This is a genomic window from Variovorax rhizosphaerae, assembly GCF_037889975.1.
GTDB classification, from domain to species: domain Bacteria; phylum Pseudomonadota; class Gammaproteobacteria; order Burkholderiales; family Burkholderiaceae_C; genus Variovorax; species Variovorax rhizosphaerae.
In genome coordinates this window covers 740,725-849,741 of record NZ_JBBKZT010000001.1, presented here as the reverse complement: position 1 = coordinate 849,741, position 109,017 = coordinate 740,725, and the positions used below count along the sequence as shown (strand labels likewise).

At 65.3% G+C, this 109,017-nt stretch carries 111 protein-coding genes and 1 pseudogene; 34 read left to right on the top strand and 78 right to left on the bottom strand.

What is annotated here, in order from left to right; translation table 11 throughout:
- Window positions 1-104 precede the first annotated feature (104 nt).
- From WKW82_RS03865 to WKW82_RS03815, 11 genes are all read right to left on the bottom strand, one after another.
- Entirely contained in the window at window positions 105-329 is a 225-nt protein-coding gene (locus WKW82_RS03865; RefSeq protein WP_340340905.1) for a hypothetical protein, read from the bottom strand.
- A gap of 51 nt (window positions 330-380) precedes the next feature.
- Entirely contained in the window at window positions 381-1,748 is a 1,368-nt protein-coding gene (locus WKW82_RS03860) for a DUF58 domain-containing protein (RefSeq protein WP_340340904.1), read from the bottom strand.
- 20 nt (window positions 1,749-1,768) lie between these two features.
- Window positions 1,769-2,764 carry an AAA family ATPase gene (locus WKW82_RS03855; protein WP_340340903.1) on the bottom strand — a complete coding sequence of 332 codons (996 nt, stop codon included), beginning with the start codon at window positions 2,762-2,764 and terminating at the stop codon, window positions 1,769-1,771.
- Window positions 2,765-2,783: 19 nt separating this feature from the next.
- Entirely contained in the window at window positions 2,784-3,992 is a 1,209-nt protein-coding gene (locus WKW82_RS03850) for a DUF4350 domain-containing protein (protein ID WP_340340902.1), read from the bottom strand.
- Window positions 3,989-4,768, bottom strand: a complete 780-nt coding sequence (locus tag WKW82_RS03845; RefSeq protein ID WP_340340901.1) for a DUF4129 domain-containing protein — start codon at window positions 4,766-4,768, stop codon at window positions 3,989-3,991. The genes WKW82_RS03850 and WKW82_RS03845 overlap by 4 nt, the downstream gene beginning before the upstream one ends.
- Window positions 4,752-5,483 (bottom strand): hypothetical protein, encoded by a 732-nt coding sequence (locus WKW82_RS03840; RefSeq protein WP_340340900.1) that lies wholly within the window; start codon window positions 5,481-5,483, stop codon window positions 4,752-4,754. The genes WKW82_RS03845 and WKW82_RS03840 overlap by 17 nt, the downstream gene beginning before the upstream one ends.
- A complete protein-coding gene (locus tag WKW82_RS03835; protein ID WP_340340899.1) occupies window positions 5,473-6,471 on the bottom strand; it encodes a stage II sporulation protein M in 999 nt (332 codons plus the stop codon). The genes WKW82_RS03840 and WKW82_RS03835 overlap by 11 nt, the downstream gene beginning before the upstream one ends.
- Window positions 6,468-7,190, bottom strand: a complete 723-nt coding sequence (locus WKW82_RS03830; RefSeq protein ID WP_340340898.1) for an RDD family protein — start codon at window positions 7,188-7,190, stop codon at window positions 6,468-6,470. The genes WKW82_RS03835 and WKW82_RS03830 overlap by 4 nt, the downstream gene beginning before the upstream one ends.
- Window positions 7,191-7,216: 26 nt before the next feature.
- Entirely contained in the window at window positions 7,217-7,729 is a 513-nt protein-coding gene (locus WKW82_RS03825) for an RDD family protein (RefSeq protein ID WP_340340897.1), read from the bottom strand.
- A gap of 119 nt (window positions 7,730-7,848) precedes the next feature.
- On the bottom strand, window positions 7,849-8,994 hold the full coding sequence (locus WKW82_RS03820; protein WP_340340896.1) for a DUF2242 domain-containing protein: 1,146 nt from the start codon (window positions 8,992-8,994) through the stop codon (window positions 7,849-7,851).
- A gap of 264 nt (window positions 8,995-9,258) precedes the next feature.
- Window positions 9,259-10,533 (bottom strand): Glu/Leu/Phe/Val family dehydrogenase, encoded by a 1,275-nt coding sequence (locus WKW82_RS03815; protein ID WP_340340895.1) that lies wholly within the window; start codon window positions 10,531-10,533, stop codon window positions 9,259-9,261.
- A 191-nt stretch (window positions 10,534-10,724) separates the two neighbouring features.
- Between WKW82_RS03815 and WKW82_RS03810 the strand changes: the two genes are divergently transcribed.
- The gene (locus tag WKW82_RS03810; RefSeq protein ID WP_340340894.1) at window positions 10,725-10,883 is read left to right on the top strand and encodes a hypothetical protein; all 159 of its coding nucleotides are present in this window, start codon (window positions 10,725-10,727) and stop codon (window positions 10,881-10,883) included.
- Between the two features lie 73 nt (window positions 10,884-10,956).
- Entirely contained in the window at window positions 10,957-11,148 is a 192-nt protein-coding gene (locus WKW82_RS03805; protein ID WP_340340893.1) for a helix-turn-helix transcriptional regulator, read from the top strand.
- Window positions 11,149-11,371: 223 nt separating this feature from the next.
- Here the strand turns inward: WKW82_RS03805 and WKW82_RS03800 are convergent, their stop codons facing one another.
- A complete protein-coding gene (locus tag WKW82_RS03800; RefSeq protein ID WP_340340892.1) occupies window positions 11,372-11,530 on the bottom strand; it encodes an aldehyde dehydrogenase family protein in 159 nt (52 codons plus the stop codon).
- Between the two features lie 74 nt (window positions 11,531-11,604).
- Between WKW82_RS03800 and WKW82_RS03795 the strand changes: the two genes are divergently transcribed.
- The gene (locus tag WKW82_RS03795; RefSeq protein ID WP_340340891.1) at window positions 11,605-12,372 is read left to right on the top strand and encodes a hypothetical protein; all 768 of its coding nucleotides are present in this window, start codon (window positions 11,605-11,607) and stop codon (window positions 12,370-12,372) included.
- Between the two features lie 134 nt (window positions 12,373-12,506).
- On the opposite strand, the gene WKW82_RS03790 is transcribed toward WKW82_RS03795, so the two are convergent.
- The 4 genes from WKW82_RS03790 to WKW82_RS03775 all read right to left on the bottom strand — a co-directional run bounded on the left by WKW82_RS03790 (window position 12,507) and on the right by WKW82_RS03775 (window position 16,746).
- A complete protein-coding gene (locus WKW82_RS03790) occupies window positions 12,507-13,577 on the bottom strand; it encodes a sialidase family protein (RefSeq protein ID WP_340340890.1) in 1,071 nt (356 codons plus the stop codon).
- Window positions 13,578-14,341: 764 nt separating this feature from the next.
- Window positions 14,342-14,740 (bottom strand): hypothetical protein, encoded by a 399-nt coding sequence (locus WKW82_RS03785; RefSeq protein WP_340340889.1) that lies wholly within the window; start codon window positions 14,738-14,740, stop codon window positions 14,342-14,344.
- Window positions 14,734-15,657, bottom strand: coding sequence for a hypothetical protein (locus WKW82_RS03780; RefSeq protein WP_340340888.1), 924 nt, complete (start codon window positions 15,655-15,657; stop codon window positions 14,734-14,736). Before WKW82_RS03780 ends, WKW82_RS03785 begins: the two co-directional genes overlap by 7 nt.
- Window positions 15,658-16,056: 399 nt before the next feature.
- A complete protein-coding gene (locus WKW82_RS03775) occupies window positions 16,057-16,746 on the bottom strand; it encodes a YggS family pyridoxal phosphate-dependent enzyme (protein ID WP_340340887.1) in 690 nt (229 codons plus the stop codon).
- 72 nt (window positions 16,747-16,818) lie between these two features.
- Here WKW82_RS03775 and WKW82_RS03770 point away from each other — a divergent pair, with 72 nt between their 5' ends.
- From WKW82_RS03770 to WKW82_RS03760, 3 genes are all read left to right on the top strand, one after another.
- Window positions 16,819-17,862, top strand: a complete 1,044-nt coding sequence (locus WKW82_RS03770; RefSeq protein ID WP_340340886.1) for a type IV pilus twitching motility protein PilT — start codon at window positions 16,819-16,821, stop codon at window positions 17,860-17,862.
- A gap of 405 nt (window positions 17,863-18,267) precedes the next feature.
- A complete protein-coding gene (locus tag WKW82_RS03765) occupies window positions 18,268-19,404 on the top strand; it encodes a PilT/PilU family type 4a pilus ATPase (RefSeq protein WP_340340885.1) in 1,137 nt (378 codons plus the stop codon).
- A 352-nt stretch (window positions 19,405-19,756) separates the two neighbouring features.
- Complete coding sequence (locus WKW82_RS03760) at window positions 19,757-20,686, top strand: NAD(P)-dependent oxidoreductase (RefSeq protein WP_340340884.1); 930 nt, start codon at window positions 19,757-19,759, stop codon at window positions 20,684-20,686.
- Between the two features lie 233 nt (window positions 20,687-20,919).
- Here WKW82_RS03760 and WKW82_RS03755 read toward each other — a convergent pair whose 3' ends face one another.
- Window positions 20,920-23,280 carry a cytochrome P450/oxidoreductase gene (locus tag WKW82_RS03755; protein ID WP_340340883.1) on the bottom strand — a complete coding sequence of 787 codons (2,361 nt, stop codon included), beginning with the start codon at window positions 23,278-23,280 and terminating at the stop codon, window positions 20,920-20,922.
- Between the two features lie 133 nt (window positions 23,281-23,413).
- Window positions 23,414-24,382 (bottom strand): Bug family tripartite tricarboxylate transporter substrate binding protein, encoded by a 969-nt coding sequence (locus WKW82_RS03750; protein WP_340340882.1) that lies wholly within the window; start codon window positions 24,380-24,382, stop codon window positions 23,414-23,416.
- Between the two features lie 118 nt (window positions 24,383-24,500).
- Between WKW82_RS03750 and WKW82_RS03745 the strand changes: the two genes are divergently transcribed.
- Window positions 24,501-25,316 carry an IclR family transcriptional regulator gene (locus WKW82_RS03745; protein WP_340340881.1) on the top strand — a complete coding sequence of 272 codons (816 nt, stop codon included), beginning with the start codon at window positions 24,501-24,503 and terminating at the stop codon, window positions 25,314-25,316.
- On the opposite strand, the gene WKW82_RS03740 is transcribed toward WKW82_RS03745, so the two are convergent.
- The 3 genes from WKW82_RS03740 to WKW82_RS03730 form a co-directional block, all read right to left on the bottom strand.
- The gene (locus WKW82_RS03740; RefSeq protein WP_340340880.1) at window positions 25,303-27,147 is read right to left on the bottom strand and encodes a nitric oxide reductase activation protein NorD; all 1,845 of its coding nucleotides are present in this window, start codon (window positions 27,145-27,147) and stop codon (window positions 25,303-25,305) included. The two genes, WKW82_RS03745 and WKW82_RS03740, sit on opposite strands and share 14 nt — an antisense overlap.
- On the bottom strand, window positions 27,144-27,935 hold the full coding sequence (locus WKW82_RS03735) for a CbbQ/NirQ/NorQ/GpvN family protein (RefSeq protein WP_340340879.1): 792 nt from the start codon (window positions 27,933-27,935) through the stop codon (window positions 27,144-27,146). Before WKW82_RS03735 ends, WKW82_RS03740 begins: the two co-directional genes overlap by 4 nt.
- A 138-nt stretch (window positions 27,936-28,073) precedes the next feature.
- Window positions 28,074-29,120: an NADP-dependent oxidoreductase gene (locus tag WKW82_RS03730; protein WP_340340878.1), complete on the bottom strand. Its 1,047-nt coding sequence runs from the start codon at window positions 29,118-29,120 to the stop codon at window positions 28,074-28,076.
- Between the two features lie 100 nt (window positions 29,121-29,220).
- Here WKW82_RS03730 and trhA point away from each other — a divergent pair, with 100 nt between their 5' ends.
- Window positions 29,221-29,868 (top strand): PAQR family membrane homeostasis protein TrhA, encoded by a 648-nt coding sequence (gene trhA / locus WKW82_RS03725; protein ID WP_340340877.1) that lies wholly within the window; start codon window positions 29,221-29,223, stop codon window positions 29,866-29,868.
- A gap of 94 nt (window positions 29,869-29,962) precedes the next feature.
- On the opposite strand, the gene WKW82_RS03720 is transcribed toward trhA, so the two are convergent.
- The 8 genes from WKW82_RS03720 to WKW82_RS03685 form a co-directional block, all read right to left on the bottom strand.
- The gene (locus tag WKW82_RS03720) at window positions 29,963-31,189 is read right to left on the bottom strand and encodes a HAMP domain-containing sensor histidine kinase (protein WP_422823404.1); all 1,227 of its coding nucleotides are present in this window, start codon (window positions 31,187-31,189) and stop codon (window positions 29,963-29,965) included.
- Between the two features lie 59 nt (window positions 31,190-31,248).
- On the bottom strand, window positions 31,249-31,947 hold the full coding sequence (locus WKW82_RS03715; RefSeq protein WP_340340875.1) for a response regulator transcription factor: 699 nt from the start codon (window positions 31,945-31,947) through the stop codon (window positions 31,249-31,251).
- A gap of 46 nt (window positions 31,948-31,993) precedes the next feature.
- Window positions 31,994-32,464 carry a DUF4260 domain-containing protein gene (locus WKW82_RS03710; RefSeq protein WP_340340874.1) on the bottom strand — a complete coding sequence of 157 codons (471 nt, stop codon included), beginning with the start codon at window positions 32,462-32,464 and terminating at the stop codon, window positions 31,994-31,996.
- A complete protein-coding gene (locus WKW82_RS03705; RefSeq protein ID WP_340340873.1) occupies window positions 32,457-32,912 on the bottom strand; it encodes a Spy/CpxP family protein refolding chaperone in 456 nt (151 codons plus the stop codon). Before WKW82_RS03705 ends, WKW82_RS03710 begins: the two co-directional genes overlap by 8 nt.
- Window positions 32,913-33,045: 133 nt before the next feature.
- On the bottom strand, window positions 33,046-34,845 hold the full coding sequence (gene ptsP, locus WKW82_RS03700; protein ID WP_340340872.1) for a phosphoenolpyruvate--protein phosphotransferase: 1,800 nt from the start codon (window positions 34,843-34,845) through the stop codon (window positions 33,046-33,048).
- An 82-nt stretch (window positions 34,846-34,927) separates the two neighbouring features.
- Complete coding sequence (locus WKW82_RS03695; protein WP_340339070.1) at window positions 34,928-35,197, bottom strand: HPr family phosphocarrier protein; 270 nt, start codon at window positions 35,195-35,197, stop codon at window positions 34,928-34,930.
- Window positions 35,166-35,621, bottom strand: a complete 456-nt coding sequence (locus tag WKW82_RS03690) for a PTS sugar transporter subunit IIA (RefSeq protein WP_340340871.1) — start codon at window positions 35,619-35,621, stop codon at window positions 35,166-35,168. The genes WKW82_RS03695 and WKW82_RS03690 overlap by 32 nt, the downstream gene beginning before the upstream one ends.
- A gap of 138 nt (window positions 35,622-35,759) precedes the next feature.
- On the bottom strand, window positions 35,760-36,266 hold the full coding sequence (locus WKW82_RS03685; RefSeq protein ID WP_340340870.1) for a hypothetical protein: 507 nt from the start codon (window positions 36,264-36,266) through the stop codon (window positions 35,760-35,762).
- A gap of 68 nt (window positions 36,267-36,334) precedes the next feature.
- Here WKW82_RS03685 and WKW82_RS03680 point away from each other — a divergent pair, with 68 nt between their 5' ends.
- Window positions 36,335-36,832 carry a TlpA disulfide reductase family protein gene (locus WKW82_RS03680; protein WP_340340869.1) on the top strand — a complete coding sequence of 166 codons (498 nt, stop codon included), beginning with the start codon at window positions 36,335-36,337 and terminating at the stop codon, window positions 36,830-36,832.
- A 186-nt stretch (window positions 36,833-37,018) separates the two neighbouring features.
- On the opposite strand, the gene WKW82_RS03675 is transcribed toward WKW82_RS03680, so the two are convergent.
- Window positions 37,019-37,468: a c-type cytochrome gene (locus WKW82_RS03675; protein WP_340340868.1), complete on the bottom strand. Its 450-nt coding sequence runs from the start codon at window positions 37,466-37,468 to the stop codon at window positions 37,019-37,021.
- Between the two features lie 146 nt (window positions 37,469-37,614).
- On the opposite strand from WKW82_RS03675, the gene WKW82_RS03670 reads away from it, so the two are divergent.
- Both WKW82_RS03670 and WKW82_RS03665 read left to right on the top strand, forming a co-directional pair.
- Window positions 37,615-38,328, top strand: coding sequence for a cytochrome b/b6 domain-containing protein (locus tag WKW82_RS03670; protein ID WP_340340867.1), 714 nt, complete (start codon window positions 37,615-37,617; stop codon window positions 38,326-38,328).
- Complete coding sequence (locus tag WKW82_RS03665) at window positions 38,325-38,906, top strand: GNAT family N-acetyltransferase (RefSeq protein WP_340340866.1); 582 nt, start codon at window positions 38,325-38,327, stop codon at window positions 38,904-38,906. Before WKW82_RS03670 ends, WKW82_RS03665 begins: the two co-directional genes overlap by 4 nt.
- Before the next feature lie 10 nt (window positions 38,907-38,916).
- Here WKW82_RS03665 and WKW82_RS03660 read toward each other — a convergent pair whose 3' ends face one another.
- From WKW82_RS03660 to WKW82_RS03550, 23 genes are all read right to left on the bottom strand, one after another.
- Complete coding sequence (locus WKW82_RS03660) at window positions 38,917-39,423, bottom strand: peroxiredoxin (RefSeq protein ID WP_340340865.1); 507 nt, start codon at window positions 39,421-39,423, stop codon at window positions 38,917-38,919.
- Between the two features lie 76 nt (window positions 39,424-39,499).
- A complete protein-coding gene (rpsQ, locus tag WKW82_RS03655) occupies window positions 39,500-39,769 on the bottom strand; it encodes a 30S ribosomal protein S17 (RefSeq protein WP_213958430.1) in 270 nt (89 codons plus the stop codon).
- 9 nt (window positions 39,770-39,778) lie between these two features.
- Window positions 39,779-40,027, bottom strand: a complete 249-nt coding sequence (gene rpmC / locus WKW82_RS03650; protein WP_340340864.1) for a 50S ribosomal protein L29 — start codon at window positions 40,025-40,027, stop codon at window positions 39,779-39,781.
- A gap of 16 nt (window positions 40,028-40,043) precedes the next feature.
- A complete protein-coding gene (gene rplP / locus WKW82_RS03645) occupies window positions 40,044-40,460 on the bottom strand; it encodes a 50S ribosomal protein L16 (protein WP_213958428.1) in 417 nt (138 codons plus the stop codon).
- A gap of 55 nt (window positions 40,461-40,515) precedes the next feature.
- Entirely contained in the window at window positions 40,516-41,418 is a 903-nt protein-coding gene (gene rpsC, locus WKW82_RS03640) for a 30S ribosomal protein S3 (protein WP_340340863.1), read from the bottom strand.
- Window positions 41,419-41,432: 14 nt separating this feature from the next.
- The gene (gene rplV / locus WKW82_RS03635; protein ID WP_340339081.1) at window positions 41,433-41,765 is read right to left on the bottom strand and encodes a 50S ribosomal protein L22; all 333 of its coding nucleotides are present in this window, start codon (window positions 41,763-41,765) and stop codon (window positions 41,433-41,435) included.
- 9 nt (window positions 41,766-41,774) lie between these two features.
- The gene (gene rpsS / locus WKW82_RS03630; protein ID WP_007838132.1) at window positions 41,775-42,053 is read right to left on the bottom strand and encodes a 30S ribosomal protein S19; all 279 of its coding nucleotides are present in this window, start codon (window positions 42,051-42,053) and stop codon (window positions 41,775-41,777) included.
- An 11-nt stretch (window positions 42,054-42,064) separates the two neighbouring features.
- A complete protein-coding gene (gene rplB / locus WKW82_RS03625) occupies window positions 42,065-42,889 on the bottom strand; it encodes a 50S ribosomal protein L2 (RefSeq protein WP_213958425.1) in 825 nt (274 codons plus the stop codon).
- A 2-nt stretch (window positions 42,890-42,891) separates the two neighbouring features.
- The gene (gene rplW, locus WKW82_RS03620) at window positions 42,892-43,218 is read right to left on the bottom strand and encodes a 50S ribosomal protein L23 (RefSeq protein ID WP_340339089.1); all 327 of its coding nucleotides are present in this window, start codon (window positions 43,216-43,218) and stop codon (window positions 42,892-42,894) included.
- A gap of 5 nt (window positions 43,219-43,223) precedes the next feature.
- Window positions 43,224-43,844 (bottom strand): 50S ribosomal protein L4, encoded by a 621-nt coding sequence (gene rplD / locus WKW82_RS03615; RefSeq protein WP_213958424.1) that lies wholly within the window; start codon window positions 43,842-43,844, stop codon window positions 43,224-43,226.
- Window positions 43,844-44,521: a 50S ribosomal protein L3 gene (gene rplC / locus WKW82_RS03610; protein WP_340340937.1), complete on the bottom strand. Its 678-nt coding sequence runs from the start codon at window positions 44,519-44,521 to the stop codon at window positions 43,844-43,846. The genes rplD and rplC overlap by 1 nt, the downstream gene beginning before the upstream one ends.
- A gap of 225 nt (window positions 44,522-44,746) precedes the next feature.
- Window positions 44,747-45,313, bottom strand: a complete 567-nt coding sequence (locus WKW82_RS03605) for a hypothetical protein (RefSeq protein WP_340340862.1) — start codon at window positions 45,311-45,313, stop codon at window positions 44,747-44,749.
- Entirely contained in the window at window positions 45,289-46,794 is a 1,506-nt protein-coding gene (locus WKW82_RS03600; RefSeq protein WP_340340861.1) for a hypothetical protein, read from the bottom strand. Before WKW82_RS03600 ends, WKW82_RS03605 begins: the two co-directional genes overlap by 25 nt.
- A 231-nt stretch (window positions 46,795-47,025) precedes the next feature.
- Window positions 47,026-47,340, bottom strand: coding sequence for a 30S ribosomal protein S10 (gene rpsJ / locus WKW82_RS03595; RefSeq protein ID WP_007838118.1), 315 nt, complete (start codon window positions 47,338-47,340; stop codon window positions 47,026-47,028).
- 25 nt (window positions 47,341-47,365) lie between these two features.
- Complete coding sequence (gene tuf / locus WKW82_RS03590) at window positions 47,366-48,559, bottom strand: elongation factor Tu (RefSeq protein ID WP_340340188.1); 1,194 nt, start codon at window positions 48,557-48,559, stop codon at window positions 47,366-47,368.
- A gap of 139 nt (window positions 48,560-48,698) precedes the next feature.
- On the bottom strand, window positions 48,699-50,798 hold the full coding sequence (gene fusA / locus WKW82_RS03585) for an elongation factor G (RefSeq protein WP_340340860.1): 2,100 nt from the start codon (window positions 50,796-50,798) through the stop codon (window positions 48,699-48,701).
- 84 nt (window positions 50,799-50,882) lie between these two features.
- Entirely contained in the window at window positions 50,883-51,356 is a 474-nt protein-coding gene (gene rpsG / locus WKW82_RS03580; protein ID WP_114968651.1) for a 30S ribosomal protein S7, read from the bottom strand.
- A 177-nt stretch (window positions 51,357-51,533) separates the two neighbouring features.
- Window positions 51,534-51,911 (bottom strand): 30S ribosomal protein S12, encoded by a 378-nt coding sequence (gene rpsL / locus WKW82_RS03575; protein WP_174328402.1) that lies wholly within the window; start codon window positions 51,909-51,911, stop codon window positions 51,534-51,536.
- A gap of 120 nt (window positions 51,912-52,031) precedes the next feature.
- A complete protein-coding gene (locus WKW82_RS03570) occupies window positions 52,032-53,201 on the bottom strand; it encodes a D-alanyl-D-alanine carboxypeptidase family protein (RefSeq protein WP_340340859.1) in 1,170 nt (389 codons plus the stop codon).
- 25 nt (window positions 53,202-53,226) lie between these two features.
- On the bottom strand, window positions 53,227-53,859 hold the full coding sequence (locus WKW82_RS03565; RefSeq protein WP_340340858.1) for an alpha/beta hydrolase: 633 nt from the start codon (window positions 53,857-53,859) through the stop codon (window positions 53,227-53,229).
- A 2-nt stretch (window positions 53,860-53,861) separates the two neighbouring features.
- Window positions 53,862-54,215 (bottom strand): (2Fe-2S) ferredoxin domain-containing protein, encoded by a 354-nt coding sequence (locus WKW82_RS03560; protein WP_340340857.1) that lies wholly within the window; start codon window positions 54,213-54,215, stop codon window positions 53,862-53,864.
- A gap of 9 nt (window positions 54,216-54,224) precedes the next feature.
- A complete protein-coding gene (locus WKW82_RS03555) occupies window positions 54,225-55,334 on the bottom strand; it encodes a VanZ family protein (RefSeq protein WP_340340856.1) in 1,110 nt (369 codons plus the stop codon).
- 4 nt (window positions 55,335-55,338) lie between these two features.
- Window positions 55,339-55,776 carry a CopD family protein gene (locus WKW82_RS03550; RefSeq protein ID WP_340340855.1) on the bottom strand — a complete coding sequence of 146 codons (438 nt, stop codon included), beginning with the start codon at window positions 55,774-55,776 and terminating at the stop codon, window positions 55,339-55,341.
- 315 nt (window positions 55,777-56,091) lie between these two features.
- On the opposite strand from WKW82_RS03550, the gene hemB reads away from it, so the two are divergent.
- Both hemB and WKW82_RS03540 read left to right on the top strand, forming a co-directional pair.
- Entirely contained in the window at window positions 56,092-57,096 is a 1,005-nt protein-coding gene (gene hemB / locus WKW82_RS03545; protein WP_340340854.1) for a porphobilinogen synthase, read from the top strand.
- A 60-nt stretch (window positions 57,097-57,156) separates the two neighbouring features.
- Window positions 57,157-58,308, top strand: coding sequence for a magnesium transporter CorA family protein (locus tag WKW82_RS03540; protein ID WP_340340853.1), 1,152 nt, complete (start codon window positions 57,157-57,159; stop codon window positions 58,306-58,308).
- A gap of 71 nt (window positions 58,309-58,379) precedes the next feature.
- Here WKW82_RS03540 and WKW82_RS03535 read toward each other — a convergent pair whose 3' ends face one another.
- From WKW82_RS03535 to WKW82_RS03525, 3 genes are read right to left on the bottom strand one after another with little or no spacing between them, the layout of a single operon-like run.
- Window positions 58,380-58,754 carry a DUF4148 domain-containing protein gene (locus tag WKW82_RS03535; RefSeq protein ID WP_340340852.1) on the bottom strand — a complete coding sequence of 125 codons (375 nt, stop codon included), beginning with the start codon at window positions 58,752-58,754 and terminating at the stop codon, window positions 58,380-58,382.
- Between the two features lie 13 nt (window positions 58,755-58,767).
- Window positions 58,768-59,148 carry an alpha/beta hydrolase gene (locus WKW82_RS03530; RefSeq protein ID WP_340340851.1) on the bottom strand — a complete coding sequence of 127 codons (381 nt, stop codon included), beginning with the start codon at window positions 59,146-59,148 and terminating at the stop codon, window positions 58,768-58,770.
- 28 nt (window positions 59,149-59,176) lie between these two features.
- Window positions 59,177-59,329 (bottom strand): hypothetical protein, encoded by a 153-nt coding sequence (locus tag WKW82_RS03525; protein ID WP_340340850.1) that lies wholly within the window; start codon window positions 59,327-59,329, stop codon window positions 59,177-59,179.
- Window positions 59,330-59,433: 104 nt separating this feature from the next.
- Here WKW82_RS03525 and WKW82_RS03520 point away from each other — a divergent pair, with 104 nt between their 5' ends.
- Complete coding sequence (locus tag WKW82_RS03520) at window positions 59,434-60,348, top strand: LysR family transcriptional regulator (protein WP_340340849.1); 915 nt, start codon at window positions 59,434-59,436, stop codon at window positions 60,346-60,348.
- Between the two features lie 4 nt (window positions 60,349-60,352).
- Here the strand turns inward: WKW82_RS03520 and WKW82_RS03515 are convergent, their stop codons facing one another.
- From WKW82_RS03515 to WKW82_RS03505, 3 genes are read right to left on the bottom strand one after another with little or no spacing between them, the layout of a single operon-like run.
- Window positions 60,353-61,225, bottom strand: a complete 873-nt coding sequence (locus WKW82_RS03515) for an amidohydrolase (protein ID WP_340340848.1) — start codon at window positions 61,223-61,225, stop codon at window positions 60,353-60,355.
- Between the two features lie 4 nt (window positions 61,226-61,229).
- Window positions 61,230-61,913 carry a dienelactone hydrolase family protein gene (locus WKW82_RS03510; RefSeq protein WP_340340847.1) on the bottom strand — a complete coding sequence of 228 codons (684 nt, stop codon included), beginning with the start codon at window positions 61,911-61,913 and terminating at the stop codon, window positions 61,230-61,232.
- 27 nt (window positions 61,914-61,940) lie between these two features.
- Entirely contained in the window at window positions 61,941-62,537 is a 597-nt protein-coding gene (locus tag WKW82_RS03505) for a 2-hydroxychromene-2-carboxylate isomerase (protein ID WP_340340846.1), read from the bottom strand.
- A 75-nt stretch (window positions 62,538-62,612) separates the two neighbouring features.
- Here WKW82_RS03505 and WKW82_RS03500 point away from each other — a divergent pair, with 75 nt between their 5' ends.
- Window positions 62,613-63,359 carry an SDR family oxidoreductase gene (locus WKW82_RS03500; RefSeq protein WP_340340845.1) on the top strand — a complete coding sequence of 249 codons (747 nt, stop codon included), beginning with the start codon at window positions 62,613-62,615 and terminating at the stop codon, window positions 63,357-63,359.
- Window positions 63,360-63,535: 176 nt separating this feature from the next.
- Complete coding sequence (locus WKW82_RS03495; protein WP_340340936.1) at window positions 63,536-64,171, top strand: MarC family protein; 636 nt, start codon at window positions 63,536-63,538, stop codon at window positions 64,169-64,171.
- A 108-nt stretch (window positions 64,172-64,279) separates the two neighbouring features.
- Here WKW82_RS03495 and WKW82_RS03490 read toward each other — a convergent pair whose 3' ends face one another.
- The 7 genes from WKW82_RS03490 to WKW82_RS03460 form a co-directional block, all read right to left on the bottom strand.
- Window positions 64,280-64,885: an HAD family hydrolase gene (locus WKW82_RS03490; protein WP_340340844.1), complete on the bottom strand. Its 606-nt coding sequence runs from the start codon at window positions 64,883-64,885 to the stop codon at window positions 64,280-64,282.
- Window positions 64,872-65,360: a metallophosphoesterase family protein gene (locus WKW82_RS03485; RefSeq protein WP_340340843.1), complete on the bottom strand. Its 489-nt coding sequence runs from the start codon at window positions 65,358-65,360 to the stop codon at window positions 64,872-64,874. Before WKW82_RS03485 ends, WKW82_RS03490 begins: the two co-directional genes overlap by 14 nt.
- Window positions 65,361-65,367: 7 nt before the next feature.
- A complete protein-coding gene (locus WKW82_RS03480) occupies window positions 65,368-66,027 on the bottom strand; it encodes an ABC-type transport auxiliary lipoprotein family protein (protein ID WP_340340842.1) in 660 nt (219 codons plus the stop codon).
- Window positions 66,028-66,038: 11 nt separating this feature from the next.
- Window positions 66,039-67,001 (bottom strand): MlaD family protein, encoded by a 963-nt coding sequence (locus WKW82_RS03475; RefSeq protein WP_340340841.1) that lies wholly within the window; start codon window positions 66,999-67,001, stop codon window positions 66,039-66,041.
- Window positions 67,002-67,240: 239 nt separating this feature from the next.
- Window positions 67,241-68,035: an ABC transporter ATP-binding protein gene (locus tag WKW82_RS03470; RefSeq protein WP_340340840.1), complete on the bottom strand. Its 795-nt coding sequence runs from the start codon at window positions 68,033-68,035 to the stop codon at window positions 67,241-67,243.
- Window positions 68,032-69,165: an MlaE family ABC transporter permease gene (locus WKW82_RS03465; protein ID WP_340340839.1), complete on the bottom strand. Its 1,134-nt coding sequence runs from the start codon at window positions 69,163-69,165 to the stop codon at window positions 68,032-68,034. The genes WKW82_RS03470 and WKW82_RS03465 overlap by 4 nt, the downstream gene beginning before the upstream one ends.
- Window positions 69,166-69,219: 54 nt before the next feature.
- Window positions 69,220-70,221, bottom strand: a complete 1,002-nt coding sequence (locus tag WKW82_RS03460) for a LysR family transcriptional regulator (RefSeq protein ID WP_340340935.1) — start codon at window positions 70,219-70,221, stop codon at window positions 69,220-69,222.
- Between the two features lie 112 nt (window positions 70,222-70,333).
- On the opposite strand from WKW82_RS03460, the gene WKW82_RS03455 reads away from it, so the two are divergent.
- The 3 genes from WKW82_RS03455 (at window position 70,334) to WKW82_RS03445 (ending at window position 74,757) form a co-directional block, all read left to right on the top strand.
- Entirely contained in the window at window positions 70,334-71,851 is a 1,518-nt protein-coding gene (locus tag WKW82_RS03455; RefSeq protein ID WP_340340838.1) for a CoA-acylating methylmalonate-semialdehyde dehydrogenase, read from the top strand.
- Window positions 71,852-71,917: 66 nt separating this feature from the next.
- Window positions 71,918-73,558, top strand: coding sequence for a GMC family oxidoreductase (locus WKW82_RS03450; protein ID WP_340340837.1), 1,641 nt, complete (start codon window positions 71,918-71,920; stop codon window positions 73,556-73,558).
- Window positions 73,559-73,998: 440 nt separating this feature from the next.
- A complete protein-coding gene (locus WKW82_RS03445; RefSeq protein WP_340340934.1) occupies window positions 73,999-74,757 on the top strand; it encodes a sulfite exporter TauE/SafE family protein in 759 nt (252 codons plus the stop codon).
- A 770-nt stretch (window positions 74,758-75,527) separates the two neighbouring features.
- On the opposite strand, the gene mrdA is transcribed toward WKW82_RS03445, so the two are convergent.
- The 4 genes from mrdA to WKW82_RS03425 form a co-directional block, all read right to left on the bottom strand.
- Window positions 75,528-77,519 carry a penicillin-binding protein 2 gene (gene mrdA / locus WKW82_RS03440; RefSeq protein ID WP_340340836.1) on the bottom strand — a complete coding sequence of 664 codons (1,992 nt, stop codon included), beginning with the start codon at window positions 77,517-77,519 and terminating at the stop codon, window positions 75,528-75,530.
- A 344-nt stretch (window positions 77,520-77,863) separates the two neighbouring features.
- Window positions 77,864-78,385, bottom strand: coding sequence for a rod shape-determining protein MreD (gene mreD / locus WKW82_RS03435; protein ID WP_340340835.1), 522 nt, complete (start codon window positions 78,383-78,385; stop codon window positions 77,864-77,866).
- Window positions 78,382-79,482, bottom strand: a complete 1,101-nt coding sequence (mreC, locus tag WKW82_RS03430; protein WP_340340834.1) for a rod shape-determining protein MreC — start codon at window positions 79,480-79,482, stop codon at window positions 78,382-78,384. Before mreC ends, mreD begins: the two co-directional genes overlap by 4 nt.
- 139 nt (window positions 79,483-79,621) lie before the next feature.
- Window positions 79,622-80,668, bottom strand: coding sequence for a rod shape-determining protein (locus WKW82_RS03425; protein ID WP_340340833.1), 1,047 nt, complete (start codon window positions 80,666-80,668; stop codon window positions 79,622-79,624).
- Between the two features lie 222 nt (window positions 80,669-80,890).
- Between WKW82_RS03425 and gatC the strand changes: the two genes are divergently transcribed.
- The 3 genes from gatC to gatB all read left to right on the top strand — a co-directional run bounded on the left by gatC (window position 80,891) and on the right by gatB (window position 84,331).
- A complete protein-coding gene (gene gatC, locus WKW82_RS03420; RefSeq protein ID WP_340340832.1) occupies window positions 80,891-81,190 on the top strand; it encodes an Asp-tRNA(Asn)/Glu-tRNA(Gln) amidotransferase subunit GatC in 300 nt (99 codons plus the stop codon).
- Window positions 81,187-82,704, top strand: a complete 1,518-nt coding sequence (gene gatA, locus WKW82_RS03415; RefSeq protein WP_340340831.1) for an Asp-tRNA(Asn)/Glu-tRNA(Gln) amidotransferase subunit GatA — start codon at window positions 81,187-81,189, stop codon at window positions 82,702-82,704. Before gatC ends, gatA begins: the two co-directional genes overlap by 4 nt.
- A gap of 130 nt (window positions 82,705-82,834) precedes the next feature.
- Window positions 82,835-84,331, top strand: a complete 1,497-nt coding sequence (gatB, locus tag WKW82_RS03410) for an Asp-tRNA(Asn)/Glu-tRNA(Gln) amidotransferase subunit GatB (RefSeq protein ID WP_340340830.1) — start codon at window positions 82,835-82,837, stop codon at window positions 84,329-84,331.
- A 207-nt stretch (window positions 84,332-84,538) separates the two neighbouring features.
- Here the strand turns inward: gatB and WKW82_RS03405 are convergent, their stop codons facing one another.
- Both WKW82_RS03405 and pyrE read right to left on the bottom strand, forming a co-directional pair.
- Complete coding sequence (locus WKW82_RS03405) at window positions 84,539-85,198, bottom strand: DUF4124 domain-containing protein (RefSeq protein ID WP_340340829.1); 660 nt, start codon at window positions 85,196-85,198, stop codon at window positions 84,539-84,541.
- A gap of 26 nt (window positions 85,199-85,224) precedes the next feature.
- A complete protein-coding gene (gene pyrE / locus WKW82_RS03400) occupies window positions 85,225-85,902 on the bottom strand; it encodes an orotate phosphoribosyltransferase (RefSeq protein WP_340340933.1) in 678 nt (225 codons plus the stop codon).
- 16 nt (window positions 85,903-85,918) lie between these two features.
- On the opposite strand from pyrE, the gene WKW82_RS03395 reads away from it, so the two are divergent.
- Both WKW82_RS03395 and WKW82_RS03390 read left to right on the top strand, forming a co-directional pair.
- Entirely contained in the window at window positions 85,919-86,722 is an 804-nt protein-coding gene (locus WKW82_RS03395) for an exodeoxyribonuclease III (protein ID WP_340340828.1), read from the top strand.
- A 12-nt stretch (window positions 86,723-86,734) separates the two neighbouring features.
- Window positions 86,735-87,427 carry an alpha/beta fold hydrolase gene (locus tag WKW82_RS03390; RefSeq protein ID WP_340340827.1) on the top strand — a complete coding sequence of 231 codons (693 nt, stop codon included), beginning with the start codon at window positions 86,735-86,737 and terminating at the stop codon, window positions 87,425-87,427.
- A gap of 71 nt (window positions 87,428-87,498) precedes the next feature.
- Here the strand turns inward: WKW82_RS03390 and WKW82_RS03385 are convergent, their stop codons facing one another.
- Together WKW82_RS03385 and WKW82_RS03380 are read right to left on the bottom strand one after the other, a co-directional pair.
- Window positions 87,499-89,007 (bottom strand): amidohydrolase family protein, encoded by a 1,509-nt coding sequence (locus WKW82_RS03385; RefSeq protein WP_340340826.1) that lies wholly within the window; start codon window positions 89,005-89,007, stop codon window positions 87,499-87,501.
- 4 nt (window positions 89,008-89,011) lie between these two features.
- Window positions 89,012-89,149: a hypothetical protein gene (locus WKW82_RS03380; RefSeq protein ID WP_340340825.1), complete on the bottom strand. Its 138-nt coding sequence runs from the start codon at window positions 89,147-89,149 to the stop codon at window positions 89,012-89,014.
- Window positions 89,150-90,035: 886 nt separating this feature from the next.
- On the opposite strand from WKW82_RS03380, the gene WKW82_RS03375 reads away from it, so the two are divergent.
- The 7 genes from WKW82_RS03375 (at window position 90,036) to WKW82_RS03345 (ending at window position 97,038) form a co-directional block, all read left to right on the top strand.
- Window positions 90,036-91,157: a ParB/Srx family N-terminal domain-containing protein gene (locus tag WKW82_RS03375; RefSeq protein WP_340340824.1), complete on the top strand. Its 1,122-nt coding sequence runs from the start codon at window positions 90,036-90,038 to the stop codon at window positions 91,155-91,157.
- 1 nt (window position 91,158) lies between these two features.
- On the top strand, window positions 91,159-92,202 hold the full coding sequence (locus tag WKW82_RS03370; protein WP_340340823.1) for a hypothetical protein: 1,044 nt from the start codon (window positions 91,159-91,161) through the stop codon (window positions 92,200-92,202).
- On the top strand, window positions 92,199-93,101 hold the full coding sequence (locus WKW82_RS03365) for a DNA adenine methylase (RefSeq protein ID WP_340340822.1): 903 nt from the start codon (window positions 92,199-92,201) through the stop codon (window positions 93,099-93,101). The genes WKW82_RS03370 and WKW82_RS03365 overlap by 4 nt, the downstream gene beginning before the upstream one ends.
- Window positions 93,102-93,424: 323 nt before the next feature.
- Window positions 93,425-93,601, top strand: coding sequence for a hypothetical protein (locus WKW82_RS03360; RefSeq protein ID WP_340340821.1), 177 nt, complete (start codon window positions 93,425-93,427; stop codon window positions 93,599-93,601).
- Window positions 93,602-93,828: 227 nt separating this feature from the next.
- Entirely contained in the window at window positions 93,829-95,541 is a 1,713-nt protein-coding gene (locus WKW82_RS03355) for a uracil-xanthine permease family protein (protein WP_340340820.1), read from the top strand.
- Window positions 95,542-95,849: 308 nt separating this feature from the next.
- Window positions 95,850-96,101 (top strand): DUF2917 domain-containing protein, encoded by a 252-nt coding sequence (locus tag WKW82_RS03350; protein WP_340340819.1) that lies wholly within the window; start codon window positions 95,850-95,852, stop codon window positions 96,099-96,101.
- A 25-nt stretch (window positions 96,102-96,126) separates the two neighbouring features.
- Window positions 96,127-97,038 (top strand): LysR substrate-binding domain-containing protein, encoded by a 912-nt coding sequence (locus WKW82_RS03345; protein WP_340340818.1) that lies wholly within the window; start codon window positions 96,127-96,129, stop codon window positions 97,036-97,038.
- 19 nt (window positions 97,039-97,057) lie between these two features.
- On the opposite strand, the pseudogene WKW82_RS03340 reads toward WKW82_RS03345, so the two are convergent.
- Together WKW82_RS03340 and WKW82_RS03335 are read right to left on the bottom strand one after the other, a co-directional pair.
- Window positions 97,058-97,965, bottom strand: a pseudogene (locus tag WKW82_RS03340) (nucleotidyl transferase AbiEii/AbiGii toxin family protein).
- Window positions 97,962-98,561: a type IV toxin-antitoxin system AbiEi family antitoxin domain-containing protein gene (locus WKW82_RS03335; RefSeq protein WP_340340816.1), complete on the bottom strand. Its 600-nt coding sequence runs from the start codon at window positions 98,559-98,561 to the stop codon at window positions 97,962-97,964. The pseudogene WKW82_RS03340 and the gene WKW82_RS03335 overlap by 4 nt, the downstream one beginning before the upstream one ends.
- A 308-nt stretch (window positions 98,562-98,869) precedes the next feature.
- Between WKW82_RS03335 and WKW82_RS03330 the strand changes: the two genes are divergently transcribed.
- Window positions 98,870-102,571: a Dyp-type peroxidase gene (locus WKW82_RS03330; RefSeq protein ID WP_340340815.1), complete on the top strand. Its 3,702-nt coding sequence runs from the start codon at window positions 98,870-98,872 to the stop codon at window positions 102,569-102,571.
- Between the two features lie 91 nt (window positions 102,572-102,662).
- Here WKW82_RS03330 and WKW82_RS03325 read toward each other — a convergent pair whose 3' ends face one another.
- Window positions 102,663-105,638: an ATP-binding protein gene (locus WKW82_RS03325; protein ID WP_340340814.1), complete on the bottom strand. Its 2,976-nt coding sequence runs from the start codon at window positions 105,636-105,638 to the stop codon at window positions 102,663-102,665.
- Between the two features lie 380 nt (window positions 105,639-106,018).
- Here WKW82_RS03325 and WKW82_RS03320 point away from each other — a divergent pair, with 380 nt between their 5' ends.
- Together WKW82_RS03320 and WKW82_RS03315 are read left to right on the top strand one after the other, a co-directional pair.
- Window positions 106,019-107,557: a wax ester/triacylglycerol synthase family O-acyltransferase gene (locus tag WKW82_RS03320; RefSeq protein WP_340340813.1), complete on the top strand. Its 1,539-nt coding sequence runs from the start codon at window positions 106,019-106,021 to the stop codon at window positions 107,555-107,557.
- A 108-nt stretch (window positions 107,558-107,665) separates the two neighbouring features.
- The gene (locus WKW82_RS03315) at window positions 107,666-107,974 is read left to right on the top strand and encodes a cell envelope biogenesis protein TolA (protein ID WP_340340812.1); all 309 of its coding nucleotides are present in this window, start codon (window positions 107,666-107,668) and stop codon (window positions 107,972-107,974) included.
- Between the two features lie 223 nt (window positions 107,975-108,197).
- On the opposite strand, the gene WKW82_RS03310 is transcribed toward WKW82_RS03315, so the two are convergent.
- Window positions 108,198-108,914 carry a GntR family transcriptional regulator gene (locus WKW82_RS03310; RefSeq protein ID WP_340340811.1) on the bottom strand — a complete coding sequence of 239 codons (717 nt, stop codon included), beginning with the start codon at window positions 108,912-108,914 and terminating at the stop codon, window positions 108,198-108,200.
- Window positions 108,915-109,017: the final 103 nt, after the last annotated feature.

Sequence of the window (109,017 nt, the reverse complement as noted above, 5' to 3'; positions counted from 1 at the left end):
ACCCATGGGCGGCGATGCTGCGCTACATCAGCCACCGCATCGCACCCACCATCGGCCCCTTCAGGCCTCCGAATAGGCTCCCGGGGACTGGGTAACCGCCGGATTTAGGATGACATGGGGTTGGCGCTGGCGCCACCCATTGCGAAGACCAGCCCGCTGAGCGCGGCATTGAAGATCAGGCCCCCCGCCGTGGTGTACGCGAGATACCGCAGCCGTCCGATCCTTCCCTTGGCCGACCACAGCTTGATCGGCTGGACTTCGTTGCCGTTGCCTCCCACATCGGCCACGGCCGCGTTGGGTGCTGCGTATGGATTGATTGCTCCTGACATTTTTCTACTCCCTTTGGTTGATGAAAACTCTCTTGTCGTTACCGGTGGCTGCTACAGCAGCCCCGCCCGCTTGACCGCGTGATACCGATTGACCAAGGCCACCGCGAGCTGCGCCGGCTCGACATCGATGGACAAGGGATCATTCCCCACCACCCGCGCAAACGCATCGCGCCGCGACTGGTCGAACAGATGCGCGGCGGCGACGTCGACCGCGTCGCGTGCACGCACGATCGGCTGCCCGGCGATGCGGCCGAGCACGCGCTCGCACAGGCTGGCCACCAGCACCAGATGGTTGCGCCGCAGCAGCTTGATCGCAGGTCGCAGTTCCGCCGCATCCTCGTCGCGGAAGTTGGTCAGCACGATCACCAAGGCGCGGCGGCGCTGCACGCGCAGCAGTTCCTGCGCGGCCAGTTGATAGTCGGAATGCGTGGCGCCGGGCTGGATGTCGTGCAGCCGGTTCATCAGCGCGTTGAGCGTGGCGCCACCCTTGCGCGGCGCGAAGTCGCGGCGCTGCTCCGGCGGCCCGCCGAAGGTCATCGCGCCGACTTCATCGCCCTCTTTCAGCGCCACGTAGCTCAGCAGCATCAAGGCATTGAGCGCCTCGTCGAAGTGGCTGCCCCCGCGTGGTTGCTGCGCCCGCATGCCTTCGTCGGCCCGCATGCGGCGGCCGCAGTCGAGCAGGAAGTACACGCACTGGTCGCGGTCGTCCTGGAACTCGCGCACGATCGGGCGCTGGTGCCGCAGCGTGGCCTTCCAGTCGATGTGGCGCAGCGAGTCGCCGGTGCGGTAGTCGGCGAGCTGGCGGAAGTCGGTGCCCTGCCCGCGCTGCTGAAAGGTCTTGATGCCGATCTGCGCGAGGCGCCGGTCGCCCGACAGCCAGGCATAGCGCGCCAGCGCGGCGAAGTTGGGATACACGCGGATGCGCTGCGGCTGGCCCAATGGCTGGCGCACCTCGAAGCAACCGGCGCGCGTGCGCCAGCGCAGTTGCGTGACGCCGAACTGCGCAACGCCGCGCGTCAGTGCGGTGGCCGTGTAGCGCAGCTCCACCCTGGCGCTGGCCGGCACCACCACGTCTTGCGGCAGGACTTCGAAGCTGAAGTGCGGATCGACCTCGTCGAACACCGCGACCTGCCAATCGACGGTGCCTTCGTTCACCAACGTCAGCGACAGCACCGTCGGCACGCCGAGCGAGAACGCACCGGGCAACTGCCGCTCGACACGCAAGGGCGCCGCGCGCCATTGGCGCCAGCTCCGCCACAGGTCGACGCCTGCATAGCCGATGCCCGCGGCCAGCAGCACACCACTCGCCAGCCCCACCCACTCCGACGGCACGCCGGCCATCGACGCCACCGCGGCGAGCACGGCCAGGCCGGCCAGTGCCTGCACGGTGGCGCGGGTGGGGATCAGCAAACGGCGCATCGCGTGACTTGCCTGCGAACTCAGAGCCTGGGCGCCTCGACGCTGTCGAGCGCGCCGCGCAGCAGGTCGTCCACGCCGCGGCCTTCCAGTTGCGCATCGGGCGAGATCATCACGCGGTGGCGCAAGGCCGGCAGTGCCTGCCTGGCCACGTCATCGGGCGTGATGAAGTCGCGGCCACACATCAGCGACGTCGCGCGTGCGGCGCGGATCAGGGCCATGGTGCCGCGCGGACCGGCGCCGGAGGACAGCCCCGGCCAGTCGCGCGTGGCGCGTGCGATGCGCACCGCGTAGTCGACCACACGCGCGTCGGCATGCACGAGGCAAGCGAGTCGCTGCAGTTCGATCACATGCGCCTCGGCCAGGCAAGGCGTGACGGCGTCCAGCGGAAACTGGTTGCCGGCGCGGTGCTGCGTGGTGAGTTGCACGATCGCGTTCTCTTCCTCGTGGCTCGGGAAGCCGATGTCGATCTTCAGCAGGAAGCGGTCGAGTTGCGCCTCGGGCAGCGGATAGGTGCCTTCGGTGTCGATCGGGTTCTGCGTGGCCATGACCATGAAGGGCTTTGGCAAGGGCAGCGCCTTGCCTTCCAGCGTGACCTGGTACTCCTGCATGACTTCGCGCAGCGCGCTCTGCGTCTTGGCCGGTGCGCGGTTGATTTCGTCGGCCAGCAGGAGATTGGTGAACACGGGGCCCTGGTGCACGCGCAAGGTGCCGATACCGCTCTCACCCCGACCAGACGGGTCGAGCACCGAATGGCCGGTGATGTCGGAAGGCATCAGGTCGGGCGTGAACTGCACGCGTGCATAGCGCAGCGACATGGCCTGCGCGAGCGCGCGTGCGAGCAGCGTCTTGCCGAGCCCGGGCACGCCTTCGATGAGCACATGGCCGGAGGCGACCAGCGCGACCAGCACCTGGTCGATCGCCTCGGCCTGGCCGACCACGGCCTTGCCGACCTGGGCACGCAATGCGTCGAGCCAGCCGGAAGCGCGGGTCAATTCGTCGGGGGTGATTTCTGACATGGGGAGTCTTTCGAATAGATCAGTGAGATGTGGATGCGTGCGGGATCGCATTCGCATCGAGGCGGCGCAGTGCCGTCTCCAGAAGCTCGAGGTCGGCCGCCAGTGCGCCGGGGCCGCGCTTGCGCAAGGCCATCGCCTCCGACAGCGCGCGTGCATCGAGGCCGGTGGCTTGCGCAATGGCGGCGGTGAGTCGTTCCGCATCACCTATGGCATGGCGGTGCAGATGCCGCTGCGCCGATTCGTCGAGGGCGCGAACCTGGGCCGCATGCAAGGCATCGCCGCCGTGGATGTGCAGGAACTCGGCGGTGCCGCGCACCTGCTCGGCCATCGAGCGACGCTGCGTGCCGGCCGATGCGATCAAGGGCCCGAAGCGCACGCCCGCGCGCCACAGCGCGAAGGCCAGCGCCAGCAGGCCGAGCAGGATCGCGGCCTGGCCGTTGTGCCAGAGCCAACGCAGGAAGGGCTCGCGCGCCTCCTCGACGACGAACCAGAACTCGGCGCCGCTGCGGGCCTGCAGGGCGGTGGCCACGAGCAAGGGGTTGTCGGCGCGCAGCAGGTTGAAGTTGTTGAGCGCACCCACATAGTTGATGACAGTGACAGTCCCTCTGCCCACAGGCACGCGCAACATCTCGATGCCGGCCGGACTTTGCACGGACCAGAGCGCCTGGGTCTTGCCGATCGGCGTGAACTGGCGCCTGCCCGGTTCGAAGCAAACGCGAAAACTGCGCACGCCGTCGTAGCTCGCGGGCAGCGACTCAGGCTCGGTGAGGCTGCGGCAGTTTTCGTCCTTCAGCAATGCGGCGCGGGACCCGGGCGCCTGCGCCGGCTTCGGACCCGGCTTGGGGATGGCGTAGTAGTTGGCCTTGATCGGCAGCCAATCCTTCAGCGACTTGTGCTCGTCAAAGATGTAGTCCGGGATGACCAGGTGTCCACCCTGCTCGACCCACTCGCGCAGCCGTCCGGCTCGGTCCGGAAACAAGTCCCATCGCTGCGACAAGAGCACCAGTCGCGCCTCTTTCGGTGGCAAATGGTCGAGCGCCTGTCGCTTGACCACCTTGGCGCCCAGTTCGCGCAACAGCTTCTGCGCCAGATAGAACTGGTTGGTCGCTGCCTCGCCGCGCGCGGGGGTGGGGTTCGCGGTGTCGGCCCATTCGGTGGCGCTGACCAGCCATGCCCCCGCCGCCAGCAGCAGCAACGCGATCAGGATGCGAACCAGGTTGTCCTTCATCGCACCACTCCCGTCGGTGCTGCAGCGGGCAAGTGCTGGTCGAACTCACCGCACAGCGCCAGCACGCCGGCCGTTGCAGGCAGGCGGTCGCCGTACGCGGCCAGTTGCCACGCGTCGACCAGCCGTGCAAAGAAGGCTTGCGACGCGGGCGCCAGCGTGCGCGAGGCCAGCGCGACGCATTCGCCCTCGGTACTGGCCGCGCGCACCGGCACGGCCTGCACATGCACCAGCCGCGACAAGGCGCCGCGATAGAGCAGCGACAGGGCGGCGCGTTGCTGGCCGCGCTGCCAGAGCCCTGCCGCGGCATCGCCGATGTCGGCGGGCAGGGTCTCTGGTCGGATGTCCAGCGCGCCGACATGACTGGGCAAAGGATCCATCGCGTGGCGAGTCCCGTCGGCGCGCACCTTGACCCAGCGACGGAGGCTGACCGCCACCCAGGCAAGCAACAACGCGCCCAGCACCCACACCAAGACGCGCGCGCCTTCGCTCACCGCGCGGAAGAAGTCGGACAGCCAGCCGGCGCCGGAATCGTCTTTCTTCTTCGCCTCGGGCTTGTCGGCCTTGTCCTTCTCGCCCCGGTCCTTGAAGCGCAGTTCCTTGGTGGTCTTGGTGCCGGGCAGGTTCGGATCGGCGCGAACCACGTCCGCTGCAGCTTGTACCTGCTCGCGCGTCGGCGCATCCGCGGAGGGCGCGGCCTGCGCCACACCGCACGCAAAGGCGCAGGCCAGGACGAAAGCCATGCATCGGTCGCGCACCCGGTCACTCCGCGAAGTCACGCCGGAACTCCTGCTCGATGTCCCAGGCCTCGAGTTCCACGCGCCGGTTCAGGTACATCGCGAATCCCGCCCCGACATAGAACGGCTCCAGCAGCCCGACCACGGTGGCATAGGCGCTCGCAACCAAGACGCTGGACAGCACCGAGTCATCGACGATCCAGCCAAACACGCTCCGCAGGCTGCCTTCCGGCGCAAACCACAGCGCGATCGACAACACGGCCATGTACAGGGCCATCTCCGCGTTGGCAAACGCGAACTGCAGGCCGGTGGCGGCACCGCGCCGGCCGCGCAGCATCTGGTCGCGACGCTTGCGTCGCGCGCCACCACGCTGGCCTTCCAGTTGCTCGATCGCCTGCGTATAGGAGCGCCACGGCGACAGCCGGCGCCAGAACAGGCTGCGCAACAGTTGTCCGCCCCAGACGGTGCGGCGCTGATCCCACAGGTCGGCCCATCGCGTGGCTTGGCCGAACACGGCGCGCGACAGGATGAACAGCAGGCTGCGATCCAGCCAGGGCTTCAACATGAAGATCAACGTGGCCGGCAGCCAAGTCGCGAACTCGGCCGTGCACAGCGCCAGCAGCACAACCACCGCGTAGAGCGGCAGGAAGCTGCGCCACACCGACGACGCATGCTGCCGCACCAGGGCCGCGCCCAGGTCGGCGGCCTCGGCCATCGTGCGCGGGCGCAGTGCGATGGCCAATCCATCAACGCGCATGGCCCACTCCCGTGTCCTTCGCCTGCGCGGCACGACGTGGCCGGCCCTGCCAGCTCAGGTAGGCCAGCACCAGCACCCAGCAAGCTGCACCCACGCCGTACTTCACCCCCGGCGTCACCCATCGCGCCGAAGACCAGAAGGCCTCGATCGCCGCAGCCACCAGCAGCATCCCGACCACGCCATAGATCACCACCACGGCATGGTGCGCGGCCAGCCGCAAGGACTCCAGTCGCGTATGCCGCCCCGGCGCGATCCAGGCATAGCCGAGCCGCAGCCCCGCCGCCCCCGACAGCACGATGGCCGTGAGTTCGAACGCGCCGTGCGTGACGACGAAGGACAGGAAGTTCTGCGCATGCCCGGCCTGGATCAGGTAGCCGCCCACAGCCCCCGCCTGCACGCCGTTGTAGAGCAGGAAGAACGCACTGCCCACGCCCGCGAAGATGCCCGACGCGAAGCAGCGGAAGCCCACGCCGATGTTGTTCATGACGTAGTAGCCGAACATCGTCCAGTCGTCGTCGGCATCGCGCTTGCGGCCGAAGGCGTCGGCATCGTCGCCGTACATGTGCTCGAAGTTCTGCACCTGGTCGGCGTCGAGCAGATGCAGGATGAAGCCCGGGTCGCGCCATGCCGCGAAGCCGGCCAGCAACAGCGGCAAGGTGAACAGCAAGGTCGCTGCCAGCAGGAAGCCGCGATGCGCGCGCACCGCCTGCGGAAAGTCGACCAGCACCAGCCGGCCCAGCCGCGCCATGCCGTAGTCGTGGCGGCGATAGATCAGCCGGTGCGCGCTCTGCGTCAAAGTCTCCAGGCGCTGCGTCATGTGCACCGGATAGGCGCGCGCCTGTGCCAGCGCCAGGTGCTCGCAGACGCGCCGGTACAGCGTGGCAAGCCGTGCGCCATCGAACTTCCGTTTGCGCTCGGCGATGCCGACCTCGGCCTCCAACTCGGCCCACAGGGGCGCGTGCATCTCTTCGAATTGCAGCGGCGTCATGGACGCGCTCCCTTGTCATTGCCGCTGACGTTGCGCCGCCCCAGCACCCATTGCGCGACGCCGAGCAATCGCGGCGAGGCCTTGGCACCCGGCGCGCCCGCCGGAAGCACCGACTGCGCAATCAGCGCCAGTTCTTCCAGCCGCTCAGGCGTCAGGCGACGCGTGCGGCCGGCCCACGACACGATGGCCGCCTGCTCACGCATGTTCAGCGGGCGCAGCGGCGCGAGCGGCTCGGCCCCCGGCACCTCGCCATGCAGGCTCACGCTGTCGGTGAACACCACCAGCGTGCCGGCCGCCAGGTCGCCGAGACGCTTGCTGTCGCGGCGCAGCAGCATGCTGGTCAGGCCGGCGCCATACAGCGCGGGCAGGAAGTCGGCGGTGCGCAACAGGTTGCGGATCAGCGCAGCGGCCGGCGTCACCGGCAGGCCGGAATCCATCACCACCCGCAAACCCAGCGCACGCTTGCCGGGCGTCGCGCCGCGGCGCGAGAGTTCGAACACCACCGGGTACAGCCACTCCAGCGCGAAGTAGCTGACCAGCATCAGCGCCGTGCCCACGCCGCCCATGCCCCCGGTGACGATGGCGAGCACGATGAAAGCCACGAGCCGGATTGCCAGGTCGATCAGGTACGCCAGGCTGCGCGCCATCAGGCCGGCCGGACGCAGCGACAGGGCGATGCCTTCGGGCGTTTCCGCGGTATGGAGCGTGTCGAGGCGCACGGGAGGGATTGTCGGCTCAGGCCTGTTCAGGCGCGTACGACGATCGTGTCCGCGATGATGTCGTGCAGGCAGCGACGCGATTTGCGGAAGATGAACAGCGCGTCGATGAACACGTAGAGCAGCAGCGTGCCGGTGGTCACGCCGGTCACGGCGTCAAGGCAACAGCGCAGGCCGATGACGCGGGCCGTCGACACCCGCGCGCCGTCGGGCCGGGCGATGCGGATCCTGAAGAGTGCCTTGCCGATGGTCTGCCCGCGCATGACCAGCAGGTAGCCGTTCAGCAGCAGGAAGAGCACGAGTTCCATTCCGAATTCCTCGACACGCAGCGTCCAGAGACCTCCCGTGTCGGCGGCCGGATCGACCAGCGGCGAGAAATCGCCGAGCAGGTGGGTCGCGAAGCTCAGGATGACGCCGTCGACGATGTAGGCGAACAGACGCGTCCAGCGCCCCGCCAGCTCTCCCCGGCGATGTTCTGACTGCACGTCCTCGACGTGCGATTGCGGCGGCGCGTAGCGCTCGTCCTGCGATGTCGGCTCCATGAACCCTGCTCCCCTCCCGCTGTGCGGGCCCTTGAATGGTGAGCGCGGATTCTATGTAGCCGTTTCAAACGGTCAGAACGGAATTTTCACGTTCTGGCAACCTTTGATGCCCGAAGCGCTCAGCCTCGGTTTGCCGAGGCGGCAATCGGTAAATTTGTCGCGGGTGCGGGGGATGCTGCACCCGGCGCGCTGGTGGGCGATACCGTCGCGGCGGGGGTGGGCGCCGGTGCGGATGTTGCTGTCGGTGTTGTTGGCGTCGCTGTCGCTGCGGGTGTCGCTGCGGGCGTCGCTGCGGGCGTCGCTGTAGGCGTCGCTGTGGCTGTAGGCGTCGCTGTGGCTGTAGGTGTCGTTGTCGCTGTAGGCGTCGTTGTCGCTGTAGGCGTCGTTGTCGCTGTAGGCGTCGTTGTCGCTGTAGGCGTCGTTGTCACCGGTGTCGCATTGGAGGCCGACGTCGAGGTCGACGCCGTAGCTGGCGGCGACGAGGACGCCGTTGCAGTCGCACTCGCCGACGCCGCCGACGCGCCTGCGGGCGTCGTCGCGGAGGCGGGTGCCGGCGCAGTCGTCGCTGCAGGCGCCGAGCTTGGCGACGCAACCAGCGCAGCGGCAGAAGCAGCCGCCGCTGCCGCCGTAGGCACCACCAAGGTCGGCGCAGGTGCGGCCACCGGCGCCGGCCCGTCTGCCTCCGCCTCGGTGTCCGCCACCAGGTACTGGTCCAGCAGCACGAAGAAGCGGTCATAGAAACGCGCGTCCGAAACCGTCTCGCTGGCCACCTTGACCATCGCATCGTCGCTGGCGGAAATCGGCAGCGACAGGGATCCCAGCACGCCCACGCCCACACTCGCGGAGTTGTTGGTCTTCTTCAGGCTGTACCGGTCCTGCAAGGCGCTGACGAAGGCCAGCGTGCTCTCGCGCTTCGCCTTGCCCTGCGCCTCCTTGGCGCAGACCACCCGGACCTCGACCTCCAGGTGCACCTCATTGGCCGGCTGGAAGTGCTTGCGCCCTGTCACCAGGTCGGCGTTGGCCGCCGTGATCAGGTAGCCCTGGCTCAGCAACGCACGCCGCGCCGCCTCGCAGGTCTGCGCCGTGGTGGTGGGAAAGGTCCGCGTGTGGGTGGTGGTGGAGTCGAACTCCTCGGTGTCCCAGGAGGTGCGCTTCGCCGAGAACATGGTGCACCCCGCCAAGGCCACTGCCGACAGCAGGGCAAGCCACGCCCCCCAACGCGGGCGCGAAACGGAATCGGGGAGGCGGAAACGCTTGGACTTCATGGGACTGGAATGCTACCCGGCGGATCACCGGCACAGCTTCGAGCATGCGCGCTCGCCAAGCGTTCCCTGTCCACCCTCGAGCATCGCAAAGTACCGCTCCATTCCAGAAACGCCGCGGAACCGGCGCTCCGAGAAACCCTTTGAGGCTGATCGGTTCAGCCCAAGTACTGGACAACAACCATACAACCTTCGCCGGGCCGCTGGTGTTGCCCCCGGCAGGGGTGAGCGCCGCAAAGCGGCGACCTGGGGTCGAGCCAAGTGATTTCAGGGATAGAGGCCGCGCTCCTGACGCGCCATCAGGATCCGCTCGCAGGCCACCGCGTAAGTCGCGGTGCGCAGCGTGATCTTGTGTTTGTCGGCCGTGTCCCAGATGTGGTTCAACGCATTCATCATGATGCGGTCCAGCCGCACGTTGATCTCGTCCTCGTCCCAGAAGAAGGACGAGAAGTCCTGCACCCATTCGAAGTACGACACCGTCACGCCGCCGGCGTTGCAGATCACGTCCGGCACGACCAGCACGCCGCGCTCGGCCAGGATGTCGTCGGCCTCGGGCACCGTCGGGCCGTTGGCGCCTTCGAGCACCAGCTTGGCGGTGGTCTTCTTGGCGCGCTCGGCGGTGATCTGGCCTTCCAGTGCCGCAGGGATCAGGATGTCGCAGGCAACGTCCCAGAACTTGTCGTTGGGCACCACGTCGCCGCCCTTGAAGCTCACCGCGCCGGCCACCGTGCGGGCGATCGGGATCAGCTTCGAAAGGTCGAGCCCGTTCTCGTTGACGATGGTGCCGGTGTGGTCCTGCACCGCGACGATCTTCGCGCCCGCCTCGGCGAACAGTTCTGCCGCGACCGAGCCCACGTTGCCGAAGCCCTGCACCGCGATGCGCGCGCCGCGCAGGTCGAGGCCGAGGCGGCGTGCCGCTTCACGGCCGGTGACGAACACGCCGCGGCCGGTCGCCTTCACGCGGCCGAGCGAACCACCCAGGTGCAGCGGCTTGCCCGTGACCACGCCGGTGGCCGTGCCGCCGACGTTCATCGAGTAGGTGTCCATCATCCAGGCCATGATCTGGCCGTTGGTGTTGACGTCTGGCGCGGGGATGTCGGTGTGCGGGCCGATGATGATGCCGATCTCGCTGGTGTAGCGGCGCGTGACCTTCTCCAGTTCCTTCAGCGACAGCGTCTTCGGGTCGACGCGGATGCCGCCCTTGGCGCCGCCGTAGGGCAGGTTCACCGCGGCGGTCTTGACCGTCATCCAGGCCGACAGGGCCATCACTTCTTCCAGCGTCACGTCCGGGTGGAAGCGCACGCCGCCCTTGCCCGGCCCGCGCGACATGTTGTGCTGCACGCGATAGCCCTCGAAGTGCGCGACGGTGCCATCGTCCATCTCGATCGGCACGTCGACGATCAGCGCGCGCTTGGGGCGCTTCAACGTTTCAGACCATCGCGCCAAGTCGCCGAGATAGGGGATCACGCGGTCGACTTGCTGGAGATAGGTGCCCCACGGACTGTTGGGCGTGGGATTGACGAAGGAAAGTTTTTCGCTCATGACGAAGCCTTTGTTGCCTTGGGTGAATGGATGGGCGCAACGATAGACCGATGCTCCCCGCCGCGCCATGCTTATGCGTGGATGCGATGGCTGTTATGCGAAAGAGGTAAGGGGAATCCCGGTGGAAAGCTTGCTTTACATGCGATGGGTGCGTGTGCAGAATGGAAAGCACGCTTTACAGGGAAGACTTCATGAAATGGTGCCGTTACTACACCGAGCTCCTGGGTGCGATGGGGTTGTACGCCGTCGTCCTGACGACATCCCTGCTCGCATTGAAGCGTGTGCCGGTCGAGGACACCGGCGTGCGCATCGCGTTGAGCCTGTCGCCGACGTCGGCTTTCCGCGCGTGACGATGTTCTGGGTTTGGCCTGCGATGGCGGTCCTGTGGATCGTGGGCTTGCAATTGGCCTCGCGGCGCTACCGTTGAAGAATCGGATCAAGACCCTGCGTGCCGAACACGGCTGGTCGCAAGGCGACCTGGCCGAGTTGCTCGGCGTCTCGCGCCAGACCGTCAACGCGATCGAGAACGAACGCTACGACCCGAGCCTGCCACTGGCCTTCGTCATCGCGCGCGTCTTCGAATGCCCCATCGAGTCGATCTTCGAAGCAGAGTGACGCCACGAGGTATCTGCGTTCTCGCGCTTGAGGCTGTCGATCGAAGTCACCTCGCAGGCCGAAGGCGCGACGTAGTTGGGCGCGGCCTAAGCCGGTGCCTCTGGCGCCAGCAGCACTTCGTGTTCCGCGTCCGGCTTTCGCGTGGCACGGGCGATGTTGTCGAAGGCTTCAGCCTCAATGACGGGGCCGACATCGGTCGCCAGCAACGACGGATCGCCGCCGCTCAGTTCGGCTTGCGGATCATCTCGATCACCTGGTCCGCAATGCCTTCGTGCACACACAGCAGGCGCGACGCGGAGCAGCGCTGGCCGGCGGAGCGCAAGGCGTTTTGCACCACGGCATCGACCACCTGTCCAGGCAGCGCGCTGGAACCGAGCGCCATCACGCCCTTTCGGCAAAGGAATCGGAAGTCGTGATTTCCTCCGCTGGGCAGCAGCCCCCTCATTTGAGAGACTGTTGTTCACATATAAATCCAGGGAGGAAACACTGATTCGAAACGCTTTTCTTGCCGCGGGCATCGCGGCACTGGCTCTTCTGACCGGCTGCGTCGGCCCCGTTCCAAGAATCGAGGCCGCGCCAGCGAAGTTGACGGAAATCAAGACCATCGCCGTCGTGCGCACCCCCGAGCCGAAGACGTACACGGTGATGAACATTGGCCACCCAGGCACCGCCTTCGGATTGGTTGGCGGGCTGATCGCCGCGGCCGACCAGATCAGCAAGACGAACACGCTGTCCAAGGCCTACCAGGACCAGGGCACCAGCACCTCCGCGGCCTTGACGACCGAAGTCGTGGGCCAATTGAAGGCACAGGGCTACACGGTCAACGAGCAGGACGCGCCCTGGAACGAGAAGGACGGCCGGTTCAGCCTGCAGTTCGACCAGATCCAGTCGGACGCGGATGCGGTATTGGTGATTGCGCCCACCCTGGTGGGTTTCGTGTCACCGCAAAACAGCACGGAGTACTTGCCCACGGTCACCGCTGTGGCCACCTTGCTGGGCAAGGACAGGGCAAACCCGCTCTACCGCGGCTTCCACTCGGTGGGTTGGCGCCCGACGGCGGAGGGCTGGCGCAACAGGCTGCCGAAGACGACGTATCCGAACTTCAGCGCGTTGATGACCGATACCAGGGCCAGCGCAGATGCCTTGAATGGCGCGGCTGCGGACGTTGCTTCTTCTGTCGCCGTGGACCTGAAGCGCAGTTCCCGCATGGTCGCCGCGAACTGATCGGGTAGCGAGGCCGGCGTTCCGACGCGGGCCATCGAAGCGACCGAACAACGCCTCCGCAGTCTCTTTCAGAGTTTCGTTTTCCAGCGTCTTCTTGCCAAGGACGCGTGACGCGTGCCGAAATTGCCAAACTTCTACTTGCAGCCAAAGGGTTTGCGGCTGGAGGGGATGCACGGTGGCTTGCCTGGTGGCGGAATCTTGTCTGAGTGCAAGATCGCGCCGCCCTGGCCGACAGCCACAAGCATGTTCAATCCGTACTCCACGTCCCGGAGTTCGGTGAAGGTGGGTGCGGGTTTGAGTGTCCATGGCCCGCCGTTGATGGAGGCGAGGATTGCGCTCGGAGGGTGGGCAACAGTACCGGTTGTGAGTCCGACGGCGACGAAGGTCTTGGGCGGGAGGTCTGTGTATCCGATCCCGGAGAGCTTCATTCCGGTGACCGGGATGGGGGCGGACCAGGTGGTTCCGTCGGCGGATTCAAACAAGGCTCCGGCATCCACGACCACGAACTTGTTGTTGCCGTAGGCCACGCCTGCGAACGTTCCGTTGACTGTGCCGATCCCTCTTTGGGTCCAGGTGAATCCGCCGTTGTCAGAAGTGATGATCGTGCTGTTGTCGCCAACTGCAACAAAGCGTCCCTTGCCGTACGCGACGGCTTGCAGGTACGGCTGGGGATTGGGAACGATTGCGCCTGGGTTTCGCTTCGTCCAGGCGATACCGTTCGACGAAGTGAGTATTTGACCTGTGTCTCCGACAGCAATGAAGAGTGATCGGCCCTTGTGCTCGCCGAAGGCGATGGCTCTGAGCCAGATGGTGGAGCCGGAGTAGATCTGAGGTCGAATGTTCGTCCAGCCAGATCCCGTGGTGCTTGTTCGCGTGTCCGCGCCCACTGCGACAAATCGGCCGTTGCCGAACGCGACCCCGTGGTGGCAGGTGTTGGTGAACTCCGTCGTCCAGTGGATGCCGTCCGTGGATGAATGTGTTTCCCCTTCGCCAAAGATCACGAACTGGCCATTCCCGAAGGCAATGCCTTTGTTGTTGGACGTCGATGCGGGCTGGGTGGAATGTGGCGGAGGCGGCGCGGGCGTTACCGTCCAATGGTCCAGCGGGCCCCCGCGGGCAGACGGGAACATGACTGCGGCTGCAAGCATGGCCAAGAGCGAGCGCAGCAGGAAGGCGCGGTACCGCGAAACGATGGCGTACGACATGGCGATCCTTCGCGTTGGATGTTCGAGGGCCGGCGGCCCCTTGTGGATGGGACGCTGAAGCTCGACGTATGCGTCGTCATCCCCGAACGGGTGGAGAGTGCCGTGGCACCTCCCGAGTTCGACACCAACCGCTGTCAGTCCTTGATCTGTATAGGGCGCCCTCACGGATTGCCACTACGCCGGTTCATTTGGGCGTAGTGGATGGGCTTCTTGATGTTCAGTGCGGCCAGCACTTCGCTCTGGCGTAGCACGACAGCACACCGTGAAGGTTCGCCGCATATCGATCCGTCAGTGCCATGGTCGCTCACCTCGCGATCGGTTCGCCGGTGACCGTATTACTTGTTTGGTTCCGGCCCTTCCGGCTTAGGCAACGCTACCAGGCACCTCCGGAAGGAGAACTCCAGCACCCGCAGAATTCGACTGGCCATGGTCTACATCATCTTCCTGGTTTTGATTTTTCTTTTTGGGATGGCTCACAGTCGGGATGATCGGATGGGCCAACAAAATCGCAATCACGAATCAGCCGAGATTTGAGATATTCCTGGGCACGATCAAGTCACCGACTGTCGGGTCTTCTTGAGCGAAGCGGGGGCTCCGCCGCCGCGCAATCATCATTTATTGATTCCTGGCCCACGCTAGCAAGATCAGCTGCCTTCAGTGCGGTTTCTGTTGCCTCGCGGCAACCATGACGCCAACTCCATCACATCGGGAATTGCTCTCTGTCCGATTTCTGGCAGCATCATTTGTTGATCTAGCCAGCGGATTCAGGTGACTTCTACACTAGATCCTCTAGAGCATTTCCACACTCCGTAACACGCGCCGACGACGGTGCCCCCTCCGCCACAGCAATACTCCACATTGCCCAGACACTTGCTACCGCCAGTGCAAACATGATTAGCGCGCAAGGATTGAATGGGTCGCTTGTCGTAATTTGAGCCGATGGTCTCAATATCAACCACACGCGCGCCTTTCCTCACGAATATGACTGTTACATCATTTGGATTTTCAACTATGTGGACATCTTGCAAGCAATGGATGATTTTTATTAACTCATCCTCATCCGGCGAAAGAGTCAATTCGCGAGCCGCTCTAAACTTGACCGCACCAAAAAATCTTACCCATTCTTCATCTCTCATCCCCGTTGGCATGGTGACGTTTACCATAGTTTGTCCTCCAGTCTATTAAAATACACCAACAAGACGCGAACAACAATTGGAAATAAAACAAAAGCGCCAGCCACCAGAAATGACAGAAACAGCACCCATCTTTTCATTGGGAAGAGTGGATCAAAAAAGAGGCGAGTTAGTCGCGCCTGTACTTCCAGAGGCAGGAGACGAATCACTGCCATGACTCCAAACTCGAAATCGTCCTTATTGAAGTCATCCACAATTTCCTTTACCCTTTCTTGCGCCAAGTCCCGATCTTGGGGGTTCCATTTCGAGCTATTGGACTCTTCCCTCACAACGAAGTCCAGCGTATTGACTATGTGTGCTCGCGGAATTCCATGAGGCCATTCCGCCAAAGTCTCCGCCAATTCCTTCCTAGGTGGATCAAACAGAACTGGCGGAAGCCAAAATCCGTAAATCCATCCCGCAAACATGCCCAGAATTAACCCTGCCAACTCGATCATCAAGATCTTAATGGCGTCGAAATGAGATCCGAGGAACCAGAAGCTCATTACGTGATTATCGAAGTAACAAATTGCCGCCCAATACCAGACGGTGCTTTCGGCGCATTTTCCAATCCCAATTTGAAGCAAATGAATAAGAAACGCAAATCCCGAAACGGCCACCAAACCCCAGGTCGCCATCTTCTGCGCTCTTGACAACGAGCCCAACGCCACCCAGCCAATTGAATTTACGGCTCGGATATAAGTCTCAGGAGACCATCGAGCCCATGCCATCAAGCCAAGGATTGTAGAAATTGAAAGGCCGTATTCGAAAAAAATCGGAGTCCAACGAATACTCGGGCTCCTATAGTTTCCCAAGAGATACAGAGCCCAAATGCCTTCCAGAATCAGCGGAGCAATCGCAGCAGCAATGACTGCAATCAAAATAGTTTTGCTGGGACCGTAGCGCATGGCCGCCTCCAACAGTCTTATTGTTTCGACGTGATGACTTGGGACGCGTCGTGAGGATACTTGTCTCCAATCGAACGTTGTACTAGCCACTTGGCTGCTGATTATTTGCACATGTAGAAGGCCACCCACATACATGGGCGACCCTCAAATCCAAAGTGCAGCACCCCTTGACGTAAGGTGTTCACATGCAAGACCGAATCAGCCCCGCCAACTCCAGCCCGAGGACCGCGTGACCATAGCGAGCACGCTTCTGCGCAATTGCAGAGTGCGGGCCATGGCACGCACGCAGCAACGCGCCACTTCGATCATCACTCGAGAGCTCGTGCGCAACACGCCCGCTGGCATGACCTACTGCTCAAATGGACGCCCCTGCCTGCCGCGCGGCAACCTGCCGTCCCCTCAGCCGCGCCCTCCGAATATCGCCGTGCCAATCCGCACCATCGTGCTCCCGGCCGCGATCGCCGCCTCAAGGTCGGCCGACATGCCCATCGACAGCACATCGAGCGCAATACCGTCCGCCCGGATCTGCGCGAACACGGCGGCGGCCCGCAGGAACAATTCGCGCTGCGCCTGGAAACCCTCCGCCGGCTCCGGGATCGCCATCAGCCCCCGCAGCTTGAGCCGCGGCAGCTTCGCCACGGCCTGCGCCAAGTCCAGCGCCTCCTCCGCCGCCACGCCCGACTTGTTCGCCCCCCTGTCCACATTCACCTGCAGGCACACCTGCAACGGCGCCAACCCGGCCGGCCGCTGCTCGCTCAGCCGCTCGGCAATCTTCAGCCTGTCGATGCTGTGCACCCAGTCGAATCGTTCGGCCACGGGCCGGGTCTTGTTGCTCTGCAACGGGCCGATACAGTGCCATTCGATTTCGTCGCGCAGATCGGTGAGCATGTCAATCTTGGCCAGGCCCTCCTGCACGTAGTTCTCGCCGAACGCCCTTTGTCCGGCCTCGTGGGCCTCCCGCAACGCCTCGGCGGGAAAGGTCTTGGATACTGCAAGCAGGCGCACGCTTGCAGGATCGCGCCCAGCCGCCGTGCAGGCCGTCACAATCCGCGCCTGAACTTGCTGGAGCTTGTTCGCAATCATCGTCATAATCGTCAGAATCGTATCAAAACGTCACCGGGCGAATTTTGCCCAGCGCGTCACTGCTGATTGAGGAGCCTCGTGGACATTACCCAATTGCTGGCGTTCAGCGTCAAGAACAAGGCATCGGACCTGCACCTTTCCTCGGGGCTGCCCCCGATGATCCGGGTCCACGGCGATGTGCGGCGCATCAATGTCGACCCGCTGGACCACAAGCAGGTGCATGCCATGGTGTACGACATCATGAGCGACATCCACCGCAAGCACTACGAGGAGTTCCTGGAAGTCGACTTCTCGTTCGAGATCGAAGGCCTGGCGCGCTTCCGGGTGAATGCCTTCAACCAGTCGCGCGGCGCGGCGGCCGTGTTCCGGACCATTCCGTCGAAGATCCTCTCGCTGGAGCAACTCAACGCGCCCAAGATCTTTTCCGACCTGGCCCTGCGCCCCCGCGGCCTGGTGCTGGTGACCGGCCCGACCGGCTCGGGCAAGTCGACCACGCTGGCCGCGATGGTCAACTACCTCAACGAAACCGAATACGGCCACATCCTGACGGTGGAAGACCCGATCGAATTCGTCCACGAATCGAAGAAGTGCCTGATCAACCAGCGCGAAGTCGGGCCGATGACGCTCAGCTTTGCCGCCGCCCTGCGCTCCGCGCTGCGTGAAGACCCCGACGCGATCCTGGTCGGCGAAATGCGTGACCTGGAAACCATCCGCCTGGCCATGACGGCGGCGGAAACCGGCCATCTGGTGTTCGGCACGCTGCACACCTCGTCGGCCGCCAAGACCATCGACCGGATCATCGACGTGTTCCCGGGCGAAGAGAAGGACATGATCCGCGCAATGCTGTCGGAGTCCCTCCAGGCCGTGATCTCGCAGACGCTGTGCAAGACCAAGGACGGCCAGGGCCGTGTCGCGGCGCACGAGATCATGCTGGGCACACCGGCCATCCGCAACCTGATCCGCGAAGGCAAGGTGGCGCAGATGTATTCGTCGATCCAGACCGGCCAAGGCCAAGGCATGCAGACGCTGGACCAGAACCTGACAGACCTCGTCCGCCGTGGCGTCATCAGCGCGGCAGAGGCGCGCGGCAAAGCCAAGATTCCCGAGAATTTCCCAGGCTGAACATGGCGCTCACCCGAGAACGCGGCGCTGCGTGCCGCTCCTCCAAGCCCCTCTCGCCGGTGGCGACACCCGCGGCCCGGCAAAGCCGGTCCCTGGAAAGGGGTTACGGTTGTTCCGGGGTATCGACATCATTCATATGAGCTTTCCACCACGCTATCGCGTGACCCGCGACGCATGAAACCCGAGCGAGCAATGCCTGTTAGTGGGCACCCGCGGATCCGGCTTTGCCGGGCCGCTGGGTGCGCCCCCCTTGAGGGGCTGGGGGCCGCGGCTCCAAGCCAGCCTGCGCAGGCTTGGACGGGGCCCGCAAGAGCAGCCGCCTCTGGCGGCCGCGCGGGCGCCGCAGGCGCTGCGGGGGTGGGTTTCATTTCAGCGTGACCCAGTAGGCACAAACAGGAGTTCGTCATGGAACGCGATCAAGCCAGCCAGTTCATCAACGACCTGCTCAAGCTCATGGTGAGCCGCAACGGCAGCGACTTGTTCATCACGGCGGACTTTCCGCCGGCGATCAAGGTCGACGGCAAGGTGGTCAAGGTCTCCGGCCAGGCGCTCGGTGCGCAGCACACGCTGGCCCTGGTGCGCTCGGTCATGAACGACCGGCAGACGGCCGAGTTCGAGCGCACCAAGGAGTGCAACTTCGCGATCTCGCCGACCTCGATCGGCCGCTTTCGCGTGAACGCCTTCGTGCAGCAGGGCAAGGTCGGCATGGTGATGCGGACCATCCCGCAGAAGCTGCCGACCATCGACGGCCTGGGCATGCCGCAGGTGTTGAAGGACGTGGCCATGACCAAGCGCGGCCTGGCCATCCTGGTCGGCTCGACGGGCTCTGGCAAGTCGACCACGCTGGCCGCCATGGTCGACTGGCGCAACGAGAACTCGCAGGGCCACATCGTGACGGTGGAAGACCCGATCGAGTTCGTGCATCCGCACAAGAACTGCGTCGTGACGCAGCGCGAAGTCGGCATCGACACCGACAGCTGGGAAGCCGCGCTGAAGAACACGTTGCGCCAGGCGCCGGACGTGATCCTGATGGGCGAAATCCGCGACCGCGAAACGATGGACCATGCCATTTCCTTCGCCGAGACCGGCCACCTGTGCCTGGCCACGCTGCATGCCAACAGCGCCAACCAGGCGCTGGACCGCATCATCAACTTCTTCCCCGAAGAGCGCCGCACGCAGCTGCTGATGGACCTGTCGCTGAACCTCAAGTCGCTGGTGTCGCAACGCCTGATCCCGACCGAGGACGGCCGCGGACGCGTGGCGGCGGTGGAGATCCTGCTGAACACGCCGTTGATCTCCGACATGATCCACAAGGGCGAGGTCGGCGAGATCAAGGAGATCATGAAGAGGAGTCGCAACCTCGGCATGCAGACCTTCGACCAGGCGCTCTACGACCTGTTCGAATACAACGCGATCTCGCTGGAAGACGCTCTGCGCAACGCCGACTCGCAGAATGACCTGCGGTTGCAGATCAAGCTCAACAGCCAGCGCGCGCGCGCCTCGGATTTGTCTGCCGGGACGGAGCACTTCGCGATCGTTTGAGGTCTGCGCTCGTTTGAGGTCTGCGCTCGTTTGAGGTCTGCGCTCGTTTGATGGCTCCGCTCGTTGAGGCCTGCGCTCGTTTGATGGCAGTCGAATGCGGACTGCCGGACGCAGAGGACGCGAAAGTTCCGCGAAGGACGCGAAAGAAGACCGAAAAGAAGTTCGGATACTCCCCGTTCGGATCGAGTTCTTGCGCCCACTCTTTTCGTGCTCCTTGCTCCTTGCTTTTTGCTTTTTCGGGTCCTTCGCCTCCTTCGCGTGAGCTTTGAGTCCCGCGTCCGGCCAAGTCCGATCCCGCTTTCGTGTTGCCCGTGCTGCGCGACGCCAAGGCGAGCATTGATAAGCTTCCCGGATGACCTCTCTCATCTCCCCCAAGACCTACGACGCCATTCCGCCACGCAAGCTCGCCTTCCTCGGCCTCGGCGTGATGGGCTATCCGATGGCAGGGCACCTTGCCCTCGCGGGTCACGACGTCACCGTCTACAACCGCACCGGCGCCAAGGCCGCCGCGTGGGTTGCCCAACTCACCGAAGCCAAGGCGCCCGGCACGCTGGGCCATGCGAGCACCCCGCGCGAAGCCGTCGCGGATGCCGACATCGTGTTCAGCTGTGTCGGCAATGACGACGACTTGCGTTCCGTCGTGCTCGGCGAGACCGGCGCATTGGCCGGCATGCGCAAAGGCGCAGTCTTCGTCGACCACACGACCGCGTCGGCCGACGTGGCGCGCGAACTATCCAAGGCGGCGCTGGCCGCGGGGCTGCAGTTCATCGACGCGCCGGTTTCCGGCGGACAGGCCGGCGCCCAGAACGGCGCGCTCACGGTGATGTGCGGCGGCGACGCGGCGGCCTTCGAGCAGGTCAAGCCCGTGGTCGAGCACATGGCGCGCGCCGTCACCTTGCTGGGCACCAGCGGCGCGGGCCAGCTCGCCAAGATGGTCAACCAGATCTGCATCGCCGGGCTGGTCCAGGGCCTGAGCGAGGGCATCGCCTTCGGACAACGCGCGGGCCTGGACATGGAAACCGTGCTCGCCGTCATCGGCAAGGGCGCCGCGCAGAGCTGGCAGATGGACAACCGCGGCAAGACCATGATCGACGGCAAGTTCGACTACGGCTTCGCGGTGGACTGGATGCGCAAGGACCTGGGCCTGGTGCTGGACGAGGCGCGGCGCAATGGCGCGACGCTGCCGGTGACGGCGCTGGTCGACCAGTTCTACGGCGACGTGCAGCGGGCCGGCGGCCGGCGCTGGGACACGTCGAGCCTCATCACTCGACTGGGAAGGTGAGGAATCTTTCTACTGCGGCCGCCGATCTCGGGCCTGCGGTGCTCGCCGTACGGGAGTACGGCTGCGCTGCGCGAAACGACCTCCCGGCTGGTCAGGTCGCCCGAAGGACGGCTTCGAAGGAAGTGACTCGCGCGACCGGCGTCTCCTCCATCGGACGGTGGCCGGCGTTGCCGCGCATCGATACGCTTGCAGGCGTCTGATACTTGCCCGGAAAGCGCCAGCCCAGGATCACTTCAGAGCTCCAGCACCAGCCGCCCGTCGCAGGCGCGTGAGCAGCAGGCCATCATCTTCGTGCCAGCCTCGCGCTCGGCGCGGGTGAGCACGACGTCGCGGTGGTCGATCTTGCCGGCCAGCACGCGCACCTCGCAGGAGCCGCACAGGCCCTCCTCGCAATCGCTCTGCACATCGATGTTGGCGGCGCGCAGCGCTGTCAGGATGGTCTGGTCGGCGGGCACCTGGACGGTCATGCCGGAGTCTTTCAGTTCAACCTCGAAGGCGTGCTCTTGCGAGGGGTCGAGCGTGCCCAGGGTGGACTCGAAGTGCTCGACGTGCAACGCATCCTCGGGCCAGTGGGCGCAATGCGCTTCCAGCGCCTGGAGCATGCGCACCGGGCCGCAGGCGTAGACCTGAGTGTCCGCATCCGGCTTGGCGAGCAGCGCGGCCAGGTCATTGCGCCGGCCTTCGCTGCCGGCATGGACGTGCAGTCGCTCGCCATGCAGTGCGGCCAGTTCCTCGACGAAGGCCATCGTGTCGCGCGAACGGCCGCTGTAGTGCAACTGGTAGTCGATGCCCAGTTCCTTCGCGCGCCGCGCCATCGCGCTGATCGGCGTGATGCCGATGCCGCCGGCGATGAAGATCGCCTTGCGCGTCGATTCGTCGAGGTGGAAGTGGTTTCGCGGGCCGCGGATCTTGAGCTTGTCGCCGGCCTTCACGTGGGCATGCACCCATTCCGAGCCGCCGCGTCCCGAAGGCTCGCGCAACACGGCGATCTCCAGCGCATGGGCATCGGCCGGGTCGCCGCAGAGCGAGTACTGGCGCGACAGGTCCGGATGCCCGCATTCGATGTCGATGTGGGAGCCCGGCGCCCAGCGAGGCATGGCTCGGCCGTCGGGTGCAACGAGGCGCAGCTTGACGATGCCGTCGGCCACGGGCGTCGCGCTCTCCACGACCACTGGCCGGGTGATCGCGCCCTTCGACGGCTCGCCGATGCGCACCGGCACCGGCTCGTCGAGACGGCGCAGCGCGGGCTGCGTGCGCTCCGGGTTGTGCTTCGGATCCCATTCGACCCACAGGTGCTCCGGGCCGCGGAACGAGGTGTTGGGCACGTAGCTGAACTGCTGCGGCGCCAGGCGCATGTGCGGCAGGCGGCGCGCGAACTCCTCGAGGAAGATCTGCATCTCCATGCGCGCCAGGTTCTTGCCCATGCATTGGTGCGAGCCGTAGCCGAAGGTCAGGTGGTCGCTGGCGTTGTCGCGGCGGATGTCGAACAGGTCGGCATCGGCGAAATGGCCTTCGTCATGGTTGGCCGACGAGGTGACGATCAGCAACTTCGAGCCGGCCGGCAGGTCCACGCCGCCGACCTGTGCATCGGCCGTGACGATGCGTCGCCAGGCCGCCACCGAGCCGTTGTGGCGCAGGCATTCCTCCACCGCGTTCGGGATCAGGCTGGGGTCTTCGCAGACCTCGCGCCACACGTCCGGGTGCTGCAGCAGCAGCTTCATCGCGTTGGCCGTCGCGTTGGCCGTGGTCTCGTGCGCGGCGACGATGCCGGCCATCATCATCGAGTGCAGGTAGGAGTCGGTGACGACCTCGGGCAGTTCGCGCTGCCGACGCAGGCCGTATTGCATCCAGCCACCGCCCTCGGGGTTCTCGCGCATCTTGTCGAGCACCTTGCCGGCGTACTGCCAGAAGTTGCCGACCGCATGCGCCACCGCCACCTGCTCCTCCGGCTTGGGGCGGCCCCAGGTGTTGACGGTGTGCGCGATCGAGTACTTGCGCAGCGTGTCCATGTCTTCCTCGGGCACGCCGAGGAAATGCAGCGCCACGGTCAGCGGGATCTCCCACAGCATCTGGTCGACCAGGTCGGCGCGGCCGTCGTCGATGAAGCGGTCGACGTACTCGCGCGCCAGCTCGCGCACCATCGGCTCGTGGTGCTTGAGTTCCTCAGGGATGAAGGAATGCATCAGCGCGCGGCGGCGCGGCATGTGGGCGGGCTCGTCCTCGTTGACCAGCGTGCGGTTCAGCGCGAAGCCGTAGGAGGCCAGCACGGCATTGGCTTCGTCGCCGGTGGGCGTGATCTTCTCCAGCGCGATGGCCGGGCTGAAGGTGATGTTGTCGCGGAAGATGGCCTTGATGTCGTCGTAGCGCGTGACGACCCAGTAGTTGAGCTTGGGGCTCCAGAAGATCGGCTCCTGTTCGCGCGCCCAGCGCACATATTCGGGCGGGTCTTGCTGGTAGCCGTTCTCGAAGGGGTCGAAGTCGGCGGCGCGCTGGCTGACCGGGCAGCCGGTGGGCGTGCGCTCGGCGGACAGCGGGCCGTGGGCCACGGGGCAGCCGCTGGTGCGGCGCGCGGTGTCGACTTCGACCGGATTCATAGTTGCGGCCTCCAAAGGTGTGAAGATTTCGTAGCGAAGGCGCCTGCCGGGAGGCCTGTTCGCTGAGCGGAACCGTACTCCCGTACGGTACGCACCGCAGGCCAGTGATCGGTGGCCGCAGTAGTCATCCCTCTCAGTCGAGCGAGATGTTGAGGTCGCGAATCAGCTTCTGCCACTTGGCCTGTTCCGTCTTCAGCAGCGCCGCGAACTGTTGTGGTGTGTCGCCCACCGGCTCGACGCCGAAGTCGATCAGGCGCTTGCTCACGGCCGGATCCTTGATGGCCGCGACCACCTGCTTGTTGAGCGCAGCGATGGTGTCGGCCGGCGTGGCGGCGGGCACCACCATGCCGACGATCGCGGCCGCCTCGACGTTCTTGACGCCCAGTTCAGCAAAGGTCGGCACGTCGGGCAGTTGCGGCAGGCGCGTGGCATTGGCCACGGCCAGCGCCTTGATCTTGCCGCCCTTGATGAAGCCTGCGCCGGAAGCCATGTCGATCATCATCGCGGGCACCTGACCACCGGCGAGGTCGGCCAGCGCGGGCGCGGCGCCCTTGTACGGCACGTGGGTCATGCTCAGCCCGGTTTCCGACTTGAGCAATTCCATCGCCAGGTGGTGCGGGCTGCCCGCGCCAGCCGAGGCGTAGTTGATGCCGCCGGCCTTGGCCTTGGCCTCCGCGATGAAGTCCTTCGCAGTGGTCGCCTGCGTGCCGGGGCCGACGACCAGGATCATCGGGAAGCGGCCCATCAGGGACACGGGTGCGAGGTCCTTGGTCGGGTTGTAGCTGAGTGACTTGTAGAGCACGGGATTGAACACCAGCGTGCCGTTGTCGGCGGACAGCACCGTGTAGCCGTCCGCCGGCGAGCGCGCCACGTCCGACGCGGCGATGGCCGTGTTGCCGCCCGGCTTGTTGTCGACCAGCACCGGTTGCTTGATCTGAACGGACAGTGCCTGGCCGATGGTGCGGGCCAGGAAGTCCGAGCCGCCGCCCGCCGGGTAGGGCACCACCCAGCGGATCTGCTTGGAGGGATAGGTTTGTGCCATCGCGTTCGAGGTGGCGAGCAGGGGAAGGGCCAGCAGGCAGGCGGTCAACAGCTTCTTCATCGAGGGGTCTCCTGAGTTTTTGGGCCTCAGGACACATCGACCTGAGCGGGGTATGTACGAATAGCGTAAGTTTGATACGCAATGCGTAATTGCGTTTTGGTGTTTACCCTTCCATCCCATGTCCGACCTCTCCGCCATTCCCAACCGCCGCCAACGCGTGCAATCCGCCGAAACCGGCATGGCCGTGCTGAAGGGACTGGCGCGGCTGGGCGGGCGCGCCAGCCTGACGGCGCTGGCCGTGCACGTCGACGAGAGCCCGGCCAAGGTGCACCGCTACCTGGCCAGCCTGATGGAAGAAGGCCTGGTGGCGCAGGACGCCGGCTCGCAGCACTACCACCTGGGCGCGGAGGCGATCCAGATCGGGCTCGCCGCGATGCGCCAGGCCGACCCGATCCGCGTGGCCGAACCTTCGTTGATCCGCCTGCGCGAAAGCCTGGAGGTGACCTGCTTCGTCGCGGTGATGGGCAACAAGGGGCCAACCATCGTGCGCTTCGAGGAGCCGGGGCTGCCGGTGACGGTGAACGTGCGCGTCGGATCCGTGATGTCGATGCTGTGGTCTGCCACCGGGCGCGTGTTCCTGGGCTTGCTGGATGGGTCGCGCGTGCGGGCGCTGGCGCAGGAGGAATGGGCGACGGCTTCGGCTGACATGCGCGCGATGCTCGACGCCACGGACCCGATCGGGCAGGTGTGCGAGGAGTTGCGGCAGCACCAGTGCGCCACGGTGCGTGACACCTACCAGCGCGGCATCAGTGCGGTGGCCGCGCCGGTTTACGACCATGCCGGGCATGTGTGCGCGGTGCTCACCGCCCTGGGCGCGACCGGGGGCTTTGACCCGTCGGTGGATGGCGTGATCGCGACGGCGGTGCGGCGCGAGGCGGCCGCGGCCAGCGCGCTGCTGGGCGGCGAGCGCTTCGTCGTCGTCAGCGCACCGTGAGGGCGCGGTAGACCTTGCCGAGTTGCGCCGGCAAGGCCGTGACGTCATCGATGACGAGGTAGCGGTCGGGCGCGCACATGGTGCGCAGGTAGTCATGCCCGGCCGGGTCGATGGCGATGCAGAAGGTGTCGATGCCTGCCTGCCCGGCCTCGCGCAATGCGCGGGCGGTGTCGTGGATGCCGTAGCTCGCATCGCCGTGCACGGGGCCGTAGTCGCTGTCCTGCGGATAGCCGTCGGACACGACGATGAGCACGCGCGTGGCGGCCGGCTCGTGCGCCAGCCGCATCGTGGCATGGCGGATGGCTGCGCCGGTGCGCGTGGCACCCATCGGTTGCATCGCGGCGAGCGCGGCGGCCGTGCGGGCGGACCACGGGTCGTCGAAGGCCTTGGCGACGTGGAAGGCGACGTTGTGCCGACCTTCTCCGGAAAAGCAGTAGACGGCATGACGGTCGCCGAGTTCGTGCAGCGCATCGCACATCAGGCCGAGCGCATCGGCGGCGATGTCGATCACGCGCCGGCGCACGGGGCGCTGCGCGGCGGGCGCGGCGACGCGGCCCTGGTAGAGGTAGTCATCGTCGTCATCGTCTTCGCTCGCGGCCTGCGCCGCGGGATCGGGCACAAGAAAGCCGGTCGAGCCGCTCATGTCGACCAAAAAGGCGGCGCACACGTCGCGGCGAGGCTGCTGCGCGGCGATGAACACGCGGCCCTCGGCGAGGCGGCCGGCGCGGCGTTCGACGGTCTCCGCGATGGCTGCGTCGATGTCGACCTCATCGCCGTCGAGCCGGCGGTGCAGGCGCTGGCGGAAGGCCGGACGGATCGCCGCGAACTGGCGGCGAACTTCGTTGCGCAACGCGGCATGTCGCTCGCGCAGGTCATGCAAGAAGCGGAGGTCATCGCCGCGCAGGCGCTGCTCGCGGACCTGGCACCAGTCGGGGAGATAGCGGCGGCCGATGCTGTCCCATTCGTCGTGGAAGTAGCTGTGCGATGCGGCTGCGGTGGGCGATGGCGGGGTGCGCTTCGCTTGCAGCTGCGGCGTGGTGTCGGCAGCGTCGATGCTGAAGGCCAGCGCCGCGCTCCATCCGCCATCGGCGGCATCGCCATGGCTGCTTTCGCCAGCGGGCGCATCGGCATCGGTGGGGCCGGCGGGGAGTCCTTCGAACGGCCCCGGGCCATCTACCGGGACAAAGCGCGCCGCTCGCCTCTGTCGCCCGGCTGCGTCGAGCACGGCGCAGATGGCCGCCGTTGCGCACAGGCTGGCGCGCGCATCCGCGGTGTCAGCTTGCACTGTCGCCGCGAGGTCCAGGATGCGATCGAGCATGGAGTCGCCGCACAGGCTCGCGGAATCAGCAAGACCGGAGAGATCGGCACGATCGCCACCCAGCGTGAACCGCGCAAGCCCACCAACCAGCGCATGCATCGGCCGCGACGCGTCGATGACGCGCGAGTGCCGCGCCAAGGCATGCGCCTGGACACGCCGCAAATCGCCAACAGCGCCGGGATAGCGCTGCACGATCATGCTGTCGATGCGCAGGCTTTCGAGCCAGCGGTACACGCGCCGCGCCAGCGTCGGGCGCGGCCATCGGTCGAAGTCCGGCGCTGTGGCGGCCTCATCCAGTTGGCGCAGCACGGCAATGCGGCAGGCGCCATGGTTCTCGCGCCGCGAACCAAAGCCATCCGTTACCTCGGGCAGCCGGATCGCCCGGGCATCCGCAGCGCCCTCGCCTTGCAGTTGCACGGCCCTGGCCTGCCCGGCCAGCCCTTGCGCAAAAAGCGCCATCGCGCGGTGCACCTGTTCGAAGCGAACCGCGTGCGCCGCGCCGATGTCGTTCATGGCAGCAGCACGTCGACGATGTCCGCCACCGCCTGCTGCACGTCCGCCTCATCGCTGATCGCATGCGTGATCGCGATGTCGCAGGCGCGCCGCGCCGCGATGCCGCCGGCGATCAGTTGCCCGGTGTAGACCAGCAAACGCGTGCTCACGCCGTCCGCCAGACCGTGTTCGCGCAGCGCGCGCACCTTGTCGCCGATGGTCGCGAGCCGATGCGCCGTCGCGGCATCGACGCCGCTTTCGTGCGCGACGATGGTCGCCTCGACCTCGACCGCCGGGTAGTGGAACTCCAGGCTCACGAAGCGCTGGCGCGTCGAGGGCTTCAAGTCCTTCAGGCTGCTCTGGTAGCCGGGGTTGTACGAGATCACGAGCAGGAAGTCGGGATGCGCATCCAGCAGTTCGCCGGTCTTCTCGATCGGCAGCACGCGGCGGTGGTCGGTCAGCGGATGGATGACGACGGTCGTGTCCTTGCGCGCCTCCACCACTTCGTCCAGATAGCAGATCGCGCCGGTGCGCACGGCCCGGGTCAGCGGGCCATCCGTCCAGACGGTGCTGTCGGCAGAGAGCAGGTAGCGCCCGACCAGGTCGTTGGCCGTGAGGTCTTCATGGCAAGCCACGGTGACCAGCGGCTGGCGCGACAGCCGCCAGGCCATGTGCTCGATGAAGCGCGTCTTGCCGCAGCCGGTCGGCCCCTTCAGCAGCACCGGCAGCCGCGCACGCCAGGCCGCCTCGAACACCTGCACCTCGTCGTCGACGGGCAGGTACCAAGGCTGATCGCCGGCTCGGCTCATGTCATCAGTGGCGCAAGAAGGCGTGAAGAAACCGTAGCGAGCGGCCCGAGGTCGCGTCGAGGACCGGAACCGTACTCCAGTACGGTGAGGACCGCAGGCGTGACATCGGGTCGCGCAGTAGATTTATTCATGCCTTCTTCAGTCGGCCGCGACTTCCAGCATCAGCTTGCCGAAGTTCTCGCCCGCGAACAGCTTGTTCAGCGCCTCGGGGAAGGTCTCGATGCCCTTCACCGTGTCTTCCTTGCTCTTCATGCGGCCGTCCTTCAGGTAGCCGGCCATCTCGGCGATGGCGATGTGATACCGATCGGCATAGTCGAATACGACGATGCCTTCCATGCGCGCGCGGTTCACCAGCAGGCTCAGGTAATTGCGCGGGCCGGCGGCCGGCATGCTGTTGGCGTTGTTGTACTGGCTGATGGCGCCGCAGATGATGATGCGGGCCTTGCGCGCCAGCTTGGCCAGCACCTGGTCGAGGATCTCGCCGCCGACGTTGTCGAAGTAGATGTCCACGCCCTTGGGGCAGTGCTCCTTCAGGCCCGCGCGCACCGCGCCTTCGCCGGCCTTGTAGTCGATGCAGGCGTCGAAGCCCAGTTCCTTCACCACCCAGTCGCACTTGGCCGCACCGCCCGCGATGCCGACCACGCGGCAGCCCTTGATCTTTGCCAGTTGCCCCACCGTCTGGCCGACCGCACCGGCCGCGCCGGAGATGACGACCGTCTCGCCCGGCTTCGGCTGGCCCACGTCCATGAGCCCGAAGTAACCGGTCATGCCCGGCATGCCGAGCACGTTGAGCCACTGGCCGATGGTGCCGGCGCGCAGGTCGATCTTGACCAGGCCGTTCCGCTTGATCTGGTCCTGCTCGATGAGCATGTATTCCTGGACGCCGAGCGTGCCGTAGACCGTGTCGCCGACCGCGAAGGCCGGGTTCTTCGACGCAACCACGCGGCCCACGCCGCCGGCGCGCATCACCTCGCCGATCGCAACCGGCGGGATGTAGCTCTTGGCATCGTTGAGCCAGCCGCGCATGGCCGGGTCCAGCGAAAGGGTCAGCGTCTTGACCAGCACGCCCCCCTCGGCGGGCTCGCCCACCGGCTCGGAGGTGAAGTTCCAGTGCTCGCGCGTGGCGGTGGTTTCGGGGCGCTTGGCGAGGCGGACCTGGCGGTTGGTGAGTTGGTTGGCGGTCATGGTGATTTTCCTGGGGATTGCGTGAAGGAGTCGGATGCTAGCCGCGGTATGCGACGTCCGGCGTATCGCGCGCGACAACCGGCATGCGCACAATGGCCGCATGAACCTCCAGGCGCCCCGGATCCAGACTCTCGGCGAGGAAATCGCCAATGCGGTGAGCCACGGCCTCGGCCTGCTGCTGGCAGTGGCTTCGCTGCCGATCCTGGTCCACCACGCGGCAATGAATGGACAGGCCGCCAATGTCGTCGGCGCCGCGCTGTTCGCCGGCACCGCCATCGTGCTGTACCTGATCTCGACGCTGTACCACGCGCTGCCGGCCGGTCGCGCCAAGGCGCTGCTGAACCGGCTGGACCATGCGGCCATCTACCTCTTCATCGCGGGCAGCTACATGCCTTTCCTGCTGGGCGTGCTGCGCGGGCCGGTCGGCTGGTCGCTGTTCGCCGCCGTCACCGCTGCTGCAGTGCTCGGGGTGGGCGCGAAGCTGTTCGACCGGCTGAAGCATCCGCTGTGGTCGACCGGGCTGTATGTGGCGATGGGATGGATGGCGTTGGTTGCCGCCGCGCCGTTGTACGAGCGCATGGCACCGGCCGGGCTGGGCTGGCTCGTTGCCGGCGGGCTGGCGTACACCGCGGGCGCCGTCGTTTTCCTGCTGGACAACAAGCTGCGCTATGCGCACTTCGTGTGGCACCTGTTCGTGTTGGCGGGCACCGCCTGCCACTTTTTTGCTGCGCTCTGGCACGCGTATTGACGCGCCCCTGGCGCGCTGCGCACTTCGTGTCGCTCCCCCAGCGGTCCGGCGACGGCGGTTCCGCGGTGTTCCACGAAGATCACGCTCCAAGTCTCTAGGCAAGCCGAACGGTGATCGCCAGCCCCGGATGCGCGTTGCGCACCTCCAGCGTGCCGCCATGCGCTTCGGCCACCAGCCGGCACAGATACATCCCCAAGCCGACACCGCCGGTGGCACGTTGCCGCGCGCTGTCGGTGCGGTAGAACGGCTCGGTCAGGCGCTCGAGTTGCGCATCATCGACGCCGGGACCAAAGTCGCGCACCTCAAGCCGCATGCCCTGCCCCTCCGCGCTCAATGAAACTTGCGGCGGCCGCGGCGCACCCGCGCTATAGCGCAAGGCGTTGTCGAGCAGGTTGCGCACGAGCAAGCGCACGCGCGTGCGATCGAGCGCACGCGGCGACAAGTCGGCGGCCAGATCGATCGCGATCGAGTCACCATTCGGCAGTTCAGCCGCGACTTCACGAACCAGCGCGGCCAGGTCGATCGGCTCGCGCTGCAGGGCGGCATGCGGGCTCGCCAGGCGTTCGCTTTCCAGAAGGTCGCTGATCAGGTCGCGCATCTCATTCAGGTCACGCAGCAGCGCATCGCGTTCGGCGGCGCCCTCGGGCGTCTCGGGCAGCAGTTCGGCATTGAGCCGTGCGCGCGTGAGCGGCGAACGCAACTCGTGGCTCAGCGCCAGCAACAGTGCACGCTTGGCGTCGAGCATGCCCTGGATGTCATGCGCCATCGTGTTGATGCGCTGCGCGAGTTCGCCCAGGTCGTCGCGGCGGCGGACGGGAATCGGCTGCGCGAACTCGCCGCGCCCGAAGCGCTCCGCCCCTTCGCGGATGTCGATGAGCGGTCGCAGCAATCGGCTCACCGCCGCATACACCAGCAGCACCAGCAGCAGCAGGGCAGCCAGCGTGATCCAGCCCATGAAATGCGGCGCACCCTCCCAGATGCGCGGCGCCCAGCCGAACACGATGCGATGGCCGTCGGCGGTAGGGCGCACGAACCAGCGGTCTTGCGAGAGTTCGCGTTCGCGCCGCCACGGACCGGTCTTCTGGTCGGGGTGCGAATCCCAGTTCACCGTCGGCCCCGTGATGCGGATGCTGATCGGCAACCGCTCCGTCAGCCCCTTGGCCCGCGCCGCGTCCGGCGGCGTGCCGATCTCGGCGGCGAGCCGGTCGACATAGTCGGTAAGCATCGGCCGCGCGGCCTCGGCCCAACCGCCGGAGAAGGACTTCTGCATGCCCCCAATGAACACCCCCGCCATGAGCAACGCCAGCACGAGGAACCACATCACCAGCCGCACGCGCAAGGAGCGCCGCCAGCGCCGCCGGACGCCGTGCACCCGGCCTCTCACGCGCCCTCGCCCCGCGCGACAGCCAGTGTGTAGCCCGCGTTGCGCAGCGTCTTGATGCAGTCCAGCGGCTCCAGCTTCTTGCGCAGCCGGCTCACGACGATGTCGACCGCACGGGTGTACAGGTCGGCCTCATGGCCGCGCAGGCGGTTGAGGATGTCATCACGGCTGAAGACCTTGCCGGGCTCAGCGGCCAGCAGCGCGAGCAATTCGAATTCGGTGCCGGTGAGCTCGATGCGCTCGCCCTGGCGCAGGACTTCGCGCCGGTCCAGGTCGATGAGGAGGCCATCGAAGACATGGCGCTGCGGCGATGCGACTTGTGGCTCGGCCGGACGCGTGCGCTGCCGCCGCAGGATGGTCTGCACGCGCGCCACCAACTCGCGCGGCTCGAAGGGCTTAGGCAGGTAATCGTCGGCACCCAGTTCGAGGCCCACAACGCGATCCATCACCTCGCCTCGCGCAGTCAGCATCACGATCGGGATGTCGCTCTCCGTGCGGATCTGGCGGCACAGCGCGAAGCCATCCATCTCGGGCAGCATCACGTCGAGGATGGCCGCGTCGTAGTGGCTGGCACGCAGCTTGGCCAGGCCTTCGCTCGGCCGCGTGGCGCTGTCCAGCGCGCAGTCGAAACGCGCGAAGTAGGTGGCCAGCGGCGCGGCCAGGTGCTCGTCGTCGTCGATCAGGAGGATGCGCGGCATGGCCGGATTGTGACGGCCCGCCGGCACCGGCACACTGCGCCGCGCATCACCAGGCATCACGCGCACCGACCTGCCCGAGGTGCGTCGCGCCGAAGCCGCTCCCGTACTTGAGGCCATAGCCGAGCAGGCGGTCGAAGCCGATGTGCGCGAGCCAGATCAGTCCGCCAGCCAGCGCCACCGGCTGCGCCCCGAGGACGCCCAGCGCCACCAGCGCGGCCGGCCCGAGCGTCGAATGCGCGGCGTTGTAGATCGCCGCGCCGCTGCGGGCGCCGGCCAGATAACCGAGCAGCGAAAGGTCCGGCACGAGGAAGAGCAACGCAAACGCACTCCAGCCCGCGCCAAGCTGGTCGTAGGCGATGAGCGCGCCGACCAGCAGCACCGCGCCTTCGAGCCGCAGCAGCGCACGCACGCCGCCACGCGTGGCGCCCGGCAGGATCGGCGCCACCGTGGTCCCGCGATCCCGCTGCCCGGCGCGACGCCAGAGGCGCGCCGCCCCGAAGCCCGCAGCCTCAGCCACGATGACCCCAGCGACGCCCGCGGTCCATGAACTCGCGCACCTTCTGCTGCTGCGTCGGATTCAGGTTGTCGAAGAAATCGGCCGCGGCGGCGATGACCTCCGGGCTGCCGGTGCGCACCGCCGCAGTCTTCTCGTCGACCAGCTTGCCGGCACCCGCCTGATCGAGCTTGTCAGCCGCGAACAGCGCCTTGAACTGCGCCCGCGGATCGCCGTTGCCGCGCATCGCCATGCGCTGCGCTTGCAGCTTCTCGGCCAGCACGTCGAGCTTCTGTTTCTGCGTGCTGTCGAGTTCGAGCTTGCTGCTCACGCGCTCGACCACCTTCGCGCGGAACTCGGCCGAATCGCCCTTGCCCCAGCCATGGCAATGCGCCGCGTAACCCGCAATGCTGCCCACCACCAGTGCGCCGCCGAAGAGGCCGAAAAGAGAACGCTTGATCCATTGCTTCATGAGACTTCCGTGTGTGTGAATGAGGAAGCCCAATGGTGCGATCGACGCGCCGCGCAGTCCTTTCGCGGCGGTATCGCAGTGTTTCGTTTTATTGCGACGCGGGATTCGCAACGCGCGGCCCGCTTGCGGGCCTTCAGCGCGCGAGCATCGCCGCCGGGCTGTCCGCTTCCAGCACCTCTTGCGCCCAGGGCACCAGCTTGGTGGTATCGGCGCGCAGCACCTCCTGCTTCACGGTCAGGATCTGCGACGGATGCATCGAGAAGCTGCGCAGCCCCAGGCCGAGCAGCAGCCGCGTGAACTGCGGATCGCCGGCCATCTCGCCGCACACGCTCACGCCCTTGCCCTGGCGCCGACACTCCGCAATCGTGTCGGCCACCAGCTTCAGCACCGCCGGATGCGCCGGGTCGTAGAGGTGCGCCACAGCCTCGTCGGTGCGGTCGATGGCCAGCGTGTACTGGATCAGGTCGTTGGTGCCGATCGACAGGAAGTCGAAGTACTTCAGGAAGGTTTTCAGCGTGAGCGCGGCCGCCGGAATCTCGATCATCGCGCCGAGCTTCACGTTGCCGTGCACCGCACCACGGTTGTCGAGTTCCGCGCGTGCAAAGTCGAGCAGCGACAGCGTCTGCCGGATCTCGCTCGCATGCGCCAGCATCGGAATGAGCAGATGGATCTCCCCGTGCGCGGCCGCACGCAGGATGGCGCGCAACTGCGTCAGGAACATGGCCGGATCGGCCAGGCTCCAGCGTATCGCGCGCAGGCCCAGCGCCGGGTTCAGGTGTTCCTGCTTGCTGGCCGACTTGCCATCGAGCGGCTTGTCCGCCCCCACGTCGATGGTGCGGATCGTGACCGGCATGCCCTGCATGCCCTCGACCGCGCGCTTGTAGGCCTGGTACTGCTCTTCCTCGTCGGGCAGCCGGGTCTGGCGCGGCGTCTCGCGCCCCATGAACAGGAACTCGCTGCGGAACAGCCCCACGCCCACGGCACCGGCCTTGACCGCGCCGATGGTGTCCTCGGGCATCTCGATGTTGGCCAGCAGGTCGACCCGCTCGCCGTCCAGCGTGACCGCCGGCTTGTGGCGCAGCCGCGAGAGCCGCCCGCGCTCCAGGTCGCCCTGGCGCTGCTTGAAGCCGTACTCGGCCAGAATGATCGGCGACGGATCGACGATCACCACGCCGGCATCGCCGTCGATGATGACCCAGTCGTCCTGCCGCACCAGCTGGCTCGCGGTGCGCGCGCCGACCACCGCCGGGATGTCCATGCTGCGCGCCACGATCGCAGTGTGCGAAGTGCGCCCGCCCACGTCGGTCACGAAGCCGGCGAACACGCTCTTCTTGAACTGCAGCATGTCGGCCGGCGACAGGTCGTGCGCGATCAACACCAGCGGCACGTCGATGCCATCGCCGGCGGTCGGGTCGTCTTCGCCGTCCTCGTTGCCGGTCGAGCGCTTGCGCCGCGGCGGCGTCGGTGCGAGCACGGCGGCCGTGCCCTTCATGCGATGCAGCAGGCGCTCCACCACCTGCTCGAGGTCGGCCTTGCGCTCGCGCAGGTACTCGTCCTCCATCTCGTCGAACTGCCGCGCGATGATTTCGAGCTGCGTGGTCAGCGCCCATTCGGCGTTGTAGAGCCGATCGGTGATCCAGTGCTTGACGCCATCGGTGAGCGCTTCGTCCTGCAGCAGCATCTGGTGCACTTCGAGCAAGGCCGACAGCTCGTGCGGCGCTTCCTTCGGCCCCATCTGCGCGATGTTGGCCTGCAGCTTGACCAGTTCCTCGGCCACGGCCTTGCGCGCGGTGCGCAGGCGGCCGATCTCTGTCTCGACTTCCTCAGGCTTGATGAAGTAGTGGGCAACGTCAATCCGGCTCGACACCACCAGCACGGCCCGTCCGATCGCGATGCCGCGAGCGACCGGGAGACCGTGGACCGCGAAGGTCATAGTCCGGCGCCGGGCCGCTCCAGGCCGGCCGCGCCCGGTGAGGGAGCAGCAATGCCGCGAGGTGCAATGCGCGCTGGCAAGATTATTCGCCTTCTCCGAACTTGTCGTCCATCAATGCGACGAGGGCGTTCATCGCCTCTTCCTCGCGCTCCCCGTTGGTTTCGATTTCCACCGTGATGCCCATTCCGGCCGCCAGCATCATGACACCCATGATGCTCTTGGCATTGACCCTGCGGTCGCCTCGCGCCATGAAGACTTCGCACGGGAAACTGCCGGCCAGTTTGGTGAATTTGGCCGAAGCGCGGGCGTGCAGCCCGAGCTTATTGCTGATGGTCACGGATTTCTTGATCACTGTGTTTTCTTCTCGCCTGATTCTGGGGTGCCGCCACCGCCACCTGCATGACACCGGCATTGCCGCCGGCGATGGCGCGTTGCACCAGCGCATCGAGCGGTTCGTGCCGGTAGGTGACCGCGCGCAGCAGCATGGGCAGGTTGACGCCTGCCACCAGTCGCGAGCGTGTGCCATCGATGAGCTTCTGCGCGACGTTGCAGGGCGTCGCGCCGAACACGTCGGTCAGCACCAGCACCTGCGAACGCGGCGCGTGGTACTGCTGCTCGAGCATGATCCGTGCCGCCGCCAGCGATTCGTCGGGCGAAACGTTGGGCAGCACGTCGAGCGCCACGATGACTTGCTCGCAATCCGGGAAGACATGCAACGCGCACTGCCTCAAGGCCTGGGCCAGCGGTGAATGCGCGATGATGAAAATGCTGTTCATGCAGGGACGGTGGGTGGTCAACAATTATGCGGGGCCGCCCTGAAACTTTCGCGGTAAGACAGCACGGCCCGTGAGCAAAACGCACCGATCGTGCATTTGCGAGGGCCAGGTGTGTCGATTCCGGCACGGTGCCCCCACTCAGCGCAGGCGTAATCCGTCAAAGAATGTGCCCGCTGCATCGGCCGCCGAAGGCTTGCCCAGCACGGTGGCCTGGAAGATCGCCACGCTCCCGTCGCGCTGGAGCTGGGCGAACCAGCGCACGCGGGCCTCGTTCGGTTTGCCGGACGCGTCGGCGCCATGGGCTTCGATCTGCCACGGTGCGGGCTTGGGCGCCGCACGCACCACGCTCACCGGCGACTCGCTGACCTGGCCTCCAGTGGCTGCCTGCCACTGCGCACGCGTGCTGGCGCGCCACGCATCGAGCCAGGCCTCGGCCTCGACAGCGTTGCCTGCCCGCGCCGTCGCGATCGCAAACGTGGCGTCGCCCGCCTCGCAGCCGGCCATCTGGACGCTGACCGTGGTCGCGCCCAACGGGATCGAGCGCTCCGCACGGTCCGGCTTGCAGGGCAGCAATGCCGTGAGTTCGCCGTCCGCCATCGGCACGTCGCGCCAGTTGAAGGTCGGGCTGCATGCGGCCAGCAGCACAACGGCAGCGGCCGGCAGGGATACCCCAGCGGAACTAAAATCGCGTCGCCTCATCTGCCTTGGTACCCATGAAAAAAGCCCTCTATGTTGCCGCAACCGCGATCGCCCTGGCAGCCGGCGTTGGCGTGTACCTGCAATCGGGCGCCACGGCCGCCCCGGCATCGAAGTTCGTGCTGCTCGACGGCAGCCAGAAGACCACGGCGGACATGAAGGGCAAGGTCACGTTGGTCAACTTCTGGGCCACCAGTTGCGTCACCTGCGTCGGCGAAATGCCCAAGGTGATCGCCACCTACGACAAGTACAAGGACAAGGGCTACGACACGCTGGCCGTCGCGATGAGCTACGACCCCCCGAGCTACGTGGTGAACTTCGCTGAAACGCGCAAGCTGCCCTTCAAGGTGGCGATCGACAACACCGGCGCGGTGGCCAAGGCCTGGGGCGACGTGCAACTCACGCCGACGACCTATCTCGTCAACAAGCGCGGCGAAATCGTCAAGCAATACGTCGGCGAACCCGACTTCGCCGAGTTGCACCGACTCATCGAGAAGCTGCTGGCCGAAGCCTGAGGGAGTTCAGTGCGTCTGGAAGACGTGAAGATATGAGGTCGGCGGAATCGGGCCGGGGAGCGGAGCCGCACCACAGTACGGTGACAACGACGTTGCAGCAGAGGCAGACAACTGCCAGAAAGCACTCGCGATGCCGGCGCCAAAACCGCGGCCTGCGCTCGAAGGCCGCAGCAGAAACGTTCCGGGTTACTTCGACCGGAAGGCGTCGTGGCAGGACTTGCAAGTCTCGCCCGTGGACGAGACCGCCGCCTTGAGCGCATCGAGGTCACCGGTCTTCGCGACGGTCAGCAGCTTGGCGGTTTCCGCCACCAGCTTGTCGCTGGTTTCCTTGAACTTGGCGGTGTCCTTCCAGATCTCCGGCTTCGCCTTGCCGCCTTCCGTTCCGGGCGCATAGGCACCGCTCCACGGCAACTGCGAGATCGTCGCCACCAGTTCGGCATTGGCAATGACGGCGGCCTTGTCGTAGGGCGCGCGGCCGTTGGCCATCGCCGCGATGCGACCGAAGTGCGCGCCCTGGAGGGCCATGGCGCTCTGCCGGTACTTGATCGCATCCTCCGGCTTGGCGAACTGCGCGGCAGCCGGGACCGACAGCGCGGCGCAGGCCACCGCAACCGCAAACGTGGCAAGTCTCTTCATCGTGGAATCCTTCCTGTTGTGGGGCGCTATGGGCCGCCCCGGCTGCCAGTGTAGGACCGCGCTCCAAACCGCGCATAGCGACAACCCGCAGACGGCGAGCCCTGACTTTTGCTAATCTGCGCGTTCCGCAATCCCTCTGCTGCCTGATGAGCGTTTCGTTCGAGCCGTCCACCCGCCGCGCCGCGTTGGGAGACGAGCTTGCGCGCCCGACCCGGATCTGGGACCTGCCGACTCGCCTGTTCCACTGGGCGCTGGCCGCCGCAGTGGTCGGCCTGCTCGCGACCGGGATGAGCGGCATCATGGAATGGCATTTCCGGCTCGGCTATACCGTGCTCGCGTTGCTGCTTTTCCGCTTGCTTTGGGGCTTCGTCGGCGGGCGCTGGTCGCGCTTCGCGTCCTTCATCTATTCACCGCGCTGGGTGCTCGCCTACCTGCGTGGCCGCTCTCATCCGGACCACCTGGTCGGCCACAGCCCGCTCGGTGCGCTCTCTGTTTTCGCAGTACTCGGGATGCTGGTCCTGCAGGTGTGCACAGGACTGTTCTCGGACGACGAGATCTCCGCGTCCGGGCCGCTTACCCGATTTGTGTCCAACGCCTTCGTGAGCCTGGCCTCCCAATGGCACGCGGTGTTCGGCAAGTGGGGCGTGATCGCGCTGGTCAGCCTGCACGTGCTGGCCGTGCTGTACTACGTGCTGGTGAAGCGCCAGCGCCTGGTCGGCCCGATGATTTCCGGCGACAAGTTGCTCACCGGCCTGCGCGTGGCGGAAAGCCGCGACACCACTTCCACCCGGTTCACCGCGCTCGTCCTGTTCGTGCTGTGCGCGGTGTTCGCGGCCTGGATCGCTTCCTTGCGCGCATGAGCCACTCCGTCTCCCGCCCGCTCCCGCTGGCCGATACCCCCGAGATCATCCTGCTCATGCCCGATGAGCCGCATGAGATGGAAGCCGCGCGCGCCATCTTTCGCGAGTACGCAGCCTCGCTCAGCTTCGACTTGTGCTTCCAGAATTTCGAGGAGGAATTGTCCGGGCTTCCAGGCGAATACGCCGAGCCGCGCGGCGCGTTGCTGATCGCGCTGGTCGATGCGGCGGATGTGGTGCCGGACATCGGTGCGCCGCTGCTGACGCGCAGCGACGGCAAACCCGCCTACGTTGCCGGCTGCTGCGCGCTGCGGCCGCTGGACACCGTCGACGAGCCGAATGCCGCCGAAATGAAGCGGCTCTACGTACGGCCCGCCTTCCGCGGTTGCGGGCTGGGCCGGCAACTCGCAGAAGCCGCGCTGGACGCCGCCCGCAGCGCCGGCTATGCCTGCGTGCTGCTCGACACCCTGGACGAGATGGAACTCGCCCGCGCGATGTACGAGGACCTCGGCTTCGAGGAAGTGCCGCCCTACTATCACAACCCGATTCCGGGCGCGCACTACCTCAAGGTGGAGCTTTAGCGCCTGATCTTCAGCCCTTGGCTTGCGCCAGGATCGTCTCCGCGTTGCTGACCTCGAACTTGCCCGGCGCCTCGACATTCAGCGAAGCCACCTTTCCGTCCTTCACCAGCATCGAATAGCGATTGCTGCGCAGGCCCATGCCGCGGCCGGTGAGGTCGAGCGTGAGGCCGGTGGCCTTGGCGAAGTCGGCGCTGCCGTCCGCCAACATGCGCACCTTGCCGCCGGCCTTCTGGTCTCGCGCCCAGGCGCCCATCACGAACGCATCATTCACGCTCACGCACCAGATCTCGTCAACGCCAGCGGCCTTCAACTCATCGAAGTGCTTCACATAGCTCGGCACATGTTGCGCCGAACAGGTTGGCGTGAACGCACCCGGCAGCGCGAACAGCGCGATCGTCTTGCCGGCCGAAGCCTTGGCCACGTCCACCGCGTTCGGCCCGATGCTGCAGCCTTCGCCCTCGACTTCCGAATACTCCATCAGCGTGGTCGCGGGAAGGGTGTCGCCAACTTTGATCATGAAAAATGCTCCTGTGCAAAAAGAAAAACGGCCCACATTGTGGGCCGTTTTTTTGGGGTCCGTGAAGACCGGGGGATCAGACTGCAGCAGCCTTCTCAACCAAGCGGGTCACAACCCAGTTCTTGGTCTTCGAGATCGGCTTGCTTTCCGTGATCTCGATGGTGTCGCCCAGCTTGTACTCGCCCTTTTCGTCGTGCGCGTGGTACTTGCTCGTCTTGGCAACGATCTTGCCGTAGAGCTCGTGCTTCACGCGACGCTCGACCAGAACGGTCACGGTCTTCTCGCGCTTGTCGCTGACCACCTTGCCGATCAAGGTGCGCTTGAGGGATCTTTTAGCTTCCGTCATGTTCACTCCTTACTTGGCGGCTTGGGCTTCTTGCTTCTGGGCAAGAATGGTCTTCGCGCGAGCGATGTCGCGACGCGTGACGCGCAGCGTCGAGGTGTTCGACAGCTGTTGCGTGGCTTTCTGCATGCGCAGGCCGAAATGGGCCTTTTGCAATTCCTTGATTTCGGTCTGCAGGCCGGCGACATCCTTGTCGCGCAGCGTTGCGGCCTTCGATACCTTGGCCGGCTTGGCGGCTTCGGCTTTCTTACGTGTTGCCATGTGATGTTCTCCTCGTTCAGGCGCCGAGTTGGCGCGATACGAACGTGGTGCGCAGCGGCAGCTTGGCGGCAGCCAGGCGGAACGCTTCGCGGGCGAGTTCTTCGGGCACGCCGACGATCTCGAACACGATCTTGCCTGGCTGAATTTCAGCGACGTAATACTCGGGGTTGCCCTTGCCGTTACCCATCCGCACTTCTGCGGGCTTGTGGGAGATCGGCTTGTCGGGGAACACACGAATCCAGATACGACCACCGCGCTTCACGTGGCGCGAAATCGCACGACGTGCGGCTTCGAGCTGGCGTGCCGTCAGACGGCCGCGGTCGGTGCATTTCAGGCCAAAGTCACCGAAGGCAACCGAGTTGCCCCGGGTTGCGATGCCGGTGTTGCGGCCCTTTTGTTCCTTGCGGAACTTTCTGCGTGCAGGTTGCAGCATGTTTATTTACTCCGTGAGGACTGCTCCAGCCGCTTGCGCGGCCGGGAAAGACCGATTACTCGGTCTTGGCACCGTCAGCTGCTGCAGCTGGCGCGGCTTTGCGGACGCGCTTAACGGCGGGTTTCGAGTCTGCACCACCGGCTTCGGCGGGCTTGTCACTGCCATCGGCCGGTGCGGTGTTGCCACCGATCGGGCCACGGGCACCGGCACGCGCCGGACCACGACGGTCCGAACCCGGACGGTCGCCACCCGGGCGGCCATCACGGCGCGGACCACGCGGACGACGTTCGTCGTCCGGACGCGGCGTTTCGACGGCCGGCAGGTCGTTACGACCCAGCGTGTCGCCCTTGTAGACCCAGACCTTGACGCCGATGACGCCGTAGGTGGTCTTGGCTTCCGAGGTGCCGTAGTCGATGTCGGCGCGCAGCGTGTGGAGGGGCACGCGACCTTCGCGGTACCACTCGCAACGAGCGATTTCGATGCCGTTCAGGCGGCCCGACGACATGATCTTGATGCCTTGGGCGCCCAGGCGCATCGCGTTCTGCATCGCACGCTTCATGGCGCGGCGGAACATGATGCGCTTTTCGAGCTGCTGCGTGATCGAGTCGGCGATCAGTTGCGCATCGATTTCAGGCTTGCGCACTTCTTCGATGTTCACTGCGACCGGCACGCCGAGCTGCTTGCCCAGTTCGCGCTTGAGGTTCTCGATGTCCTCGCCCTTCTTGCCGATCACCACGCCCGGACGTGCCGAGTAGATCGTGATGCGGGCGTTCTTGGCGGGGCGCTCGATCATCACGCGGGAGACCGATGCGTTCTTGAGCTTCTTCTTCAGGTACTCGCGCACCTTGATGTCTTCGGCCAGCATGCCCGCGAAGTCGCGGTTGTTGGCGTACCAGCGGCTGGACCAGTTGCGGGTGACCGCAAGGCGGAAGCCGGTCGGGTGGATTTTTTGTCCCATAGTCTTCCAGCTCTTTAGTTGCCGACCGTCACGTACACATGGCACGTGGGCTTGCTGATGGAATTGCCGCGACCCTTGGCCCGAGCGGTGAAACGCTTGAGCGTTGCGCCTTGTTCGACGTAGATGGTCTTGACCTTCAGCTCGTCGATGTCGGCACCGTCGTTGTGCTCGGCGTTGGCAATCGCCGACTCGAGCACCTTCTTGATGATCACAGCCGCTTTTTTCTGCGTGAATTGCAGAACGTTCAGCGCGTGATCGACCTTCTTGCCGCGGATCAGGTCAGCAACCAGACGGCCCTTGTCGACCGAGAGGCGAACGCCGCGGAGGACTGCACGTGTTTCAGACATGGTCGTTCCTTACTTCTTCTGGACTTTCTTGTCCGCGGGGTGCCCCTTGAACGTGCGGGTGAGCGCAAATTCGCCGAGCTTGTGGCCGACCATTTGATCGGTGATGTAGACAGGCACGTGCTGCTTGCCGTTGTGCACGGCAATGGTCAGGCCGATGAACTCGGGCAGGACCATCGAGCGACGCGACCAGGTCTTGATTGGCTTCTTGTCCTTGGTCGTCACAGCCTTGTCGGCCTTGGCCACCAAGTGGTGGTCGACGAATGGACCCTTTTTGAGAGAGCGAGTCATGAGGCTGTCCCTTACTTCTTGCGACGCGACACGATGAAGACCTGCGTGCGCTTGTTGTTACGGGTACGGTAGCCCTTCGTGAGGTTGCCCCACGGGTCGACCGGATGACGGCCTTCACCCGTCTTGCCTTCACCACCACCATGCGGGTGATCCACCGGGTTCATCACCACACCGCGAACGGTCGGGCGGATACCCATGTGACGCTTCACACCGGCCTTGCCGAGGCGGCGCAGGCTGTGCTCTTCGTTGGCGACTTCACCGATCGTTGCGCGGCATTCGACGTGCACGCGACGGACTTCGCCCGAGCGCATGCGCACCTGGGCGTAGACGCCTTCGCGCGCCAGCAGCGTGGCCGAGGTGCCAGCCGAGCGTGCGATCTGCGCGCCCTTGCCGGGTTGCAGTTCGATGCAATGGATGGTCGAACCCACCGGGATGTTGCGGATCGGCAGCGTGTTGCCGGCGCGGATCGGGGCTTCCGAACCGCTCAGCAGCGTTGCACCGGCTTCCAGACCGCGCGGGGCGATGATGTAGCGGCGCTCGCCGTCGGCGTAGCAGACCAGCGCGATGTGGGCGGTACGGTTCGGGTCGTATTCGATGCGTTCGACCTTGGCCGGGATGCCGTCCTTGTTGCGCACGAAGTCGACCACACGGTAGTGGTGCTTGTGACCACCACCCTTGTGGCGCGTCGTGATGTGACCGTTGTTGTTACGGCCAGCCTTCTGGAATTGCGGTTCCAGCAGGGCTGCGTGCGGAGCACCCTTGAACAGGTGGTCACGCGAGATCTTCACCGCGCCGCGTTGGCCCGGCGAAGTGGGTTTCATCTTGATGACGGCCATGATTAAGCGCCTTCCCCGACGAGGTTGAGCTCTTGACCGGCCTTCAGCGTCACGTAGGCCTTGCGAACGTTGTCGCGGCGACCGATGGACTTGCCGAAGCGCTTGGTCTTGCCCTTGATGTTGAGCACCGACACGCCCTGGACTTCGACCTTGAACATCAGTTCAACAGCGGCCTTGATCTCGGGCTTGGTGGCGTCCTGCAGCACCTTGAAGGTCACTGCGTTCGACTTCTCGCCGACCATCGTGGCCTTTTCGGACACGATCGGTGCGACCAGCACCGACATCAGTCGGCCTTCGTCGAACTGGCGTTCTGCGGGCGTAGGATTCATGCGGCTCATGCGAACATCTCCTTGAGCTTGTCGATGGCGGCCTTGGTGACCAGCACCTTCTTGTAGTGCACCAGCGAAACCGGATCGGCGTAACGCGGCTCGACGACGAGCACGTTCACCAGGTTGCGCGAGGCGAGGTACAGGTTCTCGTCGACTTCGTCGGCGATCACGAGCACCGATTCAAGGTTCATGGCCTTGAACTTGGCGGCCAACGGCTTGGTCTTGGGCGAGTCGACCTTGATCGAATCGACCACGGCCAGACGGCCTTCGCGAGCGAGCTGCGAGAAGATCGACGCCATGCCGGCGCGGTACATCTTCTTGTTGATCTTCTGCGAGAAGTTTTCGTCAGGCATGTTCGGGAAAATCCGGCCACCCCCGCGCCACAGCGGCGAGGACGTCATACCGGCACGGGCGCGGCCCGTTCCCTTTTGCTTGAAAGGCTTCTTGGTCGAGTGCTTGACCTGTTCGCGGTCCTTCTGGGCGCGCGTACCTTGGCGGGCGTTGGCCTGGAATGCAACGACGATCTGGTGGACCAGGTCTTCGTTGTAGGCACGGCCGAACACGGTCTCGGGGGCGTCGTACTTGGACGCGGCCTGGCCTTGTTCGTTCAGGAGTTCGAGTTCCATTACTTCGCTCCTTCTGCAGCGGGCTTGGCCTTGACAGCCGGGCGCACGGTGACGAAGCCACCCTTCGAACCCGGGATCGCGCCCTTGATCAACAGCAGCTGACGTGCTTCGTCGATACGGATGACATCGAGGTTCTGGGTCGTCACGGTGACGTCGCCGAGGTGGCCCGTCATGCGCTTGCCCGGGAACACGCGACCTGGATCCTGCGCCATGCCGATGGAGCCGGGAACGTTGTGCGAACGGCTGTTACCGTGCGACGCGCGTTGCGAGCTCATGTTGTGACGCTTGATCGTGCCAGCGTAGCCCTTGCCGATGGAAGTGCCTTGCACGTCCACCTTCTGGCCCACCGCGAACACGCTGCCTGCGGCAATGACGCCACCAGCCTTGTGCTGACCAGCCGTGTCGGCGGTCACGCGGAATTCCTGGATGATTTCACCGGCTTCCACACCTGCCTTGGCAAGGTGGCCGGCTTGCGGCTTGGTCACGCGCGATGCTTTGCGCGAACCGAACGTCACCTGCAGGGCAACGTAGCCGTCATTCTCTTCAGACTTGATCTGGGTGACACGGTTGTTGGACACATCCACCACCGTGACAGGAACTGCGTCCCCATCATCGGTGAAGAGACGCATCATCCCCACCTTGCGACCCAGCAACCCGAGGGAGTTGCTCAGACTCATATGTTTTCTCCAAAAATGGAAGTCTTCTTCCGCCACTGCCACTTCAATTGGCGACAGCGTTTTGCCGAATTCCTCAAGCAAAAGCCCGGGAGCCCGGTAACGGGAGAAGGTTGATAGGACCCGGCCAGTCAGACGCCCAAGTTGGACGCACGAAAGGCAGAGCCAGCGATTATAGCCCGCGCTCGGGTTTCTACGCAAGCCGCAGTTTCGCCGGGGGCGTCGCGGTCAGCGTGCCGGCATGGAGATGACAGCCTCTCCGGTCGGCTGCTTCTGCAATTCGCCAGCGGAGCGCAGCTTCGGAGCAGAAGCTCCGACCTGCACAGGAATGGAGATCGCGCTGGACAAGCCGTTTTGCGTCGTGAAGACATTGACGTAGGCGATCCCTTCGCTGCCGGGCGTCGCACGCAGGGTCACCGTTGTCGTCTGGCCCGGAGGAAGTTGAAGGTCGCCCGCACCCGCGAGCGTCAACCCGGCATCCGCGCTGAAGCGAGCGGATCCGCCGGCGGGGTCCGTGATGCCGTCGAACTGGATCTCCACCGTAGCCGCCTGCCCGACGCCGACGGAGCCATCGACGGAATATTGGACGTCCACGCCCGACCCGTTCTTCTTCTTGACAGCGCGAGTCATCTTGCGCTTCACCCCGGTGTCGGCCTCGACCTTTGCATTGGACCTGGTTGGAACATCGGCGAACGTGATGCCCGGTGCCAACAACGCCAGAACGAGAACGGTTGTGGCACGCCAGTTACAAGATTTCATCGCCGCGTTCCTCAATTGATCGAGACGGTAAAGCATGTCACCTGTGCTCTTGGTTGCAGGTAGTCGTTGAAATCATTGATCACGATGATGTTGTCTCCCGCGCGCATGCCCACGGTGGCCGTCTCGGTCGGCGCAACCACATCGCTGACGGCCAGCAATCCTGCGCTGTCCACCTCGAAGTCCGGGTCGGCGTTGGGGTTGGTTGGCGCCGTCACCGTGATCACGTGGTTGCCTGCCGCAAGGAGGCGCACGCGCAAGTAGACGTAGCTGCCCAGCTTGTTGACGTACCCGGCCACGTTGTTGACGCAGGCCTGAGTCGTGCCGCCGACGTTGGCGTTGGCGTAGAGGGGCAGCACATTCGGGACGGCAGGCACGCCACCCGCATTGGTCTCCGCGCTGCCAAAAGGATCGTTGGCGGCGGCGCTGATGTTCTGTGCGCTCAGCAATGCATTCAACGTGGACAAGTTGCCCGGCGAGGCCGCGCCGAAGGCTGCCGAGAACGAGTGAATCGATGTCATGGCGACGTTGGTCTTCATGCCGCCGATCATGGTGGCGTGAATAGGCTGGAATCCGATCTTTTGATTGAGGTTCCACAGGATCGTCTGGATTGAAGTCTCGCTGTACCAGCCTGGATTGGTGGCGGGGCCCACGGTGAGATCGATCGATGTCGAACCGGCTTGCCCGGGGCCGCTGGAGTCGGTGTAGTTGCTGCGGCCCAAGGCAATGCCCGACCAGGCGTCGCCCCAGCCTTCCGAGAAGGCAACCCGCCGGTCCAGGCGGTCCCCGCCGGAATGGCTGCCTCCGGGGGAGTCGTCGCGGCTGAAGACCGCCTGATAGTAATGCCCCCACTCGTGCGCAATGACGGAGGCGTCGTACTCGTCAGTGTCCGCGCCGTCCTTGCCCACCACGGAGATGGATCGCGGGTTGGTTGCATCGGAAAACGCTGTCGTGCCAATCTGTCCGATGGCCGGATTGCCGGACGTGGACACGTTGAGGGGACTCCAGAAAACCTGCAGGGTCGGAAATGCCGAAGCGGGTGCAACGGACAGAACCTTCTGCATCGATGTGTTGATGGTGTCGAGCAACGCGAACGGTGCCGCTGCGCGAGTCGATGTATACGACGCGCCGCCCCATCCGGAGGCGGCATGAAGGTTCTGCGTCATGGCAGCCGCGCCCGAGGAGAATTCGGCCGAGTCCATCACGTAGAGTGCGTTGTCCCGCGTGTTGTCCCGCACGCTCACGTCCCACGTTGCGCTACTGCCGGTCTGCAACATCTGCGCCTTGACGCGGACAAAAACGGAGGTGTTGGTTGGCACCGACACTGAGTACCCACCCTTGGCGTCCGTGGTCGTGGTGGCCAGCACAGCCTTTGACGAATTCAATACCTCGACGACCGCCCCGCGGATGGGCTTGGACGTGGTGGATGCGTAGTCGAGCGCGCCCGTGTTGTTGGGCACGTAGTCGTAGGTGGCGGTGCCATTGACCGGAACGGTTGCCGCGGTCACGGGAAGAGGCACGAAACCTCCTCCGCCACCGCCTCCTCCGCCACCGCAAGCGGTCAATACGAGGGCGGCGACGATAGCCACGCACCGCAACACGAGAAATTTACTCAAGCAGAGCCTCCATGATCACCAGGTAACTTCGGGGCATCGCCCAAGCCGGCAGAGGATGCCACATGCAGGCCCCAAAACAAAAACCCGCGGGCATTTCTGCGCGCGGGTTTGTAAATCAAAGTGACGACAAGCGACTTATTGCAGCTTGATCTCGACGTCGACACCGGCCGGCAGGTCGAGCTTCATCAGCGCGTCCACGGTCTTGTCGGTCGGGTCCACGATGTCCATCAGACGCTGGTGCGTGCGGATTTCCAACTGGTCGCGGCTGGTCTTGTTGACGTGCGGCGAGCGCAGGATGTCGAAACGCTTCATGCGGGTCGGCAGCGGCACAGGGCCCTTGACGATCGCGCCGGTGCGCTTGGCGGTGTCAACGATTTCGGCTGCGGATTGGTCGATCAGCTTGTAGTCGAACGCCTTCAGGCGGATGCGGATTTTTTGCTTGGTGGCCATGATGTATTCCTCTTCGTCAGTCTGATCAGACGTCCAGGATCTTGGCAACGACGCCCGAACCCACGGTACGGCCGCCTTCACGGATGGCGAAGCGCAGGCCTTCTTCCATCGCAATCGGGTTGATCAGCTTCACGGTGATGCTGACGTTGTCGCCAGGCATGACCATTTCCTTGTCCTTGGGCAGCTCGATCGCGCCGGTCACGTCCGTCGTGCGGAAGTAGAACTGTGGACGGTAGTTGTTGAAGAACGGCGTGTGACGGCCGCCTTCGTCCTTCGACAGGACGTACACCTCGGCGGTGAAGTGCGTGTGCGGCTTGATCGAGCCCGGCTTGCACAGGACTTGGCCACGTTCGACTTCTTCGCGCTTGGTGCCGCGCAGCAGCACGCCGACGTTGTCGCCCGCTTGACCTTGGTCGAGCAGCTTGCGGAACATTTCCACGCCGGTGCAGGTGGTCTTGACCGTCGGGCGGATGCCCACGATTTCGATTTCTTCACCAACCTTGATCACGCCACGCTCGACGGCGCCGGTCACGACCGTGCCGCGACCCGAGATCGAGAACACGTCTTCGACGGGCATCAGGAAGGTGCCGTCGACAGCGCGTTCGGGCGTCGGGATATAGGTGTCGAGCGCTTCAGCCAGCTTCATGATGGCTTCTTCGCCCAGCTTGCCCTTGTCGCCTTCCAGGGCGAGCTTGGCCGAGCCGTGGATGATGGGGGTGTCGTCGCCCGGGAATTCGTACTTGTCCAGCAGTTCGCGGACTTCCATTTCGACGAGTTCGAGCAGCTCGGCGTCGTCGACCATGTCGCACTTGTTCAGGAACACGATGATGTAGCCCACACCCACCTGGCGAGCCAGCAGGATGTGTTCACGGGTCTGGGGCATCGGGCCGTCAGCGGCCGAGCACACCAGGATCGCGCCGTCCATCTGGGCAGCGCCGGTGATCATGTTCTTGACGTAGTCGGCGTGGCCGGGGCAGTCGACGTGGGCGTAGTGGCGGTTGGCCGTTTCGTATTCGACGTGGGCGGTGTTGATCGTGATGCCGCGAGCCTTTTCTTCGGGCGCCGCGTCGATCTGGTCATACGCCTTCGCTTCGCCGCCGAACTTGGCCGACAGCACCGTTGCGATCGCAGCGGTCAGCGTGGTCTTGCCGTGGTCGACGTGACCGATCGTGCCGACGTTGACGTGCGGCTTGGTGCGGGTGAACTTGCCTTTTGCCATTTTTCAATCCTTGAAAGAGCATTCCCGTGGTTGGGTTTTATGTCTGCATCCGATTGCTGGTTCGCCCCGCACGGGAACAGGGCGGCACCGGATCGCAGACAAGTCGGGCAGCGCCTGGCGCCGCCCCACATTCTTGGAATTACTTCGCGCGAGCAGCCACGATGGCTTCGGCGACGTTGCGCGGAGCTTCAGCGTAGTGCTTGAACTCCATCGTGTACGTGGCGCGGCCTTGCGACATCGAACGCAGGGTGGTCGAGTAGCCGAACATTTCCGACAGCGGCACTTCGGCCTTGATGGCCTTGCCGCCACCGATCATGTCGTCCATGCCTTGCACCATCCCGCGACGGCTGGACAGGTCGCCCATCACGTTGCCGGCGTAGTCTTCAGGCGTTTCCACTTCCACGGCCATCATCGGCTCGAGGATGACCGGGCTGGCCTTGCGGCAGCCTTCCTTGAAACCGAAGATCGCGGCCATCTTGAAGGCCATTTCGTTCGAGTCCACGTCGTGGTACGAACCGAAGTGCAGCGTGACCTTGACGTCCACCACCGGGTAGCCGGCGAGCACGCCCTGGCCCAGCGCTTCGATGACGCCCTTTTCGACCGCGGGGATGTATTCGCGAGGAACCACACCGCCCTTGATGGCGTCGACGAACTCGAAGCCCTTGCCGGCTTCCTGCGGTTCGATCTTGAGCACGACGTGACCGTACTGGCCCTTGCCGCCCGACTGGCGCACGAACTTGCCTTCGGCTTCGTCGACCGACTTGCGGATCGTTTCGCGGTAAGCCACTTGCGGCTTGCCGACGTTGGCTTCCACGCTGAATTCGCGCTTCATGCGGTCCACGATGATTTCGAGGTGGAGCTCGCCCATGCCCGAAATGATGGTCTGGCCCGATTCTTCGTCGGTCTTGACGCGGAACGAAGGATCTTCCTGCGCGAGGCGCTGCAGGGCGATGCCCATCTTTTCCTGGTCGGCCTTGGTCTTCGGCTCGACGGCTTGGGAGATCACCGATTCCGGGAACACCATGCGTTCGAGCGTGACGATGGCATCCGGATCGCACAGGGTTTCGCCCGTGGTCACTTCCTTCAGGCCAACGCAGGCAGCGATGTCGCCGGCGCGGATTTCGCTGACTTCTTCGCGGTTGTTCGCGTGCATCTGCACGATACGGCCGATGCGTTCCTTCTTGCCGCGCACCGGGTTGTAGACGCTGTCGCCCTTCTTCAGCACGCCGGAGTAGACGCGCACGAAGGTCAGCTGGCCCACGAACGGGTCGGTCATCAGCTTGAATGCGAGGGCCGAGAACTTCTCGCCGTCGTCAGCCTGGCGCACCACCGGGTGCTCGTCGTCGTCCGTGCCCGAGACCGGCGGAATGTCGGTCGGTGCGGGCATGTATTCGACAACGGCGTCGAGCATGGCTTGCACGCCCTTGTTCTTGAACGCCGAGCCGCAGAGCATCGGCTGGATTTCGCCAGCGATCGTGCGGGTGCGGATGGCGAGCTTGATTTCTTCCTCGGTCAGCTTCTCGCCTTCGAGGTACTTGTTCATCAGCTCTTCGCTGGATTCAGCGGCGGCTTCCACGAGCTTCTCGTGGTATTCGTTGCAGACGTCAACCAGGTCGGCCGGGATCTCACCGTAGGTGAAGGTCACGCCCTTGTCTTCGTCCCAGATGATGGCCTTCATCTTCACGAGGTCGACGATGCCCTGGAACTTGTCTTCGGCGCCGATCGGGATCTGGATCACGACGGGGTTGGCCTTCAGGCGGTCGATCATCATTTGACGAACGCGCAGGAAGTTCGCGCCGGTGCGGTCCATCTTGTTGACGAACGCGAGGCGGGGCACCTTGTACTTGTTGGCCTGGCGCCAGACGGTTTCCGACTGGGGCTGCACGCCGCCGACGGCGTCGTACACCATCACGGCGCCGTCGAGTACGCGCATCGAGCGCTCGACTTCAATCGTGAAGTCCACGTGACCCGGGGTGTCGATGATGTTGATGCGATGTTCCTGGAAGTTCTGGCCCATGCCCTTCCAGAAACAGGTGGTCGCAGCCGAGGTGATCGTGATGCCACGCTCCTGCTCTTGCTCCATCCAGTCCATCGTTGCGGCGCCGTCATGCACTTCACCGATCTTGTGGTTCACACCGGTGTAGAACAGGATGCGCTCGGTCGTCGTGGTCTTGCCAGCGTCGATGTGCGCCGAGATACCGATATTGCGGTAGCGCTCGATGGGGGTATTGCGTGCCATGAGAATTACTCCGTTAACGGCGGAAAGCCCGCCCACCACATGGCAGGTCGGGCTTCAAGCCTGGTCTGATTGAAAGGACGGTGCTTAGAAGCGGAAGTGGCTGAAAGCCTTGTTGGCTTCTGCCATGCGGTGCACTTCGTCACGCTTCTTCATCGCGCCGCCACGGCCTTCGGTGGCTTCCATCAGTTCGTTGGCCAAACGCAGGGCCATCGACTTTTCACCGCGCTTGCGTGCGGCTTCCTTGATCCAGCGCATCGACAGGGCGAGGCGACGGACCGGGCGCACTTCGACGGGCACCTGGTAGTTCGCGCCACCGACGCGGCGCGACTTCACTTCGACCATGGGCTTCACATTGTTGATGGCCATGGTGAAAGCTTCGACCGGGTCCTTGCCCGGGTTCTTCTTTTCGATCTGTTCCAGCGCGCCGTAAATGATGCGCTCGGCAACAGCCTTCTTGCCGCCTTCCATGATCACGTTCATGAATTTGGACAGCTCGACATTGCCGAACTTCGGGTCCGGCAGGATTTCACGTTTGGGGACTTCGCGACGACGTGGCATTTTTCTAACCTCTTTGCTTCAGTTGGCACCGTTTCCGGCACCGCGAGAGCTAACAAAAACTCTCACTTACTCGACCCGAACCTGGGTCACTTCGTTCGATGCACCCGCCAAGGTACGCCGAACACCGCTGAATGAGAACGACAGAAGGACGAATCCTTCGGGAAAACAGAAGACCTATCAGGCCTTCTTCGGACGCTTCGCGCCGTACTTGGAACGCGACTGCTTGCGGTCTTTCACGCCTTGCAAGTCGAGCGAACCGCGCACGATGTGGTAGCGAACACCGGGCAAGTCCTTGACACGACCGCCGCGAACCAGCACGACGCTGTGTTCCTGCAGGTTGTGGCCTTCGCCGCCGATATAGGAGATGACTTCGAAGCCGTTGGTCAGACGGACCTTGGCAACCTTGCGGAGTGCCGAGTTGGGCTTCTTGGGCGTCGTGGTGTAGACGCGGGTGCAGACACCGCGACGTTGCGGCGAGTTCTGCATGGCAGGGCTCTTGGAGTTGATCTTTTCAACTTCGCGGCCCTGACGCACCAATTGATTGATGGTTGGCATGAATGAATAGTCCAAAAATTCTGCAGCGTGGACTCCTGTCGTGACACAGGAACTACAGATGACGAAAACGTGAAACCCTTCGGAATTTTCCGAAAAGCCCACGATTATAGCAGGCGCGCGCTACTTGATCCAGAGGCGCATGGCATCCCAGGCGCGGCCCATGATGCCGGCCTGCTCGACGGCCTCGAGCGCCACGAGCGGAACTTCCGTCACCGGCTGGTCGCCCAGCGCGACCTTCAGCGAGCCGATGGGCTGGTTCCTGGTGAACGGCGCCACCAGCGGGTCAGGGCGTGCGATCTGTGTCTTGATCTTGCTGGCCGAGCCCGAGGGCACGGCAACGACAATCGGTTCGACGCGTCCGATCTTCATCGTGCTCTGCTTGCCCTTCCACACCGCCGGCGTGGCAACGGGCTGGCCGCCATCGAACAGGCGGACGGCGTCATAGGCCGTGTAGCCCCAGTTCAGCAACTTCTGCGATTCGTTGGCACGTGCATTCTCGCTGGAAGCGCCCAGCACGATGCTCACCAGTCGGCGACCACCGGCGAGGTTCGGGAAGTCGCGCTTGGCGGTGACGATCATGCAGTAGCCTGCCGCCTCGGTATAGCCGGTCTTGAGGCCGTCGACGGTCGGGTCACGAAACAACAGCAGGTTGCGATTGGTGTCGTTGGTCGACGGGGTGCCGGGATAGCGGTACTTCTTGATCGCGTAGTACTTCACATCATCCGGATAGTCGCGCAGCAGGCGCGTCGCGAGGATGCTCAGGTCGCGCGCGGTGGTCGTGTGACCGGGGGCGGTGAGACCTTCCGGGTTCTTGTAGGCAGTGTTCTTCATGCCAAGCGCCTTGGCCTGCTCGTTCATGAGTTCGACGAAATGCTCGACGGTGCCGCCCACGCCCTCGGCCAGCGCCACGGTGGCGTCATTGCCCGATTGCACGATCAGGCCTTTGATCAGGTCTTCCACCGGCACCTGCATCTTCGGGTCGATGAACATGCGCGAGCCAGGCATCTTCCAGGCGCGCTGGCTGACCGGCAGGGTCTGCGCCAAGGTGATCTTCTTGGCACGCAACGCGTCGAAGACGACATAGGCTGTCATCAGCTTGGTGAGCGACGCAGGTTCGACCGGGGCGTCGATATCCTTCTGCGCGAGGATCTGGTTGGCTGTGACATCCAGCAGGATGAAGCTCCGGGCCGCGACCTCCGGCGGTGCTGGCACCTGGGCGAATGCCGTCACGGAGAACGGCAGAACGGCAACAAGCAGAAGCGCACGCAGCGCTTTCGTAAAACGAGTCATGGAAGGGCGGGGAACGAGGGGAAAACTAGCCCGCGCGCAGGTGGCGGGCGACGAGATTCTTGAGCAGCGGCAATTGTCCGTGAAAGAAATGACCGCCTCCGGGAACGACTGTGACAGGAAGTGCCTGCGGGCGTGACCAATCCATCACGGCGGCGAGGGAAACCGTATCGTCCTGCTCGCCGTGAACCACCAGCACGCGGTCATGCGAGGCGGCCGGCAAGGGTGGCGGTGGGACGCGCTCGACGCTCGGGCCGACCAGTGCGATGCGCTGGACATCGCGGGCGTCCCAAAGCGATTGCAGCGCGTTGATGGCGACGAACGCGCCAAACGAGAATCCGGCGATGGCCAACGGTCCGTCAGGTGCGACTTGCTGCACGACGGCCAGCATGTCCTCGGCCTCGCCGCGCCCCTCGTCGTGCACGCCTTCGGTGACGCCGACGCCGCGAAAGTTGAAGCGCACCGCCGTCCATCCAGCACCGATGAACGCCCGGGCCAAGGTCTGCACCACCTTGTTGTCCATGGTGCCGCCGAACAGCGGATGGGGATGCGCGATGACGACCACGCCTTGCGGAATGGTGCCGGCAGTCGGCGCATCGCGCAGGGCCTCGATGACGCCCGCGGCGCCGCGCAACTGGATCTTCTCGGTGCGGGGATTCATCTTCAGCGCCCCACGTCGGGCGGCAGCAACAGGCGCTCGACGACCTGGCCGTTCTTCAGGTGAGAGTCGATGATCTCGTCGATGTCTTCCATGTCGACGAAGCTGTACCAGACCGCCTCGGGATAGACCACGACCACGGGACCGCCCGCGCAACGATCGAGGCAGCCTGCTTTGTTGACACGAACCTTGCCCTGGCCAGACAAATCCTCCTGCTTGACGCGCATCTTGCAGTGGTCAAAGCCGGCCTGGGCGTTGTGCTGGGAGCAGGAGTCCTCGCCGTTCTTGCGTTCGTTCAGGCAGAAGAAGATGTGGCGGGCGTAGTAGCCGCTCGGGGCGGGAGGCAAAGACGTGGGCATCGGGCGATTCTAGGTTTGCCTGCCGCGGCGCGTGAGGGCCAGCACGACGTAGCCCAACGTGGCGAAGGGCCAGACCCAGCCCAGCCACTGCACCAGGCCATTGAACCGGATGAAGCGGCCCTGCTCCCAAGTCGCCAGCGTCTGGGCGAAATAGGCACTCTCGGGTGCCTGGTTGAGCAAGCCCAGGTGCACCACCAACGCCAGGATCAACAACCCGCCACACATCCGCCGCGGCAACCAGAGTAACGGCACTCCTGCCAGCACGGCGGCGACCATGCCTCCCTGCACGGGCAAGCTGAGCCAGGACCAGGCGTGCGGCGGCCCGTAGCTCAAGGCCGCCGACAGTGCGCTGGCCGCTATGCCGGCCAGCAAGGTCAGCGGCAGCAACAGCGCGCGCTGTGCCACGCCGCGCACGATGTAAAAGCCCAGCAGGCATGGCACCAGCGCGCCCAGCATCACGCAGAGCAACTCGACGCCCGGCACCAGCGGTTCCAATTCGAACTGGCGCACCGGCATCCAGTCGATGAAGGGCGTGTCCATCAGGAGCTCGGAGGTGGCGGTTTCGAGCCGCTCGAAAACCTGACCCAGCCCGAAGGTCACCGCCGCCGGAAACAGCAGCGCGATCGGCCACAGCGCGATCAGCACCAACGCCCCGCGCGGCTCCTCGACGAACCATTTCGAGCGCGCGGCGTGCCAATGCGCGATCACGCCAAGTCGCTCCAGCCCGGCCGCCAGCACCGCGCCGGTCAAGGCACCGGCCGAGTTGAGACTGAGGTCCACGTTGGAGGGAACCCGGTCGGGCAGGTAACTTTGCAAGGTTTCCATGGCGAACGAGATGGCCATGCCGGCGAGGGTGGCGCGCAGCACGGCACCGGGCGCGGCCAATCCCGCGTTCGTACGTAACACAGTCACGCCAGCGAGGAATCCGAAAGGGATGTAACCAGCGACGTTGACCGCCAGGTCGAACCCGGTCCAGTACTTCGGCCACGGCGATGCCAGGTAGGCCCAGGGCGCAATGCCCTGGTCGCGCCAGTCCGCAAACGGATAAAGGCTGGCGTAGACGATCAGCGCCGCATAGGCCAGCGCAAGCGGGAGTGCGGTTGTCTTGTGCGCGGCCACCGGGTCAGAACGGGCGCACGACCACGAGCAGGACGATCGCCAGCAGCAGCAGCACCGGGGCCTCGTTGAACCAGCGGTACCAGCCATGGCTGCGCCGGTTCTCGCCCGCCTCGAAGCGCCGGAGCAGAACGCCGCATCGATGGTGGTAGCCGATGACCACCAGCACCAGCGCGAGTTTGGCGTGCAGCCAGCCATTGCCAGGCCCGCGCCCGACGCCGAAGCCGAGCCAGAGCCACAGGCCGAGGACCAGGGCGGGAACCGCGAGCACGGTGGTGAAACGCAGCAACTTGCGCCCCATCAGCAGCAGCCGAGCCCGTTCGGCGACCGACTCCGGCGGCACCATGGCCAGGTTCACGAAGATGCGTGGAAGATAAAAGAGACCGGCAAACCAGCTTGCGACGAAGACGATGTGCAGTGACTTGACGACGTTGAACCAGAGCATCCGCAGAAGTTTAGTGGCGGCTGCGTCAGCGCCAAGCGGGCAAAAAAAAGCCCGGCGTCAAAACGCCGGGCCAGGAAGCCCTTTTGCTGTCACACATCAAGGCACCCGCTCAGGGAGGAAAAGCGGGGGACGACAAGTCGCCCAAGACAGAATTTAACAAAGCCGCCTGATCCTTTCAACCCATTGGTAACTATTTTTTGACGTTTGTGGCGCAGGAGATACAACAAAACGTTTCAAAGGAACAAAAATTTCGGACGAACGGTCGTGCGGAAACAACGCGCCGACCACGGCTCGGCTTCAGGCACAATTTTCTGCATGACCTCCCCCGCCTCCTTCCCCGCCGCCCGGCCGCGCAGGCTTCGCCGGGACGCCTTTTCGCGCAACCTGATGCGCGAACATGCCGTCACCGCCCATGACCTGATCTATCCCGTGTTCGTACAGGAGGGCCATAAACAGCGCCACGCCGTCGCTTCGATGCCGGGCGTCGACCGGTTGAGCCTCGACCTGCTGCTGCCGGTGGCCGAGGAATGCGTCGCGCTCGGCATTCCGGTGATGGCCTTGTTCCCGGTGATCGACAGCAGCCTGAAAACGCCGTCGGGCGACGAGGCCTTCAATCCGGACGGCTTGATTCCCCGGGTGGTCGCAGCGCTGAAATCGCGCTTTCCGGAGCTGGGCGTGATGACCGACGTGGCGCTGGACCCCTACACCAGCCACGGCCAGGACGGCCTGTTGGACGACACGGGCTACATCCTCAACGATGAAACCGTTGAAGTCCTGACGAAGCAGGCACTCACTCAAGCCGAAGCCGGCGTGGACATCGTGGCGCCCAGCGACATGATGGACGGCCGCATCGGCGCGATCCGCGACGTGCTCGAAGCCGACGGGATGATCCACACCCGGATCATGGCCTACAGCGCCAAGTACGCCAGCGCCTTCTACGGCCCGTTCCGCGACGCGGTCGGGTCCGCCGCCAACCTTGGCAAAAGCAACAAGAAGGTCTACCAGATGGACCCCGGCAACAGCGACGAGGCGCTGCGCGAAGTCGCCATGGACATTGCCGAGGGCGCCGACATGGTGATGGTCAAGCCCGGCATGCCGTACCTGGACATCGTGCGTCGCGTGAAGGACGAGTTCCGCGTGCCGACTTTCGCCTACCAGGTGAGCGGCGAATACGCGATGCTGAAGGCCGCCGCCCAGAACGGTTGGCTCGACCATGACGCGGTGATGCTGGAAAGCCTGCTCGCCTTCAAGCGCGCGGGCGCCGACGGCGTACTCACCTACTTTGCGCTTGACGCCGCCCGCTTGCTACAAAAACAATAGCATTCTTCGCCCGATCCATGGGCTTAAACCCGGCTTCGACCGGCGAACCACCTTCGACCGATGCGCAGCTTCGAGATCAACGGCCCCCACGTGCGCGAGCATGATGCGTTGGCGCCGCTGGCCTTGCCGGGCGCCTGTAGCGGCGGCAGCTACCTCTGGATCTCGCTGACGCGGGAGGAATTCCGGGCCCAGCTCGACACGGTGCAGGACATCCTGCAGAGCCTCTGCGGGACGCAACTGGTCGACCTGCACGTGCTGGACCTGCTCAACGACCAGTTGCCGTCGCACTACGACTACACCTCGATCTACGACGTGCTGGTGATGCGCCGGCTGGCGACCCACCCAGGGAGCATGGGCGCGTTGCCGCAAGCGCCGGCGCAGGGTGACACGGGCGGCGCGCCCGAGGGGCCGTCGCTGCTCAAGCGCATCGACACCCGGCCCGTCGGGTTTGCCGTATTCGACCGGGTGCTGCTGTCCGTGCACCCGGAAGACGGCGCGGTGCGCGACGCCTACGCGTCCAAGCTGCTGGCAGCCGGCACGCCGGGCATGGCGGTGGCGCCAGCGCCCGATGGCCGGCCGGCGAGCAAGCGCCTGCCGACCGGCCCGGCCGACCTGATGCTGCGACTGGTCAACCAGATCGTCGACGGGTACCTGGAGCTGCGGCGCGAGATGACCCGCCAGATCGACCACTGGCAGGCCGAACTGATCGACGTCAGGAGCCGCTTCTCGAACTGGGGGGCGCTGATGCAGGCGCGCCAGTCCCTGCACAAGCTCGACGAGATCTGCGAGGACCAGCGCGGCGCCATACAGGACTGGATCGACGCGCTCGAGACGCTACCCACGCCCGACGATCCGGCCGAGCGGCGCGAACGCGAACTGGTGATGATCCGCAGCCGCGACGTCTACGAACACATCGAACGGGTGCTGCACCACGTGCGTCGCCTGGAGCAGAACGCGGAAACCGCGGTGCAGATGCACTTCAGCGTGCAGAGCCACCGCACCAACGACATCATGCGGGTGCTGACAGCGCTCACGGCGGTGTTCCTGCCGCTGAACCTGATTGCCGGCATCTTCGGGATGAACTTCGAGTTCATTCCGCTGGTGCACAAGGCGGATGGATTCTGGATCGCGATGGGGGCGATGGGCGTGACCGCGGTGGTGCTGGTGGTCGTCTTCTGGCGAAAGCGCTACCTCGCCCGGACCGCCCGCTAGCAGAAATTGAACGAAAAAAGGCCGGGCGGCGCTTGCGCACCTGCCCGGCCTCTTGCGTCGACCCTGCGGATTTACATCCGGGTCGAGTTCCGCGTGGCGATCTCGGCGCGGACGTCGATGGGGTTGCGCATCGTCGACACCAGCTTGCTGTTGACGCGCGAACTGGCGTTCACGTTCTGGTCGGGCGCCGACGCGGCGCGAACCGCTTCGGCCTTCACGGCGATGCGATCACCCGAGACCTGGACCGTCTCCGCACCGCGCGAACCGCGCGTCACGTTCTGGTCTGGTGCGCGGGCGGTGCGCATCGCTTCGCCTTGCACGTCGGCACGGTTCAGGCCGGACACCGGCGCTTGCACGCCTTCGTAGGTCTCCGCCTGGACGCCCGCCGCGGCGATGAGTCCGACCACTGCCAATGCGGCAGCCGCGAGGAGGTTCGAGATCTTCACGGGGTGCCCTGGATCAGTTGGCAGCGACGGCGCCGGATTGCAGCGCGGCCTGGCGCTGTTCGGCCGGGCGACGAACCTTGTTGTACTGCGCCGGCACGGTGTCGCGGTAGAACGCGCGACGGTCCAGGCTGGCGAACGGGTCGTGTGCCTTGGCAACGGCCTCGGCGCGGACGACGCCGCGGTCGACGGTGCCATTGGTGGCAGCCACGACGCTGTCATTGGCGCCATCGGCGTACGGGTTGGCCGAGTGGGCGGCGACGGTCGCTTCAGCGGCGACTTCGGCACGCGAGCGCTGGTTCGTCAGCGGGTGCACGCCTTCGTAGGTTTCAGCGTGGGCGCCGGCAGCGGCGAAAAGGGCGATGGCGGCGGCGGCGATGATGTTCGAGGTCTTCATGATGATCTTTCCTTGGTTGAGACTGGAGTTACAGATGGGACGTCAACGATGCCGTGCGCGAGGCAACGGGCATCATGTGCAGCGCGCGCGCTGCGGCAAACGTTTCTGCTTGCGCGCGGGTGACAGTCAGCAGGGCCCTGAAAACGTCGATGAGCTTGGCGGTCATTTCTTCTTCCTTCATTTCGTCGGATTTGCGGTAGTGCGCCTCCGTGCATCGAATTTTGGACGCGTTACCTAGGTAAAAACCCTCGAAAATCGAATCACCGCGTTCACGAACTGGAAACAATGGACAGTCTCGACCTCATCAAGACCTTCAGGGAAGTGGCGGCCTGCGGCAGCTTTTCCAAAGCCGCCATCCGGCTCGACATGTCAAAGGCAACGGTCAGCAAGTACGTCGCCGAACTGGAGACGCGCTTCGGCGTGCGCCTGCTGAACCGGTCCACCCGCTCGGTCAGCCTCACCGATGCCGGCGCCCTGCTGCTGGAGCGCAGCAAGCCCGTGCTGGAGATGGTCGAGTCGACCCAGGCCGAGATGCAGGGCCTGGCGGAACAGCCACGCGGGCGGCTGCGCATCTCCGCCACGCACGGCATGGGCCAGGGCAACCTGCCGGGGATGCTGGCGCAGTTCATGGGCCACTACCCGGACGTGCATATCAGCCTGCAATTGACGAACCGCACCGTCGATATGGCCGAGGAAGGCATCGACCTGGCGCTGCGCTTCGGGCCGATCACCGACGACAACCTCATCGTGCGGCGGCTGCTGCTGGTGGACCTGGTGGTCTGCGCCTCGCCGCGTTACTGGAAGAAGCACGGCAAGCCGGTGCATCCGTCGGACCTCGCGAACCACGATGCGCTGACCAACTTCAACCAGGGCCAGCATCCGCAGTGGGTCTTCGTGGTGGATGGCAAGCCGGTCCGCGTGAACGTGAAGAGCCGCATGGACGCCACCGAGGGCGCGCCGCTGATCGAGGTCGCGTTGCATGGCTATGGCGTGCTGTACCTGCCGGCGTTGCTGGTGCAATCGCACATCGACCGAGGCGAGTTGGAGCCGGTGCTGCAGCCTTACGTGCGCAGCGACATGTGGTTGTCGGCGGCCTACTTGCAACGCCGCCACAACAGCGCCGCGCTGCGGGCGCTGCTGGACTTCCTGGAGACGCGGATCAAGGGGCCGGCCAAGATCGTGCGGCCGAAGAAGGCCTGACCCGTTACTGCAGCCCGAAGAGGCCGGCCGCGTTGCCCCAGGCGATGCGCTGCGCCACGGTCGGTGGCAGGTCGCCGAGCCAGCCGCGATAACCCTGCATGAGTTCGTCGTAGGCGCTCCAGCGCTGGTTGACCCAAGTGTCGGAGCCGACCATGAAACGGCCGGGGTGCTGCAGGATGAGCTCGCGCCATTCGGCGCACAGCTTGCCGTCGGCGCAGGTCAGGCCGGGGCGGTAGGACAGCTCGCCCATCAGCAGCGGATAGCGTTCGAGCAGCGCCCGCACGCGCGCCACCGGCGGGCCGCCAATACCGGTATGGGCCCAGATGAGGCGCAACTGCTGGCCGCCAGAAGGGGCGTTGGCCATCAGCAGGTCGATCGCCGTGTCGTCGACGTGGGCCAGCACGGCCAGGCGCTTCTGCTCGGCCAGCACCATGAGCTTCTTCGCGACGGGTCCGTTGGCGTTGGCGCTTTCGTACAGATGGAATTCGCCGATGCCGCGGTACGGGCCGCTGGCCGTGCCGCGTGCCAGTTCGGACTGCACCATCTCGTAGATCGACTTGTCGAGGAACCAGCTGTTGTAGTCGTCCCGGTTGCGATAGAGCCGCACGAAGGGCACGACGGTGACGCCGGCCTCGCGCGTCTCGCGCGCCGCGGCAAGCGTCTGCGTGCCGGCGTTGGGGCGTGAGTTGGCGATGATGGCTTTCACGCCATTGCGCTGCATGCGCGCCAGCGCCTCGGTCGGCGGGTAGGGTCCGGTGTTGCCGTCCCACGCCTCCTGGTTGTAGTGCAGGTGCGTATCGAACAAGGGCCCGGCGTAGTCGGCGGCCTGCGCGGCCAGCGCAACCGCTGCAAGCAGTGCAATGGCCAGTGCGCGCACGCTGTCAGCCGACGTGCTTGGCGAAGAAGGCCAGCGTGCGCTCGCGCGCGAGCTTGGCCGCCTCGGCGTTGTACGAGCCGCGCTGGTCGCAGTTGAAGCCGTGGCCGCATTCGTACACGTGCACCTCGACTTCAGGATGTGCCGCGCGGAACGCATCGACGGTGGGCATGGGAATCCAGTGGTCGTTGTTGCCGAAGTGGACCAGCACCGGCACCTTGGGTTGCAGCGCGCTTTCCTCCGGCGTGGTCATGCCGCCGCCGTAGTACGGCGCGGCGGCGGAGAGGCCCGACACCACGGCCGCCGAGCGCCAGGTCAACAGGCCACCCCAGCAGTAGCCCACGATGCCGACCTTGCCGGCCTTGCCCGCGTAGTCGACCGCGGCCTGGATGTCCTGCAGCACGCCCGGCGGCGGCAGGGCCTCGACGGCCATCTTGAGCGCGAAGCCGGCCTTCATATCGTCTTCCGAGTAGCCCAGTTCGACGCCCTGCTTCACGCGGTGGAAGGTAGCGGGCGCCACGGCGAGATAGCCCGACGCCGCATAACCATCGGCCACGGCCCGGATGTGCGAGTTGACGCCGAAGATCTCCTGCACCACGACGACGGCGCCCTTCGGCTGGCCCGCGGGCTCGGCCACATAGGCCGGGAAAGTGAAGCCGTCCTTGGCAGTGAGATCGATGAATTGGCCCATGGTCATTTGCTCCGTTGGTGGTGATGGTTACTTCAGCGCGCTGGCGAGGAACTCGAGCCGGTCCTGGCCCCAGAAGATCTCGCCGTCGAGCACATAGCTGGGCGCGCCGAACACGCCGGCGTCGATCGCCTCCTGCGTGTACTGCTCGTACGCTTCCTGCGCGGCCTGGCTTTGCGATTGGTCGATGAGGCGCGCGGGCAGGCCGCCCTTGACCACCAGGCCCTCGAGGTGCTTCGGGTCGGCGATGTTGAGTTCGTCCACCCATACCGCCGCAAAGATCGCGCTGCACAACTTCATCGCGGCATCGGTGCCTTCGTTGAGGTCGGCCGCGATGATGAGCTTGGACGCATCGTCCGTCGCCACCGGGAAGAACTTGGGCTTGGGCGTCAAGGGCATGCCGAGGTGGCGCGAGAAGCGCGCCAGCTCCACCAGCCGATAGGCCTGCCGCTGCGGCGCACGCTTGCCGAGCGGCAACCCGCCCGAGACCGGGAACACCGCGCCCAGGTCCACCGGCCGCACGCGCACGGTCGCGCCGGCGGCCTGCGCGATGGCGGCGAAGCGTGTGTGGCCGAGATAGGTCCAGGGACTCTGCGGGGTGAAGTAGTAGTCGATGGTTCGGCGCATGCCGTCTCCTCGATGATGTAATCGGGCGGTCGAGGGGTTTTAACTGAGGCACGGATTCTGTGCAGGAGATGGGCTTTGAACAAGGTTCTGTTGGTCACAGGCGGCAGTCGCGGCATCGGCGCGGCGACGGCCCTTCTTGCTGCGCAGCGCGGCTGGGCGGTGGCGGTCAATTACGCGAGCCAGGCAGCGGCGGCGGATGAGGTGGTGAACGCGATCCGCGCGGGCGGCGGCACCGCGATGTCCGTGCAAGGCGACGTCGGCGACGAAGCGCAGGTGCTGGCAGTGTTCGCGCGCGTGGATTCCGAACTCGGCCCGCTCAACGGGCTGGTCAACAACGCGGGCGTTGTCGACATGCAGGCGCGCGTCGACGAGATGAGCGTGGCGCGACTCGAACGCATGATGCGCATCAACGTGATCGGCAGCATCGTCTGCGCGCGCGAGGCCGTGAAGCGCATGAGCACGCGGCATGGTGGCCAGGGCGGCGTCATCGTCAACCTATCGAGCGCGGCGGCGCGGCTCGGTTCGCCGGGGCAGTACGTCGACTATGCGGCGAGCAAGGGTGCGATCGACAGCTTCACCGTCGGCCTGGCCAAGGAAGTGGCTGATGAAGGCATCCGCGTGAACGCGGTGTGCCCCGGCCTGATCGAGACCGAGATCCACGCCTCCGGCGGCCTGCCCGATCGTGCGAAGCAACTCGCACCGACCGTACCGATGAAGCGCACCGGCAGCGCCGAAGAAGTGGCGCACGGCATCGTGTGGTTGCTGTCGGACGAGTCCAGCTACACCACGGGGACGATCCTCGACGTGACCGGAGGGCGATGAAGTGATACCCACCCCCGAATGCGCCTGCGGCGCTCCCCCTCAAGGGGGCGCACCCAGCGGCCCGGCAAAGCCGGTTCCGCGGGTGCCCACGAACAGGCATTGTTCGCCGACCCTTCATGCGTCACTGCAGACGCGCAGCGTCGGGGATCACTGACATGGCCACTGCCGCCCAAACGATGGACCTGATCAAGCCGCTGATCTCGCTGCTGGCCATCGTGAATCCGTTGGCGATCGTGCCGTTCTTCATCCACTACACGCAGGGCTTCACCGACGGGCAGCGCCGACGGACCATCCTGGTGTCCTCGTTCAGCGCGTTCATCGTGATCGGGACCTGCGCGTTGCTGGGCTTGCAGTTGCTGGCCTTCTTCGGCATCTCGATCGCGAGCTTCCAGGTGGGCGGCGGCTTGCTGCTGCTGCTGAGTTCGCTGTCGATGCTGAATGCGCAGCCGGCCGAGATGAAGACCACCAGCGAGGAAGTCCGCGCGACCGAGGTCAAGGCCTCGCTGGGCGCCTCGATCGCGGTGGTGCCGCTGACCATTCCCTTGCTTACCGGGCCGGCCACGATGTCGACGGTGGTGATCTATGCCGAGAAAACGCGGCACTTCTGGGAACTGCTGTTGCTGGTGACCTATGGCGCGGTGATCGCCATCGCCACGGCGGCCGCGTTTTCGCTGGCCCAGCCGATTGCGCGCGCGCTGGGCAAGACCGGCATCAACGTGATGACGCGGCTGATGGGGCTGATCTTGGCGGCGCTGGCGATCGAGGTGATGGCGGACGGGTTGGGCAAGCTGTTCCCGATCCTGATGCGTTAGCGACTTGGCAATCGAACGCATCACTGCGTTGGATCGCCTTGCCGTGCTAAAGCACTGTCTGCGGCGCTCCGCCTTGTTCTGCGCTCGATTGCCAAGTCGCAAGATGCGTTAGTTCAGCCGCGCGAGCGCCTCACGCACGTCGGCCGGCGAGCGCACCTGAACCGCCTGCAAACCGGCGGCCACCGCGCCGACGACGTTCTCGACCAGGTCGTCGAAGAACAGGATGTTCGAAGGCGCCACGCCGATGGCGTCGGCGATGTGCAGGAAGGCCGCGGCTTCCGGCTTGCGCATGCCGATGTCCGAGGACAGGAACACCCGGTCGAAGCTGGCCGCGATGCGCGGATAGGCGGCGTTCCAGGTGCGCTGGTGTTCCGCATTGGTGTTGCTGAAGGCGTAGCAGGGAACGTGCTTGCGCGCCCGCTCGATGGCATCGAGGGTTTCGGTGATCTCGGCGCCGAAGATGCCGTTCCAGCCCTCGGCGATCTGCGCGTCGATGGCGCTGAGCTTGAGGTTGCGGCGCAGGCCGTCGTAGTAGTCGGCGGGCGTGATCTCGCCGCGCTCGAACTGGCGGTAGGGCTCGTCATTGCCGAAGCGCTCGCGCAATTCGCGCAGCGGCAATGTGGAAAACGGTGCCCAGTGCCGGATGGCCAGTTCGAAGTCGAATTCGATCACCACGTTGCCCAGGTCGAAGAGCAATGCATCAACGCGCGACACGGGCATCCCTCGAAGTCTCCAGGTCGACGATGCGCGGCTGGATGGCGCCGGCCTTGTCGACGACCAGTTCGCCGATCGAGATCGGCAGGCTGAAGCGTCGCGGCCCGGCACTGCCCGGGTTGATGTAGAGCACACCTTGGCGCGACTCGATCTTCGGGCGATGCGAATGGCCAGTGACCACCACCTGCACGCCGGCCGCGGCAGGATCGATGTCGAGGTCCTCCAGGATGTGCAGCGCGTAGATGAAGATGCCGCCGACCTGCACCATGTCGGTGTCGGGCACGGCATCGGCCCAGGGCTGGCGGTCGTTGTTGCCGCGCACGGCCGTAAGGGGTGCGATGGCGCCGAGGCGCTCCAGAACTTCAGGGCCGCCGATGTCGCCGCCATGCACGATGTGGTCGCAGCCCTTGAGAAAGGCCAGCGCCTCGGGGCGCAGCAGGCCGTGGGTGTCGGAGATGAGGCCGATGCGTGTCATGTGCTTGCTACTTCAATCCGTCGACCCATTGGACGATGTCGTTGACGGCGGCATCGGTGGCGGCGGCCAGCGCCTTCACGCCGCCGGCCGCGTCGGCGGTGGCGGCCGGGCGCTGCACGGTGAAGGTCTTCTGGCCGCGCACGCGGTCGCCGCCCGGCGCGCCGGTGACCAGCGTGGCGCGCAGGCGCACCAGGCCGACACTGCTGGAAGGCGTGTCGAAAACCTGGCTGAATTCCTCCACCGTGACGCGCAGGGTGTCGGGCGCCTTGCCTTCGGTGCTGGTCATGCTGGCGTTCTCTTCGGCATTGAGCACGAGGCGGCGTTGCGACAGTCCGTTGCGAATGCGCTGCCGCACCATCTGCGTCGGCGCCATGCTCCAGCGCGCTTGGCCATAGGGGCGCAGCTCGTTGGCGTCGGCATAGCCGAGGCGGTAGAGGATCTGCGTGCCGTCCAGGCGCGGGTTGGTCTCGAGTTCGGTGAGCGCGATGGTCGGCAGGCTCGGTGCTGCGGCCGGAGCGGGCGCGGTGTCACCGGGGCCGAAGTCGTACATCACGACGCGCGAGGGCTTGTCGGGCAAGGCGCCGCAGCCGGCGAGCACGGCGCAGATGCCGAGAAGGACAGCGGCACCGCGGACGCGGCCGGAGAAAGTCTGGATGGCAAGGGTCATGCGTGTCACCTTCAGGGCCGCGCGCTTGCAGCCGGCGCGGAGAAGCCGGGTTCGCCCGGTCCGGGCGCGACGCCGCCGTTGCCGTACAGGAGCGACTGCGGGTTGTCGTTGATGTTGTCGGCGGTGCGGCCGAGCCGGCGCACGGTGCGCGAGGCATCGTCGGCCACGCGGTTGATGCGCGGCAAGGTCGCGCCGTTGAAGTTCTCGATCGCCACCGACAACGACTTGGCACCATCGCCGACCTTTGCCAGCGCGCCGTCCGGCTGATTGAGGCGAGTGACCGTGGTGTTCAAGTTGTTGGCCGTGCGCGAGACGTCGCTGGCGGCCTTCTTCACGCGATCGAGCGTGTCGGGCATGCGCTTGAGCGCGGGGCCGAGGTCGGCCTTGATGGTCTTGTCGAGCGTCTGCGTGAGGCGGTTGGCGCCGGCGGCCGCCTGTGAGATGTTCTCGAGCGCATCGGCGATGCGCTTCTGGTTCTCGTCGGCCAGCAGCGCGTTGGCACGCTTGGCTGCGATATCCACCTGGGTGAGGATGGCCTCGCCGCGCTCCTGCAGCGACGCCAGCAAGGACGGCCTGAGCGGAATGCGCGGCGGGTTCTGGTTGTCCGGCGCGAGCGCCTCCTGGGACTCGCCCTTGTCGTCCAGCGCGATGAAGGCCAGGCCGGTCACGCCCTGGTAGCTCAGCGACGCGAAGGTCGACTTGGTGAGCGGCACCTTCTCGTCGACACTGATGCGCACGCGCACGTTGCCCTTGACCTTCGGGTCGAAGTCGATCGACGCGACCTTGCCGACCGCGATGCCCCGGTAGCGCACCATGGCCTGCGGCTGCAGCCCGCTGACCGCATCGCGCGTGGACAGCTCGTAGATATTGCGCACCGTGTCGTCGCGCGTGAGCCAGACCACGAGTGCGATCAATGCGGCCAGCAGGCCGATCACGAATGCGCCGGCGGCGATGGCATGGGCCTTGTTTTCCATGATCCTGAATCCTCAGTTGGCTGCGCCCGAGTGCGCCGTGATCGGCGTACCAGGCAAGGCGAGACGACGCGGTGGGCAAATGCCCACAAGGAGGAGCAACGCCGCATGGTGCGTCGAGCGCGGTGCAATCGGGTGCAGAGCGCTGTTAGCACGGCGATGAAGCTGATCGAAGGAGATGAAGTCAATTCTCATGGAATCTTCCTGAAGTACGGGCGCGCCCAACTGGGGATTCAGGATCACTACCTCTTCTCGTGCAGGGCTTCCATGGCGCGCTGGCCACGTCCGCCGAGGAAATACTCGTGGATGAACGGATGCGGATAGGCGATCACATCACGCGCGGTGCCGGTCACGATCACCTGCTTGTCGGCCAGCACGGCGATGCGGGTGCTGAGGTCGAACAGCGTGTCGAGGTCGTGCGTCACCATCACCACCGTGAGCCCGAGCTCGCGATGCAGTCCGCTCAGCAGGTCGCAGAAACCGTCGGCGCTTTCGGGGTCGAGGCCGGCGGTGGGCTCGTCGAGCAGCAGCAGCGGCGGGTCCATGATGAGCGCACGCGCCAGCGCCACGCGCTTGATCATGCCGCCCGACAGGTCCGACGGGCTCTTGGCCGCCTGCTGCGGATCGAGCCCCACCATCTGGAGCTTGACCAGCGCCGCGTCGCGGATCAGCTCATCCGGGAACACCTTCAACTCGCGCAAGGGAAACGCGATGTTGTCGAGCACGCTGAAGGCGGAGAACAACGCGCCGTGCTGGAACAGCATGCCCACGTTGGCCGCCGCCATGCCGCGGAAGTGGCCGGGTGGCCGGCCAAGCACGCTGACCTCGCCCTTCTCGGGATGCTCCAGCCCCAGGATCTGGCGCAGCAGCACCGTCTTGCCGGTGCCCGAGCCGCCCACCAGCGACAGCACCTCGCCGCGCCGGATCGCGAGGTTGAGATCGCGGTGCACGACCTGGTCGCCGTCTGGCGACTTGAACACGGTCCAGAGATTGCGGATCTCCACCACGTTCTGGAGGTTGTCGGGCAGGCCCGTCATTGGCGCAACCCGACGCCCTTGAAGAGCACGGCGAACAATGCGTCCACGAGGATCACGATGGTGATCGAGGTCACCACGGAAGACGTGGTGCCGCGCCCCAGGCTCTCGGTGTTGGGCTTCACCTTGAGGCCGAAGTAGCAACCGATCAGCGCGATGAGGATGCCGAACACCGCCGACTTCGACAGCGCAATCCACAGGTTGGACAGCGGCACCGCGCGCGGCAACGCCGACATGAAATACGAGGGCGAGATGTCGAGCGCCGCATTGGCCGCCGCCATGCCGCCGATGAGCGCGGCCATCGAGGTCCACATGCTGATCAGCGGCATCGCGATGGCCAGCGCCAGCACGCGCGGCATGACCAGCCGGAAGCCATGCGAGATGCCCATCACGCGCATCGCGTCGAGCTCTTCCGTCACGCGCATCACCCCGATCTGCGCGGTGATGGCCGAGCCGGAGCGCCCCGCGATCAGCACCGCCGCCAGCACCGGCCCGAGCTCGCGGATGAGCGACAGGCCGAGGATGTTGACGATGAAAGCCTCGGCGCCGAAGTTGCGCAACTGTTGCGAGGTGAGGTAGGCCAGCACCACGCCGATCAACAGGCCGACCAGCGCGGTGATCGGCAGCGCGGTCGCGCCGAACTGGTAGAGCTGGCCCGAGAAATCGCGCCAGGGCGCGCGATGCGGCGCGCGGAAGAGCCGGATGATGTCGAGCGTGAGCTGACCGATGATGCGCAGGAAGTCGCGTACCACGCGCGCGATGCGCGGGCCGGTGTGCGCGAAGGAGCGGAAGCGGTCGGCCCAGGTGCGCGGCGGCTCCTCGGGCATGCTGCAGGTGTACTGCGCGACCTGGTCGAGCACCGCCTTGTGCTGCGCATCCATCTCGAGTTGCGCGGGCCATGCCTTGCCCCAGTGGTTCCAGAGCACTTGCGCGCCGACGTGGTCGAGCGGATCGATGGGCCGCAAGTCCCAGGCGGTGGCCGCGCGGGTGGAGGCCAAGCCCTGAAGCAACGTCTGCCATGCATTGGGCTGCGCGATGGCCATGGCCGTCCAGCGGCCGCTGGCCGTGACCGTGCCGGAGTTCTGTTCGACGCGCGGAGCAGAGTCAGTCGCAGGCGACGCGGCGGCGGGCATGGGCTCAATCGACTCCGGGTAGAGCGCTGATGGGAAGGTGTTTCAAGGCTCGCATCATCGTAACCGCAGGGGCTGCGCGCGCGACACGGGAACGACCCCCACCTTGGGGCCTTCACTGAAGCCACTCGCCAGCGTCTCGCGCAGCCACGCAACGAAGGCCGCCACGGCACGCGGCACATGGGTGGCATAGGGGCGGATCGCATAGAGCCGGTCACCGAAGGCGCCCACCGGTTGCCACTGCGGCAGCACTTCGACGAGCTTGCCCGATTGCAGCGCCGCCTGGGCGCTGAAGTCCGGCAGCAGTGCAATGCCCAAGCCGGCGATGGCGGCATCGCGCAGCGCCTCGCTGTTGTTGGCGGCGAAAGGGCCCATGACCGGTACGGTGATTCGTGGCGACGCACCTGCGGACCGTGACGCGGCTCGCGCCTCGAGGTGCCAGGCCGGCGTGTCCTGCGCACGCGGGTAGTGCAGGCAATCGTGGCCCGCGAGGTCCTGCGGCGACTCGGGATTGCCGCGGCGGCGCAGGTAGGCGCGACTTGCTGCGAGCACCGAGCGCGTCTCGCACAGCGTCCAGGCGACGTGCGTGTCCGGTGGCGCGGCGGTGTGGCGGATCGCGAGGTCGAAGCCCTCCATCGCCAGCGAGCTGAGGCGGTCCGACAGGTCGAGTTCGATGCGCACCTCCGGTTGCGCACGCAGGAAGTCGGCCAGCCGCGGCACCAGTTGTTGCCGCGCAAAGGCGACCGGCGCCGTGACACGCACCAGGCCGCGCGGCACGCCCGCCAGGTCGCGCACGCCCGCAAAGCTGTGCGCGATGTCCTCGAAGGGCTGGCGCATGTCCTCCACCAGGTGCTGGCCTGCCTCGGTGAGCCGCACGCTGCGCGTGGTCCGCTGCACCAACGGCACGCCAGCCGCGCGCTCCAGTTCGGCAATGCGCTGGCTCATCGCCGCCTTGCTCACGCCCAGCCGCCGCGCCGCCGCCGTGTAGCTGCCTTGCTGGGCCAGCACCGTGAGCCAGTGCAGGTGCATCCAAAGCGACTCGATCTTTTGTTGCGCCATGCCTGCATTGTTCACCATGGCGAACAATCAATTCAGCTTCTCGTGGCTTGGCGCAGGTCCATCGCGTGCCTACACTGCCCAGCACTTCATCGCCACGACGAGAGACACCGCCATGCAAATCATCAAGACGCCGATCGACCACTTCATCAACGGCCGCATGGTCGCCAACACCTCGGGCCGCGTGCAGGACGTGACCAACCCGGCCACCGGTTCGGTGACGGGTGCTGCCGGCCTGGCCGGTGCGGCGGATGTCGATGCCGCCGTCGCCGCCGCCAAGGCCGCCTTCCCCGCCTGGGCCGACACGCCGCCGATCCGCCGCGCGCGCGTGCTGTTCAAGTTCCTCGAACTGCTGAACATTCACAAGGACGAGCTGGCCCATCTGATCACCGCCGAGCATGGCAAGGTCTTCACCGACGCGCAGGGCGAGGTCACACGTGGCATCGACATCGTCGAATTCGCCTGCGGAATCCCGCAGCTCCTGAAGGGCGATTTCACCGACCAGGTCAGCACCGGCATCGACAACTGGACGCTGCGCCAGCCGCTCGGCGTCGTGGCCGGCATCACGCCCTTCAACTTCCCGGTGATGGTGCCCATGTGGATGTTCCCAGTCGCCATCGCCGCCGGCAACTGCTTCATCCTCAAGCCCAGCCCGACCGACCCGAGCCCCTCACTTCGCATCGCCGAACTTCTGAAGGAAGCCGGCCTGCCCGACGGCGTGTTCAACGTCGTCCAGGGCGACAAGGTCGCGGTCGATGCGCTGCTGGAGCACCCGGACGTCAAGGCCATCAGCTTCGTGGGCTCCACGCCGATCGCCAATTACATCTACGAGACCGGCGCGCGCCACGGAAAGCGCGTGCAGGCGCTCGGCGGCGCGAAGAACCACATGGTCGTGATGCCCGATGCCGACATCGATCAGGCTGTCGACGCGCTGATCGGCTCCGCCTATGGCTCGGCCGGCGAACGCTGCATGGCGATTTCGGTCGCAGTGCTGGTCGGCGACGTGGCCGATCGCCTGCTGCCCAAGCTGATCGAGCGCACGAACACCCTCAAGGTGCTCGACGGCGAAAACCTCGCCGCCGAGATGGGCCCGATCGTCACCAAGGCCGCGCATGAGCGCATCACCGGCTACATCGCGCTTGGCGAGCAGGAAGGCGCCAAGCTGCTGGTCGACGGCCGCGGCTTCGACGCAAAGAAGGCCGGTGACGGCTGCGACGATGGCTTCTGGATGGGCGGCACGCTGTTCGACCACGTCACGCCGGACATGCGCATCTACAAGGAAGAAATCTTCGGCCCGGTGCTCGGCTGCGTGCGCGCGCACGACCTGGCGGAAGCGGTGGACCTCATCAACGACCACGAGTTCGGCAACGGCGTGAGCTGCTTCACCCGTGACGGCAACGTGGCGCGCGAATTCAGCCGCCGCATCCAGGTCGGCATGGTCGGCATCAACGTGCCGATCCCGGTGCCCATGGCCTGGCACGGCTTCGGCGGCTGGAAGCGCTCGCTGTTCGGCGACATGCATGCCTACGGCGAGGAAGGCGTGCGCTTCTATACCAAGCAGAAGTCGGTCATGCAGCGCTGGCCGGAGAGCATCGGCAAGGGCGCGGAGTTCGTGATGCCGACGGCGAAGTAAGCTCACCGCACAGCCCGAGGCACGGTCCACCGTCCCGGGCTTTTTCCTGACCCTGGAGACAACGCGTTGAGCGACACCACTTTCGACTACATCGTCATCGGCGGCGGCACCGCCGGCGCGCTGCTGTGCAACCGCCTCACGCAGCAATCGCAGAAGCGCACGCTGCTCATCGAGGCCGGCCGCAAGGACGACTACCACTGGATTCACATCCCGGTCGGCTACCTTTATTGCATCGGCAACCCGCGCACCGACTGGCTCTACAACACCGAGCCCGACGCCGGCCTCAACGGGCGCAGCCTGCGCTATCCACGTGGCAAGACGCTGGGTGGCTGCTCCAGCATCAACGGCATGATCTACATGCGCGGCCAATCGCGCGACTACGACCAGTGGGCCGCCCTCACCGGCAGCGACCAATGGCGGTGGGACCAGGTGCTGCCCGCCTTCAAGAAGCATGAGGACTACTACCTCGGTGCCGACGACCTGCATGGCGCCGGCGGCGAATGGCGCGTCGAGAAGCAACGACTGCGCTGGGACATCCTCGACGCCTTCGCGCAGGCAGCGCAGCAAGCGGGCATACCCCACTCCACCGACTTCAACCGTGGCAGCAACGAAGGCGTCGGCTACTTCCAGGTCAACCAGAAGGACGGCTGGCGCTGGAACACGGCCAAGGCCTTCCTGCGCCCGACCTGCTACGGCCGACTCAATTTCGAGATGTGGGTCAACGCCCACGTCACGAAGCTCATCGTCGAGACCCAGCCCGACGGCAGCCAGCGTTGTACCGGCGTGCAGGTGTGGGACGGCCAGCAGATGGTCACCGCGCATGCCACGCAGGAAGTGCTGCTGTGCGGCGGCAGCATCGGCTCGCCGCAACTCCTGCAACTCTCCGGCATCGGCCCGGCGGACCTGCTGCAGCAGCACGACATCCCGGTGGTGGCCGACCTGCCCGGCGTCGGCGCCAACCTGCAGGACCACCTGCAGATCCGCGCGGTGTTCAAGATCGACGGCGCGCCCACGCTCAATGTGCTGGCCTCGTCGATGTTCGGCAAGGCGAAGATCGGCCTCGAATACCTCATGAAGCGCAGCGGCCCGATGAGCATGGCGCCCTCGCAGCTCGGCGCCTTCACGCGCAGTTCGCCCGCCTACGAATGGCCGAACCTCGAATACCACGTGCAGCCGCTGTCGCTCGACGCGTTCGGCGAGCCCTTGCATGCGTTCCCGGCCTTCACTGCCAGCGTATGCAACCTCAACCCGACGAGCCGCGGCACCGTGCGCATCAAGACGCCACGCTGGCAGGACGCCCCGGCCATCGCGCCCAACTACCTGAGCACCGAGGAAGACCGCAAGGTCGCCGCCGATTCGCTGCGCGTCACGCGCAACATCGTGGCGCAGCCGGCACTGGCCAAATACAAGCCGCAGGAATGGAAGCCGGGCATCCAGTACCAGAGCGACGACGAACTGGCCCGGCTCGCGGGCGACATCGCCACCACGATCTTCCACCCGGTCGGCACCACCAGGATGGGCGCCGACGGCGATCCAATGGCGGTGCTCGACGCGCGCCTGCGGGTGCGCGATGGCCGCGGCGGCTTCATCGCCGGACTGCGCGTGGTCGATGCCGGGGCCATGCCGACCATCACCAGTGGCAACACCAACAGCCCCACCTTGATGATGGCGGAGAAGGCAGCCGCGTGGATTCGCGCGGCTGCCTGAACAAGCGCCCCGCGCCATGGAGCGCAACTTCGAATCATCGGGGCATCGGGGCATCGAGAAAGAACTACGCCCCCGTCCAATTTGCACCAGTTGGGCTGACTTTTCGAATCAATTGGATAACATTTGAATACCGCCGATACGGACTTAGAGCTGACGTTGCCCAAGAGCAACGGGTATCCCCCAATGCACTCTCGCGGTGCTGCCGCTACAGTCTTGCCACTCGCAACGGGCCACGCCCGCTGGGCGGGGCCGAGGAGACAAACCTTCGCGACCAAGTACAACGAACTAAAAAGGCCTCCGTGCATGACACCGGATGCCGCACCTTGACAAAGCGCCGCCAGTCGGCGCTTTTTTTATGCCTCAACGGGTTCGAAGCCTGTGGAACCGGGGCTCTTCCGCTATCAACTTGATAGCACGCCCCCGGTGCGACAATGCCCGCCATGGAAATGCTGGTGGTCACGGGAGCCTCTCTTCTCGGGGGGTTTGTCGATTCGATCGTGGGCGGCGGCGGACTTATCCTGGTGCCCGCGCTGTTCGCCACGTTTCCGGGCGCACCACCCGCGACGTTGCTGGGCACCAACAAGAGCGCCTCGGTCTGGGGCACAGCGGCGGCAGCGGCCCAGTTCAGCCGAAAAGTCCAGCTTCAATGGGCATCGCTGCTGCCAGCCGCCATGGTCGGCTTTGCCGGCTCCTTGCTCGGCGCCTGGGCGGTCACGGTGTTCCCGGGCGAATTCCTGCGGCGTGCCCTGCCCTTCATCCTGCTGGCGGTCCTGGGATACACGCTGGCGCGCAAGGACATGGGGCGCCACCATGTGCCGCGCTTCGTCGGCCAGCACGAGGTCATGGCCGCCTGCGCGATCGGCCTGCTGATCGGGCTGTACGACGGGTTCTTCGGCCCTGGCGCGGGCAGCTTCCTGGTATTCCTGTTCGTGCGCTGGCTCGGCTACGACTTTCTCAATGCCTCCGCCTCGGCCAAGTGCATCAACGTCGCCACCAACCTTGCGGCGCTGATGCTGCTCGCGGCCAAGGGACATGTCTGGTGGCAGTACGGCCTGGTGATGGCCGTGGCCAACGTGATCGGCAGCGTGCTCGGCACGCGTGTCGCGCTGAAGCACGGCGCGGGCTTCGTGCGCGGCGTGTTCATCGTGGTGGTGAGTGCACTGATCCTGAAGACGGGCTATGACGCGTTCCTGCGATAGCAGCGAGCGATGCTTTGCGACAGCACCCTATACAGCTTGCGAGCCACGGATAACAGCGGGAAACCCCAAACACTTCACGAACTTTTTTCCCCTTGGCGTTCGCACTGGAACGATCATCAAAGGAGTTCGAAGGGATCAAAAGAATGCGCACTCATCCAAGCACAGTCCACACGCCAGCAACGGCTCAACAACGTACGCCACTGGCAGCCGCCGTGGCACGCCGATTCGACGTGTTGTCGGCTCGGCGCAATCGCGTCAAAGCACAACGCCGGCAAGACCAACTTGCGCATCTGGACCTGGATCAGCGTGTGCGCGAAACGGGGGAGTGGTAAGCCTGCCGGCAAACCGCCTTCCTGCCTGCAAGGGGCGAGCGGTGGGTCGCCCATGGAAGAAACCTGCAACGCAAGGCCAAGGCTGGGAGCCTCAAATGCAGCCTCATGCGACTTCGCAATCCAACGCACAGTGCAGTGGATCGCCGCGGCGCCATGCTATGGCGCGGTCTGCGCCTCTCGGCCTTGATCTGCGCTTGACTGCAAAGTCATAACAGTTCTCCATGACGCTGGCGCGTCTTCCGCGACGCACGAAACCGGGGCGACGTTGCCAGTTCGTGGGCAACCACGGAACCGGCTTTGCCGGGCCCTTGGGTGCGCCCCTTGAGGGGCTGAGGGCCGCGGCTCCAAGCCTGCCTGCGCAGGCTTGGACGGCCCGCAAGAGCAGCCGCCCCTGGCGGCCGCGCGGGCGCCGCAGGCGCATTCGGGGGTGGGTTCATTTCACGGCGAAGCGGTCGATTCGCCTGCGGTGGCACCGGCCGGCGCCACCGCCGCAGGCCACGCAGCCTCACTCGCCAGCCGCGGCTTGCCGATGGGGGCGGAGGCCTTGCCCACCTTGATGGCCGCCATGTCGGCCTCGCTCGGATACTGCCCGAGCAACCAGTAGTCGAACACGCGCCGCGCGATCGGCGCCGCAGCGCCAGCACCCCAGCCCGCGTTCTCCACGATCACCGCGACGGCAATCTTCGGGTCATTGGCCGGCGCGAAGGCCACGAACAGTGCATGGTCGCGCTGGTGTTCCTCCAGTGCCTTGGCGTTGTACTTGGTGTTCTGCGCTTGCCCCACAGCCTGGGCCGTCCCGGTCTTGCCGGCGGCGACGTAGCCAGCGCCGACGAACACGGCGCGCGCCGTGCCGGCGGTGATCACGGCCTGCAGGCCTTCCCGCACCACGGCCACGTTGGCCGGCGAGAAGCGGAGGTCGATGGTCGGCGGCGGTTCGACGGGCGTGGTCTTGCCGGAGACGGTGTCGCGCGTGGCCACGACCAGGTGCGGCTGGTGCTTGCGGCCGGCGTCGGCAATGATGGCCGTGGCCTGCGCGAGTTGCAACATCGTGAAGCTGTTGTAGCCCTGCCCGATGCCCAGGGAGATGGTCTCGCCGGCGTACCACTTCTTCATCTCGGGGCGCTTGTAGGCGTTGCGCTTCCATTCCGTGCTGGGCAGCACACCGCGCACCTCGCCGCCGAGGTCGATGCCGGTGATCTGGCCGAAGCCCAGTGGTTTCATGAAGTCGTGGATCAGGTCCACACCCATCTCGTTGGCCAGCGAGTAGTAGTAGATGTTGCTCGACAGCTGGATCGAACGGCGCATGTCGACGTTGCCGATGTTGCCTTCGGGGCTGCCGAAGCGGTGGCCTGCAAAGTTGTAGAAGCCAGGGTCGTTGACCTGCACGTTGGCCCCGCGTTTGCCGGTCTGCAGCGCACCCATGGCCATGAACGGCTTGTACGTGGAGCCGGGCGGATAGGTGCCGCGCAGCGCCCGGTTGAGCAGCGGCTTGTCGATGGACCCGCTGAGTTCTTTCCAGCTCTCGCTGTCGATGCCCTCGACAAACAGGTTGGGATCGAAAGTGGGCTTGCTGACGAAAGCCAGCACCTGGCCGGTCTTGGGGTCGAGGGCCACCATCGCGCCGCGGCGCTCGCCGTACATGTCCTCGACCATCTTCTGCAGCTTGATGTCGAGCGACAGCATCACGGTGTTGCCGGGCGTGGCCGGATGGCCGTTGAGCCGGCGCACCGCTCGCCCGCCGGCGGAAGTTTCCATCTGCTCGACACCCGTCAAGCCATGCAGGGTCTTCTCGTAGCTTTGTTCGATACCCAGCTTTCCGATGTACTCGGTGCCACGGTAGTTGTCGTAGTCCTCGTCGTCCCACTCCTCCATCGCGGCCTTTTCCGCCTGGTTGATGCGGCCGATGTAGCCGAGCACGTGGCTGGCGATTTCGCCGTGCGGGTAGTTGCGGAACAGGCGCGCCTTGATCTCGACGCCCGGGAAGCGATAGCGCTGCGCGGCGAAGCGGGCCACTTCCTCGTCGCTCAGGCGGGTGCGGATGGGGATGGAGTCGAAGCTGCGGGAATCCTCGCGCAGCCGCTTGAAACGCCGCCGGTCGCGCGGCCCGACTTCGATCACGGTCGCCAGGCCGTCGATGGTTTCTTCGAGGTCGGCCACCTTGGAGGGCGTGATCTCCAGCGTGTAGGCCGAATAGTTGGAAGCCAGCACGATGCCGTTGCGGTCAAGAATCAGGCCCCGGTTGGGCACCACCGGCACGACCGCGGTGCGATTGGCCTCGGCCTGCTCGGCCAGGTCTTCATGGCGCACCACCTGCAGGTAAGTCAGGCGCAGGCCCAGCAGGGTGAAGGCCGTCAGCACGACGAGGCCGATCACAACCACGCGACGCTTGAAGCGCGCGATGTCGGCAGCGACGTTGCGGATTTCAGTCATCGAGGGGGCCAGGGCCTGTTCGCACTACTAACGGGGTCGCGTTGGCCAGCCTTGGGGCTGGATGCAAGGCGCCCGCGCGCAGCAAGGCTGGCGCCTTGCAAGCGCGGGCAACGCCGCAGACGGCCCCAAGGCTGGCCAACCCGAAGGGAAGGCATGCCGAAGCGGCCAACTCCGCGTTGCACTCCTTGCGTGTGCCAATGCACGCGCGGCGTCGTGCGCCTTGATTTGTCCGCTTCGGCATGTCTTCGCGACTTCGTTAGTAGTGTGAACAGGCCCGAGAGCTTAGGCTTGTGGGGTGTCAATGGCAATCGTGCCGCGGCGGTGACGACCACGCTGCATGGTGATCACAAGGGCCGGTTGGCATCGGGCTCCGGCGTTCGGCGCTGCGGTGCGAGCAGCAAGGCGCTGACGAACGGCCAGAGCACGGCTTCGATCAGCGGAGCGAGCGTAAGGTTCCATCCCGGAAACACGCCGCCACCGACCATGCGGATGCCGAGCTCAACGAAGTGCGACAACGCAAACAGCGGCAGCAACTGCAGCGCCTGGGAGATCATCGGGTACCAGAGCAGGCGCCGGTGGATCATGATCGCGAAGAAACTCAGCGCCGTGTAGGAGAGCGCATGCTGGCCCAGCATGGCGGACTGGTGCACGTCCATGAAAAGCCCGAACACGAAGGCCACCCCGATGCCGATGCGCGTGGGCTGGTGCACGCTCCAGAACACGATGACGAGCGCCAGCACATCGGGAAACCAGGCGATGCGCCCGAGCGGCAGCATGTTCAGCAGCAGGGCCAGCAGCAGGCTGCCCCAGATGAAGAGCGGGCTCACGGGCAGCAGGAGCTGCTGCTGGCCAGGACGCATGATCATCGTGCGGCTCCTTTCTCTTTCCGGTCGGCCTTTTCGGCTGCCTTGTCCGCGGCCCTGTCCGCGGCCACGTCCGCCTTGTCGGGCTGGGGCGGAGGGGCGGGCTTGGCCGGCTTGTCGCCAGGCGCCGCCGGTGCTGCCTTGTTCGCCTTGTCCACCTTCTCGCCCTTGGCTGGCTTGTCGCCCTTCTTCTTCGCCGGGGCGACCGGCGGCGCCACGACCGGCGCCGGCTTGGGCGGGAGGTTGAGGTTGGCCGGCACCAGCACCATCACGTAGCGCGCAGCCGCCACGCCGCCGGCGGGCACGCAATGGATGCGGGCGAAGGCCGAATCGGCGCGACGCTCGATGCGGTCGATCCTGCCGACCGGCAAGCCCGCCGGGTAGACGCCGTCCACGCCACTGGTCGTCAGGAGGTCCCCTTCCTGCACATCCGAGTTGGCCTGCATGAAGCGCAGTTCCAATCCGCCGCCGTAGGCATTGGCCTCGCCGAAGGCCACGCTGCGCGCACCTGTGCGGGCGTTCTGCACGGGGATGGCCAGGTCGCGGTCGGTCACCAGTGTGACCTCGCTGGTGAATGGCAGGACCTGCGTGATTTGCCCGAGCACGCCGCGCTCGTCGATCACCGGCGAGCCGGGCAGGATGCCCTGCGTCATGCCCTGGTCGAGGATCAGCTTGCGGGTGTAGGGGTCGGCAGCGTCATAGAGCACCTCGGCGACACGGCCCGGCGTCGTGGTGCTGGCCCGCAATTCGAGCATGGAGCGCAACCGTGCGTTTTCCTGCGCGAGGGCATCGGACTGGCTGGCGCGCTCCGACTGCAGCGCCAGCGACTTGCGCGCCTCGGCCTCACTGCGCTGGGCCACCTGCAGGTCTTCGAAGTAGCGGGTGCCGCCGAGCACGAATTGCACCGGCTTCATTGCCACCCATTGCACCGGATACAGCACCGCGCCGATGGCTGCGCGCACCGGCTGCACGATATGGAATCGCGCATCCGCCACCATCAGGAACAGCGACAGCGCGCTGAAGAAAATCAGCTTGCTGAGCGCCGATGGCCCCTGGCTGAAGAGGGGCGGCGCAGTGCGATCGAGGGTGCCCAGTGGCATGGTGCGGTTTTACGCCAGAAACACCTGGAATTTTCGTGCGATGCCTCGGAACCGGCTTCGCCGGGCCGCCGGCTCCGCTCCGTTGAAGGATTGGGCGAAGCGGACACGAAGTGCCGCGCAACCGCGCAAGTGTGGCCCGTCAGAAGTCGGAGGTGAAGATGCTTCCGAGACGGTCCATGCGTTCCAGCGCGATGCCGCAACCGCGCACGACGCAGGTCAGCGGGTCCTCGGCCACCAGCACCGGCAGGCCGGTTTCTTCCGCCAGCAGGCGGTCCAGGTCGCGCAGCAGTGCGCCGCCGCCGGTCAGCATCATGCCGCGCTCGGCGATGTCGGCGCCGAGTTCGGGTGGAGTCTGTTCCAGCGCGTTCTTAACGGCCGAGACGATGTTGTTGAGCGGATCGGTCAGGGCTTCCAGCACTTCGTTGCTGCTGATGGTGAAGCTGCGCGGCACGCCTTCGGAGAGGTTGCGGCCCTTGACTTCCATTTCCTTGACTTCGGAGCCCGGGAACGCGGAGCCGATGTTCTTCTTGATGACTTCGGCCGTCGGCTCGCCGATCAGCATGCCGTAGTTGCGGCGGATGTAGTTGATGATGGCCTCGTCGAAGCGGTCGCCGCCGACGCGGACCGAGCCCTTGTAGACCATGCCGCCGAGCGAGATCACGCCGACTTCGGTCGTGCCGCCGCCGATGTCGACGACCATCGAGCCGCTGGCTTCGCTGACCGGCAGGCCGGCGCCGATGGCCGCGGCCATGGGTTCCTCGATGAGGTAGACGGAGGTGGCGCCGGCTGCTTCGGCCGCGTCCTTGATGGCGCGGCGCTCGACCTGGGTGGAGCCGCAGGGCACGCAGATGATGATGCGCGGGCTCGGCGTGAACAGCGAGCGCGGGTGCACCATCTTGATGAACTGCTTGATCATCTGCTCGGTGATCACGAAGTCGGCGATCACGCCGTCTTTCATCGGGCGGATCGCCTCGATGTTGCCGGGCACCTTGCCGAGCATGGCCTTGGCTTCCGCGCCAACCGCCTGGATCACCTTCTTGCCGTGCGGACCGCCTTCGTGCCGGATGGCCACGACCGAGGGTTCGTCCAGCACGATGCCCTTGTTGCGGGCGAAGATCAGGGTGTTGGCGGTGCCGAGGTCAATGGCAAGGTCGGTCGAGAAGTATCGACGGAAAACTCCAAACATTTGCGGAATCCTTGTGGCACGGCATACGCTTCGGCATGCGGTCGCCTTTTAAGCTGTGGGTCGACTGACGGGGATGAATAGAGGTTTTTGCGGCAAAAGCCGGCGCGTTCGCGGGGGTTGCGGCAAAGGCAGGATAATAACCGATCCCCTCCGCCTCGCGCGCCAGCACCCCCTGCCGCAAGTGCGATTGCGTCCGTTTCTTCCCCGATTCCAGACCTTTCCATGTCCCTTACCGATTCCGATATCGCGCGCATCGCGTCGCTCGCCCGGCTCCAGCTCGGCAGCGAGGAGAGCACGCGCATGCTGGGCCAGATCAACGGCTTCTTTGCGCTGGTCGAGCGCATGCAGGCGGTCGACACCACCGGCGTCGAGCCCTTGGCGCATCCCGTGGCGGCCATTGAAGACATCTCGTTGCGATTGCGCGATGACATCGCCAGCGAACCGAATTGCCGCGAAGCGAACCAGCGCAGCGCGCCGGCGGTGGAAGCGGGCCTGTTCCTGGTGCCGAAGGTGATCGAATGAGCCGCCCCGACCTGCATCAGATGGGCGTCGCCCAACTCGCGAAGGCACTGGCTGCGCGGGAAGTGTCGGCCAATGAAACGGCGCAGCACTTTTTGGGGCGCATCGGGGCGCACGGCGCGTTGGGCGCGTTCGTCGCGCTCGACGCCGATGTGACCTTGGCGCAAGCCCGCGCGGCCGATGAGAAGCTGGCCGCCGGCGGCGCACCTGCGCTGACCGGCGTGCCGATCGCGCACAAGGACATCTTCGTCACGACCGACTTCCCGACCACCGCCGGCTCGAAGATCCTCGCGGGCTATCGCTCGCCCTTCGACGCGACCGTGGTGCGCAAGCTGGCCGAGGCCGGCACGGTCACGCTGGGCAAGCTGAGCTGCGACGAGTTCGCGATGGGATCGTCGAACGAGAACGTGGCGGTGCCGGCCGTGGGCTTCGATGTGGCGGCGCCGGTGCGCAATCCGTGGGACGGCTCGCGCATTCCGGGTGGCTCGTCGGGCGCCAGTGCGGCCGTGGTCGCCGCGCGACTCGCGCCGGCCGCGACGGGCACCGATACCGGCGGTTCGATCCGCCAGCCGGCCTCGTTCTGCGGCGTTACCGGCATCAAGCCGACCTATGGCCGCGCCTCGCGCTACGGCATGGTGGCCTTTGCGTCGAGCCTCGACCAGGCCGGGCCGATGGCCCGCTCGGCCGAAGACTGCGCGCTGCTGCTCTCGGCCATGTGCGGCCCGGACCTCGACCGCGATTCGACTTCGATCGACCGGCCCGTTGAAGACTTCTCGCGCAGCCTGAGTGGCACGCTGGAAGGCCTGCGCATCGGCGTGCCGAAGGAGTTCCTGGGCGACGGCGTGGCGCCCGGCGTGCGCGCAGCGATCGATGCTGCATTGGGCGAGTACGAGAAGCTGGGCGCGAAGCGGGTCGCTGTCACCTTGCCGCGCACCGAACTCTCGATCCCGGTGTACTACATCATTGCCGCGGCCGAAGCCTCCAGCAACCTGAGCCGCTTCGATGGCGTGAAGTTCGGCCACCGGGCCAAGGACTTCTACGATCCTTCGAATACGAAGAAAAGTGCGCTCGAGCAGATGTACGAGATGACGCGCGAGGAAGGCTTCGGCGACGAGGTGAAGCGTCGGATCATGATCGGCACCTACGTGCTGAGCCATGGCTACTACGACGCCTACTACCTGCGAGCACAGAGGGTGCGCCGCATGATCGCGGACGACTTCCAGCAGGCCTTCAAGGAATGCGACGTGATCGCGGGGCCGGCCGCCCCGACCGTCGCATGGAAGATTGGCGAGCACGGTGACGATCCTGTTGCCGACTATCTGGCCGACATCTTCACGCTGCCGGGATCGCTGGCCGGATTGCCTGGCATGTGCCTGCCTGCGGGCTTTGGCGAGAACAACATGCCGGTGGGTCTGCAACTGATCGGCAACTACTTCAACGAAGCGAAGTTGCTGAATGCGGCGCATCGGTTCCAGCAGGCGACGGACTGGCATACGCGGACGCCCGGGGGCTTCTGAGGCCATGTGCCGCTCGGGCATTCGCTCGAGGGACGGCCCCGGGCGAAATCACGCCAACGGCGTACTTCAGTGCGCGAGCGTCCGGACGACGGCGCACCCCGCAAGTGAACATTGAGTTGGAGCAACAGAAATGACAGAGACCGTTGTCGCAAACCCCTTCGAACAGGCGCAAGCCGGCCGGCCCACGGGTCCGCTGGTGCAGGGCTTCGAAGTCATCATCGGCTTCGAGACGCACGCGCAGCTTTCGACCGAGAGCAAGATCTTCAGCCGTGCTTCCACGGCCTTCGGCGCGGAGCCGAACACGCAGGCCTGCGCGGTGGATCTGGCCCTGCCCGGCACGCTGCCCGTGATGAACAAGGGCGCGGTCGAGCGTGCCATCAAGCTGGGCCTGGCGCTGGGCTCGCACATCGCGCCGCGCAGCGTGTTCGCGCGCAAGAACTATTTCTATCCCGACCTGCCCAAGGGCTACCAGATCAGCCAGTTCGAGATCCCCGTGGTGCAAGGCGGCACGGTGAGCTTCTTCGTGGGCGATGAACTGAAGTCGGTGCGACTGGTGCGCGCCCACCTCGAAGAAGACGCGGGCAAGTCGCTGCACGAGAACTTCATCGGCCAATCCGGCATCGACCTGAACCGCGCCGGCACGCCGCTGCTGGAGATCGTGACCGAGCCCGACATGCGCTCCACCGCCGAGGCCGTGGCCTATGCGAAGGAACTGCACAAGATCGTGACCTGGATCGGCATCTGCGACGGCAACATGCAGGAAGGCAGCTTCCGCTGCGACGCCAACGTGTCGGTGCGGCGCCCGGGCGAGCCGCTGGGCACGCGACGCGAGATCAAGAACCTGAACAGCTTCCGCTTCATGCAGCAGGCCATCGACTACGAGATCCGCTGGCAGATCGGCGAGATCGAGGACGGTCGCAAGATCCAGCAGGCTACGGTGCTGTTCGACCCCGACACCGGCGAGACGCGGGCCATGCGCGCCAAGGAAGATTCGGCCGACTACCGCTACTTCCCCGACCCGGACCTGCCGCCGCTGGCGATCGCACAGGATTGGATCGATCGCGTGAAAGCCGATATGCCGGAGTTGCCGCGTGCGATGGCCGAGCGCTATGTGCGCGACCATGGGCTGTCGGAGTACGACGCGGCGCAACTCACGCAGAGCGTGGCGCTGGCGCGCTACTTCGACGAGGCAGTGGCCAAGGGCGCGACGCCCAAGCTGGCCAGCAACTGGATCACCGGTGAGATCGCACGCCGCTTGAACGCACAGGAGATCGGCATCGAGGCCGCGCCGGTGAAGGCTGCCCAACTCGGCCAGTTGATCGCACGCATCAGCGACGGCACGATCCCCAACAGCGCGGCGCGCGTGGTGTTCGATGCGCTGTGGAGCGGGGAAGGCAGCGATGTCGACGCGATCATCGCGGCGAAGGACCTGAAGCCGATGAACGACACGGGCGCGTTGGAGAAGATCATCGACGCCGTGCTGACCACCAACCAGAAGAACATCGATGAATACCGCGCCGGCAAGGACAAGGCCTTCAATGCGCTGGTCGGCCAGGTCATGAAGGCGAGCCAGGGGAAGGCGAATCCGGCGCAGGTCAACGCCTTGCTGAAGGCGAAGCTGGGGTGATCGAAAGGGATTGAGTCGAGACGGCAAGGCACCATCGACTCAAAGCCCCCAGGGCCGGGCCATGCCCAGCCCGCCCCCGTGGGGGATCGAGTCGAGATGGCAAAGCCACATCGACCCAAGAGACAGCGGCCATATCCGAGGTCGCTTGCCCTCACCCCTTCCCTCTCCCGAAGAGATGGAGGACACCCGGAGAGCGCAGCGGCGCCGCTATTTCCGGGTCACTTCCGGCGCCCAGAGCTGCCTCAGCCGGGTTCGCTCATCGTCGAAGCGTTGGTTGACGCGCCGCTTCTCTTCTTCCTGTTCGCCGATGAAGCGGTTCTGCACCCCGAGGCTCTGGGTGCTCTCCTCGACCTGCCGGCGCAATGCGGGCGGTGCCCGGCTGATGTCGTTGCGGTAGAACTCGAGTTCGGCGTCGATCTTCTTTCTTTCGTCGGCGAGTTCGCCTTGCCGCTTGCGTGCGGACTGGATCACCGCGTCGATCTGGCCAAGGGCCTCGGCACGGTCGCGCTCGTGGGTGGCGTCGTTGGGATAGCGCATGAGCAATGCGCGCTCGCGCCTGCGTTCGTCCGTCTGCTTGGCCGCTGCGATCTGCGCCTGCCGCGCACGCTCTTCACGCTCGGCCTGTTCCTTGGCGGTGTAGCTGGGCTCGAGGCGGCGGCGCACGGTGCCACTGGGGGTCAGCTCACGCTGCTCGCGGTCGAGGCAATCGGCAATGGGACGGTCCGACGTGATGGTGCGGCCGTAAGCATCGACACAGCTGAAGATGCCTGGGGCGTTGGTCGGCGGCTGGGCCGGTTGCGCCTGCACGGCGGACGCGGCGCATCCGAGCGCCAACGGCAGTCCGGCAACAAGAATGGCAAGGCGCATGATGGCGACCCCTTCAATGCAGCCGTTCAGACCGCCCCGTAGCGCTCCCTGTAGGCCAACACTCCCTCGCGATGGGCGACCAGAGAGTTGTCAGGGCGGCCCGAGAGGTAATGTAACAAGTCGTCGAGGGTTGCTATCGCCATGACCTGCAGACCGAGCTGGTTCCGTACATATTGCACGGCGCTGTGGTCGACATCCTTGCCGTTCTCGGTGGCCTTCTCCTGCCGGTCGAGCGCGATGGCCACGGCATGGGGCTTGGCACCGGCGGCCTCGATGATGGCGATGGACTCGCGCACCGCGGTGCCGGCCGACATCACGTCGTCGACGATCAGCACCCGACCCTTGAGCGGCGCGCCGACGAGGCTGCCGCCTTCGCCGTGGGCCTTGGCTTCCTTCCGGTTGTAGGCGAAGGGCACGTTGCGGCCGCGCCGCGCCAGTTCCGCCGCGACCGTGGCGCCGAGCGGGATGCCCTTGTAGGCGGGGCCGAAGATCATGTCGAATTCGAGCCCGCTGGCGAGCAGCCGCTCTGCATAGAATTCGGCCAGCCGCGCCAGCTTGAGGCCGTCGTCGAACAGGCCCGCGTTGAAGAAATACGGGCTCATGCGGCCCGACTTGATCTTGAACTCGCCGAAGCGCAACACGCCCGAATCGAGCGCGAACTGCACAAAGCGCTGGGCCAGATCTTCTCCACCCTTATCAGCCATATCGGGAATCCTTTTCGTGTTCAAACTGACCAGCCTCAACCTCAACGGCCTGCGTTCCGCCGCCACCAAGGGCGTCGCCGACTGGGTCGCCGAACTGGCGCCGGATTGTATTTGCATGCAGGAGATCCGGGTCCAGGCGAGCGACATCGAGGGGCGCTTCGAGGAGATGGCGGGGTTGAAGGGGCACTTCCACTTCGCCGAGAAGAAGGGCTATGCAGGTACCGCGATCTACTCGAAGCATGCGCCGAGTGACGTGGTAATTGGCTGGGGCGACAAGGAGTTCGATGCGGAGGGGCGCTACCTGGAGCTGCGCTTCGACACGCCGAAGCGCAAGTTCTCGGTGATCAGCTGCTACTTTCCGAGCGGGTCATCGGGGGAGGAACGGCAGGCTGCGAAGTTCAGGTTTCTGAAGGGGTTCTTTCCGCATCTGATCGCGCTGAAGAAGACGCGCGAGTTCGTGCTGTGCGGCGACATCAACATCGCGCACCAGCAGGCCGATCTGAAGAACTGGAAGGGCAACCAGAAGAACAGCGGCTTCCTGCCGGAGGAGCGTGCGTGGATGACGCGGCTGCTGGATGCGGGCGCGGAAGGCGCAGGGCTGGTCGACGTGTACCGGCTGCTGAAGCCGGACACGACGGAGGAGTGCTACACGTGGTGGAGCAACCGCGGGCAGGCCTATGCGAAGAACGTGGGGTGGCGGCTGGACTACCACCTGGCGACGCCGAAGATCGCGGCGCTGGCGCGGCATGAGGCGATCTTCAAGACGATCAAGTTCAGCGACCATGCGCCGATCACGGTGGATTACGAGTTCGATCTTTGACGTTGGAAGGCCATGGCGACGCTGGTGCTGCTTCCCGGGCTGGAAGGAACAGGCGAACTGTTTGATCCGTTCCTGAAGGTGTTTGGCGACCGCACGAGGACGCAGGTGGTTCGCTATCCGACAGACGTCGTGCTCGGGTACGACGAACACCAGGACTTTGTTCGCAAGGCACTTCCTGTGGATGAGCCTTACGTGCTGTTCGGAGAGTCTTTCTCCGGCCCCATTGCCATTGCGCTTGCGGCAGAGGCACCGCCTTCGCTCAAGGGATTGGTGCTCTGCTGTACCTTTGCTCGCAATCCGCGTCCCGGCCTGGCGGGCGCACGTGTGCTGCTTCCGTTCATTCCCCTCCTGGACATGCCGCCGTTCGCGCTCAGCCACTTGCTGCTCGGCAAGTTCCGCAGCCCGGCTTTGCTCAGCGCGATCTCCCGTGCAGTGGAGCAAGTTCGTCCCGCGGTCTTGCGCGCCCGGCTCCAAGCTGTCTTGTGCGTGGATTCATCGGCGCTGCTGGCCAGGGTCCGGGTGCCCAGCATCTACCTCCAGGCTTCAGAGGATCGGCTGATCCCGAAGAGCGCTCTTGCGCACATTCAAGCGGTGTGTCCTTCGGTGGCGGCCGCGAAGATCGAAGCGCCACATTGCCTGCTTCAATCGAGTCCGGATGCAGCAGCCAGTGCCATATCAAGCTTCATGCGGGAACTTGCCCTCTAGCCGGCGATTCGAGCCGGCGTCCCTTGCAAGCATTGGTCGTCGGCGCAGCTTCATCGTCCGATGGACAGTCTCTAGGCACAGCAGTCGCCCATGCCGTCGCGATAGAACGGTTCAAGATCTTCCGCCAACGCACGCAAGGTATCGAGCCAGGCCGCGTGGCGGCTGTCTGCCGCGAGGGCGGCGCGGGCGCTGGCGATCAGTTCGGCGCGCAGCGCCGGCTCGTCGATGCCTTGCACCCGCCCTGCCTCGACCACCGTCCTTCCGCCGATGATCACCTTCGCGATGTGCGTCCCGTTGGCGCGGGCGAGCAGCAGGTCGAGCGGGTCGACGTCGGGGAACAGCATGTCGTCGTCGAGCTTGTCCCAGTCGAGCACGACGATGTCGGCGGGCGCGCCCTCGGTCAGGCGGCCAGTGGCGATGGCGCCTGAGCCGCTGACGCTGCGCGCGCCATTGCAGCCGGCAAAGCGCCACAGTTCCTCGCGCGTCATCGTGCGCTCGAAGCCCCAGCCGCGGTGCAACTGGTAGGCGATGCGCATCTCGCACAGGGCGTCGTCGTCTTCGTCGAAGCCGGTGCTGTCCAGCCCCATCGCGATGCGGCAGCCTTGGCGGAGCATCTCGGGCACCGGGGCGATGCCGGACTTCAGGTAGAGGTTGGAGCTGGTGTTGACCGCGATGGTGACGCCGCGTTCCGCGAGCAATGCGAGTTCGTCCGGGCGCGCCATGGCGCAATGGGCGAGGGTGAGGCGGGGGCTGAGCAGGCCGATGTCGTTGAGGAAGCGGATCATGCCCTGCGGATGGTGCTTGTCGGCCCAGGCGCGCTGGTACGGGGTTTCGAGGCAATGCATGTGCACCGGCCGGCCCGTGTCGGCAGAGGCGCGTGCGATGGCTTCGAGCAAGGGCGTGCTGCACCAGTGCACCGCGGCCGGGCCGTATTGCGCGGTGACGTGGTCGGTGTAGCCGCCCTCTTCCAGCATGCGCGCCACGTCGTCGACCTGTTCGAGGTACTGCGCGGGTGGGATGGACCTGGCTGAAAGCCGGCCGGCGACAGCGTCGCGGATGCCGGGTCGCAGGGCCTTCAGGACGGCCGCGTTGTCGGCATAGGCGATGCCGTTGCGCTCGCGGATGGAGACGGCGAAGCCGATGCGCACGCCCACATCCTTGGCCGCACGCGCAACGTGCCTGGCCTCGTCGACGTACGGCATGCCGCCCTGCACGCCGGTGTAGTGGACCATGAGGTTCGCCACCCCATGCCGCACCGAGCGCGCGAAGGATGTGGCGGCGCAGATGTACGGGTCGAGTCCGGGCACCGTGCCGAGGAAGGGGATCCAGCTTTCAAGCGGCTTGTCGAAGGCGCCGAGCGTGGCGCTGCGGAAGGTGCGGCCGTGATCGTGGGCGTTGGACAGCGCGGGCAGTGCGAGCAAGCGCCCGCCGGGTGCCTTGGTACCGATGGGCGCGACCGAGGCGATACGGCCATCGGCGCCGATGGCGATGCGCATGTCGGCCTGTGCGGCTTGCGCGCCGGGGTCTTGCAGGAGCCAGGCGCAGTCGATGTGCTGCGGTGTCATCGTCGTGGCGATCATTGGTTCAAGAGGCCTTGGCCTTGGGAGCGCTGCGTGCGGCGATCAGCAATTCTGCCGACGCCACGAAGCCATGCACTTGCTGCACGAGGAAGTGGATGCCGCGTGTAGCGTAGACCAGCGAGGGCGTATTGAGAATAAACATGGTCGGTGTTGGTGTTTGCGCACAACAAGGTAGGGATGCCTTGCTGGCACAGCAGCGCGTCGAATCGTTGTCTCAGAAGTCGCTGAGAAGATGCTTGGGACCGTAATATCGGCGGGCGACGGCGAGCTCATCGGTGACCTGTGCGCACACGGGCCTGGAGCAGCGGAGGGCCGTGGTCGATAGGCGAGTGCTCGGCATCGCCGACGCCGTCCGCGCTTCCGCTTGCCCTTAATTAGATGGTCGCGCTCAGGGTGCGCTTGTCCGCACGAATGCGCCAGCTGCACCACACGACTGCGCCACGGCCTGGAGCGAGGCTGGCAATATTTAGGCGATGGTCGCGATCGGCTTCCAGCAATGCTTGATTTCGATACCCTTCTACGCGGCCAGTCTGGCGGCGGCAGAAGTCTTTCCGCATTGCGAAAACGATGAGGGGCTGCCCCTCCCATCGAACTCGACCTCGCCCGCGCGCCGGGATGTCTGGCTATGGTCGTTCGAGCACGCGTACGAAACTAGCGTCTTAGGATCGAGGCCCATGCGCTGTACGGCACGCTGGCAAACTCGCCGGGGGTTGGACTTCTGGTACTGGGGTCTGCGTAGTTCTGGTCTTCGTTCGAACCTGCATTCACTTTTTTTGCCTACGCGCTTTTGAAATTTTTGAGCATCGGCCAAGTTCACCCTAAATCACCACCAGTCAACTGTGGTGCCACACTCCAAGTTGCGCGAGGAGCAACATCAGTAGGGGGATGTTCCGCTGGCCAGCAACGAATGAAGCAGGCAAAATAAGGCCTCCTCCGCTTGTCGAGATCGTCGCGACAGGCGACTTCTCCCACTCCCACCCAAGATCAGCGGCAGGCGACTTGGCGGCTAAAAACTTTGTTCTGCGTCAATGAAAATCGATCTACCTTTTAAAGACGCCACGCTGTGCGCTGTTGATGCCCTTCAACTCGATCTTGCAAATCCGCGACTTCAGACTGGAGACGACCATGAGGCCTCCAATGAGAGTGAAGTAATCGAGATCCTAAGTGATATAGCGGCCCTGGACGAATTAATTCTTTCCATTTGCACCAACAAATACTTAAATCTTGAACCTCTGATAGTGCACGGGCCAAATGGAGGCCCATACAGAGTATTGGAGGGGAATCGCCGCCTGGCGGCAATTCGGCTTATCCAAAAACCAAGCTTGGCGCTAGAACTGGGCATCAAAATACCGCAGCCAATCTCAATTGAAGTCAAGGAGTCAATAAAGCGCGTGCTAGTTTATCGAGTACATCAACCCGATGATGCTCGCGAATTTATTGGTTTCAAGCACATAAATGGCCCTCAAAGATGGGATGCATTCGCAAAAGCAAAATATGTCACAAATTGGTATAAGAGCGCCAACGGCACGCTCACCATCGACGACATTGCAGCAAAAATGGGCGACAACAACAACACGCTGCGCGCATATATTTACGCAATTCTGATTCTCGATCAAGCCAAAGACAGTGGGCAATGGTCAATTGAAGATAGAGCAATTACGAAGGGGCGCTTCGCGTTTTCTCACTTGTACACAGCCCTAGGCAGAGAACAGTACCAAGACTTTCTGGGCTTGACAGCAGGCTGGTCAAATAAGCCAAATCCAAAGCCCATCAAGAAGAGCTATCTTGGCAATCTTGGCGAGGTGTTGAGCTACATGTACGGCTCCCAAAGCGATGCTAGATCGTCACTTATAAAATCACAAAACCCGGATCTAAAAGACCTTGGACTTGCCATTGCCGATCCTCGCGCGCGACTTGCCCTTCAAAACAGAGCCCCACTTGAAAAAGCACTTGACGAACTGAAGGAGCCTGCCTCTGCTTTTCATGACGCGTTAATCGTTGCAAATTTGAGACTTTCCCGAGCCATGGATTTGATGGCGAAGTATGCCGGAGGGGACGAAGACATCGACATTCTTATCGAGGAAATATATCAACGTGCTGACACTTTAAAGACCATGAGCGACAAAAAAAGGGCAAAAACCAAACGATAACATGGCACTCAGCGCACCACCTTTTACATCGTCGCCATCACTGATTTGCGACTGGATTGAATTAAAAGTTCTCACAACTTCGCACGGAAAATTTCGCCTTGGCTCTCTAAAACGGCTTTGGGACAAATCGCGTGAAATCGAGGAGTCAGATCCCGAGGGAGTTTTGATTCGAGAAGAATACACCGATTCAAGCGGGGTTAGCGGCCCCGACGATGAAGTCTTCATGGATTCGATTACAGGCGAGATCGGAGAAAGAATTGAAGCCCTTGGGGCCGCCTATCCGTTTGAAATCGACTCGCGCAATCGACTTTGCGTGATCGAGCCCGCAAGCAGTGGCGGTTTCGTTTATCTATTTTGCTTGCTGCTGACCTATTCGAACGGTCGCGAACTGTTAGATGGTTCGTGGCTCCCAAGGGTCGACAACCATGTCCGCGACTTATTTCAAGCCTGTTCAACTGTCGCTGCCGCAGGAGAAGTTCGAGGCCATGCAATATCTTTTGGGTGGCCACGCCCCAATCATAATCCTCCATTTTTACAACGCCTAAGAGAAGTTTATCGCCTCTTTGGTGAAGGCATTGTCGTCGATCGTCCGGCACCCGGAGTTTCGAACTTTCCAAAGGATGAAGAAATAGATGTTATTGCTTGGCGTCCAAGGCGCGATCGCACCGCCGGAACAGAGTACATGCTAGGTCAGGTAGCGTCAGGCGACAACTGGATGGGTAAACCGCTCGCAGGGCGGCCAATTGCCAATTTTCATCGAAACTGGTTTACCAGATGTCCCGCATCAGTTGCGAAAGGCTATATTTTCATCCCGCACGCAGTTCCTCCAATCGACTCCCTCGGCACTCGGCGCGAACGCATTGACGCGATTACGGTTCGATACGGTACTATTATTGACCGTTTGCGCTTGCCGGCGCTCACAGATGAAGGCGTGCAATTTTCAATGACAGAGTCGGCAGTTCAGGTTGAACGGCAAGCCAACCTCCCCGAAATACGCGAATGGGTGATTGAGCAAATCAACTCTTTGAAGGCTGCAACCGCATGATGCACAGTCCGCTTCGCTACCCGGGCGGCAAATCCGATTTCCTTGCAGTTGCCGCCGAAATATTTCAACTGTCAGGATTTACGGGGCTTCATGTGGTGGAACCTTATGCCGGAAGTGCAGCCATAGCTTTGGGCTTGCTCGATTTCGGCTTGACACCGTCCGTTCTGCTTCTAGAGCGCGATCCATTGCTGTTCGGCTTTTGGCATTCTGTTTTCTGCCGACCAGAGGAGCTAATTGCTAGATTCCAAGAACTACCCATAACTTTGGAGACTTGGCATTCTCTTCAGCATTATTTGAAAGTTTCAAACCCAATGTCGCAAGATCTTGTGGCTCTTGGTTTAGCCGGATTATTTTTTAATCGCACAAATTTTTCTGGCATTCTCAACGCAGGGCCCATTGGCGGAAAGCAGCAATCTTCAGTCTATGACATATCGTGCCGAACAAATAAAGATGACATTATTGTTCGAATATTAACTCTCTCAACTCTCGCCTCGAAAGTTGACGTTCAATTTGGCGATGCAATAGCATTGATGGCCAAAATGGCAAACCGATCCGATTGCTTCTTCTACCTTGACCCCCCCTACTTTAAGAAGGGAGAGTCTTTGTACAGACATTTCTACAGACTCGGACAACATAAAGAGCTGGCAAATACACTTTCGACGGTGGAATTCAAGTGGCTGCTCAGTTATGACGATCATCATGTTATTGAATTTTTGTACGAAGCCTTCAATGTCCGACGTTGCAATTTTCAATACAGCGCACGAAGCTACAGCAAGCGCGATGAGCTATTGATTAGCAACTTTGAACTTCCAAATGGTTCGAAGAGGGACTTAAAGACCGCACGAAGGCAACGGCATCGAACGGCGTTTTTCGAAAAATCGACTCCCCACGCACGATAGCCTTTTATGCGGGTCGGTGCTACCCTCATTCAAACTCAAGGCAGCCCGGCGGGCGGCGGCCTGCAGTACTGCAATTTGTAGCTGGCCCTCTGAACAATTTGTGGCGCGATTACACGCATGGGTGCCTCATCGCTCTCATTGCTCGACGCGTCACCTGTTATTCGGCTGCCGGTCGTGGTCGCCGGCACGGCAACCTCGGACGCCCACTTCGCGGGCCGCTTTGTCCTGTCGCGCCATCCAGAACAAGGGCGGCGCCAATTCCGCACCCCGCCAGAACCATGAAGGCTGCAAGTGCTGCCCCTGACCCAGGACGAGGTTCGCCAATGCCCAGACTCATCGCCGGCCCGACGCCCTGCACGGTCATCACGAGTTGCAGCGCCGGATCGAATCGGCCGCTGCCCCGCGTGTACTGCTTCACGAGCGGCGGCGTGGCCACGCCTCGAGCACGCGGCCGCGACACCATCGAGGATCTGCACCGGGATTTATTCCATGGCTGCTGATGGATCATTCGAGCGCGCCGCGTACCGGCAACACTAGGATCGCCGCGTAGACGAATCGTGGCGCGTTCTTCAGTTCGTGTCGGGGTAGGTCGAGCGGAGAGGGTCTGGCCGTTCTAACGACCTGTCCGCGAGCCATGCCTACCTCGACGATCCGTCAGGCGGCTGCACGGTCCTCCCCGATCCAGACAAGAATGCGCGTCACCTCCGCCGACGCAAGGATCCCCCCGATGTCGCACAAGCCTGCCGACCTCCTCTACGGGGTCGACGACAAGCCGCCGCTCGGCGTGAACGTTCTCAGTGGCCTTCAGCACGTCGGCCTGATGTTCATCTACCTCGTGTACCCGGTGCTGGTGGCGCAAGCGGCGGGCGGCACGCCGGAGGTGGCATCGACGATGGTCAGCTTCACGCTGCTGGCGATGGCGGTGGGCACGGTGTTGCAGGTGATGCGCTTCGGCTGGCTTGGCTCGGGCTTCCTGTGCCAGCCGACGCCGAGCGTGGTGTACGTGGTGCCGTCGATGCTGGCGGCGCAGCATGGCGGGCTGCCGGCGGTGTTCGGCATGACGATCGTGGCGGGGCTGGTCGAGATGATCCTGGCGCGCGGGTTGCCGCACCTGCGCAAGCTGTTCACGCCGGAGATCACGGGGCTGGTGGTGCTGCTGTCGGGCATCTCGGTGGGCGTGGTCGGGCTTCGCACGGCGGTCGGTGCATCTGTCGATGCAGCCACCGCGCCCGCGGGCATCGACATGACGCTGGGGCTGGCCACACTGGCATTGATGGTGGCGCTGAATGTCTGGGGGCGGGGTGTGCTGCGTCTTTACTGTGTGCTGATCGGGCTGGCGATCGGTTGTGTCGCGGCCTGGGCGCTGGGCCGCTTCGACGCCGTGGAGGTGGCGCATGTGTCGGCCGCGCCGCTGGTGGCGTTGCCGGGGCTGTCGCACCTGGGCTGGTCGTTCCACCCGGACCTGCTGCTGGCCTTCATGATCGGCGCGGTGGCCGCGGTGCTGAAGACCATCGGCAATGTGACGACGTCGCAGAAGGCCAACCAGGCCAACTGGGTGCGGGCCGACATGCGCACGATCGGCGGCGGCGTGATGGCCGACGGACTCGGCAACGTGGTCGCAGGTGCAGTCGGTGCCCATGGCATGAACTCGTCGACCGGCGCGGTGGGCCTGGCCTCGGCCACGGGCGTGACGAGCTGGCGCGTGGGCTACTCGGTCGCGGCGATCCTGCTGGTCGCGGCCTTCGTGCCCAAGCTGGGCCTGCTGGTCAACCTGATGCCGCGCGCGGTGCTGGGCGCGGCGCTGGTGTTCTCGTCGACCTTCATCGTGCTGAACGGGCTGGTCATCATGACCTCGCGCCTGCTGGATGCGCGCAAGACGCTGGTGATCGGGCTGTCGATCGTGATGGGGCTGGCGGTGGAGATCTACCCGGGCTTCCTGGTGGTGCTGCCGCCGGGGCTGCGCGCCTCGCTGGGCAACGCGATGGTGTTCGGCACGCTGGTGGGGCTCGCGCTCAACCTGCTGTTCCGGATCGGGCTGCGCAAGACGGTGTCGATGACGGTGCAGCCCGGCGGGCTCGACCCGCAGGCGCTGGAAGACTTCCTGGAGATGCAGGGCGGCGTGTGGGGCGCGCGCCGCGACGTGATCGTGCGTGCCAAGTTCAACCTGGTCCAGTCCATCGAGACGCTGGCGTCGAGCGGCGTCGCCAGCGGGCCGCTGGTCATCGAGGCCTCGTTCGACGAGTTCAACCTGGACCTGAGCGTGTCCTATGACGGCGACGTCCTGGAGTTGCCGCAGGTGCGCCCGACGATCGAGGAGATCATCGACTCGGGTGACGGCGAGCGCCGGCTGGCGGGCTTCCTGCTGCGGCAGTTCGCCGATCGCGTGTCGTCACGGCGGGTCGGGCCGCGGGCGACGGTGGCTTTTCATTTCGATCACTGATCGCGGCGGCGTTGGCGGCAAGCAGCCGGCACCGCTTGCATCGCGAGGCATGCCGCACCCTCATGGCAGCCCTGCATAAAAGTCGGACCACAACTGAGCTGGCTTGAGTTCAATGCAATGGTCGATACGCGACGCGCCAATGGCGCCGCGAGGAGCTCGGCGACAACGATGCAAGGACCTGCCTTGGGGGTGGCGCCGTTCTCCTTGCCGCGACCATCGCCTGCGCCGCGCTGCACAAGTGGCCCGGACCGTCGAGCGTCGCTGCGCTCGTGGATCTTTTTCCTTCTGCCGATGAGGAGGCATGCACCATGAAACCGAATGATCTTCCGCACGATGCTCTCGCCGTGATCTACAGGCGACCGCGCAGGATCGAGCCGACCCATGAGACCGTGTGCGTGGCCTGCCAGTCGGGCACGGCGTGGATCACGATCGAAGGGCAACTCGATGACGTGATCCTGGTCGCCGGCGACTTGCACTGCGTGCAGCCTGGCCAGAAGGCGCTGCTGGCCGGCATGCCGGAGTGCCGTGTGGTGATCGATGCGGGAGGCCGCATGCAATGAGGGGTGCGGGGCTAGACTGCCGCGCATGTCCGTTCCGCTCGTCCGGCTTTCCTCGCTCGATCTCATCCGGGGCTTCGTCGCTGTCGGGCGTCGCATGAGCATCACGCAGGCGGCCGACGATCTGTGCCTGACGCAATCGGCGGTGAGCCGGCAGGTGCGCGCATTGGAAGAGCAACTCGGCGTCACGTTGCTGGAGCGCAAGAGCCGCGGTGTTCAGTTCACGCCCGCGGGCGAGCGCTTGTTCCGCAGCGCCGACGGCGCGGTGCAGCAGTTGCAGGATGTGCTCGGCGAGATCCGCCGCGACACCGCGCAACACCAGGCCGTGACCATCTCCGCCAGCATCGGCATCGCAGGACTCTGGCTGTTGCCGAGGCTCGGCCGCTTGCAGCAGGCGCATCCGGACATCGAGGTGCGCCTGTCCGCGACCAACGAGGTGGTCGACATGAGCGACGGCCAGGTCGACCTGGCCATGCGCTACTGCCCGCGCAGCGTGGCGCCGGCCGGGGCCATCTGGCTGTTTGGCGAACGGGTCGTGCCGGTGGCGCACCCGACGCTCGGCATCCGCGAATTGCAAGGGCCGGAGGCACTGCGCCGGGTTCACTTCCTGGAGTTCGACGACTCGCGGCCTTGGCTGCAATGGCGCCCATGGCTGCGCGAGCGCGGATGGCAACAGGTCAAGCCGCGCGGCGTGCTGCACTTCAACCAATACGACCAGGTCATCCACGCGGCGCTGGCGGGCCAGGGGATTGCGCTGGCCCGGTTCGAGCTGGTGCGGCCATTGATCGACAACGGGCAGCTCATCGCCGTGGTCGCACCGCCCGACGCGGAGGAGACTCCGAATGCGTACTGGCTGATCCGCGCCGATGCGCAGCCGCGCGAGCAGGTGCGGCGGGTCGCCGCGTGGATCGAGGCGGAGGCTGCGGCGGTGCGCGGTTGACGGCAGGTGCCTCCGCTCCTCAATGCGTCCAGGTTGCGCGCAGAGGAATCCATTTTTTCGCACCCCCGCCCGCCGTCTTGCCGGCCCTCTCGGTGGGTAGCCATAGCAGCTGACTGAGCAGATCGACGATGTCCCCCAGTGAGTCCGAAGCCAGGCGGTTCTTGTTGATGAACGCCTGCCATTGGCGCTGCTTGATGGGGTCATCACTGAACGCCGATGTCAGTGCAAGCGGTTTCGTTGCCGGCAACGTCGTCGCGCGCCGCGCAAAGGTTGCCGCAATGGCGTCGGTCAACGTGGCGAGGTCCAACTCCGTGCGACGGGCAATCACAGCCAGATCGTAGAAGTCCTTCAGGCGCGTATTGGCCTGGCCCAGCATCACCATGGCCTGGTATTTTTCGGCGATGACGGTGTAGACCGGATAGGCACGGAGCACTGGCGCGTCGAATCCATGCAGCAAGGTCGGGAACGCAACAACTTGTGCCGCTGGCGTGACGGCGTCCCCGAAGCCCACGTCGACCTGCAATGCGCAGCGCGCTGAACCCAGCCGCGCCTGCAAGTTGACGCGCATGCCGCCATAGACGTTGTCTTCGCGAATGGCTTCGGCACGCACCGAAGCGGGATCGAACAAGATACCGTCATTCAGGTCCATGGCCGCGACCTCGCGAAAGAGGGTGGTCAGGTTCTCGGCATCGGCGGGACCAAAGCCGAGCAGGTCCGCATCGCGAGTCGGGCGGTGCGGCTCGTCGTACCAGAGCGCAAACAGCAGCGCGCCCTTGAGAACAAAGCGATCCGCATGCGCAGAAGTGCTGATGCGGAACAACAGACGTCCAGTGCGAACCGGTTCAACACCAAGTTGTAGTCGTCGCCCCGCTGCTTGGCCAGCGTCAGCAGGCGCGCCAGGATGGATGCGGACTGGCCCTTGTTCATGCGACGACGGCCTCGAGGTAGGGCTGCATGACTTTCTCGACCCGATTGATCCTGGCGAAGTGCGCAATCTCACTCATGGTGAGCTTGCGCAGGCGCCATGCGTCTTTCAATGCTTCCATCGCCACGTCGAGGCCGATCTTGTTGCGGAACTTGAAGCAGTCGGTCACGGTCTTGGCGGCGTTGTAGACGCGGATGGTGGCGCCCCGCTCCACCGTTGTAAGGACACCCTCCGTATACGCAGGGCCGCGCAGGCGTGCGATGCGCAGTGCGGGGTAGCCGAGCGCCGGCGCTTGCGTTCCTTCAGGAAGCGCAACCCAGACCTGGTGGGGTGCCTGCGTGCCGATCTCATGAAACTGGAGCGCCGACATCAGGCAAACGACAGCCTTGGGCACGCGTGCGCAAACCTCCACCAGCGTTTGATGCTCGGTGATTTCGGCATCGGGCAAGCCGTAGACCCCGCGCGCGACACGCTGCAGCTTGCCCGCCCGATGCAGAGTGAGCAACAGTTGGGGTGACCAGCCGTACTCGCGGACGTCAGCCGCACGCAGCAGGCGCCGGTGCTGGGCAAGTTCCAGAATCAGGTCGGAATCCGTCATTCGCTGGCAGTTTAATAAACACATTACTTAATAACAAGTAATGTGTTTATCAAAAACAAGATATTCAGAAACCCGCCCCCACACCTCCCTCGCATTGGGGGTGCAATCCCCGAGGCCTTGTTCCAGCATGACGCCCCGACTTCCCGGCGCGGCAGCTCCCGGCAAGCATGCGCCCGCAGCCTCGCCATGGATTTCTGCCATTGACGGCCGCCGGCTTTGTCGCGACAACTGCGGATCACGACAGGGAGCCATGCACGACTGCGAAACTCGTCAAGACGAAGATGCAGCGCAAGACAAGGAGCGCGGAAATGGGGTCGACAACAATCAAGCGGAGCACCGTCCTCGGTGGCATCACCAATCTGTCGGTGCTGGCGCCGGTCAAGAAGGGCATGGTGGCCGGCTTCGAGCCCATCAGCTATCTCGAACGCTTGCGCAAGGTGCTCGACGCGCTGTATTCGGCGCGCCAGAACGTGCGCGAGTCGGAACTGCTGCAGCCGGTGTTCCCGGATTCGATCGGCCAGTTCGGCATCATCGACCACTTCCGCTATGCCCTGGTCCCGCCCGTGCCCGGCCTGCCGCTCGACGTGCCGCAGCCGGAGGACGGCACCTGGCGCCTGTCGCTCAACGTGACCTTCGACGGCGGCTGGGAGCCCTACATGCGGGTGATCTACCGCGACCTGGGCGAACTGCTCGACCTGCTGTTCTGCAACTGCGACGACTACCCCGGTTCCAAGACCTCGCGCTACGAAGACTACTGCGCCTGGGTGCGCCGCAACGAGGTGACGGGCGGCACCTTCTATGCCGACTCGGTGATGCCGCTGGGCGACCACCAGTACCTGGCGGAGGTCGAGAAGAAGCAGCGCGAAGCGGGCGCCAGCGCCACTGTCGACGCGGACATCGCCCGGATCGCCCTGCCCTCGGAGGTGAAGGCGCGGCAAGCGGCGCGGGACCGGGCGCTGGGCGGTGGGCTCCAGACGATCCTCGGCGCGCTGGTGCTGCCCTTGCGCACGCTCACCGGCCTGTACCGCCTGTCCATCTACTTCCCGCCGGGCACCGCCGCCGACCACGACGGTGACCGAGGCACGTTGCGCCGCTTCGCCCGGTCGGTGCTGAAGGGCTCCATCGACATGATGGAATTGCTGGACAAGCCCACCACGCCGGGGCATGACCAATGGCTCGCCGCCAAGGCCACCCGGCTGGTGCCCTATGCCGACCCGTTGAAATGGCTGGAACTGCCGAAGGCGGACGATCCTTCGCCGCCGCCTGCCCCGCCCTACAACCCCGCGTCGATCCAGAGCCACGTCCTCGCCAGCAAGGAAGCCGTCACGCACGCCTGCGTCGTGCTGCTGCGCGTGAAGGACGCCGGACCGGCGCGCAAGACGCTCTCCGCGCTCACCTCCCGTTGCGGACCGCTGCCCGACGGCGGGATCGCCTACCTGGTCGGCTTCACGCATGCGGGCCTGGTCGCGCTGGAACTGGCGGAGCCGCACCTCGCAGGCTTTCCGCAAGAGTTCGTCGAGGGCATGGAGGCGCGCAGCTCGCTGCTCGGCGACGTGCGCGTCAACCATCCCGACCGCTGGAACCGGCCGCCGGCCTGGGGTCACGAGGACAGCGGGCACCGCGTCGACATGAAGGCCGTGCACGTGCTGGTCCACCTGCGGCTGAAGGACCCGGTGAATACGTCGCCCGGCCTGCACCCGCGGCTGGCCGCCGAGGTCGCGGCCCTGGACGCGGAGGACGGCCTGCGCGTGCTCGCCGTGCAGCCGACCTTCGCCGCGCGCAACAAGCAAGGCGAGATGGCGGGACACCTGGACTTTGCCGATGGCATCAGCCAGCCGAAGATCGACCCCGTCATGGCACCTGCGGTCCCGCCCCCGCCATTCGACGAGCGGGTCCGGCCCGGTGAAGTGCTGCTCGGCCATGCCAACGACCGCCAGGACGCAGCGCTTCCGACGATCGACCCGCTGAAGCTCGACGGCACCTTCCTGGTCGTGCGCAAGCTGCGCCAGCACATGGACACGCTGGAGGCCGCCATGGGCTCGCTCACGCTGGCCGAACGCGACGACCTGCTGAGCCGGATGATGGGCCGCCAACGCGACGGCACGCCGCTGGTTCCGCTGCCGCCCGGCGCCGGCCGCAACGACTTCAACTACGACCAGACCAGCGATGCCTGCCCGTACCACTCGCACGTTCGCCGCGCCAACCCGCGCGATGGCCGGAAGTACACGCCACGCATCATCCGCCGGGGCATGTCCTATGGCCCGGCGGTATCGGCCGACCCTCCCGCGGAACGCGGGATCGTCTTCATGGCCTACTGCGCCAGCCTGTCGGAGCAGTACGAGACCCTGCAGCGCTGGATCAGCGGCGGCAACAGCAGCGGCGTGGGCTCGGCGCAGGGCGACGCGTTCCTGCGCGTGCCGCAGATCGGCGAGAAGTACACCTTCCGCTACCTCGACAAGAACGGCAAGGTGGCTCGCTTCGTCTTCGACGACAAGCCGCTGGTGCACCTGGAATGGGGCCTGTATGTGTTCGTGCCGTCGCTGGCCGCACTGGAGAAGCTCGATGCCTGGCGGGCCGAGCCTCGCGGCGCCGGCAAGGCAGGCGCCCCACCCCCGTCGACCCGGCCGCGCCGGTTGACCCCGAAGCAGGCCGAGGAGGCCGAGCGGGACCAGGTGCGGCAGCGTCTGGACGACCCGGAGCGGGCGCCCGCCGCCTGGAAGAAGGTGCGCGACCGCGCCCCTGATGCCCCGACCCACACCGCCTACGGTCATCTCCTCGGCACCTACGCCGAGGTGAAGCGCGCCATGAAGGACACCGGCAAGCACTACTCCGTCCAGGGCTACGGCGACCGCATGAAAAAATCGATCGGCCTCAACCTGCTGGGCCTGGACGGCGCCGAGCACAAGGCGCAACTCGCCCTCAACAAGGCGGTCGAAGCAATCGAAGAGGAGACCGCCTACGACCTGACGCTCCGCGTGGTCAAGCGCCTGCTCGCCGAAAAGGAAAAGTTCCCCGACCTGCCTTCGCCCCTCGCGGACGACGTGGTGCGGCGCCCGATCGACACGCTGACCCTCGCCGACCATGTGATGGCCGCCTTGTGCAACCACTGGATCGGGCTGCCGGACGCGCAGGGCAAGCACATGGTGACCGGCGGCCGGGTCGAGGAGAACCCCGCCACGCCGCGCTGCCCCGGCAACTTCGCGACCGCATCGCGCTACATCTTCTCGCCGCATCCGCGCGAAGGCGTGGAGAAGGCCGGCCAGGCGCAAGGCAAGGCGGTGCAGCGGGCGGTGCAGAAATGGCTCCGGAAGAAAGGCGCGACCGACCTGGGACCGCTCGCCAAGGACATCCTCGAGCGCCTGAACAAATCCTCCCCCCAGCCGATTTCCTTCACCGATCCGGTGTTCGCACGCAACCTCGCCGGCGTGCTGCTCGGCTTCCCGCCCACCGTGGAAGGCAACTTCATCCGCACCATGGAAACCTGGATCAAGGAAGAGACGCTGTGGGACTGCCAGCAGGCGCTGTTCGAGGCCACTGGCGGCGCGGAGCCGACCTACGACATGGCCGACAAGGCACTGCGGCAGCGGCTGCTGGCCACCATGCGCAGGCGGCCGGTGCCGGAGATGCTGTGGCGCTGCCCGGTCGGCCCCGACGGCGTGGTCGACAAGGCACCCAGGAACCGCGTGGTGCTGGGCATCACCTCGGCCTTGACCGACACTGCGACGCCTGACGCCCTCATGTTCGGCCGCAACAAGCCGGACGACCCCGACAAGCCCAAGGAGCGCAACGAGACCGTGCACGGCTGCCCCGGCTACTACATGGCGATGGGCGTGATGCTGGCCATGTTCGCCGGCCTGCTGAACGCCGGGTCGTTGCGGCCGACCGGCTCGCCGGTGCTGCTGATCCTGACGCCGAAGCAGGTGCCGCCCGCACCACCCACGGCGTCGCCGCCGGGACCCGTTGCCCATGCATTCGCCCCTGCGGTGACGGAAGCAACGCCTGCAAGCTGAAGGGCGGCCCTGAACAATTCCTCCGCGGCGCGCGCATCCTTGGCGCGGGCCCTCCCGGGGAATCAATTCCCGGCCTCCTGACCAAGATGGGCTAACTGTCCACGCTCAGGGCCAGTCCGGCCGGCACCGACACCATCTCGTCGCGCGTGTCCGCCTCCATCGCCGAGCGCAACCGCAGCGCTTCCTTCAGGTGCCAGCGCATGCCCATGCGCTCGAACCCGGCGATGGCCTGGTCCAGCAGGGCGCTTTCTCGTTCGCCGCGGTGCTGCCAGGCGATCTCGGCGGCGCACAGCTGCGTGACCGCGATCTCGTGTGCCGAATCGCGCGCGCGCGCCGCCTGCATGGCCCGGTCGAGGTAGTGCTGCACGCGCTCCGGTCGCCGCGCCGCGACCCCGCGTGCCAGCGCCCTATAACTCATCGCCGCGCCCAGCAGGTCACGCTGCCGACTGCGGCGCAGCGCCAGCGCGGCATGGCGGCGGGCCTCGACATGGCGTCCGGCATGGGTCAGTCCTGCCGCCAGCCAGCCGTGGTTGAGCGATCGGAACAGCCCGCTCTGGCGCGGCTCCAGCCAGGCCGTCACCTCGATGATGGTCTGCAGGTACTCCGCCTTGCGCGTCAGCATCCAGCCGGCAAAGGCATCCATGGCGCGGGCCACCGACAGTTGCGTGAGGCTGCGCGTGGCCTCGGCGATGCGGCCGGATTCATTGGCGGCGGCGCGTGCGTCCTCCCATCGCCCCTCCCACAACAGCACGGCGCTGCGCAGGCCATGCACCGTCGCGCCGATCTCATGGGTGAGTCCCGGAATGCAGCCCAGTGCTTCGTCGAAGCACTGGTGCGCCTCGGCAAACTGGCCGCGATCGCCCACCAGGTAGCCACGGCAGGACAGCGAGAAGGCCAGGCCGACATTCAGGTGCTGGCCGCTGCGGTGCCGCTTCTTCACGGCGATGGCCTCGTCCAGCAGGGCCAGCGAGCGGTCGTAGTTGGCCGCGGCCTGGTGCGCCTCGCCGAGGGCCGCCACCACCTGCACCATCAGCTTCGCATCCTGCGTCGCGCGCGCCTCGACCAGTGCCCGCTCGCAGTGCGCAACGGCCGCGCGGCCATCGCCCAGCCCGTAGCTGATGTAGCCCAGCCAGTGGTGCGCGCGCCCGATGGTCGCCATGTCGCCATAGCGCTCCGCCAGCTCGAGCGCGCGAACGTACAAGGCCAGTTCGCTGCGCACCGGGTCGAACACGCAGACCCGGCCCAGGCTGTGCACGATGGCCACCCAGTGCAGCGCCACGGCCGGGCTCGGCGGCAGCCGGTCCAGCGCGGCCAGCGCCACCCGGTACAGCGTGCGGGCGCGGTCGAGCGCGGAGGCCGACAGCGCCTTGTCGCCGGCCAGTTCGGCATAGCGGGCTGCCTGCACCGCGTCGCCGCCGGCGTCGAAGTGCATGGCCAGCGCTTCCAGCGCCTCGTCCTGCGCCTCGGTGGCGCTGTGCGCCTGCATGGCCTCCGCGATGCGCAGGTGCAGCGCCTGCCGCACATGCAGGCCGACCGACTCGTAGATGATGTCGCGCGTGATGCCGTGCTTGAAGCGCAGCGTGCCGGCCCGTTCGCCGGGGAAGATGAAGTCCTGCTCGGCCAGGCCCAGTTGCAAGGGGCCATCGGCGCGCTGCCCGGTGATGCTCTCGAGCAGCCAGGCCGGGATCACGTTGCCGATCACGGCGGCCGCGCGCACCAGCTCGATCTGCGCGGGCGACAGCAGCTGCACGCGCGATTCGACCAGCCGGTTCAGCCAGCCCGCGCCCTGCGGCCGACCCAGGCGCCGGCCGCTGTCGCAGCGCGCGGCCAGATGGCACAGTTCTTCCAGGAACAGCGGGTTGCCGTTGGCATGGCGACAGATCTCCTCGGCCACGAAGGGGTCGACCACGGGCAGTCGCGCGGCGATGGCGCGTCGGGCCTCGTCGTCGCTGAGCGGCGCCAGCGCCAGGGTCTGGTCGGCCGCCGCAGGCGCGTTGCCGGCCGCGGCAAGGCGCGTCGACAGCACGACCAGCAAGCGGCTGTCGGTGCGCTTGCGCAGTGCGGCCAGCACCTGATGGGACGCATCGTCCGCCCACTGCCAGTCGTCGACGAACAGCAGCAACGGCCGTTGCCCGGCCAGCCGGGCGAACAGCGCATCGAAGTCGTCGGGTGTGTGCGGCTGCGCCTCGTCGGCCAGCGCCTGCAGCATGTGGTGGAACGGCTGCAGCGGCTCGGCGCCGAGTGCGCTCTCGCAATAGCCGCGCAGCACGGTGCAACCCCGCTGCACCACCCGGTTCAGGAAGTGCTCGACCAGCCGCGTCTTCCCCATGCCTGGCGGCCCGGCCACGGCCACCGAGCGTGTGCGCCCGGCCATGGCGTCGTCCATGGCACTTTCCAGCAGCGCGAGTTCCGCACGCCGTCCGATGAAGGCGGTGGACCCGTGGCGCGACGAGGCGCTGAAGCTTTCGGCCAGGCTGGCGCGGGCATCGACGCGGTAGACCAGCAGCGGCGCGGCGCGGCCCTTGACCTGCAGCAACTGCGGTGGACCGGTCACGAAGAAGCGGCTGGCCGGGCCGAGGGTCTCCTCGCTGACCATGATCTCGTGTGGACCCGCGGCGTCGGACAGGCGCGAGGCGATATTGGGGACCGGCCCGAGCAGTTCGAAGCGGCCCAGCTCGACATCGCCGGTGCTCATCAGCACCAGCCCGGAATGGATGCCGGTGTGCAGGCACAGGTGGCGGCCGGCCGGAAGATAGGGCCGCAGGTCGCTGATGCGCTGGTGCATCTCCAGCGCGGCGGCGACCGCGCCACGCCCGTCGTCCTCGCGCGTGACCGGGTAGCCGAACATTGCCAGCAGGCCATCGCCCTGCACGCGCACGACGATGCCACCGTGCCGCGGGATGGCATCGTGGTAGACCTTGCGCACGGCGGCGAGCACGGTGCCGTAGTGCTCGGCCTCCATGATCTCGGCCAGTTCGGTCGACTGGGAGAGGTCGGCGAAGAGCAGGGTCAGGTAGCGCCTGCCCAGCGCCATGCCGGCCTTCTCTCCATGCGCATCGTCTTTCATCGGAACGGAATTCCCACGGCTTCCGGTGCGGTCGGGCGGATGGCCGCCCGACACGGTGTTGTTTGGGCAAGGGTCTGCTGGAATCTGCCACAAATCAAGTGGTTTCGGCATCCGGCATTTGGCCAATGCCGGCCGGTATCGCAAACGCAGGAAGCCTGGCCGACCGGCACGCATCGCGTGTCTCGTCGATCACGGGCGATGGATCCTTGCCGAAATGTGGCGCCAATGTGGCAACGGCTTTGCGCAATACTGTGGGTGCACACGCTCGACTACATCGCCTGAAATTGCGTGGCGCCGAGGCAGTCGTGCCGGGTACCCTCATCACCCGGGATTCCATGCGCAACTGCCAATACCAAATCAGCAAAGAGGAGACGAGACCCATGAGCAAGACGATTCCACCGCTCGACCTGATGTTCCTTCTGTCCGAGACCGCCGACAGCCCGAAGCACGTGAGCGCGCTCATGACCTTCGAACCGCCGGCCTCGGGCGGGGCCAACGTCGTGCGCGAGATTGCCGACGCCTACCGCAAGGCCCGGCCGGTGGCGCCCTTCACCTATGTGTCCGAGTTCTCCCTGAGCAGCCTGCCGAGCTGGAAGACCGTCAACGACTTCGACCTGGAACGCCACCTGCATCACATCTGCCTGCCGGCCGGCGCCACCCACGACGACACGTTGCGGCTGGTGCAGACCCTGCACGAGACCACGATGGACCGCAACCGTCCGGCCTTCGACCTGTACCTCATCGAAGGCCTGCCGGGCAACGCCTTCGCGTTCTTCGTGAAGATCCACCACGCCATCGTCGACGGCATCTCGGCCATCAACCTGCTCTTGAGCAGCTTGAACGAAGACCCCAAGGCCACGCGCATGGAGCCCTTTTTCGCGCTCGCGTCGTCCACGCCGCGGCCCAAGGCGCCCAAGCCGCTGGTCGAGCGTGCAATGGCCTTGCGGGACGGGGCAATGAAGCAAGGCAACGCCATCGCCAACCTCTACGTCGGCATGCTGAAGAAGGGCTTCGGCCGCATCCTGGGCGGCCTCAAGGGCGGCAACCAGATCTTCCAGGCGCCGCGAACGCCGATGAACGGCCCGATCCACATGTCGCGCTCGATCGCGACACTGTCCCTGCCGCTCGCCGAGATGCGCGCCGCCGGCAAGGCCTTCGGTGGCACCTTGAACGACGTCGCGGTGACCGTTGTCGACGCGGGCGTGCATCGCTACCTGGCGGACCTCGGCCAGTCGACCAGCCAGCCGCTGGTGGCGATGTGCCCGGTCTCGTTGCGCGAACCGGGCGACAAGGAAGCGACCACCAAGGTTTCGGCGATCTTCGCGCCACTGGGCGAAGTGGATGATTCGGCCGCTGAACGGATGAAGCGGGTGATGAAGGGCGTGGCCGCAGCCAAGGCGGAGTTGAAGACGCTCTCGAAGGACTCGGCCATGCTCTACGGCATCGCCGCCTTCGGCCTGGCCGAGGCCGAGGCCCAGCTTTCGCAACGGCGCGTGACGACCTCCGGCCCGGCAGCGAACTTCGTGCTGTCCAACGTGCCGGGCTGCGCCACCCCGCTGTACCTGAACGGGGCGCGCATGACGAACATGTTCCCCATCTCGACCATCGGCGCGGGGGTGGGCTTGAACGCCACGCTGTCGTCCTATGCCGGGTCGATGGACTTCGGCTTCGTTGGCAATGGCATCGCGCTGCCACGCCTGACGGAACTGGCCCGCCACACGCGGGATGCGTTCGAGGAACTCAAGGCGGCGGCAGCCGGGCTGGCGGAGGCGGCGCCGACGGCGACCGCGCCGGCTGCGGCCGCGCCGACTGAGGCCGCTGTCAAGGCAGCGCCACGCAAGCGGGCACCGGCGGCCAAGAAGAGCACGCCGGCCAAGAAGCGTGCGGCGCGCAAGACGCCGGCCGCAGCGGCCAAGTAGATTGCTTTCGAACATGACCCGGTGACCTCGACGGGTCGTTGACGCGCGGGGCCCGCCCTGCGCGTCTTTTCACGAGGCGCACCATCCAAAAACATCAGGGAAACAGCAATGAAAAAAGTGTTCGCGATCATGATCGCCGGCTTGTTCGCAGCCGGCGCCTACGCGCAGAACCCCGCGGGAAGCTCCTCGCAGCAGCAGGTGATCACCGACAGCAAGCCGCAACAGAAGGCCCAAGAAAAGGCTGATGCGAAACCGCAGGGCCAGGTGAAGATGCCGGTCGGCGACTCCATGAATTCGGCCAACACCAACGCCGTGGGCAGGGACAAGGCCGCTGTCGCCGGCCAGGCTCGCGCGAAGAAGCGTCACGATCGCCATCCGAAGCGGAAGGCGCCGAAGCAGGGCGGGACGCCGAAGTAAGCCCTCCCCCGAAGCGCCTGCGGCGCCTCGGGCGGCCGGCCAAAGGCGGCTGCTCTTGCAGGCCGCTCTTGCAGGCCGTCCAAGTCCTGCGCAGGCAGGCTTGGAGCCGAGAGGCCCTCAGTCCCTCATGGGGGCGAGTGCAGCGGCCCGGCGAAGCCGGCTCCGCGGTATCCCTGGCATCCGAGCGCACGCGTGGCGCGGATCGCGCCCCCCGGTTGTTATTTCAACCTGCCGCGTGACGCGCGAGATGCACCTGGTGCAAGGTGATCTTGCGCACCTCGGCCTGGCTGGTCTCGATGTGCGCGCGCAGCAGCATCGCAGCCTGGTCGCCTCGGTTGGCGCGGATGGCCTTGAGGATCTTGGCGTGTTCGTCGTAGGTGGCTTCGATGCGCGGCTGCATGGTGAAGTCGAGCCTGCGGATGATTCGGATGCGGTCGGTGACGTCGCGGTGCACGCGGGTCATCTCGCCATTGCCGGCGGCGGCGACCAGTGCGCAGTGGAAGGCTTCGTCCCATTCCGCGACCTGCGTATTGTCGGAACTGCGTTGCGCCTGCGGCGCCAGCCAGATCTCGGCCAGGTCGCTGAGCATCTTGCGGTTGATGCGGCGATCGGTTTCGCACAGGCGATGGACGGCGGTGGTCTCGAGCACCATGCGCAAATCGTAGAGTTGCTCGAACTGGTCGAAGTCGAAGGGCAGCACGCGCCAGCCGCTGCGAAACAGCACTTCGACGAAGCCTTCCTGCTGCAGCCTGAACAGGGCTTGCCGCACGGGCGTGCGCGAGACGCCGAGGCGCTCGCTGATTTCGTTTTCCGTGAATCGATCGCCGGGGACCATGCGGAACTCGGCGATGTCGCGCTTGAGTTGCGCGTAGACCTCGTCGGCGCGTGTGCGGAACACGACGACGTCGGTGTCTGCGGTGGTGGCGTAGACGGCGGTCATCGAGGGATCTCAGTACCCCGCTTCATGAGCACGAGCACAAATGAAAGCGATGCGTTTCGTGTCAGGGCAAGGCGCAAACCACAGCGATACCCGTAGGTATCGA

Coding starts and splice junctions, on each gene's coding strand:
- hemB (WP_340340854.1), top strand. CDS start 56,092: ATGACCTCCCCCGCCTCCTTCCCCGCCGCCCGGCCGCGCAGGCTTCGC.
- WKW82_RS03785 (WP_340340889.1), bottom strand. CDS start 14,740: ATGGTAAACGTCACCATGCCAACGGGGATGAGAGATGAAGAATGGGTA.
- rplD (WP_213958424.1), bottom strand. CDS start 43,844: ATGGAACTCGAACTCCTGAACGAACAAGGCCAGGCCGCGTCCAAGTAC.
- WKW82_RS03740 (WP_340340880.1), bottom strand. CDS start 27,147: ATGAACGACATCGGCGCGGCGCACGCGGTTCGCTTCGAACAGGTGCAC.
- WKW82_RS03840 (WP_340340900.1), bottom strand. CDS start 5,483: ATGCGCGTTGATGGATTGGCCATCGCACTGCGCCCGCGCACGATGGCC.
- WKW82_RS03405 (WP_340340829.1), bottom strand. CDS start 85,198: ATGCGCCTTGCCATTCTTGTTGCCGGACTGCCGTTGGCGCTCGGATGC.
- ptsP (WP_340340872.1), bottom strand. CDS start 34,845: ATGACCTTCGCGGTCCACGGTCTCCCGGTCGCTCGCGGCATCGCGATC.
- WKW82_RS03720 (WP_422823404.1), bottom strand. CDS start 31,189: ATGTGGTTCCTCGTGCTGGCGTTGCTCATGGCGGGGGTGTTCATTGGG.
- WKW82_RS03820 (WP_340340896.1), bottom strand. CDS start 8,994: ATGAAGTCCAAGCGTTTCCGCCTCCCCGATTCCGTTTCGCGCCCGCGT.
- rpsJ (WP_007838118.1), bottom strand. CDS start 47,340: ATGGCCACCAAGCAAAAAATCCGCATCCGCCTGAAGGCGTTCGACTAC.
- WKW82_RS03455 (WP_340340838.1), top strand. CDS start 70,334: ATGCAAATCATCAAGACGCCGATCGACCACTTCATCAACGGCCGCATG.
- WKW82_RS03445 (WP_340340934.1), top strand. CDS start 73,999: ATGGAAATGCTGGTGGTCACGGGAGCCTCTCTTCTCGGGGGGTTTGTC.
- WKW82_RS03390 (WP_340340827.1), top strand. CDS start 86,735: ATGGCGACGCTGGTGCTGCTTCCCGGGCTGGAAGGAACAGGCGAACTG.
- WKW82_RS03460 (WP_340340935.1), bottom strand. CDS start 70,221: ATGGCGCAACAAAAGATCGAGTCGCTTTGGATGCACCTGCACTGGCTC.
- WKW82_RS03680 (WP_340340869.1), top strand. CDS start 36,335: ATGAAAAAAGCCCTCTATGTTGCCGCAACCGCGATCGCCCTGGCAGCC.
- WKW82_RS03485 (WP_340340843.1), bottom strand. CDS start 65,360: ATGACACGCATCGGCCTCATCTCCGACACCCACGGCCTGCTGCGCCCC.
- WKW82_RS03465 (WP_340340839.1), bottom strand. CDS start 69,165: ATGCCCGCCGCCGCGTCGCCTGCGACTGACTCTGCTCCGCGCGTCGAA.
- WKW82_RS03675 (WP_340340868.1), bottom strand. CDS start 37,468: ATGAAGAGACTTGCCACGTTTGCGGTTGCGGTGGCCTGCGCCGCGCTG.
- WKW82_RS03510 (WP_340340847.1), bottom strand. CDS start 61,913: ATGGGCCAATTCATCGATCTCACTGCCAAGGACGGCTTCACTTTCCCG.
- WKW82_RS03730 (WP_340340878.1), bottom strand. CDS start 29,120: ATGACCGCCAACCAACTCACCAACCGCCAGGTCCGCCTCGCCAAGCGC.
- WKW82_RS03775 (WP_340340887.1), bottom strand. CDS start 16,746: ATGACGATGATTGCGAACAAGCTCCAGCAAGTTCAGGCGCGGATTGTG.
- WKW82_RS03605 (WP_340340862.1), bottom strand. CDS start 45,313: ATGCTTTACCGTCTCGATCAATTGAGGAACGCGGCGATGAAATCTTGT.
- trhA (WP_340340877.1), top strand. CDS start 29,221: ATGAACCTCCAGGCGCCCCGGATCCAGACTCTCGGCGAGGAAATCGCC.
- WKW82_RS03715 (WP_340340875.1), bottom strand. CDS start 31,947: ATGCCGCGCATCCTCCTGATCGACGACGACGAGCACCTGGCCGCGCCG.
- WKW82_RS03470 (WP_340340840.1), bottom strand. CDS start 68,035: ATGACGGGCCTGCCCGACAACCTCCAGAACGTGGTGGAGATCCGCAAT.
- WKW82_RS03705 (WP_340340873.1), bottom strand. CDS start 32,912: ATGAAGCAATGGATCAAGCGTTCTCTTTTCGGCCTCTTCGGCGGCGCA.
- WKW82_RS03330 (WP_340340815.1), top strand. CDS start 98,870: ATGGGGTCGACAACAATCAAGCGGAGCACCGTCCTCGGTGGCATCACC.
- gatA (WP_340340831.1), top strand. CDS start 81,187: ATGAGCCGCCCCGACCTGCATCAGATGGGCGTCGCCCAACTCGCGAAG.
- gatC (WP_340340832.1), top strand. CDS start 80,891: ATGTCCCTTACCGATTCCGATATCGCGCGCATCGCGTCGCTCGCCCGG.
- WKW82_RS03370 (WP_340340823.1), top strand. CDS start 91,159: ATGGCACTCAGCGCACCACCTTTTACATCGTCGCCATCACTGATTTGC.
- WKW82_RS03335 (WP_340340816.1), bottom strand. CDS start 98,561: ATGACGGATTCCGACCTGATTCTGGAACTTGCCCAGCACCGGCGCCTG.
- WKW82_RS03325 (WP_340340814.1), bottom strand. CDS start 105,638: ATGAAAGACGATGCGCATGGAGAGAAGGCCGGCATGGCGCTGGGCAGG.
- WKW82_RS03745 (WP_340340881.1), top strand. CDS start 24,501: ATGTCCGACCTCTCCGCCATTCCCAACCGCCGCCAACGCGTGCAATCC.
- mreC (WP_340340834.1), bottom strand. CDS start 79,482: ATGCCACTGGGCACCCTCGATCGCACTGCGCCGCCCCTCTTCAGCCAG.
- WKW82_RS03360 (WP_340340821.1), top strand. CDS start 93,425: ATGCCCAGACTCATCGCCGGCCCGACGCCCTGCACGGTCATCACGAGT.
- WKW82_RS03670 (WP_340340867.1), top strand. CDS start 37,615: ATGAGCGTTTCGTTCGAGCCGTCCACCCGCCGCGCCGCGTTGGGAGAC.
- WKW82_RS03760 (WP_340340884.1), top strand. CDS start 19,757: ATGACCTCTCTCATCTCCCCCAAGACCTACGACGCCATTCCGCCACGC.
- WKW82_RS03345 (WP_340340818.1), top strand. CDS start 96,127: ATGTCCGTTCCGCTCGTCCGGCTTTCCTCGCTCGATCTCATCCGGGGC.
- WKW82_RS03855 (WP_340340903.1), bottom strand. CDS start 2,764: ATGTCAGAAATCACCCCCGACGAATTGACCCGCGCTTCCGGCTGGCTC.
- WKW82_RS03320 (WP_340340813.1), top strand. CDS start 106,019: ATGAGCAAGACGATTCCACCGCTCGACCTGATGTTCCTTCTGTCCGAG.
- pyrE (WP_340340933.1), bottom strand. CDS start 85,902: ATGGCTGATAAGGGTGGAGAAGATCTGGCCCAGCGCTTTGTGCAGTTC.
- WKW82_RS03790 (WP_340340890.1), bottom strand. CDS start 13,577: ATGTCGTACGCCATCGTTTCGCGGTACCGCGCCTTCCTGCTGCGCTCG.
- WKW82_RS03530 (WP_340340851.1), bottom strand. CDS start 59,148: ATGAAGACCTCGAACATCATCGCCGCCGCCGCCATCGCCCTTTTCGCC.
- rpsC (WP_340340863.1), bottom strand. CDS start 41,418: ATGGGACAAAAAATCCACCCGACCGGCTTCCGCCTTGCGGTCACCCGC.
- WKW82_RS03550 (WP_340340855.1), bottom strand. CDS start 55,776: ATGCTCTGGTTCAACGTCGTCAAGTCACTGCACATCGTCTTCGTCGCA.
- WKW82_RS03800 (WP_340340892.1), bottom strand. CDS start 11,530: ATGGCGCTCGGTTCCAGCGCGCTGCCTGGACAGGTGGTCGATGCCGTG.
- rpsS (WP_007838132.1), bottom strand. CDS start 42,053: ATGACTCGCTCTCTCAAAAAGGGTCCATTCGTCGACCACCACTTGGTG.
- WKW82_RS03825 (WP_340340897.1), bottom strand. CDS start 7,729: ATGGAGCCGACATCGCAGGACGAGCGCTACGCGCCGCCGCAATCGCAC.
- WKW82_RS03540 (WP_340340853.1), top strand. CDS start 57,157: ATGCGCAGCTTCGAGATCAACGGCCCCCACGTGCGCGAGCATGATGCG.
- WKW82_RS03860 (WP_340340904.1), bottom strand. CDS start 1,748: ATGCGCCGTTTGCTGATCCCCACCCGCGCCACCGTGCAGGCACTGGCC.
- WKW82_RS03765 (WP_340340885.1), top strand. CDS start 18,268: ATGGAACGCGATCAAGCCAGCCAGTTCATCAACGACCTGCTCAAGCTC.
- rplV (WP_340339081.1), bottom strand. CDS start 41,765: ATGTCTGAAACACGTGCAGTCCTCCGCGGCGTTCGCCTCTCGGTCGAC.
- rpsG (WP_114968651.1), bottom strand. CDS start 51,356: ATGCCACGTCGTCGCGAAGTCCCCAAACGTGAAATCCTGCCGGACCCG.
- WKW82_RS03505 (WP_340340846.1), bottom strand. CDS start 62,537: ATGCGCCGAACCATCGACTACTACTTCACCCCGCAGAGTCCCTGGACC.
- WKW82_RS03570 (WP_340340859.1), bottom strand. CDS start 53,201: ATGACTCGTTTTACGAAAGCGCTGCGTGCGCTTCTGCTTGTTGCCGTT.
- WKW82_RS03560 (WP_340340857.1), bottom strand. CDS start 54,215: ATGCCCACGTCTTTGCCTCCCGCCCCGAGCGGCTACTACGCCCGCCAC.
- WKW82_RS03425 (WP_340340833.1), bottom strand. CDS start 80,668: ATGTTTGGAGTTTTCCGTCGATACTTCTCGACCGACCTTGCCATTGAC.
- WKW82_RS03520 (WP_340340849.1), top strand. CDS start 59,434: ATGGACAGTCTCGACCTCATCAAGACCTTCAGGGAAGTGGCGGCCTGC.
- WKW82_RS03810 (WP_340340894.1), top strand. CDS start 10,725: ATGAAATGGTGCCGTTACTACACCGAGCTCCTGGGTGCGATGGGGTTG.
- WKW82_RS03480 (WP_340340842.1), bottom strand. CDS start 66,027: ATGACCCTTGCCATCCAGACTTTCTCCGGCCGCGTCCGCGGTGCCGCT.
- rpsL (WP_174328402.1), bottom strand. CDS start 51,911: ATGCCAACCATCAATCAATTGGTGCGTCAGGGCCGCGAAGTTGAAAAG.
- WKW82_RS03690 (WP_340340871.1), bottom strand. CDS start 35,621: ATGAACAGCATTTTCATCATCGCGCATTCACCGCTGGCCCAGGCCTTG.
- WKW82_RS03565 (WP_340340858.1), bottom strand. CDS start 53,859: ATGAATCCCCGCACCGAGAAGATCCAGTTGCGCGGCGCCGCGGGCGTC.
- WKW82_RS03835 (WP_340340899.1), bottom strand. CDS start 6,471: ATGACGCCGCTGCAATTCGAAGAGATGCACGCGCCCCTGTGGGCCGAG.
- WKW82_RS03865 (WP_340340905.1), bottom strand. CDS start 329: ATGTCAGGAGCAATCAATCCATACGCAGCACCCAACGCGGCCGTGGCC.
- WKW82_RS03375 (WP_340340824.1), top strand. CDS start 90,036: ATGAAAATCGATCTACCTTTTAAAGACGCCACGCTGTGCGCTGTTGAT.
- WKW82_RS03355 (WP_340340820.1), top strand. CDS start 93,829: ATGTCGCACAAGCCTGCCGACCTCCTCTACGGGGTCGACGACAAGCCG.
- WKW82_RS03660 (WP_340340865.1), bottom strand. CDS start 39,423: ATGATCAAAGTTGGCGACACCCTTCCCGCGACCACGCTGATGGAGTAT.
- rpmC (WP_340340864.1), bottom strand. CDS start 40,027: ATGGCAACACGTAAGAAAGCCGAAGCCGCCAAGCCGGCCAAGGTATCG.
- rplB (WP_213958425.1), bottom strand. CDS start 42,889: ATGGCCGTCATCAAGATGAAACCCACTTCGCCGGGCCAACGCGGCGCG.
- rplC (WP_340340937.1), bottom strand. CDS start 44,521: ATGAGTCTGAGCAACTCCCTCGGGTTGCTGGGTCGCAAGGTGGGGATG.
- rplP (WP_213958428.1), bottom strand. CDS start 40,460: ATGCTGCAACCTGCACGCAGAAAGTTCCGCAAGGAACAAAAGGGCCGC.
- WKW82_RS03365 (WP_340340822.1), top strand. CDS start 92,199: ATGATGCACAGTCCGCTTCGCTACCCGGGCGGCAAATCCGATTTCCTT.
- WKW82_RS03475 (WP_340340841.1), bottom strand. CDS start 67,001: ATGGAAAACAAGGCCCATGCCATCGCCGCCGGCGCATTCGTGATCGGC.
- WKW82_RS03815 (WP_340340895.1), bottom strand. CDS start 10,533: ATGAGCGAAAAACTTTCCTTCGTCAATCCCACGCCCAACAGTCCGTGG.
- gatB (WP_340340830.1), top strand. CDS start 82,835: ATGACAGAGACCGTTGTCGCAAACCCCTTCGAACAGGCGCAAGCCGGC.
- WKW82_RS03350 (WP_340340819.1), top strand. CDS start 95,850: ATGAAACCGAATGATCTTCCGCACGATGCTCTCGCCGTGATCTACAGG.
- WKW82_RS03315 (WP_340340812.1), top strand. CDS start 107,666: ATGAAAAAAGTGTTCGCGATCATGATCGCCGGCTTGTTCGCAGCCGGC.
- mreD (WP_340340835.1), bottom strand. CDS start 78,385: ATGATCATGCGTCCTGGCCAGCAGCAGCTCCTGCTGCCCGTGAGCCCG.
- rplW (WP_340339089.1), bottom strand. CDS start 43,218: ATGAATCCTACGCCCGCAGAACGCCAGTTCGACGAAGGCCGACTGATG.
- WKW82_RS03380 (WP_340340825.1), bottom strand. CDS start 89,149: ATGTTTATTCTCAATACGCCCTCGCTGGTCTACGCTACACGCGGCATC.
- fusA (WP_340340860.1), bottom strand. CDS start 50,798: ATGGCACGCAATACCCCCATCGAGCGCTACCGCAATATCGGTATCTCG.
- WKW82_RS03735 (WP_340340879.1), bottom strand. CDS start 27,935: ATGAGCCGAGCCGGCGATCAGCCTTGGTACCTGCCCGTCGACGACGAG.
- WKW82_RS03310 (WP_340340811.1), bottom strand. CDS start 108,914: ATGACCGCCGTCTACGCCACCACCGCAGACACCGACGTCGTCGTGTTC.
- tuf (WP_340340188.1), bottom strand. CDS start 48,559: ATGGCAAAAGGCAAGTTCACCCGCACCAAGCCGCACGTCAACGTCGGC.
- WKW82_RS03780 (WP_340340888.1), bottom strand. CDS start 15,657: ATGCGCTACGGTCCCAGCAAAACTATTTTGATTGCAGTCATTGCTGCT.
- WKW82_RS03525 (WP_340340850.1), bottom strand. CDS start 59,329: ATGAAGGAAGAAGAAATGACCGCCAAGCTCATCGACGTTTTCAGGGCC.
- WKW82_RS03850 (WP_340340902.1), bottom strand. CDS start 3,992: ATGAAGGACAACCTGGTTCGCATCCTGATCGCGTTGCTGCTGCTGGCG.
- WKW82_RS03755 (WP_340340883.1), bottom strand. CDS start 23,280: ATGAATCCGGTCGAAGTCGACACCGCGCGCCGCACCAGCGGCTGCCCC.
- rpsQ (WP_213958430.1), bottom strand. CDS start 39,769: ATGACGGAAGCTAAAAGATCCCTCAAGCGCACCTTGATCGGCAAGGTG.
- WKW82_RS03495 (WP_340340936.1), top strand. CDS start 63,536: ATGGACCTGATCAAGCCGCTGATCTCGCTGCTGGCCATCGTGAATCCG.
- WKW82_RS03665 (WP_340340866.1), top strand. CDS start 38,325: ATGAGCCACTCCGTCTCCCGCCCGCTCCCGCTGGCCGATACCCCCGAG.
- mrdA (WP_340340836.1), bottom strand. CDS start 77,519: ATGACTGAAATCCGCAACGTCGCTGCCGACATCGCGCGCTTCAAGCGT.
- WKW82_RS03750 (WP_340340882.1), bottom strand. CDS start 24,382: ATGAAGAAGCTGTTGACCGCCTGCCTGCTGGCCCTTCCCCTGCTCGCC.
- WKW82_RS03385 (WP_340340826.1), bottom strand. CDS start 89,007: ATGATCGCCACGACGATGACACCGCAGCACATCGACTGCGCCTGGCTC.